This is a genomic window from Janibacter cremeus, assembly GCF_029395675.1.
Taxonomy (GTDB): domain Bacteria; phylum Actinomycetota; class Actinomycetes; order Actinomycetales; family Dermatophilaceae; genus Janibacter; species Janibacter cremeus_A.
Map to the genome: position 1 here is coordinate 169,894 of NZ_CP115184.1, position 115,343 is coordinate 285,236.

Here is a 115,343-nt window from a genome sequence, read left to right on the forward strand (position 1 = left end):
CCCCGGGATGGGCGACGGGATCCAGGCCGCCAAGGCCGGCATCCTGGAGATCGGCGACGTCTTCGTCGTCAACAAGGCCGACCGCGAGGGCGCCGACTCGACCGTCCGCGACCTGCGGCACATGATCCAGATGGGGGAGGGGACGGCCCCCCGTGGTTGGCGCCGCCGGGTCGTGCGCGCCTCCGCCGTGAACGGCACCGGCGTCGACGACATCGTCGCGGCCGTCGGCGAGCACCTCGAGTGGCTCGCCGCCAGCGGTGAGTTGCGCCGGCGCCGCACCGCCCGTGCCGGAGACGAGATCTCCGCGCTCGCCGTCGCCGAGCTGCGCTCGCGGATGGGTGACCTCGGGGCCGGCGGGACGCTCGACCGGCTCGCCGACGGTGTCGTCGACGGCAGGACGGACCCCTTCGCCGCCGCGGACGTCCTGCTCGAGTCCGTCACCGGGTGAGCCACCGCCGACACCTCGTGTGAGCACCGGTGAGCCCCGGCGCGGCCGGGCAACGCTCAGACGCCCCGGCCCCGGAGGGTGAGCTGGAGACGCTCGAGCAGCTCGCTGCGTGACTGCGCCCCGCTGCGCCGCCGGATACGGGCCATGTGGTGCTCGACCGTGCGCGGCGAGAGGAAGAGCGCCGCGCCCACCTCGCGGTAGGTCTTGCCGTCGAGCACGAGGCGCACCACCTCCACCTCCCGCTCGGAGAGGAGGACCGAGCCGGGGGCGGGCTCGTGCGCGGACGTCCTGCCGGCGCCCTCGTCCGCTCCGCGCAGGCTCCGGGCGAGCTCGCGAAGGGAGGTGCCCGCCCGTGGGTCATCGCAGCGGGCGGCCGCGTGCGCGGCCAGACGGGCGCCCTCCCAGGCCTGGTTGACCTGCGCCAGCCCCGTGGCAGCCGCGTGGATGTCCGCCGGGTCGAAGTCGCGGGCGAGGACGTGCATCCACGCCCTCCCCGCCACGGCCAGTCGGGCGGCGAAGGGGTGCTCGGCCGCGGCGTGCACGAGCGCGGCCGCGTGGGGTGCGACGTCCGCGGGGCGGTCGGCGAGGATGGCGGCCTGCACGCCCGACCAGTCCAGGGGAGCTCTCCACAGCGGCGGGGAGCCCAGGTCCTCCAGGAGCTGGTGCGCCCGGTCGAGGTCAGCCGTGAGCGCGGTCGAGGCGCGGACGCGCACGGCGGCGATGTTGAGCTCCCCCAGGGCCAGGAGCATGAAGAGGTCGGGCTCCACCCGACCCAGGAGCTGCATCGCCTCTGTCCACGCTCGGAGCGTCCCGGCCTCGTCGGCGGTCCGACGGGCGATACCCGACCTGAGGCCGGCCAGGAGCAGCCGGTTGCGCAGCTGGCTCTCGTGGAGACCGCCGGCGGCGCGGTCGGCGTGGTCCCGGGCCTCGGCCAGATGGCCCAGCCAGAGCGCCGCCCACCCCAGCAGCAGGTCGCGCTGGACGACGTGCGGGCCGATGGAGGGCCGGGTGCGCCCGGCCACCGCCTCGGCGGTCGCGGGGTCGCCTGCGTGGAGCGCCGCCCACCCGGCGACCAGGAAGACCGGGAACGGGCTGAGGGAGCAGCGCTCAGGCGGTAGGAGGTGGGCCGCCTTGACCAGCTCGGCGACGGCGTCGGCGGTCCGTCCCGTCAGGGACTCCCGCAACCCGTGGCGTGCGGTGCTGGAGGCCACCCTGCCCAGCGTCGGCGCGCCGGTGGTCGGTCCGGCAGCGCCGGGCCCGTCGGTCCGCGTGACCGGGTCCGACGCTCCCGGGTCACCCGCCGCCTCGCGCACGGTGGTGACATCGACGTCCGCGATCGTGCCGAGCGTGCCCTGCGCCCACATCACCAGCTCGCGGGCCTGCGAGACCAGCCCACGCTCGACGTGGGCCACGACGGCCGTGGCCACCGCCCGTGGCAGGTCGGGAGCGTGCCCGGACGCCAGTACGAGGTCGCAGATGTGGGCGGCGGCGTCGACGTCGCCGGCGTGGAGGGAGGCCTCGGCCCGACGCGTCGCGAGCTGCGAGGGGGGCGTGCCCGCCTCCTCGGAGCGGGCGTACCACTGCATGGCCTCCTGCGGCGCGAAGGGCAGCCGGGCGTCGCCCAGATCGCGGGTGAGCTCGGCCAGTCGCCGACCGTGCAGGCCATCGGCCACCAGCTCGGCGATGACCTCGGCGTGCGGGGTCGGATCGTCCATCTCCTCGACGACCGCTCGACCGAGCCGCAGGAGCCGGTGGGTCGGGATGCCGCTGCGCACAGTGACCCGCACGAGGGGAAGCAGCTCGCCGTCCGGGCCCAGGAGGGCGTGCCGGTCCAGCTCCTCGACGAGGCGGTCCGGGCGGGAGGCCGCGAGCAAGGTCGGGGCAGTGGGGGCGACCTGCGCGCGGAAACCGATCGCGAGCTCCTCGAGGAGGGAGTGCGCCGCGGAACCCAAGGTCGTCAGCTGCCGGTCGAGGGCGTGCTCCCACAGCGAGGGGGTGAGTATGGCGGAGTCGTCGAGGGGTCCGCGCTGGGCCAGGGAGAAGTGGCGGACGAAGACCGGCTGGCCGCCGGTCGCCCGCACGAGTGACCGCACCAGCGCCCGGTCGGGTGGGGCCCCGTGGCAGTGGTGGAGGTACTCGGCCACCTCGTCCTCGGACCAGGGCCGCAGCCGCAGGATCGAGCAGGAGCCGCGCAGGTCGGTCGGGACCGTTGCCGCCCCGGTCGAGGGCACCAGGACCAGCCTGGCGCCGCTCTCGGCGAGGGATCGCGCCCGCTCGTCCCCGTCGTCGCCCTCGAGGTCCTGACCGTGGAGCACCACCACGTCGAGTGGGTCGTCCCCGTGCCGGGCGCCCTCGGATCCGGCGCCCGGCTCGTCCGTGCCCATGCGTCCGGCCAGCAGACGTGCGGCGTCGGAGCCACCGCACCCGATGCGCCCCAGGACGACGGCATGGGGTGCGGGGTCGTCCACCAGGGTCTCGATCTCCTCGACGACCGACGGAGGGAGCCAGCCGTGGGTCGTGTCGTTGATCATGTGGTCTCGGACTCCGTCGAGCCCGTCGTCGGGGAGGTGCTCGAGGACTGGGTGCTCGTCTCCTCGGCAGCCGGTGCTGTCGTCGAGGTGCTCGGGTCCTCGCTCGCCGGGGGCTCGCTGAGCTCGGAGCCGGTGCTCGTGGGCTGTGGCGCGTCGGTGGTGGTGGGCTCGCGCGTCGGTGCGGGTGCATCGGGCGTGGGCGTGGGCGTGGGGGTGGTCGAGGTGCGATCCGCGGTATCGGGCGCGGCCGCGCCGTCCGGCTCCGCCGCGGTGGACGGGGAGGTCGTGGTGCTCCTGTCCGCAGCGTTGCTCGTGCTCGACGTGGAGCTGCTCGACGTGGAGTTGCTCGACGAGTCGGGCGAGGACGCGTCGCTCTGCGTGGCCTCCTCGTCCTGGCCCTCGCCCTCACCCTTGCCCTCGTCCTTGTCGCCGGAGCGGGCCTGCGTGGGCGAGCTGGTGTCCTCGCCCTCGTCCGCGCTCGAGCGCGCCGAGGACTCTTCCTGGTCTCCCCCGGAGCCCCGGCCGTCACCGGCTCCCTCGAGCGCACCGGTGTCGACGACGTTCTCCGCCTCGTCGGAGCCCCCGCTCCACGGCAGGGCCGGCAGGGTCGCCGCACCGGCCAGGTCGCCCGTGGAGCGGTCGGACCCGGGGCTCTGCGGCACGGTCCCCTCCACCAGGGCGAGCAGGGCGGCCTCCCCGGCGTCGGTGACCGTCATCGCGGCGACCGATGTCGCAGCCACGAGGGCGGCCGCGACGGCGATGACAGATCGCCGGCGACGGCTGGTGCGGCGCAGCGGCGTCGGTGCGGAGGCCGGGGCCAGGACCGCGGTGTCCGCGGCGTTGCGTGTGTCCACGTCCTCGTGCGCATCGTCGGTCGTGGCCGATCGGGCGGCGGCACCTGTCGCGGCGTACCGCTCGAACGCGTCCTCCTCGGTGACGTGCTCGACCGCCTCGCCCGTGGCCGACGACACGACCTCGACGAGCATCGGCAGTGCCGCGAGGGCACCGGTGACGAGGACGCGGGTGGGGCGATCGTCACCGTCGGCGTCGGCCACGTCGGTCAGGAGCTGGCCGACGGCATCGCCGGTCCTCTCGCCGGCCACGAGCTCCAGGTCGGCACGGACCACGCGCACCGACTCGCCCGAGGGCAGCTCCACCTCGGTCGCGGTACGTCGGGCCAGGTCGGTCCGGGCGGACCTGCACGCGGCACGGACCGCGACCGCGTCCTCCTCCCACTGCGCCGACGAGGACCGGTCCCGGACGAAGTCCAGGAGCGCGTCGTCGACATCGTGGGCTCCCCAGTCGCCCTGCCCGAAGCGCTGTACCTGCCACTCCTCGTCACTGCGGATGCACACGTGGGCGCGCAGCCGCGCATCAGCCCCCACCACGAGTACGGGCCCGGCCGACCCCGGAGTGGCTCCGAGGAGTCCGGTCGCCGCGCCGACCGTGACCACCGGTAACCCGGTGAGGGTGGCGACAGCCCCCTCCAGCGCAGACCGGCGGTGGTCACGCCACTCGTCCGGCACGACGAGGACGAGCTGGCTGACCTCGCGCGCCTCCTCCTCGGCCACTGCGGCGGCGCTGTCGGTGACCACACCGGCGACGACGCAGGCGAGGAGGTGCTCGGCCGGCCAGGAAGAGGTGCCCACCCGGACGGGGACGGGGTCGCCCACCCGGTCGAGGAGGCCGTCGATGCCAGCGCCCTGCGCGTTCGACCCGCCCACCGGGACCGGCTCGCCGGCCGCGTCGACAGCGACCGAGATCGGGCTGCGCACGATCCTCGACACCGCTCGCGCGGCACCCTGCGTCGAGCGCCTCAGGTGCACGGCGGACACCTCGCCCGAGCCGACCGTGACAACTACCCAATTCCCAAACACGTGGCCCCCCGAAAGCGCCCATGATCCCGGTTCCTTGCCGCGTCATGACAAGCACTTGCGCTCAGACTAGGACGGCACTTGGCAGTACCAAAGGGTAACTTTTACTCCCCATTGACCCCCCTAATCCCCTAACGGGGCGGGACGGGAAACCCCCTTCGTCCGGTGTCCGCGCAGGGGGCCCGGACCGGGACACCCGGTGCTCCCCGGCTCCCTACGTTTGTGAGCGGCGCCACCAGGCGTCGGGCAAGGAAACACACCAGGGGGAAGGAACCCATCATGGCTGTCTCGACCAGCGACCTGCTCGACTTCATCCTCAACCTGCTCCGCGACCCGCAGGCAGCGGCAGACTTCAACGACGACCCGGAGGGAAGTCTCGCAGAGGCCGGGCTCGGCGACATCTCGTGCGACGACGTCGACGCCGTCATGCCGGTGGTCCTGGACTACGCGCCCGTGACCACGACCACGATCGGCTCCAGCTTCGACCGCAGCTACGACACCGGTGCACACGTGGCCGCGCCGGCGGGTGACTCGTGGACCGACGCGGGGGGCTCCTGGAACGGCGGCGGTTCTGACGGTGGCGGTCACCACTGGGGCGGTCGCGACGACGACGGTCACCACTGGGGCGGTCGCGACGACGACGGCCACCACTGGGGCGGTCGCGACGACGACGGCCACCACTGGGGCGGTCGCGACGACGCGGACGACCACGGCCACGCCGTGCAGCAGCTCCACCACGTGGTGCACAACTACAGCTACACGAGCACGGTGGACGACCGCGACACGATCACCGACCAGTCGGTGAACCAGAACATCTGGGCCGAGGGCGATGTCAGCCAGATGTTCGACAACGACGCGATCATCGCCTCCGGCGACGGCTCCGTCGCTGCCGGCGACGACGGCATGATCGACAACTCCGTCAACGACTCGCACAACGACAACTCCACGACGGAGGACTCGTACAACGACAACTCGGACAACTCGACGAACGACTCCTACAACGACAACTCGGAGGTCGAGGACTCCTACAACGACAACTCGGAGACGGAGGACTCGTACAACGACAACTCCGACAACTCCACCGAGGTCGAGGACTCGTACAACGACAACTCCGACAACTCCGATGACGACGGGGTCGACATCGAGGACAACTCGGACAACTCGGACGACGACGGGGTCGACATCGAGGACAACTCCGACAACTCGACCGAGACGGAGGTCGAGGACTCCTACAACGACAACTCGGACAACTCGGACGACGACGGCATGGATGTCGACAACAGCGGCAACGACAGCTCCGACAACTCGGTCACCGACAACTCCGACGACGACGGCATCGACAACGACGGTGGCGACAACGACATGATCGACGACGACTCGATGGAGACGGAGACGGAGGTCGAGGACTCGTACAACGACAACTCGGACAACTCGGACGACGACTTCGTCGACAACGACGGTGGCGACAACGACCTCGTCGACGACGACTCGATGTCGGACGACGACCTCATCGACGCCGACGTCGACGCCGACGTCGACGTGGACGCCGACCTCGAGGCCGAGCTCCCGGCGGTGGGCTGACCGGGAGGTTCATCCTCGGATGAGCGTGCACAGGGACCGGCTCGGTGACGGAGACGTCACCGAGCCGGTCCCGGGCGTGGGGGAGGTGTGGGACAGTGGACGGAGTCGGTGGCCGACGGAGGCGGCCGGCGCATCGCGATGATGCACTGGGGGTACGAATGGTGCCTGGGGAGATGCTCGAGCGGGCGAGCGCACTGGTCGCTGCGATCGGTCGGGAGGACCTGCAGCGCAGACTGGTCCGCGCTCGCGAGCGATACGAGGACCCTGCGACGCGGGTGCTGGTGGTGGGGGAGTTCAAGCAGGGCAAGAGCGCCCTGGTCAACGCCCTGGTCAACGCCCCGGTGTGCCAGGTCGACGACGACGTCGCGACCGCCGTGCCCACCGTCGTCTCCCACGGGCGGACCCCGAGGGCGGTGCTCGTCGAGGGCGACGAGTCCTTCGACGAGGATGGGGACGCCCGTCCCCCCGAGACGACCCGGCGCGAGGTCCCGTTGGACAGGTTCACCGAGGAGATCCGACTCGCCACCCGCACCGAGCGACGTCAGCGGCTGCTCCACGCCGAGGCCGAGCTGCCGCGTGAGCTGCTCTCGGGAGGGCTGTCGCTCGTCGACACACCCGGGGTCGGTGGGCTCAGGACGAGCCACGCGGCCGCCACCGTCGCCGCGCTGCCCACGGCCGACGCGGTCCTCTTCGTCTCCGACGCCTCCGCGGAGCTCTCGGCGGCCGAGGTGCGATTCCTGCGGGAGGTCATCGACGCCTGCCCGCACGTCACCTGCGTCATGACCAAGACCGACATCTTCCCCGAATGGCGGCGTCTGGCCGACATCAACAGGGACCACCTGCGGGAGGCCGGCATCGACGCCGCCGTCCTGCCCGTCTCGTCCGTGCTGCGGGACACGGCCGCCCGTACGCGCGACGCCGACATGAACGAGGAGTCCGGCTTCCCCGCCCTCGTCCGGTTGCTGAGGCAGGACGTGCTCGCCCGCTCCCGGGACCTCGCCGTGGCGACCCTGACCCAGGACGTGCGCCTGGTGTGCCGGCACCTGGGCCTCGCGGTGGAGTCCGAGCTGAGCGCGCTCGAGCACCCGGACGAGCTGCCCGCGCGCATCGCCGACCTGGAGCGGGCCAAGTCCCAGGCCGACGCCCTGCGTACCCGGGGCTCACGCTGGCAGCTGACCCTCAGTGACGGCATGGCCGACCTGATGTCGGACCTGGACCACGACCTGCGCGACCGCTTGCGCGGGGTGCTGCGCGACGCCGAGGAGAGCATCGACGCCGGGGACCCGGGCAAGGACTGGGGGCCGTTCTCCCAGTGGTTGGAGGAGCAGGTCGGCGACGCGCTGACGGAGACCTTCCGGTGGACCGAGGACAACACGCGCTGGCTCACCGCACAGGTCGCCCAGCACTTCGCCGATGACGCGGAGGCGTCCGTGCCGCGCATGGCAGTCGGGAGCACCAGCGGCCTGACCGACCGGGCCCGGCCTCTCGTCGACGTCGACCCGGGGGTGCTCAACGTCGGGCAGAAGGTCCTCATCGGGATGAAGGGGTCCTACGGCGGGGTGCTGATGTTCGGGCTGCTGACGAGCCTGGCCGGGTTCGCCCTGGTCAACCCGATCTCCATCAGCGCCGGGATCCTGCTCGGGGCCAAGGCCTACTCGGACGAGAAGGGCAACCGGCTCAATCGGCGTCAGAACGAAGCCAAGGCGGCCGTGCGCCGCCATCTCGACGACGTGACCTTCCACGTCACCAAGCAGCTGAAGGACCGCCTGCGGCTCGTGCAACGCACCCTGCGCGATCACTTCACCGAGGTGGCCGGTGACCTGCAGCGCTCCTCCGCCGACGCCCTGCGTCAGGCCAGTGCGGCGGCGAAGTCCTCCGCCGCCGAACGACCGAGCGCGTCCGCTTCCTGCGCAAGCAGCTGCGGGCGGTCGCCGAGCTCGAGCGGTCGCTCGAGGGGGCACAGGGCGGGGCGGCGGCGGAGGTCGCCTCATGAGCACGCGCGCCGAGGGCTCACGCCTGCGGGCCAAGCACGTGCTGCACGCGGCGGTCACCGCCTATGCCGGCCACGAGGCGGCGCAGCAGCTCCTGCAGGCCCAGCTGGCGCGTCTCGACGAGCCGCTGCGCATCGCCCTCGCCGGGAAGGTCAAGGCGGGCAAGTCGACCCTGCTCAACGCCCTCATCGGCGAAGAGGTCGCCCCCACCGACGCGGGGGAGTGCACGACGGTGACGACCTGGTACCGGCACGGTCCCGCGCCGAGCTCCCGGCTGGTCCGCAGGGACGGCGAGGTCGTGGACCTGCCCCTCGTGCGCCGCCACGGTCGTCTGCAGCACACACTGCTCGGGCTCGCCCCCGGGGACGTCGCCCGCCTCGAGGTCGAGTGGCCCTCGCCGATGCTCGAGCAGGTGACCCTCGTCGACACCCCCGGGATCGGCTCGGTGACGACCGAGGTCTCCCGGCACACGACGCAGCTGCTCTCGGCGGAGGCCGCCGAGCGACCCGTCGACGCCGTCATCCACCTCTTCAAGAGTCGGCACGCGGACGACCTGGCCATGCTCCGGGAGCTGCGCGGAGGCGGGGTCGTCGACGCGGCGCACGCCGTGGCAACGACGGTGGGGGTGCTCTCCCGCGCCGACGAGGTCGGGGGTGGACGCCTCGACAGCCTCATCTCCGCCAAGGACATCGCGGCCCGGCACGCGCAGGATCCGCAGATGCGGGCCCTGTGCTCCGACGTCCTGCCCGTCGCCGGGCTCCTCGCCCAGGGGGGACGGACCCTGCGACAGGACGACTTCGACCTCATCGCCGCGCTGGCGCGGATGGAGCGCGCGGACCGGGAGGCAGTGCTCGTGTCGGTCGAGCGCTTCTCGTCCGCGGACGCCGTCGGCGGCACGCGCGAGACCCGGGAGGCGCTCGTCGCGCGGCTGGGACTCTTCGGCGTCCGGCTCGGCACCGTGCTCGTGCGACAGGGGATCGCCCGACCCGGCGAGCTCGCTGACGAGCTGACCCGGCGCAGCGGGCTGGGCATGGTCGAGCGGGTGATCGCCACGCAGTTCGCGCCGCGAGCCGCGGCGCTGTCGAGCCTGGGAGCCGTGACGGTCCTCGAGCGACTCCTGCGCCGGGAGCCCGTCCCGCAGGCCGCGTCGCTGCTCTCGGAGTGCGAGGCGCTGCGGGCGGCGGAGAACGCGCCGGAGGAGATGCGCCTGCTGGCCGAGGTCCGCCAAGGGGCGGTACCGGGACTCGACGCGCGCGCCACCACTGCCGCGCTGCGCCTGCTCGGGGACCAGGGCGTGCAGCCCTGGCAGCGCCTCGGTCTGCGGACCGGCGCCTCCAGCGACGACGTCGCGCGGGCGGCCACGGAGTCCTTGGGCAGGTGGCGGCGGCTCGCAGCCGACCCGATGAGCAGGGAGCCCACGCGGCGCGCGGCCAGGGTGCTGGCTCGTACCTGCGAGGAGTTGCTGGACGGGTTGCCCGTCCTCACGGACGACGGGAGCCCGGCAGCCACATGAGCATGGCGCCGACGGCGGCGAGGACGGCCTGCAGCGCGAGCAGGCCCGTGGTCACGAAGCCCTCCCACTGCCAGGCGGTGAGCACCGGTGCGGCGAAGGGGGCGACGACGGCCTGGAGCACGGCCAGGACGGTCAGTGCCACCCGGGTGGGCACGCCACCACGCGCCAGGCGCCCGACGAGGATCATCGTGAGCAGGAGCAGGAGGGCGAGTACGGCGAAGGTGGCGACGACGAGCAGCGTGACCGCCTGCTCCCCGTCGGCATCGGCGACCTCGGGCCCGAGCGCCGCGATGAGCTCGGCGCGGCGATCGTCCCGCCACAGGGCCGCGGTCACGAGCACCAGGACACCGACGAGGCAAGCAGTGCGCCACACGGCCAGGGAGCGCCTCATCGGGACGGGCTGCCGCTGGGCATCGATGGGTGAGGGCTCTCGCGCTCTCGTCGGTGGCCGCTCCGGGCGTCCGTCGTGCTCCTCGTCCATCCCCGTCCCCATCCCCGCAGGCTAGCGCGCTGCACGGCCCAGCGGGAGGCGTCGAGCGCTCTGCGCAGCGCTCGGGAACCGCCCACGGGCGGGTGTGCAGCGTGTCCGGACGGTGGTCTGCGCGCCCGGTCCCGGGTGCGCCATCTACGCTGGACCGGACATGACTGACCACACCACTCCCTCCGTGATCGGTGGCCGCTACGAGCCCGTGCGACCGATCGGCCGTGGCGGCATGGGGGTCGTGTGGCTCGCGCGGGACACCGTGCTCGGTCGCTCGGTCGCCGCCAAGCAGATCGGTGACTTCCCCGGTGAGAGCCAGGGGGAGACCGACCGCGCGATGCGCGAGGCCCGCGCCGCGGCGGCCCTCAACCACCCCAACGTCGTCGCCGTCTACGACGTCGTCGAGCACGAGGGCAGCCCCTGGCTGGTCATGGAGTACGTCGCCGGACCGACGCTGGCCACGGCCGTGCGCCAGCGCGGTCCGATGACGGCGAAGGGGGCGGCGGACCTGGGTGCGCAGCTCGCCGGGGCACTCGCCGCCGCACACCGTGCCGGGATCGTCCACCGCGACATCAAGCCCGGCAATGTCCTCATCGGCGGTGGCCTGCCCAAGCTCGGTGACTTCGGCATCGCCCGGGCCGGCGGCACGGACGAGCAGACCCCCCAGGGCGGTCTGGTCACCGGCACCCCGAACTACATGGCCCCCGAGGTCGCGGTCGGCCGACCCCACGGGGAGGCCGCCGACGTGTGGGCGCTCGGCGCGACGATCTACTTCGCCGTGGAGGGTCGCGACGCGTACCCGAGCAGGGGCAGCGCCCTCGCCACCCTGCAGGACGTCGCCTCCCAGCCACCGCGCCGGCCGGAGCGCGCCGGGCGCCTCGAGCCCGTCCTCGCCGACATGCTCGCCCGCGACCCCGCCCGCCGCGGCACGATGCTCGAGGCCCTGCGCCGTCTGGAGCCCATCGCCGCTGGTGGTGCCGACGTCCCCCCGACCACGCGCCCGGCCGGAGCGGTACCGCCGTCCGGTGCGGCCGCCACGGCCCCTGCCGCCGCGGCCGGCCCAGCACCCGACTCCGGCCGGCAGGAGAAGGGGGTCATCCCCCTTCTCCTGTGGCTGCTGCTCGGCGTCCTGGCGGTCGCGGTCATCGTCTGGGGGATCCTCTTCCTCACCCGGGGGGAGACGGCCGCGGGCTCCTCCGGAGCCGCGGTGTCCGGGCAGGAGCAGACCGCGACGCCGGGCACGTCGGCGACGACGACCAGTGCGACCTCCTCGACCAGCAGCGAGCCGACGGGCGCGACGAGCACCGGCGAGCTCGACCTGACCGAGGAGGAGGCCACGGAGTTCATCGAGGACTACTTCGAGACCGTGACCAAGGACCGGGACGCCGCCTGGGCGATGCTCGCTCCCGAGAGGCACGACGACCGGGCGGGCTACGACGAGTTCTGGTCCGGGTACAAGAAGGTCGACGCCACGGACATCAGCGTCGACACCGAGGCCGGGACCGTCTCCACCACGCTGGAGCTGAAGCCCGAGGACGGTGAGGAGCTGACCCGGCGCTACACCTACGAGCTCATCCGCATCGACGGCGACCTGAGGATCGCCGCCAACGACTGACCAGGAGGTCACCGTGCTGCTTGCCTTCTCCATCGCCCCCGCCGGCCCCGGCGAGGACGGCTCGTACGCCCCGGCGGTCGCGGCCGCCCTGCAGGTGGTCCGCGACAGTGGCCTCCCTCACGACCTCGGGTCGATGTTCACGACCATCGAGGGGGAGTGGGACGAGGTCATGGCCGTCATCAAGCAGTGCGTCGAGGCCATGGGGCCCTACGGGGACCGCGTCTCACTGGTGATGAAGGCCGACATCCGGGCCGGACGCACCGATCAGCTCACCTCCAAGGTCGACCGGGTCGAGGGGCTCCTGCGGGACTGACCACGTCGTGACCAATTTGTGACCTCGGGGAAACTTTGTCATCGTGGATCGTCCGCCGGCAGTGGCGGGCCGTCCTGACCCTCCACCGAAAGCAGTGACATGAGCACGCTCATCCTGCGCGTCGCCGGCTCACTCCTGGCCCTGCTCGGCCTCGTCGGAGTCGTCGTCGGCGGCTGGTTCCTCAGTGCCCTGGGCACCTCCGGCACCGCGACCTTCACCGGCGAGCCCGACCAGCGCGTCGTCGTCCTCGACCCCGACGTCCTCAACCGTGTCGACTCCCCGATCGAGGTCACCGCCACCGGCGGGGGCAGCATGTGGGCCGGAACCGCCCGCCCCTCCGACGTCGAGGCACTCCTCGGCGACGGCCCCCGGACCGAGGTCACCGGGGTCGACGTCTCCGACTGGGCGCTGAGCACCTCCGACGTGGGTGAGGGCGAGGCGAGCGACGTGCGCGGCCTCGACATCTGGCAGTCCTCCACGAGCGGGGACGGCTCGGTCACCGCGACGGTCGACCAGGCCGAGGCACCGCAGACGCTCGTCATCGCCGCACCCGAGGGCGAGCAGGTCGAGCAGCTGGAGTACGAGGTCACCGACGACCGCTGGAGCACGATCGCGATCGTCGTGCTCGTCGCCGGCGTCGTCGTGCTGCTCCTGGGCATCGCCCTGGCCCTCGCGCCCCGCTTCCGGCGCGTGCGCCGGGACCGGCACACCCGTCCCGGCCGACCGGCAGCCACCACCCACGAGAAGGCCCACGCATGAGCCGCCGCACCCCCTTCGTCGCCACCGTCGTGGCCCTGCCGCTCGTCCTCGCCGGATGCGGCGCCGGGCCCGCCGTCGTCGGCATGCACGACGCCCCCGCCGAGAGCTCCGACGGTGCCTCGATCACCGAGGAGACCGCGACCGACGTCACCACCCGTGTGCTCGACGATGCGGCGGCCACGCGCAAGGAGGGCGGCAAGGCCTCCGAGCAGGAGCGCAAGGCGGTCTTCTCCGGTCCGGCCCTGCGTGCGACCGACGCGGCGGCCAGGAGCAAGGACGAGCAGAAGCACGCCGGCGGCGCGACCGAGGACCTGCAGGTGCTGGGCGTCAGCAGCGGGACGGAGTGGCCCCGGGCCGTGCTCGCGACCTCGCAGGTCGAGGGCACGCAGTTCCTCCACGTCCTCGTCGCGCAGGCCGCCGACCAGCCGTACCGCCTGTTCGCCGACGTGCCGATGGCGGCCGGGGCCAGCGTCCCGGCGCTGGCGCCCGTCAGCGAGGGCTCCGAGGTGACCGTCACCGACGAACCCGGCAAGGACGTGGCCCGGGCGGTCGACGCCTGGTCCGAGGGCGTCGGCCACACGCCGCCGAAGAAGGACCCCGGGGGTGTCTCCTTCGACGACGCGTTCTCGCAGGCGCTGAAGGAGAACGCCAAGGCCGAGGACGGTGACCTCGCCAACCTGGGCCGCTACCGCCAGAAGCAGTCGACGGCCGACGTGGCCTCCGTCAGCTTCGGGCTCGTCGACGGCGGGCAGCTCAGCTTCGTGCCGATGACCCGCACGGACACCATCACCGCGAGCGACAAGCTCAAGGTGCTCAAGATCGAGGACCCGGCGATCCGTCGCGTCCTCGGCGCGAACAAGGTCCGCAAGAGGCTGACGGTGGAGCACGCCGAGACTCTCGCGATGGTCATCCCGGCGAAGGGGGACGCCACGGTCGTCGGCGTCAGCGACGTGCTGCAGTCGGCCGAGGGCCGGTAGACCTCCCCGACTTTCCCCCACCACGCACCCGTGGGGAATGATGGGGGCATGACCGATCCGACCCGTAGCCTTCGTGGAGCCGTCGACCTCTCCGGCCTCGGCGGCCAGTCCCGCCCCGACGCCGCGCGCACAGGTGCGCCGGCCACCCCTCCCACCCGGGCCGGGGGTGCCGCGCCCGCGGGTGCCAGCGCCGACGGCCTGCTGATCGAGGCCGACGACGCCTCCTTCAACCAGGTGGTCTCCCGCACCGCCGCCGTGCCCGCACTGGCGATCGTCTGGTCCTCGCAGCACCCGCAGAGCCGGACCCTGGTCGACGACGCCGTCGAGATCGCCCGCTCCCTCGAGGGACGGCTGCAGGTCGTGGCGATCGACCTCGTGAACAGCCCCGGGGTCGCCCAGGCGCTCCAGGCGCAGGAGGTCCCGCTCGCGCTCGGCCTCGTCTCCGGGCAGCCGGTGCCGCTCTTCAGCGGGCTCGTCGACAAGGAGCAGTTCCGCCAGGTCGTCGACCAGCTGCTCCAGCTCGCCGTCCAGCACGGCGTGACCGGCCGGGTCGAGACGGGTGGTGACGATGCGCCCGAGGAGACCGAGGAGGAGCTGCCGCCGCTGCACCAGGAGGCCTTCGAGGCCATCGAGCGCGACGACCTCGACGCGGCGACCGCGGCCTATGAGAAGGCCCTCGCGGAGAACCCCAAGGACACCGACGCCGAGCTCGGCCTCGCCCAGGTCGCGCTGATGAAGCGCACCCGCGGTGTGGACCTCCACGCCGCCCGGGCCGCTGCCGCAGAGAACCCGAAGGACGTCGACGCCGCCCTCGTCGTCGCCGACATGGACGTCCTCGGCGGACACGTCGAGGACGCCTTCGTCCGGCTCATCGACCTCGTGCGCATCACCGCCGGTGACGAGCGCGAGCGGGTGAAGAACCACCTGCTCGACCTCTTCGCCGTCGTCGGCAACCAGGACGAGCGCGTGCGCAAGGGGCGGACGACGTTGATGAGCGCGTTGTTCTGAGCCGGACTTCACCCGTCCCCGGGCCGAGGGTACGTTCCGGGGCGCGGGCGAAGGACGGGGTCGTCCTTGGCGCGACGTCCGCACGACTTCGGCGGATCACTCGCCTCGGTGAGGACGGTGCGGACGTCGGCCTGAGTCGGACGACCCCGCCCCTTCGCCCGCTCGGTTCGGGTTCCGGCCCGAGTCGGACGACCCCGCCCCTTCGCCCGCTCGGTTCGGGTTCCGGCCCGAGTCGGACGACCCCACCCCCCTCGCCCGCTCGGTTCGGGTTCCGGCCCGAGTCGGCCGACCCCACCCCTTCGCCTGCTCACCCCGCTCACGGACGTGCGGATGGGACCTGACGTCGATGTGTGCGGTTGGCCCACGTCCTACCGTGGGCCAACCGCCAACAACGACGTCACCCTCGGGCGGGGACGAGGTAGATGGCGCTGAGGCGGGGGGCGTCGACCTCGACCGAGAAGGGCTGGTCGTGCCACGGGCGCTCCTCGGCGGTGAGCTCGGTGCCGGCCTGGCTCGGGGAGCTCGCCGCGTCGAAGCCGCTGGTGTCGAGGGCGACGCGCCACGTGCCGCCCCGGGGGAGGCCGATGCGCAGCCGGTGGCGGTCGGTGCCGCCGAAGTTGACGACCACGACGACGACGTCCTCGACCTCCGTGCCGACCGTACCGACCGTGCCGACCGTGCCAACCGAGGCGCTCGTCCCGTCGGCGCCGCCGGCGCGAGGCGTCCCGCCGATGCCGACGGTCCCGCCGGTGCGCACGAAGGAGACGGTGTTGCCCGCGGCGTCGTCGGCGTCGAGCCAGCGGAAGCCCTCCGGACGGTGGTCCAGCGCCCACATCGCGGGGTGCCGGGCGGCGAAGGAGTTCAGCTCGCGCACGAGCTCCTGCACGCGACGGTGGGCGGGGTGGTCGAGCAGGTGCCACTCCAGTGACCGGGCGTCGGCCCACTCCGAGGTCTGCGCGAACTCCGTGCCCATGAAGACCAGGTGCTTCCCCGGGAAGGCCCACTGGTAGGCGTAGAAGGCCCGCAGCGTCGCCAGGCGGTCAGCGTCGTCGCCGGGGATCTTGTACGGCATCGAGCCCTTGCCGTGGACGACCTCGTCGTGGCTGATCGGCAGCAGGTAGTGCTCCGCGTAGGCGTACATCATGGCGAAGGTCAGCAGGGTGTGGTGGTGCGCCCGGTTGATCGGGTCCTCGCCCAGGTAGCGCAGGGCGTCGTTCATCCACCCCATGTTCCACTTCAGGCCGAAGCCGAGCCCCCCTTCGTGCGTCGGCCGGGTCACACCCGGCCAGGCGGTCGACTCCTCGGCCACGGTGATGATGCCGGGGGAGCGGCGGTAGGCCGTGGCGTTGACCTCCTGCAGGAGCGCGATCGCCTCGAGGTTCTCCCGGCCGCCGTGGACGTTGGGGATCCACTCGCCGGCCTCACGGGAGTAGTCGAGGTAGAGCATCGAGGCCACCCCGTCAACGCGCAGCCCGTCGATGTGGAACTCTTCGAGCCAGTACAGCGCGTTGGCGACGAGGAAGTTGCGCACCTCCGGTCGCCCGAAGTCGAAGACGTAGCTGCCCCAGTCCGGTTGCCACCCGCGCCGCGGGTCCGGGTGCTCATAGAGCGGCAGCCCGTCGAAGCGCACGAGCGCCCACTCGTCGGTCGCGAAGTGCCCGGGGACCCAGTCGAGGATCACCCCGATGCCGGCGCCGTGCAGCGCGTCGACGAGGTGGCGGAAGTCGTCGGGGGAGCCGAAGCGTGAGTTCGGCGCGAAGTAGCTGGTGACGTGGTACCCCCACGACGGCGGGTAGGGGTGGTCCATCACCGGCATCAGCTCGACGTGCGTGAAGCCCTGCTCGCGCACGTACGCGACGAGCTCCCGGGCCATCTCCCGGTAGGACAGCCCGGGGCGCCACGAGCCCAGGTGCACCTCGTAGATGCTCATCCGTCCCACCTGCGCGTCGCGGGTGGCCCGAGCCGCGAGCCAGGCCTCGTCCTCCCACGTGTAGGTCGAGGAGGTCACCACCGAGCCCGTCGCGGGAGCGGTCTCCGCGAGGCGGGCCATCGGGTCGGCCTTGTGCCGCAGCACGTCGTCGGCGCCCCGCACGGCGAACTTGTAGACGGTCCCGGGCCCGACGTCGGGCACGAAGAGCTCCCAGACCCCGGAGGCACCGAGGGTGCGCATCGGGTGCGCCAGCTCGTCCCAGCCGTTGAAGTCGCCGATGACGTGCACGGCCTTCGCCCGCGGCGCCCAGACGGCGAAGGACACCCCGGTCACCGCGCCGATCGGCCCGTCGTACTCGCGCACGTGCGCCCCGAGGACGCCCCACAGCTGCTCGTGGCGGCCCTCGTTGATCAGGTGCAGGTCCATCTCGCCGAGCGTCGGCACGAAGCGGTAGGGGTCGTCCTGGACGTGCTCGAGCCCGTCCTCCCAGGTGACGAGCACCCGGTAGTCCATCGTCCGGGTCGCGTCGGCGCGCACCCCGGAGAAGATCCCGTCCTGCTCGTGGACCAGATCGGTGACGACGCCGTCCTCGAAGCGCACGCGCACCCGGGTCGCGAGCGGTCGGCGCACCCGCACGCGCAGCCCGCCGTCCTCGAGGTGCTGACCGAGGACGTCGTGCGGCTGGGAGCCGCGGCCGTGCGCGATGGCCCAGAGGGCGCCGGGCAGGGCGGAGTCGGGAATCGGTGTCATGGGTGTGCCTCCTGGAGCAGCCGATCGATCGCCTCGACCGGCAGGGACAGCCACGAGGGGCGGTTGCGCGCCTCGTAGACGACCTCGTAGAGAGCCTTGTCGAGGATGAAGGCGGTGAGCAGGACATCGCGCTCGCGGGGGTCGGTGCCGACCTCGCCGTAGCCGTCGAGGAAGGCCTCCTCGGCCCGCGTGGCCCACTCGCGCACGTCGACGCCCGGGGCGGTGTGGGCATCGGGCCGGGTGAGTGTCCCGGCGACGTAGTCGAGCGAGCGCAGCAGCCCGGCGACATCACGAAGGGGGGAGTCCAGGGCGTTGCGCTCGGACAGGGGGCGCAGCGGCTCGCCCTCGAAGTCGATGAGCACCCATCCGCGTCCGGGCGAGTCGAGGACCTGACCGAGGTGCAGGTCGCCGTGGATGCGTTGCATGGCCGGCCAGTCCGCCGTCTCGGCAGCGTCGAGCAGGCGGTCGATCCGGCTCTCGTGCGCGGCCAGGGCGGGGACCTCGCCGAGCGCGATGCTCGCGCGGCGGCGCATCCGCCCCACGTGCTCGTGGATCGTCGCCGCGTCCGGGGTCTCGGTGGGCAGCGCCTGCGCGAGGGTCGCGTGGACATGCGCCGTCACCCGGCCGAGCTCGCGGGCCCGGTCGTCGAAGGGTGTCCCGCTCGCCGCCTGCTGCAGACCCACCTGCCAGGCGTCGGTCGTGTCCGCGAGGTACTCTTGGGCGACGGCGAGCTGGCCGTGCTCCCGCCCCTCACCGTCGGGCCGGGCCCACGCGCCCTCCACGTGGCCGACGACGGCCGGGACGAAGGGGGACTGCTCCGCCGCCAGCGCCTCCTGCAGGGTGATGTCCGGGTTGTCGCCCGCGGCGAGGGTGCGGAAGATCTTGACGACCACCGGGGAGGGCGTGGCGTCGATGATGACCGAGGTGTTGGACTGCTCGCCGCCGTGCACCCGGCCGGAGATGATGACCGGCTCCTCGGGCCACGTCGGGTGCGGCACGCCGTGCACGTCCGGGTCGGCGGTGTCCGACACCGACCCGTGCTGCGCGGCGGCGCGTCCGCGGAGCAGGCGGAGCAGCTGCTCGACGTACACCGGGTCGTGCGGGGCGTCGTAGACCCACCGGCGACCCAGCACCGAGTGGTCCATCTCGCCGACGAGGGCGGGCTCGCCGCCCTCGAGCGGTGCACCGCGGTAGGTCAGCGGCACCTGGTAGACGACGGGCGTGGCACCGGACTCGTCGAGGAGGACGAGCGTCTCGATGCCGACCTCGCCCGCGGGGTCGTCGAGCCGCCATGAGTCGAGTCGTCGCAGCCGGGGCCGTCCGGTGCCGGTGTACCAGCGCTGCGCGCCGATCCAGCCCGCGACGAGCTCGACCTTGCCGGGGGAGAGCGTGGCGTCGTGGATCGTGGCCATCAGGTCACCGTACCGAGACGATGTGGACCGGTTCGGCGTCGACGCCGAGGCGCACGTAGTTGGCCTCGCCCCACTCCCAGTGGGCCCCGGTGACGAGGTCGGTGACCTGCAGGCGGGCGTCCCACTCGCGGCCGAGCGCACCCATGTCCAGCCGCAGCGTCGACTCGCGCGTCGAGTGCGGGTCGAGGTTGGCGACGACGACGACCAGGTCCTCGCTGCCGTCGGGCAGGGTGCGTGCCTTGGAGTAGGCGATGAGGTTCTCGTCGTCGACGTGGTGGAAGGTCAGGTTGCGCAGCAGCTGCAGGCTCGGGTGCCCGCGGCGGATCGCGTTGAGCATCGTCAGCCAGCCGATGAGCGACTCCCCGGACTCGGCGACCTCGTCCCAGCGCCGGTCCTTGTACTCGTACTTCTCGTTGTCGATCTGCTCCTCGGAGCCGGGGCGGGCGACGTGCTCCATCAGCTCGTAGCCGGAGTAGATCCCCCACGTCGGGACCATCGTCGCGGCGAGGGCGGCGCGCACCTTCCACGCCGCGGGCCCGCCGAACTGCATGTACGGGGTGAGGATGTCGTGCGTCGTCGGCCAGAAGCTCGGGCGCATGTACGCCGCGGCCTCGCCGGAGACCTCGGTGCCGTACTCCGTCAGCTCGGCGACGGTGTTGCGCCAGGCGAAGTAGGTGTAGCTCTGCTGGAAGCCGACCTTGGCCAGGGTGTGCATCATCGCCGGCTTCGTGAAGGCCTCCGACAGCCAGATGACCTCCGGGTGGTCACGGGCCACGTCCTGGATCAGCCACTGCCAGAACTCGACCGGCTTGGTGTGCGGGTTGTCGACGCGGAAGAGCGTGACGCCGTGGTCGATCCACACCTGCACCACGCGACGCACCTCCGCGTAGATGCCGGCGGGGTCGGTGTCGAAGTTGACCGGGTAGATGTCCTGGTACTTCTTCGGCGGGTTCTCCGCGTAGGCGATCGTGCCGTCGGCGCGGGTGGTGAACCACTCCGGGTGCTCGTTGACCCACGGGTGGTCGGGGGAGCACTGCAGCGCGAGGTCGAGGGCGACCTCGAGGCCGTGGTCGCGCGCGTCGGCGACGAAGGCGTCGAAGTCCTCGAAGGTCCCCAGGTCGGGGTGGATCGCGTCGTGCCCGCCGTCGGGGGAACCGATCGCGTACGGGGAGCCGGGGTCGTGCGGGCTCGCGTCGAGGGTGTTGTTCGGGCCCTTGCGCGCGGTCGTGCCGATCGGGTGCACGGGCGTGAGGTAGACGACGTCGAAGCCCATCCCGGCGATCGCGGGCAGCCGCCGGGCGGCCGTGCGCAGTGTGCCGGTGACCCAGTGCCCGGCGGTCTCGTCGAAGTGGGCGCCCTCGCTGCGCGGGAAGATCTCGTACCAGGAGCCGTACAGCGCCAGCTCGCGCTCGACGAGGAGCGGCAGCTCGGCGCTCGGGGTGACCATCTCGCGGAGGGGCAGCTCCACGAGTTCCTCAGAGGCCGGGCCGGTCGTCACGAGGTGGAGGGCCGCGGTCGGCTGGTGCTCGGGGTCGCGCAGGATCTCCACGGCGGAGCGAAGGGCGGAGCGCCCCCCTTCGCTCCGGTGCGGCTCGTCCGCGGCGCGGGTGAGGACGCGCACGCCCTCGGCCCGCATCAGCTCGGGGTCGATGTGGGCCGGGATCTTGATCGAGGCGTCGTGAACCCACGTCGCCCACGGGTCGGACCAGCCCTCGACGCGGTAGGTCCACGCGCCCGTGGTGTGGGCGCTGACCTCGGCCTCCCAGTGGCTCAGCCCGGGGTTGGTGCAAGTCATCGGCCGGTGGTGCTCGGTGCCGTCGGGCGCGGTGAGGACGACCGTCGCGTTCACGGCGTCGTGGCCCTCGCGGAAGACCGTGGCGGTCACCGTGAAGGGCTCGCCGACGACGGACTTCGCTGGGCGGCAACCGTGGTCGACGCACGGGCGCACGTCCTGGACCGGGATCCGGCCGAGCGGGTGCTGCGGCGGCGCGGACACGGGCGTGGTGGGCGCGGGCGATGTCCTGGGGGGCGAGGGAGTCCCCTCGAAGGGGGGCGGATCGCCGAGGTCGTCGGTGCTCACCCCCCAGACGTTACCTGCGAAAAGCCCTTCGCGACTTGGCGCGGTACCCCGTGACCCACCAAGATGAGGGTCGTGAAGGCCATTCGACGTTTCAGCGTCCGCACCGCCCTGCCCGAGCCGATCTCCGCCCTCGGGGACCTGGCGATGAACCTGCGGTGGAGCTGGCACACGCCCACCCGCGACCTCTTCGCCGAGATCGACCCGCCGTGCTGGGAGGAGGTCAACCGGGACCCGGTGCGGCTGCTGTCCGAGCTGGCCGGGGCGCGCCTGGAGGAGCTGGCCGAGGACGCGGACTTCTGCTCGCGTGTCGAGGCGGCCAAGGCCGATCTCGACCGGTACCTCGGCGCGACGCGCTGGTACCAGGAGGCGACCCCGCAGGAGGGGAGCCTTCCCGCCTCGATCGCCTACTTCAGCCCCGAGTACGGCATCACCGAGGTCCTGCCGCAGTACTCGGGCGGCCTGGGGATCCTCGCGGGCGACCACCTCAAGGCCGCCTCCGACCTCGGGGTGCCGATCGTCGGCGTGGGCCTGTTCTACAAGACCGGCTACTTCAAGCAGAGCCTCGACCACGCGGGGTGGCAGAAGGAGACCTACCCGGTCCTGGACCCGCAGGGCCTGCCGCTGCACCTGCTGCGCGAGGAGGACGGGACGCCCTGCGTCGTCACGGTCGCGATGCCCGGCGGGGGAGCGCTGCGGGCCCACGTGTGGCGGGCCCAGGTCGGCCGCGTGCCGCTGCTGCTCCTGGACTCCGACGTCCCCGGCAACGACGACGCCATGCGCGTGGTCACCGAGCGCCTCTACGGCGGCGGCGGCGAGCAGCGCCTCCAGCAGGAGATGCTCCTGGGCATCGGCGGCGTGCGCGCGCTGCGCCTGTGGTCGCGCCTGACCGGCGCGCCCGAGCCGGAGGTCTTCCACACCAACGAGGGGCACGCCGGCTTCCTCGGCATCGAGCGGATCAGCGAGTTCACGCAGTCCGGCGGGATGGACTTCGACGAGGCGGCCGAGGCCGCGCGGGCCGGCACCGTATTCACCACGCACACCCCCGTCCCCGCCGGGATCGACCGCTTCGACCTCGCGCTGATCGAGCGCTACTTCGGTGGGGCGCAGGAGCTGCCCGGCGTGCCGCTGGACAAGCTGCGCGACCTCGGCGCCGAGACCTACGAGGGCGGCTCCGCCGACGTGTTCAACATGGCCGTCATGGGGCTGCGTCTGGCCGCGCGGGCCAACGGTGTCTCCCAGCTGCACGGCCACGTCTCCCGGGAGATGTTCGAGGGCCTGTGGCCGGGCTTCGACGAGACCGAGGTGCCGATCACCTCGATCACCAACGGCGTGCACGCACCCACCTGGATCGACGACCGGGTCTACGAGGTCGCCGCCGAGCACATCGGTCGACGCGACGTCGAGGCCTCCGACCGGTGGGACGAGATCCCCGACGTCCCGGGGGAGGCCATCTGGTCGGCCAAGGCGAAGATGCGCGCCGCGCTCGTCGAGGACGTGCGCGCCCGGCTGCGCTCGAGCTGGTCCAAGCGCGGTGCCACCGACGCCGAGCTCGGCTGGACCGACTCCGTGCTCGACCCGGACGTGCTGACCATCGGCTTCGCCCGACGGGTGCCCACCTACAAGCGCCTGACGCTGATGCTGCGCGACCCCGAGCGGCTCAAGTCGCTCCTGCTCCACCCGGAGCGCCCGGTGCAGCTCGTCATCGCCGGCAAGGCCCACCCCGCCGACGACACCGGTAAGCAGCTCATCCAGCAGATCGTCCAGTTCGCCGACCAGCACGACGTGCGCCACCGCATCGTCTTCCTGCCCAACTACGACATCGCGATGGCCCGCACCCTGTACCCGGGCTGCGACGTCTGGCTGAACAACCCCCTTCGCCCGCTCGAGGCGTGCGGGACCTCCGGCATGAAGGCCGCGCTCAACGGCGGACTCAACCTCTCCGTCCTCGACGGCTGGTGGGACGAGTGGTTCGACGGCGAGAACGGCTGGGCGATCCCCACCGCCGACGGCCTGGCCGACGAGTCCCGCCGCGACGACATCGAGGCCGCCGCACTGTACGACCTCATCGAGGAGCAGGTCGCGCCGCGCTTCTACGACGTGGACGAGGACGGCCTGCCGCAGCGGTGGCTGTCGATGCTGCGCCACACCCTGAGCACGCTCGGTCCCAAGGTCCTGGCCACCCGCATGGTCAAGGATTACACCGAGCAGCTCTACGCCCCGGCCGCCGAGCACAACGCGCGGGTCAACGACGACGAGCACGCCGGGGCCAAGGCCCTGGCGGAGTACAAGGCCCGTGTCCGCGCCGGCTGGGCCGGGGTGCACGTCGACCACGTCGAGGGCTCGGGCACCTCCGACGCGCCGATCGTGGGCGAGCTGCTGAGCGTCGACGCCTACGTCGCGCTCGACGGGCTCGCTCCCGACGACGTGGACGTCCAGGTCGTCGCCGGCCGCGTCGCCCTCGGCGCCGACGACCTCGTCGACTGGGACGCCACCTCGCTGGACTTCGTCGAGTCCTACGACGACGGCAAGGCGAAGTTCGCCGGGCGGGTCCCGGTCGAGCGCACCGGCCAGTTCGGCTGGACGGTGCGAGTGCTGCCGAAGCACGAGCTGATGGCCTTCGCCTCCGGCATGGGCCTGGTCGCCAACGCCTGAGCGGCGCTCCCAGGGTCGACCCCTCGGGTCGAGGGCCCCTCGTAGGGGTCAAGAGCGAAGGGACGAGGTGGCGCTTGGCGCGAAGTCCGCACGACCGGGTGCATCACCGACCCGGGTGCACGGTGCGGACTTCGGCCTGAGCCGCGCCACCCCCTCCCTGCGCCCTCTCCCCGTCGCTGCCTGCATCGGGCACTGAGTCGCGCCACCTCATCCCTTCGCCCTCTCCCCGGCGCTGCTTGCATCGGGCACTGAGTCGCGCCACCTCATCCCTTCGCCCTCTCCCGACCCGGCCGGGGTGGGTGGCGCGGACGTCGGCCTGAGCCGCGCGACCTCACCCCCTCGTCCGCTGTGGGTCGTGGGGCACCTCGACGTCGGCGGGAATAGAAACGGGGGGCCGGAGGTTTGCGGCTCCCGTGAGATGGAACCGGTGGGGCCTGACCCGGCGGCTGGACGTGGACCTGAAGCGCCACTCCACCTGCCGATAACGCGCGCACCCTGAGCAGTCGCACCCCCTTCCCTCACTCACAGCAAGGACCCCTTCACCCATGCTCGCTTCACTGCGCCGCATCACCTTCGGCCAGCAGGTGCTCATCGGCCTCGTCGTCGGTGTCGTCCTCGGTGTCGTCGCCCGCAACCTGGGCGGCACCGCGGACAACCCGAACTGGCTGACCGAGACGCTGACGATCGTCGGCTCCTCCTTCGTCAGCCTCCTGCGCACCATCGTCCCGGCCCTGGTCTTCCTCGCGATCGTCACCTCGATCGCCAACCTCAAGCAGGTCACCGGGGCGGCCCGCCTCGCGTGGCAGACGCTCCTGTGGTTCGCCGCCACCGCGCTGATCGCCGTCGGCATCGGCATCACCCTCGGCCTGGTCATCGACCCGGCCCGCGGTGCCCGGGTCAGCGCCGACGCCGCGGCCGCGCCGGAGAGCACCGGTAGCTGGCTCGACTTCCTCACCGGCCTCGTCCCGGCCAACATCCTCGGCCTCGAGGGCTCCGCCAACACCGACGGTTCCATCGGCTTCGACTTCAACGTCCTGCAGATCCTCATCATGGCGATCGCCGTCGGCATCGCCGCGCTCAAGGTCGGCGAGGAGGCCGAGCCCTTCCTGTCCTTCAGCCGCTCCGCGCTCGCGGTCGTGCAGAAGGTCCTGTGGTGGGTCATCCGCCTCGCCCCGATCGCGACCGTCGGTCTCCTGGGCAATGCGGTCGCCAGCTACGGCTGGGACGCGATCAGCTCGCTCGGGCGCTTCACCGCCGCGATCTACATCGGTCTGGCGATCGTGCTCCTGCTCGTCTACCCGGTGCTGCTGCGCCTGAACGGCCTGTCGGTGCGGCGCTTCTACGCCGGTGCCTGGCCCGCGATCCAGCTCGCCTTCGTCTCCCGCTCCTCGATCGGCACGCTGCCGGTCACCCAGAGCGTCACCGAGCGCAACCTCGGCGTGCCCCGCTCGTACGCCTCCTTCGCCGTGCCGCTCGGTGCGACGACGAAGATGGACGGCTGCGCGGCCATCTACCCGGCGATCGCGGCGATCTTCGTCGCGCAGTTCTTCGGCGTGCCGCTCGGCGTGACCGACTACCTGCTCATCGCCTTCGTCTCCGTCCTCGGGTCCGCGGCGACCGCCGGCGTCACCGGTGCCGTCGTCATGCTCACCCTGACCCTCTCGACGCTCGGCCTGCCGCTCGAGGGCGTCGGCCTGCTGCTGGCGGTCGACCCGATCCTCGACATGGGCCGGACCGCCACCAACGTCGCCGGTCAGGCGCTCGTGCCGACGATCGTCGCCCGCCGCGAGGGCATCCTCGACCAGGACGCCTATGACGCGACGACCCACGGCGAGGCCCTCACCCCCGAGGGCAGCGTCCGTGAGCCGGTGCCGGCCACGGCCTGATCGTTCGAGGGCCGCCGCGCCTCCCGCCGAGGGAGCCGGACGGCGCGAGCAGGGGTGGTGGCCCGACTCAAGGCCCGAGGAACGAGGGCCAAGGGCCGCCGCCCTGTTCGCGACGGGAGGCGCTGTTGCGCGCGAGCCGGCGCGAAGGGGGCGGCTCAGGTCGTGTAGAGCCGCAGGCTGAGCGGGGTGAGGACCTCGGGTCCCTCGACCTCGGTGTCGCGCGCCTCCTCGGGCCGCTCCCACGCGCTGTCCCACCGCAGTCGCCACGCACCGTCGTCGGGCGTCTCCGGCAGGGTCACCTCCATCTCCTCCAGCCCGCCGTGCACGACGATCAGCGCGCAGGGCTCGCCCGCCAGCCGCAGCTGCAGCGTGCGGCGCAGGTCCTGCTCCCACAGCTCGTCGTTCATCTCGGCCCCGGACTCGTCGAACCACCCGATCACGCTCTCGTCGTGGTCGCGCAGCACCGGGACCTCGCGGCGGATCGCGGTGAGCGAGCGGACCGTGGCGAGCAGGTCCCCCTTCGCCGGGTCGAGCTGCCAGTCCAGCCAGGTCATCTCGTTGTCCTGGCAGTACGGGTTGTTGTTGCCGCCGAGGGTGCGCCCGATCTCGTCACCGGAGGCGAGCATCGGCACGCCGGCGGAGAGGAGCATCATCCCGAGCAGGTTGCGCACCGAGCGGCGGCGGGCCACCTGGATGAGCTCGTCGTCGGTGTCCCCCTCCTCGCCGTGGTTCCACGACCGGTTGTCGTCGTTGCCGTCGCGGTTGTCCTCGCCGTTGGCCTCGTTGTGCTTCTCGTCGTACGAGACGAGGTCGGCCAGGGTGAAGCCGTCGTGCGCGGTGACGAAGTTGACCGAGGCCAGGGGGGTGCGCTCGGCGAAGAGGTCACGGCTGCCGACGAGCCGGGTCGCGAGCTCGCGTACACCCGGGTGCGGGACCGCCCCGTCGGCCAGCGCCCCGGCGTCGGCCACCCAGAAGTCGCGTGCAGCATCGCGGAAGCGGTCGTTCCACTCCGCCCATGCCCCGGGGAACTGGCCGGTGCGCCAGCCATCCGGACCGAGGTCCCACGGCTCGGCCACGTGCAGCACCTGCGAGAGCACCGGGTCCTCGCGCAGCGCGACGAAGAAGGGGTGCTCCGGGTCGAAGTCGAGGTTCTCGTCCCGGCCCAGCGTCACCGCGAGGTCGTAGCGGAAGCCGTCGACGTGGCACTCCTCCACCCAGTAGTGCAGCGAGTCCAGCACCATCTGCAGGGTCACGGGGTCGGTGAGGTCGAGGCTGTTGCCGCACCCGGTGACGTCGACGTCCCACCCCTCCTCGTCGAGGCGGTAGTAGCGATCGGCGGCCAGGCCCCGCCAGGCGATGGCGGCGCCGCCGACGCTCTGCTCGGCCGTGTGGTTGTAGACGACGTCGAGGATGACCTCGATGCCGGCGGCGTGCAGCTGCTTGACCATGCCCTTGAACTCGGCCAGGACCTCGTGCGGGTCTGTGCTGCTCGCGTAGGGCGCGTGCGGGGCGAAGAAACCGATGGTGTTGTAGCCCCAGTGGTTGGGCAGCCCGAGGTCGCGCAGGTGCGGCTCGTCCACGAAGGCGTGCACCGGCAGCAGCTCCACGCTCGTCACCCCGAGACGCTGCAGGTGCTCGATCGTCGCCGGGTGGGCCATGCCGGCGTACGTGCCGCGCAGGTGCTCGGGCACCTCCGGCAGCAGCCGCGTCATCTCCGTGATGTGCACCTCGTAGAGCACCCGCTCGTCGCGGGGGTGGGCCGGGGCCGCGTCCTCGCCCCAGTCGAAGTCGGTCTCCACGACCACGCAGCGGGGGACGAAGGGGGTGGAGTCCAGGTCGGAGCGGACCGTCGCGTCATCGGCGTCCGGGTCGTGGGCGAATGCGCCCGGCTCGTAGGCCAGGTCCCCCTCGATCGCCCGGGCGTACGGGTCGAGGAGGAGCTTGGCCGGGTTGTACCGGTGGCCGGCCGTCGGCTCCCACGGGCCGTCGGCCCGGAAGCCGTAGCGCGTGCCGGCGCCGATGTCGGGGACGTGCCCGCCCCACCAGCCCTCCCCGGTCGCGGGGAGCTCGTGGCGGGTCTCGACGCCGTCCTCGTCGAAGGTGCACAGCCACACCACGGTGGCCTCACCGGCGAAGGCGGCGACGTCGACACCGCCCTCGACGGGTCGGACTCCGGGAGCGGGACGATGGGGGAGCGCAGGGGCGCCAGTGGTCGACATGGCTCCAAGACTATGCAGTAGGTACGTTGGGGACATGAGCGATCCCACCGCCCTTCCGAACTTCAACAACCAGCCCGCCGGCACCGAGGGTGCCGAGGCTGAGGCCCAGCCGTCGCTGCGCGACCAGGTCGTCACCGCCCTGAAGGCGATCGAGCTCGAGCCGACCATCGACAAGGAGGGCGATGTCGCGTTCGTCTTCTCCGAGCAGCAGATGTTCGTGCGCTGCACCGATGACGAGTCCAACGTCCTGCGCGTCTTCGGCCAGTGGGCCCTGGAGGACCCGGTCCCGGCCGACCCGATGGAGCGCATGCAGGTCTGCAACGACCTCAACGTCGCCTTCAACCTCGTCAAGACCGCCGTGGCCGGCGACACCCTCCTCGTGACCAGCGAGCACATCCTCCCGCGCGGCGCCGACGTGCGCGGCCTGCTCGGCCTGGCCGTCCCGCTCGTCCTGCAGGGCGTGCAGCTGTGGCACCAGCGCGCCACCGGCCAGGATGCGGAGGGCCAGCAGGCGGACGGAGAGCCGCAGGCATGAGCGACATCGTCCGTCTCGAGGTCGCCGACGGCATCGGCACGATCGTCCTCGACCGCCCGAAGATGAACGCCCTCGACGCCGCGATGCAGCGTCGGCTCGTCGAGGTCGCCGAGGAGGCTGCCGAGCGCTCGGACGTCTCCGCGGTCATCATCTGGGGCGGTGAGAAGGTCTTCGCCGCCGGGGCGGACGTGAAGGAGATGGCCGAGATGTCCTACACGGACATGTCGGTCCACGTGCGGCTGCTGCAGAAGTTCTCCCGTGCGCTCGCCGCGATCCCGAAGCCGACGGTCGCCGCGATCACCGGCTTCGCGCTCGGTGGCGGCCTCGAGGTCGCGCTGTGCTGCGACTTCCGCGTCGTCGCGAGCAACGCCAAGCTCGGCCTGCCCGAGATCAGCCTCGGGATCATCCCCGGTGCCGGTGGCACCCAGCGCCTGCCGCGCCTGGTCGGCCCGGCCAGGGCGAAGCAGATGATCTTCACCGGCCGCCACGTCGGCGCCGAGGAGGCCCTGGCCATCGGGCTCGCCGACCAGGTCGTCGAGCCGGGCGAGGTCCTCGCTGCCGCGCAGGCGATGGTCGCCCCCTTCGTCGGCGGTCCCGCCCAGGCGCTCAAGGCCGCCAAGGAGAGCGTCGACCGCGGCCTCGAGGCCGACCTGCAGACCGGTCTGGACATCGAGGCCCTGCAGTTCACCGGCCTCTTCGCCACGCAGGACCAGAAGACCGGCATGCGCAGCTTCGTGGAGAACGGCCCGGGTAAGGCCACCTTCGAGGGCCGCTGATGGACGACTCGCAGGCGGCCCCGGCCGCCAGCGCGCAGGACGTGGAGCGCGCCTGGGAGGACAACAAGCTCGCCCAGGTGCTCTACCACGACTGGGAGGCGCAGACCTACGACGAGAAGTGGTCGATCTCCTTCGACGACCGCTGCACCTCGATCGTGCGCGACCGCTTCCTGCGGGTCCTCGAGTCGAGCCCCGTCCCGGGGGAGTCGCTGCCCTTCGGGCGCGTCCTCGAGCTCGGGGCGGGCACCGGCTTCTTCTCGCTGAACCTCAAGCTCGCCGGGCTCGTCGAGGACGTCCACGTCTCCGACCTGTCCCCGGGCATGGTCGAGGCGGCCCGCACGAATGCCGAGCGCCTGGGTTTCACCATCGAGGGGCAGGTCGCCGACGCCGAGGCGCTGCCCTACGAGGACGACAGCTTCGACCTCGTCGTCGGGCACGCGGTGATCCACCACATCCCCGATGTCGAGGCCGCGCTGCGCGAGGTGCTGCGCGTGCTGCGTCCCGGCGGGCGCTTCGTCATCGCCGGTGAGCCGACGACGATCGGCCACTGGTACGCCCGCCACCTCGGCCGCCTGACCTGGGAGGTCGCCACCCGCGTGACGCGACTGCCCTTCCTGGCGAAGAAGTGGGCCCGTGAGCAGGCCGAGCTCGACGAGTCCTCGAGGGCCGCCGCGCTGGAGGCCGTCGTCGACCTGCACACCTTCGACCCCGCCGAGCTCGCCGCGACGGCGCGTCGCGCCGGGGCGCAGCGGGTCGGCACCGCCACGGAGGAGCTGCTCTCGGCCTTCGCCGGGTGGCCGATCCGCACCTTCGAGTACGCCGTGGCCGACTCGGCCCTGGGATTCACGTGGGCGAGGTTCGCCTACCGCACGTGGACGACGCTGATGAGGGCCGACGCGGCGCTCGACGCCGTCGTGCCGCAGAAGTTCTTCTACAACGTCGGCGTGACGGGTGTGAAGCCCCGCCCGACACCGCACTGATGGGCCGCGACAGCGGGCTCACCTGGTGGCGGTGGACGCGCTGGGTCGTCGCCAACCGCGCATGGAGCCACCACCACGTCCTCGGCTACCTGCGGATGGTCCGCGCGAAGCTGACCACGCCCGGCCTGACCTTCGAGGGGCCGTGCTTCATCGGGCCGGACGTGCAGTTCGAGGTGACCCCCGGTACCGCACGGCTCGTCGTCGGTGCCTACACCCACATCGGTGGGGGCTCCGCCCTGCGTGCCCACGAGGGCACCTTGCGCATCGGGGAGAAGACCGTCATCGGCATCCGCAACACGTTCAACACCTGGCTCGACATCGAGGTCGGGGCGGCCTGCATCTTCGCCGACGACGTGTACGTGTGCGACTTCGACCACCGCACCGACGACCTCACCACGCCGATCAAGGACCAGGGGATCGTCAAGTCCCCGGTCCGCGTCGGGGACGACGTGTGGGTGGCGACGAAGTGCGTCATCACCCGCGGCACCGACATCGGCGACCACTCGGTCGTCGGGGCCGGCGCCGTGGTGCGGGGGAGCCATCCCCCCTTCGTCGTGCTCGGGGGAGTGCCCGCCCGGGTGCTCCGGGAGCGCCGGCCCGTGGCGGTCTCGACCGACGACCTCGACCTGCCGGAGGGCTGGTGACATGAGCGGGACACCCCGTGAGCCCTTGGACGTGCTCGTCGTGCACATCCCGCGCGAGTCCACCCAGGAGGTGCTGGCCGCGCTCTTCGCCGCCGGCGCCGGGGAGGTGGGGGAGTACCGCGAGTGCGCCTTCGTCATCCCGGGGCACGGGCAGTTCCGCCCCGTGGGAGCGGCGAACCCGACGATCGGGACCGTCGGCGAGCTCGAGCACGTCCTCGAGGACCGCGCCGAGGTCACCTTCCCCCGATCGCGACGAGCGGTGGTGGTCGCGGCCCTGCGCCGCGCGCACCCGTACGAGGAGCCCTCCTTCCACGTGCTGGAGAACGCCGCGGACTGACCCGGTGTGGTGAACGGCACGCCCCGTCGTCTTGGTCTGCCGGGCGCCCGTCGTTAGCGTGAGATCGCTGGGAGACTCCTCACACCTTTGGGTCGCACAGGCTGCGAGGTGGCAGGATCGGCCCGGTACCCAGACCCCTTACCCAAGGAAGAGGACGATTCACCGATGAACATCGTCGTCTGCGTGAAGCACGTGCCGGACGCCCAGTCCGAGCGTGGGTTCAACGAGGACAACACGACCGACCGTGACGGCGTCGACGGGCTCCTCTCCGAGCTCGACGAGTACGCCGTGGAGCAGGCACTCCAGATCGCCGAGGCCGGCGAGGGGGAGGTCACCGTCCTGACGGTCGGCCCGGCCGACGCCGCGGACGCCGTCAAGAAGTCCCTCCAGATGGGTGCCGACAAGGGTGTCCACGTCTCCGACGAGGCGATCGCCGGCTCCGACGCCCCCGCCACCTCGCTGATCCTCGCCGAGGCCATCAAGAAGGTCGGCTCGCCCGACCTCGTCATCACCGGCATGGCCTCCACCGACGGCACCATGGGTGTCGTCCCGGCGATGCTCGCCGAGCGCCTCGGCCTCCCGCAGGTCACCTACGCCTCCGAGCTGACCGTCGAGGACGGCGTCGCCACGATCCGTCGTGACGGCGACACCGCGAGCGAGACCATCCAGGCCTCCCTCCCGGCGCTGGTCTCGGTCACCGACCAGATCAACGAGCCGCGCTACCCCTCCTTCAAGGGCATCATGGCCGCGAAGAAGAAGCCGGTCGAGGAGTGGGCGCTCGCCGACCTCGGCGTCGACGCCGGCCAGGTCGGTCTCGCGAACGCGTGGACCGCGGTCGAGCAGACCACCAAGCGTCCGCCGCGCGAGCAGGGCACCATCGTCACCGACGAGGGCGATGGCGGCACCAAGCTCGCCGAGTTCCTCACCACCCACAAGTTCGTCTGAGCGACGACTCCAGATACTCGAAGGAGCACAGACATGGCTGAAGTCCTCGTCCTCGTCGACCACGCGAACGGTGAGGTGAAGAAGCCCGCCGCGGAGATGCTGACGCTCGCCCGTCGACTGGGTGAGCCGTCCGCCGTCTTCATCGGCCCCGGTGCCGAGACCGCCAAGGACCTCCTCGCGCGCTACGGCGCCGAGAAGATCTACAGCGTCTCCGACCCGGCCGCGCTGGAGTCCCTCGTCGCCCCCCAGGCCGAGGTCCTCGCGCAGCTGGTCCAGGAGAAGCAGCCCGCCGCGGTGCTCATCCCGAGCAACTCCGGCGGCAAGGAGATCGGTGCCCGCCTCGCCGTCAAGACCGAGTCCGGTCTGATCACCGACGCCGAGGACGTCCAGGCCGGCGACTCCGGCCCGGTCACCCTGCAGTCGGTCTTCGCCGGCAGCTACACCGTCAACGCGAAGGTCACCAAGGGCACCCCGATCATCTGCGTCAAGCCCAACTCCGCCACCCCGGAGCAGGCGGCCGGCGCCGGCGCCTTCGAGGAGCTCTCCGTGAGCATCTCCGATGAGGCCAAGGCCGCGAGGATCACCGCCTCCGAGCCGCGGAAGTCCTCCGGTCGCCCCGAGCTGGCCGAGGCGGCGATCGTCGTCTCCGGTGGTCGTGGCACCGGCGGTGACTTCTCCCCGGTCGAGTCCTTCGCGGACTCGCTCGGTGCCGCCGTCGGCGCCTCGCGCGCTGCGGTCGACGCCGGCTGGTACCCGCACTCCTCGCAGGTCGGCCAGACCGGCAAGCAGGTCTCCCCGCAGCTGTACGTCGCCGCGGGCATCTCCGGCGCGATCCAGCACCGGGCCGGCATGCAGACGTCCAAGACGATCGTCGCGATCAACAAGGACGAGGAGGCCCCGATCTTCGAGCTCGTCGACTTCGGTGTCGTCGGCGACCTCTTCCAGGTCCTGCCGCAGGCCACCGAGGCCGTCAAGGGCAAGTGATCGACCGATCGTGAGCACCAAGGCGCTGTCCTGAGGGGTTGCGCAGCACGCGTTCGAAGGGGGGTCCGCACCGTGATCGGTGCGGACCCCCCTTCGATGTGGTCGGCCATACCAAAAAGTGGTCCCGAATGGGCCGTTACCGAAACGTGACTTTCTGTGCCCATGCCATTACTCTCTCCGTGGCCCCCGGGCCATCCCCTGAGTCCCCGTATCGAGGTTTTTCCCTGTGAGTTCGTCCCGCTACGTCGGCCGGCACGGTGGTGCCGGACGCCGCCGCATCTCGTTGTCTTCCCTCGCCGGCTCCGGAGCCGCCCGCGCCGCCGCGAAGTCCGTGGCCGGCGTCGGCATCGTCCTGGGGTCCGGGGCGTTCGTCATCTCCCCGTCCTCGGCCATCGGCTCCGTCGACGCCGACCCCAGCCTCCTGGGTGCCGAGCGGTCCATCTCCGCCACCGACCTCCTCGCGGACCGCGACGCCGCGGGCGCGCAGAGCTCTGCGGGGTCCCGCTCCGCCCAGCGCGGTGCTCCTGCCGCGGTCACCGCCCCCGGCAAGGCCTCGGCGCAGGCCGGCACGGGTGAGCTCGAGGTCGAGCCGGTGGCCAAGCCCAAGCCGAAGCCGGAGCCCGAGCCAGAGCCCGAGCCGGAGCCGGAGCCGGAGGAGACCGGGACGGCGCAGACCGAGGCGACGCAGGAGCCCGAGCCCGAGCCGGAGCCGTCCACGACCGAGCCCGAGAGCACGGAGAGCACGGAGAGCACGACCCCCGCGCCCAGCGGCGTGCAGACCGATGGTTACGCCGCGGAGGCGGCCGAGATCGGGCTCGGCCCGAACGCCAGCCGTGTGTACTCGGCCGTGCGCAACCAGTTCCCCGACCTGACCAACATCGGTGGCTACCGTGCCGGCGACCCCGGTGACCACGGCTCCGGCCGGGCGGTCGACATCATGGTCACCGGCTCGCGTGGCGACCAGGTCGCGACCTGGCTGCAGCAGAACGCCGGCAACCTGAACATCAAGTACCTGATCTGGGAGCAGCGCATGTGGCGTCCGGGATCCTCGTGGAGCTACATGGAGGATCGGGGCTCGACCACGGCCAACCACTACGACCACGTGCACGTCTCCGTGAACTGACCCCCGCCTCCCGACGCAGAAATCGAGGACGGACGTGGTAATTACCGTGTCCGTCCTCGATTTCTGCGTCCTGGTCAGGTCGTGCGCATCCGGTCGCGCTGGTCCTTGACCGCGAAGGCCAGGGCCACGAGCACGACGAGTGCGATGAGGCCGAAACCGACGACGATCGCGGCCGACCAGCTTCCGCTCACCCCGAGCGCGGCGAAGGCGGCCGAGGTGATGACGGCGATGCCGATCGAGGTGCCGATGCGCTGCCCGGTCTGCATCACCGCCCCCGAGCTGCCGGCGTAGTCGAGGGGCACGTCGGCCAGGGTGAGCGTCTGGTTGGGGCTGATCACAGCGCCCTGGGCCACGCCGATGAGGGCGAGGCTGAGCACCAGCCACCACTCGCTGGCCAGGCCCTGCGCCCGTAGCAGCACGACGGTGATGCTCAGCGCCAGCCCGGCCAGGGCGAAGAGCAGTCCGCCGATGACGACCTTGCGCCCGTACCGGATGACGCGGCTGCCGGCCCAGTGCGCGGCGACGGCCGAGATGAACGCGGACGGGACGCCGACGAGGCCGGCCTGCAGCGCGCTCCTGCCGGCGCCCTCCTGGAAGTACATGGCCACGAGCACCCAGATGCTCGTCATGCCCAGGAAGTAGAGCATGACGATGATGCTGCCGTTGGTGAAGCTGCGGATGCCGAAGATGTCGAGGTTGACCATCGGGCTGCGGCCGGTCGCGCGGTAGTGCTGCTCCCACTTCACCCAGACCCACGCGAGGAGCACCCCGACGGGCAGGAGCAGCCACAGCCACCCGGAGGAGCGCCCCTCGACGAAGGGGAACATCGTCGCGAGCACGGCCAGACCGAGCAGGAGCGAGCCGACCGGGTCGAGCGAGCGTGAGGCCTTCGGGGCGTCGGGGTCGGTGGCTGCCGGTACGCGGCGGAGGAGGGGGCGGGGGAACCAGCGCAGCGCGAGCGCCAGGCAGAGCAGCCCCACCGGCACGTTGACGAGGAAGGTCAACCGCCACCCGATCTCGGGGCCACCGAGCTGGATGAGCAGGCCACCGAGCACCGGCCCGATCCCGACGGCGACGCCGACGACGCTGCCGAAGTACCCGAAGGCCTTGCCCCGCTCGGCGCCGCGGAAGTACTGCTGGATCATGCCGACGCCCTGGGGATTGACCAGGCCGGAGCCGACGCCCTGGACGAAGCGGGCCGCGTTGAGCGCATCGGCGTTGGGTGCCAGGCCGGCGGCGACCGACGCGAGGGTGAAGACGCCGACCCCGAGGACGAACAGGCCCCCGCGCCCCATGAGGTCGCCCGCACGCCCGGCGGCGACGAGGACGACGCCGAAGGTCAGGGCGTAGCCGGCGAGCACCCACTGGGCGTCCGAGTCGCTGGCGTCGAGGCCCTCCTGGATCGAGGGGAGGGCGACGTTGACGATGCTCACGCCGACGAGGGACATGAAGATCGCGACGAGGAGCACCCACAGCACGCGCCAGCGGTGCGCGTCCGAGATCACGTCACGGGGGTCCGCGACCGCCTCGGCCTGACCCGCCACCCGCGACCTCCCTCAGCTCGACTCGTGCATCCTGCAGACAAACGTCCGGCCCTCCCCGGACATTCCCACGGCCCGCCGGGCGAAGGGGGAGTCACCGGTAGTCGGGCAGCATCCCCGTCGGTTGGTCGTGCCACCCGAGGTCGCGGATGAGCCCCCAGCAGTCGGGGCGCGAGCCGTCGACGTCGGTCACGCCGTACGCGTCGGACAGCTGCCGGGCGGTCAGCACCCCACCGTGGTGGCGGGCGGCTCCGGGATCGGCGGCGAGTGCCGCCACTCCGCGTGCGACGTAGGTCGGCGTCTCCGAGGCGCCGAAGCCCGGGACCCGCTCGGCGGCCTCGGTCCAGGTCTCCTCCGTGACACCGAACGCCTCGAGCATCGCCTCGGAGCGCAACCAGCCGGGCGTGACGCCCACGACCGTCACCGGCTGCTCGGCCAACTCGGCCGACAGGCTCGTGACGAGGCGGTCGATGCAGCCCTTGACGTAGTCGTAGTAGAAGCCCACGCCCTGCCGGTAGGCGCGGTTGACCTCGCTCGGCCCGTCGGTCATCTCCACGAGGAGGCCGCCGCCGGACTCCAGCACCAGGGGCAGGGCGAGGGCGCTGGTGATGATGTGGGTGTCGATGCCCATCCGCAGCATCCGCAGGCCGCCCTCGAGGTCGTGCTCCCACAGCGGCGTGCCGAACTGCGCGTACCGGTCACCGCCGAAGATGTCGTTGACGAGGACGTCGAGCCGACCGTGGCGCTCGCGGATGCGCTCGACGAGCGCGCGCACCTCCTCCGGCCGGGTGTGGTCCACCCGCTCGGCGACGCCGTCACCACCCGCCTCGCGCACGAGGTCGAGGGTGTCCTCGATGGTCTCGGGGCGCTGGATCTCGGAGGCCCCGGACGTGCGGCTGCTGCGGCCGCTCGCGTGGACGAAGGCCCCCGCCCGGGCCAGCTCGACGGCCAGGGCCCGCCCGGCCCCACGGGTGGCCCCGGCGACGAGGGCGACGGATCCGGACAGCGGTGTCTCAGCCATCTCCTCAGTCTTGCGGGTCGTGGTCGCCACCGCCATGGGGCGCGACCATCTCGCCACGCACCCCGAGCAGACGGATCGGGCGGGGGTCCTCCAGCGCCCGCAGCAGGTCCAGGGCGGTGCCCGCGATGGTGTCCACGTCGAAGGTGGGCTCGTCCAGCTTGCGCACCCGCACCACCGTGAAGAACGGGGCGAACCGCACCTTGAGGTGCACGCGGGAGCAGGCCCTCCCTTCGCCCCGCAGGTCGGTGACCACCTGCGCCGCGAGCGCCCGGACCGCCGCCTCGATGGCCGCCGGCTCGGTCAGGTCCTGCTGGAAGGTCGTCTCGTGCCCGTGCGCCCGGGCCACGTGCGGGGTGTCGTCGACGACGGCGCTGCCCTCGCCGCGACCCAACCGGCCGATGTACGGGCCGGTGCGGGGCCCGAACTCGTCGACCAGCACCTGCGTGGGCGCGGCGGCCAGGTCGGCCACGGTCTCCATCCCGAGCCCGGACAGCCGGGCGCCGATCCGCGGTCCCACGCCCCACAGGGCGGTGGTCGGACGCTCGCCCATGACCTCCAGCCAGGTGCGACGGGTCAGCCGGTACACCCCGCCGGGCTTGCCGAACTCGGTGGCGATCTTCGCCCGGACCTTCGTGTCACCGATGCCCACCGAGCAGTGCAGACCCGTCGCCTCGTGCACCGCCGCCCGGATGGCGTGGGCGCTGCGCTCGGGGTCCTCTGTGTCGATCCCGACGAAGGCCTCGTCCCACCCGAGGACCTCCACCACCGCACCGGGGAAGGCCCGCAGCGTGCCCATCACCTGCGCGGAGGCCGCCTCGTAGACGGGGAAGTCCACCGGGAGGAAGACCGCGTCCGGGGCCTTGCGGGCGGCGATCTTCAGCGGCATGCCCGACCTCACGCCGAGCTCCCGCGCCGCGTAGGACGCCGTGGAGACGACGGCGCGCTCGCTCGGGTCACCCCGGCCGCCGACGACGACGGGCCGGCCCGCGAGCTCGGGGTGGCGCAGCACCTCGACCGCCGCGAGGAACTCGTCCATGTCGACGTGCAGCACCCAGCCGGTCATGGACCCATCATCGCGCCCGGTCGAGGAGCGGTCCGCCCACGCGTGCGGGGGGAATATCCCCCTTCGCGCATCCGTAGACTCTTGGTGATGACCACCTATCTCGACCACGCGGCGACCACGCCGATGCTCCCGGCTGCCCGGGCGGCGATGGTCGAGCAGCTGGCGATCACCGGCAACGCCTCGAGCCTGCACGGTCCGGGCCGGGACGCCCGGCGCACCGTCGAGGAGTCGCGCGAGCAGATCGCGGCGGCCCTGGGCGCCCGCCCGAGCGAGATCGTCTTCACCTCCGGTGGCACCGAGTCGGACAACCTCGCGATCACCGGCAGCTTCCGCTCCGCCCGCGCGGCCGACGCGCGACGCACGCGCATCGTCGCCAGCGCCGTCGAGCACCACGCCGTCCTCGACCCCGTCGACCACGCGGTGGAGCACGAGGGCGCGCAGGCGACCTTCGTCGCCCCGGGGGAGTGCGGCACCGTCCAGCCGAGCGCCGTGCGCGAGGCGATCGAGACCGACCCCACCGATGTCGCCGCCGTGTCGGTGATGTGGGCGAACAACGAGGTCGGCACCGTCCAGGACGTCGCCGCGATGGCCGAGATCGCCCACGAGCACGGACTGGCCTTCCACACCGACGCCGTGCAGGCCGCCGGGCACCTGCCCGTGGACTTCGCCGCGAGCGGCGTCGACCTGATGAGCGTCAGCGCGCACAAGCTCGGCGGCCCGATCGGCATCGGCGCCCTCGTCGCCAAGCGCGATGCCCGCCTGATCGCCCTCAGCCACGGCGGCGGGCAGGAGCGCGGCATCCGCTCCGGCACCCTGGACGTCCCCTCGATCCGCGCCTTCGCCGTGGCCCTGACCGAGTCGGTGGAGCGAAGGGAGGAGGAGGCCGAGCGCATCGGAGGCCTGCGCGACCGCTTCCTCATCGGGACCCAGCAGCTCGACCTCGGCATCCGGGTCACCGGCTGCTGGGAGGTCGGTGACGTGACCACCCGGCTTCCCGGCAACGCCCACATCACCATCCCCGGGTGCGAGGGCGACTCGATGCTCTACCTGCTGGACGCGGCCGGCGTCGCGGTCTCGACCGGGTCGGCCTGCCAGGCCGGGATCCCGCAGCCCTCCCACGTCGTCCTCGCGATGGGGCGCTCCGAGGGGGAGGCGCGCGGCTCCCTGCGCGTCTCCTTCGGCGCGACCTCGACCGAGGCCGATGTCGAGAGGGTCCTCGCCGTCCTGCCCGAGGCCGTCGACCGCGCCCGACGGGCGAGCGGAGCGGCCTGAGATGCGTGTCGTCGCCGCGATGAGCGGCGGGGTCGACTCCGCCGTCGCCGCCTCCCGGATGATCGAGGCGGGCCACGACGTCGTCGGTGTGCACCTCGCCCTGGCGAAGGACGCCAAGACGCTGCGCGAGGGCGCCCGCGGGTGCTGCACGATCGAGGACGCCGGTGACGCCCGTCGCGTGGCCGACCGGCTCGGCATCCCCTTCTACGTGTGGGACATGGCCACCCCCTTCGACCGGGACGTCGTCGAGGACTTCGTCGCCGAGTACGAGGCCGGCCGCACCCCCAACCCCTGCCTGCGCTGCAACGAGAAGATCAAGTTCGCCGCCCTGCTCGACAAGGCCCTGGCGCTCGGCTTCGACGCCGTCGCGACCGGGCACTACGCCCAGATCGTCGACGGGCCGCACGGCCGCGAGCTGCACCGCGCCGTCGACGACGCGAAGGACCAGTCGTACGTGCTCGGGGTGCTGGACGAGGAGCAGCTGGCCCGCGCCTTCTTCCCGCTCGGCGACACGACCAAACCCGACATCCGTGCCGAGGCCGCCGAGCGCGGCTTCGCCGTGGCCAAGAAGCCGGACAGCCACGACATCTGCTTCATCTCCGACGGTGACACCCGCGGCTGGCTGACACAGCGCCTCGGGGAGCGCGAGGGCGAGATCGTCGACGAGGGCTCCGGTGAGGTCGTCGGCGAGCACCGCGGGGCGTACGGCTTCACCGTGGGGCAGCGGCGCGGGCTCGGGCTCGACCGCTCCGGCCTGGACGGGCAGCCGCGTTACGTCACCCGGGTCGAGGCGGAGTCCAACCGGGTCTTCATCGGCACCGCCGACCTCCTGGGCGCCGACGAGATCGAGGCCGACCACGTGCGCTGGTGCGGCCCGGCCGCGTCCGGCAGCCACCGTCTCGGCGCGCAGATCCGCGCCCACGGCGAGGAGATCCCGGCACGCGCCGAGGTCGTCGACGACGGGACCCGTCTGCTGGTCCGTCTCGACACCGCGGTCCGCGGCGCCGCCCCCGGGCAGTCGATCGTCCTCTACGACGGCACCCGCGTCGTCGGGTCCGGGACGATCAGCCGCGCCTCCCGCTCCGCGTCGCCCGCCGGTGGAGGTGAACTCGCCGACGAAGCGCCCGCGCGTGCCCGTCCATCCGGCGGTGACGCGGCGGAAGAGGCATGACGCTCGCCTCCGGCGTCGGCTCGTGGCCGGGGGAGCGACCCCGCGAGGCCGTCGTCGCCGTCCGCGACCTCCTCGGTGACGGCATCCCGCACCTGCCCGAGCTGCCCGCACGCGGACCCGGCGCCGACATCATCGGCCGGGGCGCCGCGCTGCTCGCCGACCTGCACGTCGAGACCCAGCCCTACGGGTGGCGCTTCACCGACCGCTCCGGCCGGGACGAAGGGAGGGCGCGCGCCTTCCTGCGCGAGGACCTCGACGAGCTCGCCGAGGCCTACGACGGGTGGACCGGGCCGCTGAAGCTGCAGGTCGCCGGCCCGTGGACCCTCGGTGCGAGCATCGAGCTGCCGCGGGGTGAGCGCGCCGTCTCCGACCCGGGAGCCCGGCGCGACATCGCCGGCGCGCTCGCGGAGGGGGTGCGCCGGCACGTCGCCGACGTCGCGCGACTCGTGCCCGGGGCCTCGCTGGTCGTCCAGGTCGACGAGCCCGGCCTGCCCGCAGTGCTCGAGGGCCGGCTGCCGACGCAGTCCGGCTACGGACGCCTGCGGGCGGTCGACCGCAGCGAGGTGCGCGACGGCCTCCGCACGATCGTCGACGCGCTCGAGGGGCACACGACCGTCGTGCACTGCTGCAGCGGGGACGTGCCGGTGACCCTGCTGCGCGAGACCGGCGCCGACGGGATCTCCCTGGACACCTCCCTCGTCGACGGCCCCCGCTGGGAGCAGCTCGCCGAGGCCGTCGAGGCCGGGGTCACCCTCTGGGCGGGTGCCGTCCCGACCGCGGGCGGTACCGACTGGCGCACCGCCCGCGACCGGCTCGTCGCCGCCTGGCACCGCATCGGCCTGCCCGATGCCGCCCTCGGTGACCTCGTCGTCACGCCCGCGTGCGGACTGGCCGGGGGACCCCCCTTCGAGCAGGTGGACAGGCCCTCGGCGGTCGCCGCCCTGCGCACCGCCCGGGACCTCGCCGCCGCCCTGAGCGACGTCGCCGCCGGCTGACGGCACCCCGGATACGAACTACTGCACGCAGCAGCACGTATCGCGCGCAGTAGTTCGAGCTGCGGCTGACGATACGAAGTACTGCCTGCAGCACGTCGTGGCGGCGCGGACCCGTGGGGCCATCGTGTGGCGCTTGTCACTTCGTGCCACATGCACCAGTGTTGGCCGCACAGGAGCAACCCGGCACAACGTCGTGCGAAGGAAGTGCAATGGCGCGCATCACCGTCACCGTCGATGGCATGAGGTTCACCCACGAGGTCGAACCCCGAACCCTGCTGGTGCACTACCTCCGCGAGACGGTCGGCAGGACCGGCACCGTGGTCGGGTGCGACAGCAGCAACTGCGGCGCCTGCACCGTGCTCGTCGACGGGGAGAGCATCAAGTCCTGCTCCGTCCTCGCCGTCCAGGCGGACGGCGCAGAGATCGAGACCGTCGAGGGCCTCGCCGCCGGTGACGGCACGCTGCACCCGGTCCAGCAGGCCTTCCACGAGCACCACGGGCTCCAGTGCGGGTACTGCACCCCCGGGATGCTCATGCGCAGCGTCTGCCTCGTGCGCGAGAACCCGGAGCCGACCGAGGACGAGGTCCGCGAAGGGCTCAAGGGCAACATGTGCCGCTGCACCGGCTACCAGGGGATCGTCTCGGCGGTCATGGCCTACTCGCAGGCCGCCCGCGACGAGGAGGTCGGCCGATGAGCACCGCACCCGATGCGCCGAGCGCGCAGGACGAGCGGACCCCCGAGATCGGGCGCGCCCGCCTGCGCCGCGAGGACGAGCGGGCCCTGACCGGCCGGACCCGGTGGACCGACGACATGACCCTGCCCGGGATGCTCCACCTGTCCGTGCTCCGGTCACCGGTCGCCCACGCCTCGATCACCGAGCTCGACACCACCGAGGCCGCCCGGGCGCCCGGGGTCGTCGGGGTCTGGACCGGCGAGGACCTGCCCGAGCAGGGGGCGATGCCGACGGCGTGGACCGTCAGCGACGACATGAGGACACCGCCCTACTTCCCGCTGAGCGTCGGATCCGTCAAGCACGTCGGCGACATCGTGGCGGTCGTGGCCGCCACGTCGAAGGAGGCCGCCGACGATGCGCTCGAGCTCATCGACGTCGACTACGACGAGCTCCCCGTGGTCGTCGACCCGATGGTCGCGAAGCAGGAGGGGAGTCCGCTCGTCCACCCGGACCTGGGCACGAACGTGTGTGCCACGTGGGGACTCGACTCGGTCACCCTCGGCACCGGTGGCGACGCCGCCGCGGCGATCCGCGAGGCCGAGTCCGACCCCGACCAGGTCGTGGTGCGGCGCACCCTCCGGCAGAACCGCGTCACGCCCGCCTACATCGAGCCCCGCTCGATCGTCGTCGACCCGACCGCCGAGCAGGTGACGATGTGGTCGGCCACCCAGGTGCCGCACATCGTGCGCATCCTCATGGCGATGACCCAACCCATCGAGGAGCACGAGCTGCGCGTCGTGGCGCCGGACGTCGGTGGCGGGTTCGGGGGCAAGCTGCAGTTCACCCGCGAGGAGGCGCTGGTGCTGCTGATCGCACGGCGGCTGCGCCTGCCCTGCAAGTACACCGAGTCCCGCAGCGAGTCGATGCAGTCGTCGCACCATGCGCGCGACCAGGTGCAGGAGCTGACCCTGGCCGCGCGGCGGGACGGCACCATCACGGCCCTGGACGTCGACCTCACCGCGGACATGGGGGCCTACCTGGGCATCCTCACCGCGGGGATCCCGCTGCTGGGCGGATTCATGTTCAACGGGATCTACCGGATCCCGGCCTACTCCTTCCACTGCACCGACGTCTTCACCAACAAGACGATGACCGATGCCTACCGCGGGGCGGGGAAGCCGGAGGCGACCTTCGGCATCGAGCGGATGATGGACGAGCTGGCCGTCGAGCTGGACCTCGACCCGATCGAGGTGCGGCGACGCAACTGGATCAGGCCCGAGGAGTTCCCGTACGCCACCGTTGCCGGCCTGACCTACGACTCCGGCAACTACGACCGGGCCACCGACAAGGCGCTCGCGATGTTCGGCTACGACGAGCTACGGGCCGAGCAGCGACGTCGCCGCGAGGCGCAGGACCCCGTTCAGCTCGGCATCGGGGTGTGCACCTTCGTCGAGCTGTCCGGACTGGCCCCCAGCCGCGTGCTCGGAGGCCTGAACTACGGCTCCGGCGGATGGGAGCACTCCACGATCCGGATGCTCCCGACCGGCAAGGTCGAGGTCGTCGCCGGTACCACCTCGCACGGGCAGGGGCACGCCACCGCCTTCTCCCAGATCGTCTCGGACGAGCTGGGCATCCCCTTCGAGGACATCGTCCTCATCAGCGGCGACACCGCGTCCGCCCACAAGGGCATGGACACCTACGGGTCCCGCTCGCTGGTCGTCGGGGGAATGGCGATCGTCGGGGCGGCCCGCAAGGTGGTGGAGAAGGCCCGGCCGATCGCCGCCCACATGCTCGAGGCGAGCACCGACGACCTCGAGTTCGTCGGCGGGAAGTTCTCAGTCAAGGGCACGACCAGCGGCGTGACGATCCAGGAGATCATGCTCAGCACCTGGCTCGCGCACGACCTCCCGGACGGGCTGGAGCCGAACCTCGATGCGGACTACACCTTCGACCCGGAGAACTTCTCCTACCCCACGGGGACACACCTGGCGGCGGTGGAGGTCGACACGCAGACCGGGCGGGTGACGGTCCGCGACTACGTCTGCGTCCAGGACGTCGGCGTCCTCGTGAACCCGATGATCGTCGACGGGCAGGTCCACGGCGGACTCACCCAGGGCATTGCCCAGGCGCTGTACGAGGAGATCCAGTACTCCGACGAGGGCCAGCTGACCAGCGGCACCCTGGCCGACTACCTGGTCCCGGCCGCCCCGGACGTCCTGCGCTACCGCACGGACACCACCGTGACCGAGGCGACCACCAACGTCCTGGGCGTCAAGGCGGTCGGCGAGACCGGTGCCACCGCCGCCCCGCCGGCCATCGTCAACGGGGTGCTGGACGCGTTGCGACCGCTCGGGGTCACCGACATCACGATGCCGTGCACTCCCTCGAAGGTCTGGACGGCGATCGACGACGCGCGACGCGCGAACAAGGGACAGGTGACGGCATGAGGCCCGTGGACTTCGACTACACGTCACCGACCACGCTCGAGGAGGTGGTGCGCAGCCTCGCCGACGGCGGGGACGAGGCCACCATCATCGGTGGCGGACAGTCGCTCATGCCGGTGCTGCGCATGCGGATGGCCGACCCGGACCTCCTCGTCGACCTGCGCCGGATCCCCGGCATGCGGGAGGTGCGGGAGGAGGGCGACCACGTCGTCGTCGGTGCCATGGCCACCCACCACGCAGTGGCCCACGACGCGCTCGTCGCCGCCCATGCCGGGGTCCTGGGCCAGGCGGCGGCGTGCGTGGGGGATCCGCAGATCAGGTACCGGGGGACCATCGGCGGCTCCCTGGCCCATGCCGACCCGGCCGGCGACATCGCACCCGCCGTGCTGGCGCTCGACGGGACCATCGAGGTCACCGGTCCCGACGGGGCGAGGACGGTGCCGGCGAAGGAGTTCTTCCACGGCCCGTTCACCACGGACCTGCGCGATGGCGAGGTGCTGACGGCCGTTCGACTGCCCAAGCACACGGGGTGGGGGATGCGCTACGAGAAGTTCGCGCACGTGGCCCAGTCCTGGTCCATCGTCGCCGTCGCGGCAGCGGTGCAGGTCGAGGACGGCGCCGTCGCCCGCGTGCGCCTCGGGATGGCCAACATGGGGCAGACCCCGCTGCGGGCAGAGTCGGCCGAGGCAGCGCTGACGGGAGTGCCGCTCCAGGAGCGCGCCGTGCACGACGCGGCAGCGGGTGCCGGCGAGGGGACCTCCCCGCCGGTCGACGCCGCGGGCACGGCCGAGTACCGCCGCCATCTCGCGGGGGTCCTCGCCGGCCGGGCGGTCGCCGCGGCCGTGGGAGTGGTCGAATGAGAAGAAGCCAGTCGGCAGACGCACGGACAGGAGCCTGCGCATGAGTACCAGCACCGCGAAACTCGTCGATCTCAACGCGGACGGTGGTGAGAGCTTCGGTCGGTGGACCCTGGGTGCCGATGAGTCCCTGGCCCCGATGATCTCCTCGATCAACGTGGCCTGCGGGTGGCACGCCGGTGACCCGGCGACCATGGCCACCTCCGTCGCGCTCGCCAAGGAGAACGAGATCGGGCTCGGCGCGCACCCGGGATTCCCCGACCTCACCGGCTTCGGGCGCCGCGCGATGGCCTTCTCCCCGACGGAGGCGGCACAGGCCGTGCTCTACCAGACGGGGGCCCTGCGGGCCTTCGCGGACCAGCTGGGCGTCCCCCTTCGCCACGTCAAGCCCCACGGCAGCCTCTACGGGCTGCTGATGAAGGACGACGACGCGGCCGATGCCGTCGCCGACGCCGTCGCGGAGGTGGACCCGACCCTCTTCATCGTGCTCGAGGCCGGACACTGCGCCGACCGGCAGCGCGAGCGCGGTCACAAGGTGGCTGCGGAGGCCTTCGCCGACCTCGAGTACACCGACGACGGGCACATCATCATCGACCCGAAGAACCAACGGCGGGACCCCCAATGGTGCGCCGACCAGGTCGCCGACATCCTTCAGGGGCGGGTCCGCTCCGTCAACGGGGTGGTCTCCTCGATCCGGGCGGACACCGTCTGCCTGCACTCGGACCGACCGGGAGCGGTGGACAACGCCCGGGCCGTCGTCGACCGCATGACGAGCATGGGGTGGACGATCCGGTCCCTCCACCAGATCGACCAGGAGGGTTCATGAGCCAACCGGTGCAGCTGCCTCCCGCGCGCTACGAGCACGGGGGAGACGAGTTCATCTTCGTCGAGATCGCCGAGGAGATGAGCATGGAGGCCAACATCAAGGCCACGCTCATCACCCAGGAGCTCGAGAGCAGGCAGATGTCGGGACTGGTCGACATCTGCCCCTCCAACGCGTCCTACCTCGTGCGCTTCGACCCCGACGTCATCCCCCCGGCGGATCTCATGGCGCTCCTGAAGGACCTGGAGGGGCGATTCCAGGAGGTGCCCGAGGGATTCACGCTGCAGACCCGCGTCGTGGACGTGCCGGTGCTCTACAACGACCCGTGGACGCACGAGGCGATGATGCGCTTCCGCGACCGGCACCAGGACCCGGAGTCGACCGACCTGGAGTACGGCGCGCGCACCAACGGCTTCGACAGCGTCGAGGCCTTCATCGAGCACCTGGCCGGGAACCCGTGGATCGTCACCATGCTCGGCTTCGTCCCGGGCCTGCCGTTCTGCTACCAGCTCGAGCCGAGGGAGCGGCAGGTGCAGGTCCCCAAGTACGTGCGGCCCCGGACCTTCACCCCGGAACGCGCCTTCGGCATCGGTGGCGCCTTCTCGGTGGTCTACCCGGTCCAGGGGGCCGGTGGCTACCAGCTGTACGGGATGTCGGCCACGCCGGTGCTCAACGTGCGCCAGGACCACCCGGACTTCGCCCACTCCATCGTCTTCCCGGGGGCGGGCGACATCCTGCGGTACCGCTCCGTGGACCGCACGGAGTTCGACGACACCCGCAGGGAGGTGGAGGCGGGCACCTTCCGCTACCGGCAGCACGACGTCGAGTTCTCGCCGGCGGCCTTCCTCGACGACCCGCAAGGAGTCAACGACCGTCTGCTGGAGGTGCTGTACCGATGAGTGCACAGGTGAGAGTCGTCTCCGGCGGGCTGTCGACGACGGTCCAGGACCTCGGTCGCACCGGCCGGTACGCCATCGGGATGCCGCCCTCCGGTGCGATGGACCAGTACTCCTTCCGTGTCGCCAACCTCCTCGTCGGCAACCCCGAGGGTGCCGCCGCCCTGGAGGCCACGTACATCGGACCGTCGCTGGAGTTCACCGACGACCGGCTCGTCGCCGTGACCGGCGGGGACGCCGCCGTCACGCTCAACGGCGAGCCCATCCCGATGTGGTCGAGCACGCAGGTCCGCAGCGGTGACGTCCTGGCGTTCGGGATGATCACCAGCGGCGCGCGCCCGTACATCGCCGTGTCCGGCGGCATCGCCGTGCCCGAGTACCTGGGGTCGCGGTCGACGTACACGTTGATCGGGCTCGGCGGCCACGAGGGTCGCACCCTGGCCGATGGTGACGTCCTCCCGCTCGGGGACGGGTCGACCGGGGAGGCCGGCGCCGTCGTGCCCGACGAGCTGGTGCCGCAGTTCCCCTCCGACATCGATGTCCGGGCCGTCGTCGGGCTATGCTCCTACCGGCTCACGGAGGCGGCGCTCGAGTCCTTCCTGAGCACCCCGTGGAGGATCACCAAGGACGCGGACAGGGTCGGGTACCGGCTGCGCGGCGGCACGCTCGACTTCGTCGAGCGCGAGCAACCCTTCGGGGCGGGCAGCGACCCGGCCAACGTCGTCGACCTCGGGTACCCGCTGGGCTCGATCCAGGTGCCCGGTGGGGACGAGCCGATCGTCCTCCTCGGCGACGCCGTCACCGGCGGTGGCTACGTCACGATCGCCACGGTCATCTCGGTCGACCGGGACCTGTTCGGACAGGCCAAGACCGGCGACACCATCCGGTTCCGGGACGTCGGCATCGACGAGGCCCTGGCCGCGCGCGCCGACCGCAACCGACGGCTGGACCGGATCCGGTCGGCCCTGGCCTGAGCGCCACCCGCACGAGCACCACGCAGACCTCGTCGAAAGGAAGCACGATGCCCACGATCCCCTCCCCGCTCCCCGGAGTGTTCTACCGTCGTCCGGCCCCGGACCAGGACCCGTACGTCAACGAAGGCGACCAGGTCACCGAGGGACAGACGATCGGCCTGATCGAGGTGATGAAGAACTTCAGCGAGCTGAAGGCGACAGCCGGCGGAACCGTAAAGGAGTTCCTCGTCGAGGACGAGTCGGACGTGTCCGTCGGACAGGACGTGGCGGTCCTGGAGTGAGTGTGGCACCCACCCACCGGGTCCTCGTCGCCAACCGCGGTGAGATCGCGCTGCGTGTCATCAGGGCGGCGCACGCCTGTGGCTGGGAGGCGGTCGCGGTGTACTCCGATGCCGACGCCGACTCCCGCTGGGTGGCGCTGGCCGATGACGCCCGCCACCTCGGACCCTCACCCGCTCGTCGCTCCTACCTCGACATCGATGCGGTCGTGCAGGCCGCCCGCGACGCCGGGTGCACCCACGTGCACCCGGGGTACGGGTTCCTGGCCGAGCGTCCGGAGTTCGCGCGTCGGGTGGCCGAGGCGGGGCTGACCTTCGTGGGCCCCTCGGCCGAGGTGATCGAGTCGATGGGGGACAAGGCATCCGCGCGTCGGACGGCCGAGCAGGCCGGTGTCCCCGTCGTCCCCGGTTCGGAAGTCGTCGCCGACGTGGCCGCGGCGCGCGCGGCGGCCGCGGACGTGGGGTTCCCCCTGCTGATCAAGGCGGCCGCCGGAGGCGGAGGCAAGGGCATCCGGGTGGTGCGGACCGAGGACGAGCTCGAGGGCGCCGTCTCGACCGCGCAGGCCGAGGCCAGCGCGGCCTTCGGCGACGGCTCGCTCTACCTCGAGCGGTGCATCGAGAACGCGCGGCACATCGAGGTGCAGGTCGTGGGTGACTCGCACGGCAACGTCGTCCACTTCTTCGAGCGGGATTGCTCGGTCCAGCGACGTCGGCAGAAGCTGCTCGAGGAGGCGCCCGCCCCGGGTCTGTCCCCGACACTGCGCGACGAGATCACGGACGCGGCGGTCCGCCTTGCCGCGGAGGTCAGGTACCAGGGTGCCGGCACCGTGGAGTTCCTCGTCGAGGGCGAGCACTTCTACTTCATCGAGATGAACACCCGCATCCAGGTGGAGCACCCCATCACCGAGATGGTGACGAATGCGGACCTGGTCGCCGAGCAGCTGAGGGTAGCCGCCGGAGAGCCGCTGTCGGTGGCCCAGGAGGACGTCATGCTGTCCGGTGCCGCCATGGAGTTCCGGATCAACGCGGAGGACCCAGAGCAGGACTTCTTCCCCTCGCCGGGGGAGCTCCTCCGCTTCGACCCACCCACCGGGCCGGGCGTCCGCGTGGACTCCGGCTTCGTGGCGGGTGGGCAGATCGTGCCGTACTACGACTCCCTCGTGGCCAAGGTCATCGTCCACGGTCGGGACCGGGAGGAGGCGCTGGCCCGGGCCGAGCAGGCGCTCACCGAGCTCACCGTCGACGGGGTGGTCACGACGCGTGCCCTGCACCTGACCCTGCTCGCGGACGAGGAGTTCCGTCGGGGTGGGGTCACGACGACCTGGTTCGAGGAGCGTACGGCCGATCCCGCCGGCCCCGTGTCCGACTGAGGTTGTCTGCGGATTCGAAGAGGGGACGCGACCTGTGGGTCGCGTCCCCTCTTCGAACCGGTCCCTCCCTTCGAGACGGTTGCTGCGCAACCTCCTCAGGGAGCGGGGGCGGCAGCGTCAGTCGTCGGCGGGGGCGTGCACCTCGCGCTTGAGGATCTTGCCCGTCGGCCCCTTGGGCATCTCGTCGAGCACCCACACGGTGCGCGGGTACTTGTACGCGGCGATCCGGTCCTTGACGTAGTCCCGGATGTCGTCGACGTCCCCGGAGGCGCCCTCTCGCAGGGCGACGGCCGCGCCGATGTCCTCGCCGAGCTCGGGGTGCGGCACACCGACGACGGCGCACTCCAGGACGTCGGGGTGGGTGTAGAGCACCTCCTCGACCTCGCGGGGGTAGACGTTCATGCCGCCGCGGATGATGACGTCCTTCTTGCGGTCGACGATCGTGTAGTAGCCGTCCTCGTCGACGCTGGCGATGTCACCGGTGCGGAACCACCCGTCCGGGATCGCGGCCGCCGTCTCCTCGGGCTTGTTCCAGTAGCCCTTCATGACGTTGTCGCCGCGGATGGCGATCTCACCGACGCCCTCGCCGGGGCCCACATCCTGGCCGTCCTCGCCGATCAGCTTCATCTCGCAGCCGGGGATCGCCCGCCCGATCGTGCCGGGCTTGCTCGGCTGGTCCAGCATGTTGAAGGAGGCGACCGGGGAGGTCTCCGAGAGCCCGTACCCCTCGAGCAGGCGGACCTTGAACGTCGACTCGAACTCGGTGAGCGTCGCCTCCGGCAGCGAGGACCCACCGCTGACGCAGGTGCGCAGGCTCGAGGTGTCGGTGGTGTCCACGCTCGGGTGGTGCAGCATCGCGCCGTACATCGTCGGCACGCCCTCGAAGACCGTCACCTCGTCGCGCGCGACGATCTCCAGCGCCTTGCCGGGCTCGAAGCGCGGGATGAGCGTCAGGGTGGCGCCGGTGAGGACCGAGGTGTTGAGCCCGCAGGTGAGGCCGAAGACGTGGAAGAGCGGCAGGCAGCCCATGACCACGTCGTCGGCGGTGATGCCGATGATGTCGTGCGCGGAGCGCTGCGCGTTGAGGTCGAGGTTCCGGTGGGTCAGCTCCGCGCCCTTCGGCCGACCGGTCGTGCCGGAGGTGTAGAGGATGACCGCGGTGTCCTCGTCGTCGCGCTCGACGGGCGTGGCGATCGGCTCGCCCGCCGGCAGGTCCGTCTCGCTCGGGCCGACGGGGCCGGAGGCGATGACCTTCGTCGCGGTGCCCTCCGCGCCGCCCTGCGCCTCGGCGAGGAAGTCGCCCCACGCGAAGGCGAACTTCGCACCGGAGTCGGTGAAGAAGTACTCGACCTCCTGGGCCTTCAGCAGCGGGTTCATCGGCACGACGGTGCCGCCGGCGAGCAGGGTGCCGTAGAAGAGCACCGGGAAGGCGGGGATGTTCGGCAGGATCAGTGCGACGCGGTCGCCCGGCTCGAGACCGGCAGCACGCAGGGCACCGGCCGTCTTCGCGGCGAGACCGTGCAGCTGCTGCCAGGTCAGCTCGGCGTCGTCGAGCTTGATGGCCACCTTGTCAGGGTGGGCCTGGGCGGTGGTGACGAGGTTGCTCGCCAAGTTGGTCATGGGTACTCCTGGGTAGACCGGTGGTGGTGCCATCCAACACCGTGATCCCGTTCGCACGGAAGGGGGTGGCGTCGAGGCTCCCTTCGAGGCTACGTCGTCGCACCTCAGGGCACCGCCTTCGTCGCACCTCGGCCATCGGGCCGGGTGCGGCAGGATGGGAGCGTGAGTGAGATCCCCGAGACCGACGAGTCAGCACCCCGGGTGGAGCCGAAGACCCCGGCCGACGTGCCCGAGGACATCCGCGACGAGTGGACCGAGCTGGCCGAGCAGGCGAGCGCCGCCCAGTTCGCCTACCACGTCAAGGACGCGCCCACGATCAGCGATGCGGCCTACGACGCGCTCATCCGACGGCTGAACGAGATCGAGGAGGCGCACCCCTCCCTTCGCACCCCCGAGTCGCCGACGCAGGCCGTCGGCGGAGCGGTCTTCTCCACCGAGTTCACCGCCGTCGACCACCTCGAGAGGATGCTCTCGCTCGACAACGCCGTGGAGACCGACGAGCTGGTCGACTGGGCGGCCCGCGTCGAGCGCGAGGTCTCCGGCTTCCACTACCTGTGCGAGCTGAAGATCGACGGCCTCGCCGTCAACCTCCTGTACGAAGGGGGCCGGCTCACCCGTGCACTCACGCGCGGTGACGGGCGCACCGGTGAGGACATCACGATGAACGTGCGCACGATCGCGGACATCCCCACCCGGCTGGACGGCAGCGAGCACCCGGTTCCGGACCTCGTCGAGGTCCGCGGGGAGGTCTTCTTCCGGCTCGAGGACTTCGCCGAGCTCAACGCCGGCCTCGTCGAGGCCGGCAAGGCCCCCTTCGCCAATCCGCGCAACTCGGCCGCCGGCTCGCTGCGCCAGAAGGACCCCCGCGTCACCGCCCGCCGTCCGCTGCGGATGCTCGTCCACGGGACCGGCCGGCGGGAGGGCTTCGCCGTCGAGAGCCAGAGCCACGCCTACGAGCTGATGGCGTCGTGGGGGCTGCCGACCTCTCCGCACTACCGGGTCTTCGACACCATGGAGCAGGTGCGGCGCTTCATCTCCGAGGTCGAGGGGCAGCGCCACGACTACGACCACGAGATCGACGGCGTCGTCGTCAAGGTCGACGAGATCGCGGTGCAGCGTCGCCTCGGCACGACCTCGCGCGCTCCCCGCTGGGCCATCGCCTGGAAGTATCCGCCCGAGGAGGTCAACACCAAACTCCTCGACATCCAGGTCAATGTCGGGCGCACCGGGCGGGTCACCCCCTTCGGCGTGATGGAGCCGGTCACCGTCGCCGGGTCCACGGTCTCCCTGGCGACGCTGCACAACGCCCACGAGGTCAAGCGCAAGGGCGTGCTCATCGGCGACACGGTCGTGCTGCGCAAGGCCGGCGACGTCATCCCCGAGATCCTCGGCCCGGTCGTCGAGCTGCGGGACGGCAGCGAGCGGGAGTTCGTCATGCCGACGCACTGCCCCTCCTGCGGCACCGAGCTCGGCCAGCAGAAGGAGGGCGACAAGGACATCCGCTGCCCCAACTCGCGCACCTGCCCCAGCCAGCTGCGCGAGCGGCTCTCCTCCCTCGCCGGGCGCGGGGCCTTCGACATCGAGGTGCTGGGGTGGGAGGGCGTCGTCGGGCTGCTGGACGCCGGGGTGCTCACCGACGAGTCGACCCTCTTCTCGCTCACGGCGGAGGACATCTTCCGGGTGCCGCTCTACCGCCGCAGGGCCAGGAAGGGGGACCCGGAGGAGGAGGTGCACGACGGGCAGGTGCTCTCCGAGAACGGCCGCAAGCTCCTCGACCACCTGCAGGCGGCCAAGGAGCAGCCGTTGTGGCGGGTCCTCGTCGCGCTGTCGATCCGGCACGTCGGCCCGACCGCGGCCCGGGCGCTCGCGCAGCACTTCGGGTCGATCGCGGCGATCCGCACGGCCACCGAGGAGCAGCTCGCCGACGTCGAAGGGGTCGGCCCCCGAATCGCCGCGTCGGTGCGTGAGTGGTTCGACGGCGAGGGCAACGAGTGGCACCGGCAGATCGTCGACCGCTGGGCGGCGGACGGGGTGCGCATGGAGGACGAGCGCGACGAGTCGATCGCCCAGACCCTGTCCGGGCTGACCGTCGTCGTCACCGGCTCGCTGGAGCAGTTCAGCCGCGACTCCGCCAAGGAGGCCATCCTCGAGCGCGGCGGCAAGGCCTCCGGGTCGGTGAGCAAGAAGACCGACTGGGTGGTCGTCGGGGACAACGCCGGCACCAAGGAGGCCAAGGCCCGCGACCTCGGTCGGCCGATCATCACCGAGGAGCAGTTCGTCGAGCTGCTCGAGACCGGGACGGTCGCCGGCTTCGGCGAGGACGACGAGAGTGACGAGGGATGACGACACCGGACCTGCAGGGCACACTGCAGTGGTACGTGGACACCGCGCTGGTCCGGCTGCTGGCCAAGGCCGACGAGCTGGTGGAGTCGGGTGGCGAGGAGCTGCTGTCACGGCGCCCCGACGTGGAGGATGCCAACAGCGTCTTCGCCCTGGTCACCCACTGCTGCGGGGTCATGGAGCACTGGGGCGGCGAGGTCGTCGCCGGGCGCCCGGTCAACCGGGACCGGGCGGCCGAGTTCACCGCCACCGGGACGCTCGCCCAGCTCGAGGAGCTCGTGGCCGCGCAACGACGACGGTGGCTCGACGACCTGCTGCGGTTCGAGCCGGGGGAGGCGCCGCGGGGTCCGGTCGAGCACCACGAGGGGGAGCCGGAGGTCATCACCCAGGGCTTCGTCGTGCTGCACGTCATCGAGGAGCTCTTCCAGCACCTCGGGCACGTCGACCTCACCGTCGACCTGCTCACGGGGCGCTGACGCCCCCCTTCGCTGGTGGTGACCCGCGCCACCCCGACGGCTCTCCCCAGCGGGTCACTCGCCGAGGCGGCCCGGGCGGGACTACGGTCGGGTTGTGAGCGACGACAGTGTGACCAGCCCGGAGCCCGATCGGTCGTCCTTTGCCGACCTCGGTCTCGACGACCGTGTCGAGCGTGCGCTGAGGGACGTCGGCTACGAGACGCCCTCGCCGATCCAGGCGGCGACGATCCCCGCCCTGCTCGAGGGCCGGCACGTGGTCGGGCTGGCCCAGACCGGTACGGGCAAGACCGCGGCGTTCGCCCTGCCGATCCTCAGTCGGCTCGACCCCAAGCAGAAGTCCCCCCAGGCGCTCGTCCTCGCGCCCACCCGGGAGCTCGCGCTCCAGGTGTGCGAGGCCTTCGAGAAGTACGCCTCGCGGATGCCGAACGTGAAGGTCCTGCCGGTGTACGGCGGCCAGGGGTACGGCGTGCAGCTGAGTGCGCTGCGACGCGGCGTGCACGTCGTCGTCGGCACCCCCGGCCGCATCATGGACCACCTCGAGAAGGGCACGCTCGACCTGTCGGAGCTGCGCTTCCTCGTGCTCGACGAGGCCGACGAGATGCTCAAGATGGGCTTCGCCGACGACGTCGAGACGATCCTCGCCGACACGCCGGAGGAGAAGCACGTCGCCCTCTTCTCCGCGACGATGCCGGCGCAGATCCGGCGCATCTCCAAGAAGTACCTGACCGACGCGCTCGAGATCTCCGTCGAGCGCAAGACGGCGACGGCACCCAACATCACCCAGCGACATCTCTTCGTCTCGTACCCGCAGAAGGTGGACGCCCTGACGAGGATCCTCGAGGTCGAGAACTTCGAGGGAATGATCGTCTTCGTCCGGACCAAGACCGAGACCGAGACGCTCGCGGAGAAGCTGCGCGCCCGGGGGTTCTCGGCAGCGGCGATCAACGGCGACGTCGCCCAGGCACAGCGCGAGCGGACCGTGGCCCAGCTCAAGTCGGGCAAGCTGGACATCCTCGTGGCGACGGACGTGGCAGCGCGGGGGCTCGACGTCGAGCGGATCAGCCACGTCGTCAACTACGACATCCCGACCGACACCGAGTCCTACGTGCACCGCATCGGTCGTACGGGCAGGGCGGGGCGCTCGGGCGACGCGATCTCCTTCGTGACGCCGCGCGAGCGCCACCTGCTCAAGGCGATCGAGAAGGCCACGCGCACGACCCTGACCGAGATGCCGCTGCCCAGCGTCGAGGACATCAACGCCAATCGCCTGAGCCGACTCGACGACCGGATCACCACGGCGCTGGGGTCCTCCGACCTCGGGGCCTTCCGTGACGTCGTGTCCCACTACGTGCGCGAGCACGACGTGCCGGAGCTGGACGTCGCCGCCGCCCTGGCGATCGTCCTGCAGGGCGACGAGCCGATGCTGATGGAGCCGGACCCGGTGCGTCCGCCGAGGCGTGAGCGGGAGGAGCGCAAGGAGCGCGGCGGTCGCAACGACCGGGGCAAGCGGGGCGAGCGCGGGCCGCGCGGCGCATCGGGCCCGATGGCCACGTACCGGATCGCCGTCGGACGACGGCAGAAGGTCGAACCGCGCCAGATCGTCGGCGCCCTCGCCAACGAGGGTGGCCTGAGTCGGCAGGACTTCGGGCACATCGACATCCGTGCGGACCACTCACTCGTGGAGCTGCCCGCGTCACTGCCGGCCGGGACGGAGGACCGGCTGCGGCGCACCCGGATCTCCGGTCAGCTCATCGAGCTGCGGGAGGACCGGGGGCGTGGTGGGCGACCCGACAAGAAGCCGCACCGCAAGGGTCGGCGCCCCTGATCGCGGCGGGACCGCCCCGCCGTCACGACTGCCGACACGCCTCGTGCCGGTGCCCGGGCGGGCACCGGCACGAGGCGGTCATTGCCGAGGGATCTGCGTCGGTCAGGCGGCGAGCGCCTTGGCCGTGGCGTCGTAGTCCGGCTCCTGGGTGATGTCGGGGACGAGCTCGGTATGGATGACGGTGCCGTCGGCGTCCAGGACGATGACCGAGCGGGCGAGCAGGCCCTCCATCGGCCCGTCCGCCATGGTCACGCCGTAGTCCTCGCCGAAGGAGGAGCGGAAGGCCGAGCCGACCTTGACGTCCTCGATGCCCTCCGCGCCGCAGAAGCGGGCCTGGGCGAAGGGGAGGTCCTTCGAGACGTTGACGACGGTGGTGTTGTCGAGGCTCGCGGCGAGCTCGTTGAACTTGCGCACGCTCGCGGCGCAGACGCCGGTGTCGATGCTCGGGAAGATGTTGAGGACGACGCGGCCGGACACGTCGGCGCTGGTCAGCGCGGACAGGCCGTCGCCGACGAGGTCGAAGGCCGGAGCGCTGTCGCCGGGAGCCGGCAGCTCGCCGACCGTGTTGACGGGGTTGCCCTTGAATGCAGTGGTAGCCATACCCCATGCCTACACGTTCCGCGCTCCACTGTCTGCATCGGACCGCCATCCGGCCGGTGGTCGGCGGCGGCGCGTCAGCCCGGCAGTGGCCCCGGGCCCACGACCTGCTCCGCGTGCCCGTCGGCGCGCAGCCGGGAGCGCAGGCGCTCCGCGGCCTCCTCGAAGCGCTCGTCGGGCACGTCCCGCATGACCCGGCTCGGGTCGAAGTCCTGGTGCGACCAGGCCGGCCAGATGTGCACGTGCAGGTGCGCCACCTCGAAGCCCTCGAGCATCATCCCGATCCGGGGCGCGGCCCACTCCGCCTGCTGGGCACGACCGATGACCTGCGCGACGTGCTGGACGTGGGCCCACGTGTCGGCGTCGGCCTCCGTCCACTGCGCGATCTCCTCGCGGCTGACGACCATGACGTGTCCGTCGGCCATCGGCTCGATGGTCAGGAAGGCCACGCAGGTCGCGTCCGACCAGACGAAGCGTCCGGGGATCTCGCCGGTGATGATCTTGGTGAAGAGAGTCGCCATGCCGCCAAGCCTAGGGTGGAGGCATGGCACCTGACTCCCTTCGCCTGGCCGGTGCGCAGTTCACCGCCACCGGTGACCCGACCGAGAACCTGCGCACGATCGCTGACCTGACCGCGCGCGCGGCCGAGCGGGGTGCCCGCCTCGTGGTGCACCCGGAGGCGGCGATGGCCTCCTTCGCCGGGCGCCTCGACACGATCGCCGAGCCCCTCGACGGGCCCTTCGCCGACGGGGTGCGGGCGCTCGCGCTCGAGCACGACGTGACCCTGGTCGTCGGGATGTTCACCCCCGCGGACGCGATCACCACGCAGGACGGGAAGGACCGCTCCCGGGTGCACAACACCCTCCTGGTCACCGGGCCCGGGACGGCGGAGACGATCTACCGCAAGATCCACCTGTACGACGCCTTCGGCACCACGGAGTCCGACACCGTCGCTCCCGGCGACGAGGTCGTCACCGTCGACGTCGACGGATGGAGGGTGGGACTCTCGACCTGCTACGACGTGCGATTCGGCGAGCACTTCACCGAGCTGGGGCGTCGCGGTGCCGAGCTCGTCGTGCTGCCCGCCTCGTGGGGCGACGGGCCGGGGAAGGCCTCGCAGTGGGACCTGCTCACCCGCGCCCGCGCCCACGACGCCCAGGCCTGGCTGCTCGCCGTCGGCCAGGCGTGGACGAAGTACGCGGTCTCCGGGCCCCTGGGCATCGGCCGCTCGGTCCTGGCCGACCCGACCGGCGAGGTGCGCGCCCGCCTCGGCGGGGGAGAGGACGTGCTCGTGGCCGAGATCGACCGCGCCACCGTCGAGCGGACCCGCGCCACCGTCCCGGTCCTCTGAAAGTTACTCGCGGGTGCGACGTGCACTCGCATGACGCGGCCTCGGGCGGGGCCCAGTAACAAGAGCGGCGCTGCCCCTCGTCTCGGCAAGTGCACGTCATACCCGCGAGTCACGATGGGCGAGCGTGCGGAGGACGATGTCGCGCACCCACTCCGGATGGTTCATCACGCGGTCCCAGCTGAAACGGAGCACCAGCCAACCGTCTGCGGTCAGTCGGTCGTAGCGGATGCAGTCCTTCTCGAGTGCCTCTCGGCTGCCGTGCCACTCGAAGGAGTCCGCCTCCAGCACGATCTTCACCCGCTCGTCTGCGAGGTCGACGATGCCGATCGGGCCAAGTTCATCGCGGATATTCACCTGGGGCTCGACGATGAGACCGGGGATGTCCGAGACGATCCAGCGCAGGACCGACTCGAAGGGATTGGCTGCGTGCGGGCTCGCCGCCCGGACCAGACCCTCGACCTTGCGGCGGTATCGCAGCGGTAGACCGGACGCGGCCAAGAGCAGTTCGTCGCGGTCCACTGCTCCCTCGCGCAAGGCGGAGTCGAGGACCGCAACGGCCTCGTCGGCAGGTAGGAGACTGGCGCAGTCCAGCGCTGTCCGGACCCGGGAAGTCACCCAACCGTCCTCGCGGTCGTCGGGTGGCACGGCTCGGAAGCGCACATCGAAGGTGCGCAGCACACGGGGCGGAACCTTGCGATTGCGCGGAACGGCGACCTGCGGCTTGGTGGGGACCCACTTCATCGGCCAACCCCACCGGGCCGCGGCCGTCAGGAGGATGGCCGTCCCCGTCACCTCGTGCGCTGCCCGTCTGCCGGCCGCGGCCAGATCCGCCAGTTCCGCGCGCTCCCTCGTCCAGGCGGGGACGGGCAGGGCGTATCGGCCACGTGCCGGTCGGCGCACCGCCCCCCGGTTGAGGGCCTGACGCAACTCGTACTCGGTGACGTACCTCAGCAGCTCGGCGCGGGAGGCACCCCCGCCGAGCTCGGCAAGGACCTCCTGCACCGGCACGTCCAGCATCCTCGTGGTCCGGCGTCCTGCGTGCCGATGGTCGTCCACAGAGCCGACTCGCGGGTACGACGTGCACTTGCAGTCGCGATGTGCCCAGGCACCCGCGTGGACGGGCGCAGGTCGACACCAGGGTCAGGGAAGTGCCCGTCGTACCCGCGAGTAGCCACGGGGGCCGGCACGAAGGTACAGGCGAGCGGTCCCCCTGCCCCGGGACGACCGGGGGCGGGGTCGTGCCCCGCCGACTCATAGACTGTCCGGCATGGCAGACCTCTCCCGTGACGACGTGGCCCACCTGGCGTCGCTGGCCCGCATCGACCTCACCGACGCCGAGCTCGACACGATGGTCGGTGAGCTCGGCCAGATCATCTCCTCCGTGGAGGCGGTGCAGCAGGCGCCGATCGGGGCCGTCGAGCCGATGAGCCACCCCATGCCGATCACCAACGTCACCCGTCCGGACGTGGTTCGTCCGTCGCTGACCCCCGAGGAAGCCCTCGCCGGCGCGCCTGACTCGGAGCTGTCACGCTTCGCCGTGCCGCGCATCCTCACCGAAGACTGACGACTGCCGACCTCCCCGCGAAGGACCCCACGTGAGTGACCCCACCCGCATGACCGCTGCCGCGCTCGCCGACGCGCTGGCTTCCGGTGACCTCTCCTCGGAGCAGGTCACCCGCGCCCACCTCGACCGGATCGAGGGCGTGGACGAGACCATCGGCGCCTACCTGCACGTGTCGGGGGAGTCCGCCCTGGCCGAGGCCCGTGCCGTCGACGAGCGCCGGGCGAAGGGGGAGGACCTCCACCGCCTCGCCGGCGTCCCGATCGCCGTCAAGGACGTGATGACCACGACCGGCATCCCCACGACCGCCGGGTCGAGGATGCTCGAGGGCTGGATCCCGCCCTACGACGCCACGGTCGTCGGCAAGCTCAAGGCGGCCGGCCTGCCGATCCTCGGCAAGACCAACATGGACGAGTTCGCGATGGGCTCCTCGACGGAGCGCTCCGCCTTCGGCCTGACCCGCAACCCGTGGGACCTCGACCGCATCCCGGGTGGGTCCGGCGGCGGGTCGAGCGCGGTCGTCTCGTCCTGGCAGGCCCCCTTCGCCACCGGCACCGACACCGGTGGCTCGATCCGCCAGCCGGCCGCCCTGACCGGCTCGGTCGGCGTCAAGCCGACCTACGGCGCGATATCGCGCTACGGGCTCATCGCGATGGCCTCCTCCCTGGACCAGGCGGGCCCGTGCGCCCGCACCGTCCTCGACACCGCGCTGCTGCACGAGGTCATGGCCGGGCACGACCCGCTCGACTCGACCTCGATCGACGCCCCCGTCCCCGACGTCGTCGGCGCCGCCCGTCGTGCGGACGTCGCGGGGATGAGGGTCGGCATCGTCAAGGAGCTGACCGGGGAGGGCTTCGCGCCCCAGGTCCAGGCCCGCTTCGACGAGGCCGTGCAGCACCTGGTCGACGCCGGAGCCGAGGTCGTCGAGGTCTCCTGCCCCAACTTCGTCTACGCACTCGGGGCGTACTACCTGATCATGCCGAGCGAGGCGAGCAGCAACCTCGCCCGCTTCGACGCCATGCGCTACGGCCTGCGCGTCGCCCCGGAGGGTGTCGACGCCCCCAGCGCCGAGCAGGTCATGGCGGCCAGCCGCGATGCCGGCTTCGGTGACGAGGTCAAGCGCCGGATCATCCTGGGCACCTACGCCCTCTCCTCCGGCTACTACGACGCCTACTACGGCAGCGCGCAGAAGGTGCGCCGGCTCATCGCCGACGACTTCGCCACGGCATTCGAGGTCGCCGACGTGCTCGTCAGCCCGACCGCGCCGACCACGGCCTTCCGCTTCGGCGAGAAGACCGACGACCCGATGGCCATGTACCGCGGGGACATCGCGACCATCCCGGCCAACCTCGCGGGCATCCCCGGCATGTCCCTGCCGAGCGGTCTCGCCGAGGACGGCCTGCCCGCGGGCTTCCAGGTCCTCGCCCCGGCGATGGCCGATGACCGCCTGTACACCGTCGGCGCCGCCCTCGAGCAGCGCCTCGTCTCCGCCTGGGGTGGCCACCTGCTCGAGCAGGTCCCCGAGCTGGCGACCACGAAGGGAGCCTGACCATGGCGACGACCACGACCGACGACGTCCTCGACTACGACGAGGCCCTGAGCACCTTCGACCCGGTGATGGGCCTGGAGGTCCACGTCGAGCTCGGCACGAGGACCAAGATGTTCTGCGGCTGCGCCACCGGCTTCGGTGCCGAGCCCAACACCCAGGTGTGCCCGGTCTGCCTCGGCCTGCCCGGCGCCCTGCCGGTGGTCAACGAGACCGGCGTCGAGTCGGCGATCCGGATCGGCCTGGCCCTCAACTGCGAGATCGCCCGCTGGTGCCGCTTCGCCCGGAAGAACTACTTCTACCCGGACATGCCGAAGAACTTCCAGACCTCCCAGTACGACGAGCCGATCGCCTTCGACGGCTACCTCGACGTGGAGATCCCGGCCCGGTCCGGCGAGGGCAGCGAGGTCTTCAGGGTGGAGATCGAGCGGGCCCACATGGAGGAGGACACCGGCAAGAGCATGCACATCGGCGGCTCCACCGGGCGCATCCAGGGCGCGGAGTACTCGCTGCTGGACTTCAACCGCGCCGGCATCCCGCTCATCGAGATCGTCACCAAGCCGATCGTCGGTGCGGGCGACCGCGCCCCCGAGGTGGCCAGGGCCTACGTCTCCGCCCTGCGCGACCTGCTGCGCGCGCTCGACGTCTCCGACGTGAAGATGGAGCAGGGCTCCATGCGGTGCGACGTCAACCTCTCCCTGCGCGCGCGGGCCGGTGACGGCGCCGCGTCCGCCGAGCAGCTCCAGGTCCCGCTCGGCACCCGCTCGGAGACCAAGAACGTCAACTCCCTGCGCTCCGTCGAGCGTGCCGTGCGCTACGAGGTCTGCCGCCACGCCGCCGTCCTCAGCAGCGGCGGCTCGATCCTGCAGGAGACGCGTCACTGGCACGAGGACACCGGCATCACCACGGGCGGGCGCGAGAAGTCCGATGCGGAGGACTACCGGTACTTCCCCGAGCCGGACCTCGTGCCCGTCGCCCCGCCCCGCGAGCGCGTCGAGCAGCTGCGGGCGACCCTGCCCGAGCCCCCCGCGGAGCGCCGCAAGCGGCTGCAGGAGGAGTGGGGCTACTCCGACCTGGAGATGCGCGACGTGCTCAACGCCGGCGCCAGCGGGCTGATCGAGACCACCGTCGCCGCCGGTGCGAAGCCGCAGGCCGCCCGCAAGTGGTGGCTCGGCGAGCCCTCCCGGCGCGCCAACGAGGCGGGCACCGATCTCGTCGGCTACGCCGAGCAGGTCGGGCTGAGGCCGGAGCACGTCGCCGAGCTCGAGTCGATGGTCGGTGCCGGTCGGCTCAACGACAAGATGGCCCGCCAGGTCCTCGAGGGCGTCCTCGACGGCGAAGGGGGACCGACCCAGGTCGCCGACGCCCGCGGACTCGAGCTCGTCCAGGACGACGGTGCCCTCGAGGGCGCGGTCGAGACGGTCATCGCGAACAACCCCGACATCGCCGAGAAGATCCGCGGCGGCAAGGTCCAGGCCGCCGGTGCGCTCATCGGCCAGGTCATGAAGGAGATGAAGGGCCAGGCCGACGCCGGCAAGGCCCGCGCGCTCATCCTGGCCAAGCTCGGCGTCGAGGGCTGACCGCGCGTCCCCCTCCAGGGGGAAGAGCGTTACGGTCGGATCATGCTGACCGTCTCCTTCCCTGACCAGACCTGGCTCGACGACGTGGGACCGATCGAGGGAGTGACCCCGGTCGTCTGGGACCCGACGCAGCCGCCCCCGGAGGAGGACGTCGAGGTCTTCGTCGCGCCGTACATGGCCCCCTCCGAGCAGATCGAGCCGGTGGGCGGCAAGCCGTCGGTGCGCTTCGTGCAGCTGCTCTCCGCCGGCCACGACGCCGCGCTGCCGGTGATCCCCGAGGGCGTCGCCCTGGCCAACGCGCAGGGCGTCCACGACGCGGCGACGGCCGAGCTCGCACTGACCCTCGTGCTCGCCTCCCAGCGCGGCATGGACGAGTTCGCCGCCGCCCAGGCGAAGGGGGAGTGGCTGCCCCGCCACTTCCGGCCGGGTCTGGCCGACAAGCGCGTCCTCGTCCTGGGCTACGGCTCGGTGGGCTCGGCGATCGTGCGGCGACTGGCCCCCTTCGAGGTGTCCGTGACCGCGGTGGCCTCACGGGCCCGTGGCGGGGACGACCTCGTCGACCGGGTCCACGGCATCGACGAGCTGCCCGACCTGCTGCCCGAGCAGGACATCGTGATCTCGGTGCTGCCGGGGACCGACGCGACGACGGGCATCCTCGGCGATGGGGTCCTCTCCTCCCTGGCCGACGACACCCTCGTCGTCAACGTCGGGCGCGGTCCGGCACTGGACACCGAGGCGGCGCTGCGGCACACGGGCCGACTGCGCTTCGCGCTCGACGTGACCGATCCCGAGCCGCTGCCGTCCGACCACCCCCTGTGGAGCGAGCCCGGCGTGATCATCAGCCCGCACACCGGTGGGGTCACCGACGCCTTCCGGCCGCGGATGGTCGACCTGCTGCGTCGCCAGCTGCGCCTCCTGGCCGTGGGCGAGGAGCCGCTCAACGTCGTCGCGCGCTGACCCCCCGTCGGCGGATCCGAGGCCGCCGGGACCCGAGATGGCCGCGGTTGGCGCGTGGGGTGGCAATCCATCGTGAGGCGCGCCACACTCGGATCATGACGACGTCAGCAGAGGACCGCACCCTCGTCCTGCTGCGGCACGCCTCGGCCGAGTCCGCGGGTGCCGGTCAGGACGACCGTGAGCGCAGCCTGAGCGAGGCCGGGCGGACGGAGGCGCAGGCCATCGGCCACTGGCTCGTCGAGCAGGGCATCGGCTGCGACGAGGTCATGTGCTCACCCGCCCAGCGCACGCGCGAGACGATGGCCGAGCTCGCGGAGGCGGGATGCCCCGAGGCGGAGGTCCGGATCGAGCACCGGCTCTACAACGCCGGTGCCGAGGACGTCCTCGCCGTCGTGCACGAGGCCTCGGAGGACGCGAGCGTGCTCCTCGTCGTCGGGCACGCGCCGGGGCTGCCGGCGGCGACGAGCCTGCTGGCCGACGGGGAGGGGTCGGCCCCGGCCCACGAGCTGCTCGCCGAGGGCTTCCCGCCCGGCGCCGCCGCGGTGCTGCGCTTCTCCGGGCACTGGTCCGACCTGGCCTTCGACTCGGCCATGCTCGACCGCTTCCACGTGCCGGTCCTCACCTCGTCCTAGGGCTGCACCGCCGGCAGCTCGGGGTCTACATGAAGACGCCGGCCACCCGCACCCGGTGACATGGCTACCGACCGGGGGGACCCCCTTCGCCCGCGGTGTCGAGGACGAGGTGGCTGAAGGTGGCGGTCACCACCATCCCGACGCCCTCGTAGAGCGGCAGCGCGCCGGTGCGGGAGTCGGTGGCCAGACCGGCCCGGGGAAGTCCACGGCGCCGGCCCTCGACGAAGGAGTCCGCGAGCAGCGCCCGCCCGAGTCCCTCGCCACGCCGGTCGGTGCGGACCGCGAGCTGGTTGACCCAGACCATCCCGTCCTCGCTCGCGGTGACCATCGCCGCGCCCACGACCTCGCCGGCACCGTCCCGGACCACCCGCCGCTGCCACGGCGCCGCGTCGTCGCCCTCGACGAACTCCGCGTGCCAGTCCGCGTAGGGCACCGGCTCCCGCTCCGGCCACACGCTGAAGGCGTCGTCGATGACCCGGTGGACCGCCGGCAGCTCGTCGTCGCGGGCCAGGTCGAGCACGTGGTCCTGGGGGAGTGGCTGGGTCGGGACGGTGCGGTCGGGGAGCAGCTCGAGCACCCACGCGTCGTACGTCGCCCGCGCACCGGCGGCGACGAGGAAGGCCTCCGCCGGGCTGCCGACGGGGACCGTCTGCCCCATCGTGGTCAGGCCCCGGGCGCTGGAGGCCGCGAGCAGCCACGCCACGAGCGCCGTCCCGAGACCACGACCGCGATGGTCGGCGGCGACGACCGCCTCCACCGACCCGCGGCCGGCGACCAGGGCTTGGGCGACGAGACGGTCGTCGGCCCAGACCGAGACCGAGTTCCGCTCCAGGTCGACGCTCGGGCGGCGCCACTCACCGAGGACGTCGACGAGCTCGGTCATCGGCTCGGCCAGCACCTCGCGCTCGTCGGCGCGCGCGAGTGCGGTGACCGCCTCGGCGTCGGCCGTGGTCAGCGGGCGGGCGGTGAGGTCGTCGGCGCCGGCCGGCAGGGCGAAGGCGATGCGCGTCACCCCACCAGCGTGTCACCCGCGACCCCGTCGTGTCCCCTCCTTTTCGGTCTCGCATTCTGGACGGCTGTGTCTCAACCATTGACACAAACCCGGCGCCGGGGGAGAGTTTGCGACGTGACACTCCTCCTCGTACTTCCCCGGCGCGCTGCCTGAGCGACGACGTCGTCGACTGCAGCGCGCGCCCTTCATGCCCGGACCCCGGGCTGAGGGGCTTTTTCATGCCGGGAGACCATGGGAGAAGACACGGATGGCACGCCCCGAACCAAAGGACGCACGGTGACTGACACACGCAGCAGCACCCCGAGCCCGGCCGCCGTCGCGCGTCGGGCAGAGGCCGCACGATCGGTGCCCGAGCAGATGACCGGGGCCAGCAGCCTCGTCCGTGCGCTCGAGCACGTCGGCGCGGAGGTCGTCTTCGGCATCCCGGGCGGCGCGATCCTGCCGGCCTACGACCCCCTCATGGACTCCACCTCGGTGCGGCACATCCTCGTGCGCCACGAGCAGGGCGCCGGCCACGCCGCCGAGGGCTACGCCTCGGCCACCGGCAAGGTCGGCGTGTGCATGGCCACCTCCGGGCCGGGCGCGACCAACCTCGTCACGGCGATCGCGGACGCCCACATGGACTCCGTCCCGATGGTCGCGATCACCGGTCAGGTGGCCTCGGGGGCCATCGGTACCGACGCCTTCCAGGAGGCGGACATCCGCGGCATCACGATGCCGGTGACCAAGCACAACTACCTCGTGACCGACGCCGCCGACATCCCGCGCGTCATCGCCGAGGCCTTCCACATCGCCAGCACCGGCCGTCCCGGCCCGGTGCTCGTCGACATCGCCAAGGACGCCCTGCAGGCCACGACGACCTTCAGCTGGCCGCCGCGGTTCGACCTGCCCGGCTACCACCCGGTGACCCGCCCGCACGCCAAGCAGATCCGCGAGGCCGTCAAGCTCATGGCCGCCAGCGAGCGGCCGGTCATCTACGCCGGTGGCGGCATCATCCGCTCCGGGGCGCACGCCGAGCTGCTGCGCCTGGCCGAGCTCACCGGCATCCCCGTCGTGACGACGCTGATGGCCCGCGGCGCCTTCCCCGACGGCCACCCCCTGCACCTGGGCATGCCGGGCATGCACGGCTCGGTCGCGGCCGTCACCGGCCTGCAGCGCAGCGACCTGCTCATCACCATCGGTGCGCGCTTCGACGACCGGGTCACCGGCCAGCTGGCCTCCTTCGCGCCCGGTGCCCGCGTCATCCACGCCGACATCGACCCCGCGGAGATCTCCAAGAACCGCGTCGCGGACGTGCCGATCGTCGGCGACGCACGCGCCATCCTCAACGAGCTGGTCATCGCCATCGAGGCAGGCGATGGCCCGGCCGCCGAGGTCACGCCCCGGCGGTACGCCGGGTGGGCCACGACGACGAGGGGGTGGACCGAGGAGTACCCGGTCGGCTACCAGCCGCACGGCGAGGACGCGCTGATGCCGCAGCAGGTCATCCGCCGGCTCGGCGAGATCGCCGGCCCCGAGGCCGTCTACGCCGCCGGTGTCGGCCAGCACCAGATGTGGGCCGCCCAGTTCATCAACTACGAGCGCCCCAACTCGTGGCTGAACTCCGGTGGCGCCGGGACGATGGGGTACGCGGTGCCGGCCGCGATGGGCGCCAAGGTCGGGGAGCCGGACCGGGTGGTCTGGGCGATCGACGGTGACGGCTGCTTCCAGATGACCAACCAGGAGCTCGCGACCTGCGTCATCAACGACATCCCGATCAAGGTCGCGGTCATCAACAACTCCAGCCTGGGCATGGTCCGGCAGTGGCAGTCGCTCTTCTACAACGAGCGCTACTCCAACACCGACCTGCACACATCGGTCGGCAGCCGCATCCCCGACTTCGTCAAGCTCGCCGAGGCCTACGGGTGCGTCGGGCTGCGCTGCGAGCGGCCCGAGGACCTCGAGGCGACGATCCAGGAGGCGATGTCGATCAACGACCGACCGGTCGTCGTCGACTTCGTCGTCGAGCGCGATGCCATGGTGTGGCCGATGGTGCCCGCCGGCGTGAGCAACGACGCCATCCAGGTCGCGCGCGACACCGCCCCGGTCTGGGACCGCGAGGACTCCGAGGCGGTCGAGCAGGACGAAGGCACGGCCGCCGACCCCACCGCCGACCAGGGAAAGTGACGTCACGACGATGAGCACCAAGCACACCCTTTCCGTCCTCGTCGAGAACAAGCCCGGCGTCCTGGCCCGGATCTCGGCGCTGTTCTCCCGCCGCGGCTTCAACATCGACTCGCTGGCCGTCGGCCCGACCGAGCACCCGGAGATCTCCCGGATGACGGTCGTCGTGGACGTCGACCTGCTGCCGCTGGAGCAGGTGACCAAGCAGCTGAACAAGCTCGTCGAGGTCCTCAAGGTCGTCGAGCTCGACCCCCTGTCCTCGGTCACCAGCCAGGTCGTGCTGGTCAAGGTCCGTGCCGAGGCCGGCCAGCGCAGCGGGATCCTCGAGACCGCGCAGATGTTCAAGGCGAAGATCGTCGACACGACGCGCGAGGCGATGACCCTGCAGGTCTACGGCAACAGCGACAAGATCTCGGCGATGCTCGAGATCCTCCAGCCCTACGGGATCAAGGAGCTCGTCCAGTCCGGTGTCGTCGCCATCGGCCGTGGGCCGCGCTCGATCACCGACCGTTCCCGCCACTGAGACACCCTCGCCCCGTGCACCCGGTGCACGCGACGATGACCCGAACCCCACCACAGACCCACCAAGGAGAAGATCCCCCATGGCCGAGCTGATCTACGACGACAACGCGGACCTGTCCATCATCCAGGGACGCAAGGTGGCCGTCATCGGCTACGGCTCCCAGGGCCACGCCCACGCGCTCAACCTGCGTGACAGCGGGGTCGACGTGCGCGTCGGCCTCAAGGAGGGCAGCACCTCCCGCGCCAAGGCCGAGCAGGAGGGCCTGACCGTCCTCACGCCGCGCGAGGCCGCGGCCGAGGCCGATGTCGTCGTCATCCTCGCCCCCGACCAGGTCCAGCGCCACGTCTACGCCGACGACATCGAGCCCGTCCTCAACGAGGGCGACGTGCTCGTCTTCGGCCACGGCTTCAACGTGCGCTTCGGCTACATCCAGGCCCCGGCCGGCGTCGACGTCATCCTCGTGGCGCCGAAGGCCCCGGGTCACACGGTCCGTCGCGAGTTCGTCGACGGCCGCGGCATCCCGGACATCATCGCCGTGGAGCAGGATGCCTCCGGCCAGGCCTGGGACATCGCGAAGTCCTACGCCAAGGGCATCGGCGGCACCCGCGCGGGCGTCATCAAGACCACCTTCACCGAGGAGACCGAGACCGACCTCTTCGGCGAGCAGGCCGTCCTCTGCGGTGGCATGTCGCACCTCGTCCAGGCCGGCTTCGAGACCCTGACCGAGGCGGGCTACCAGCCGGAGATCGCCTACTTCGAGGTCCTGCACGAGCTGAAGCTCATCGTCGACCTCATGTGGGAGGGCGGCATCGCCAAGCAGCGCTGGTCGATCTCCGACACCGCGGAGTACGGCGACTACGTCTCCGGTCCGCGCGTCATCGACGCCAAGGTCAAGGAGTCGATGCAGGGCATCCTCGCCGACATCCAGGACGGCTCCTTCGCCAAGCGCTTCATCGACGACCAGGACAACGGCGCCGCGGAGTTCACGCAGCTGCGCGAGCAGGAGGCCGGTCACCCGATCGAGGCCACCGGCAAGGCGCTGCGCGCGCACTTCGCCTGGCAGACCGGCGACGACGACTACACCGAGGGCTCTGCCGCCCGCTGATCACCGACTCCCGCCGCGGTCACCCCCGCGGTCGGGCCCCGACGGGGGCGCCCACCGGCACACGACGCCGGGGCGCCCCCTTCGCCATGTCGGGGGAGGAAGGGGGTCACCCGGCTCAGCCGGCGAGGTGCCCCCACCGCGGTGCGAGCGACTCCCACGGACCGGAGGCGGCGACGCGACCGGCGACGAGCACGACGACCCGGTCGGCCCGCTCCAGCGCGGCCCGCTTGGAGGTCGCGCCGATGACGGTCGCGCCGCGCTCGCGCAGCGCCTGCCACAGCTCGATCTCGGTGGCCGCGTCGAGTGCGCTGGAGACGTCGTCGGCCAGGAGCAGCTCGGCCTCGGTGGCCATGGCCCGGGCGAGCGCGAGCCGCTGCACCTGGCCACCCGACAGGCGCACCCCGCGGTGGCCGACGACCGCGTGCGGTCCACCCGCCTCCTCGATGTCGGAGGCGAGCCGTGCGTCCGCGATCGGCGACTCGAAGGGCCGCTGGTGGCCCAGCCGGACGTTGTCGCCGAACGTCCCCGAGAGCACCCGCGGCACCTGGGCGACGTGCGCCACCTGGCCGGGCCGCATGAAGGTCTGCACCTCCTCGACGGGGTGGCCGTTCCACAGCACCTCGCCCCGGTGGTCGACGAGGCCGGCCAGGGCGGCGAGCAGGCTGGACTTGCCCGAGCCCACCTGGCCGACGAGCAGGACCAGCTCCCCGGCGTCGACGGCGAGGTCGACGCCGCTGACCCCGATGGTGCCGTCCTCGTGGACGGCCGACACCCCACGCAGCCGCAGCTGCTCGAGGGGAACCCGGCCCACCGGCGTCGGCCCGGGAGCCTCCCCGGAGACGAGGTCGACTCCCTCCGGCAGGTCCATGAGGTCCACGCCCCCGGCGAAACGGCTCGTCTCGACCTGCCAGTGGCGGGTGCCGGGAGCCTCGGTGACGACCAGCCCGGCGACCCGGCCGAACCACTCGAAGCCGGCGACGGCGCTCGAGACGAGCAGCGCCGTCGCGAGGCTCCACCCGTCGAGGAAGTAGACAGCCCACGCCGCCACCACGCCGCACTGGACCATGACCATCGGCACGCCCTGGAGGAAGGCCTGGATGCGGTGCTCCCGCACCGCGGCGGCAACGCGACCTGCATCGACCTCGCGCAGGTGGCGACGCACGGCGGACGTGGCGGCGGCGAGCTTGACCGTGCGCATCGACTCGAGTGCCGAGACGAGGGCCCGGCCGAAGCGGGCCCGGGCGGTGGAGGCCGCCGCGGCCGAGCGTCCGGCAGCGGGACGTCCGAGCGTCGACGCGAGCGCCGAGGTGACCATGACGGTGAGCAGGATGGCGCCGGCCACCCACGTCCCGGCGAGCAGGCTGGTCAGGCCGGTGATGACCAGACCGTTGACGAAGTCGACCCACCGGTCGGCGTAGCGGGCGTAGCGATCGGCGTCCATCGAGCGGGCCACCACCTCACCGGGCGGTGTGCGCGGCAGGCGGGTCTGCACCGTCTGGCCGTGGAGCACCGAGATCCGGGTGCGCAGCATGACCTCGACCCACCACCGGGGATAGGTGACGAAGGCCTGGGCGAACACCAACGGCGTGAGGACCAGACCGGCGACGATGGCGGTCGTCAGCCAGCCCACCGGCTCACCTCGCTCCAGCCGCTCGACGATGAGTCCCCACAGCAGTCCGGTCACGGCGCCCTGGGCGCCGGCGAGGGACCCGATGAGGAAGAGCAGGGCTCCGAGGAGACCCCACGCGGGCCGGATCAGCAGGGCGTGCAGGATCCCGCGCCCGAGCGATGGCCCGTCCCCGACCTCGCGCACGGCCACGGGGCCGTCACTGCGGCGTCGGCCCCCGGTCGGGCTGCCGGGGTCGTCGAGGGTGGCGTGGGCGACCTCGGCCTCCGTGTCCGGCTGGTCGACCGGCTGCTGGCTCGTGCGGCTGGCCAGGAGCAGGTCCCGGAAGGGACCCTCGGCACGGGCCAGCTCGGCACGCGCCCCCTGCTGCACGACGCGCCCCTGGTCGAGGACCGCGACGTGCGGTGCCCGCTCGATCGTCGTCAGGCGGTGGGCGATGAGCACACCGGTGCGGCCGGTGAGCAGTCGGTCCGCGGCGGAGATGACCCGGCGCTCGGTGACCGGGTCCATCCGTGCCGTCGCCTCGTCGAGGACGACGACGCGCACGTCGCGCACAAGGAGCCGGGCGAAGGCGACGAGCTGTTCCTCGCCGGCCGACAACGTCGTCCCGCCGGGGCCGAGGAGCGTGTCCAGCCCGTCGGGCAGGCCGGCGACCCACTCGCTCAGCCCGAGCTCGACGACGGCCTGCTCGATCTGCCCGCGGGGGACGTCCTCGAAGATCGCGATGTTCTCCGCGAGGGTCCCGGCGAGCACCTCGGTGCGCTGGGTGACGACGCCGACGACCGCGCGCAGCCGCTGGACGTCGAGGTCGAGGACGTCGACCCCTCCCAGCAGGACGCTGCCACGAGGTGGCTCGATCGCCCGGGAGACGAAGGAGGCGAGGGTGGACTTCCCGGAGCCGGTCCGACCGACGAAGGCCATCGTCTCCCCGGCCGGTACCCGCAGGTCGACGCCCCGCAACGCGAAGGCGCCCTCCTCGTAGGAGAAGTCCAGGTCGTGGAAGTCCAGGGCTACCGGGCCGTCGCCGGGGACGTCGCGGCCCCCTTCCGGCTCCGGCTGCACCCCGAGCGTCTGGCGCAGCCGCATGACCGCGCCGAAGCCCTCCTGCAGGTCCGACATGTGGTTGGCGAGCATCGAGATCTGCCCGACGAAGGTGGCGGTGACGAGGAAGAGGGTGACGAGTGCAGCGACCGACATGTGGTCGCGCGCGGCGAGCGCCACCCCGGCCACGGCCGTGGCGGCCAGGAGCGCATGGAGCAGGAGCCCGGCCCGCCGGGCCAGCGCCCGCTCGACGAGCAGAACCCGCAGCAGCTCGTGGTGCACCCGCGCGGACAACGCGGCCACGCGCTGGAGGACATGCGCCTGGCCCAGGCTCGTGCGCAGGTCGTCCCGACCCGCGATGCCCTCCTCGAGCGCGCTGGCGTGGTCGGTCCAGGCGATCTCCTCGACGACCTTGCGGCGGGCGATCTCCCCGAGCAGCGGCCTGATGACGAGGGCCGTCAGGGACCCGAGCAGCGGGAAGAGCAGCCACGCCGGCCACCACGTGATGCCCGCGACGATCCACATGGGCAGCACCGCGAAGGCCGCGCGGAAGAACATCCACACCTGCCAACGGATGAGGTTGCCGACCTCGTGGGTGTCGTCGTCGACCCGGTCGAGGATCTCCCCGACGGCCTGCTCGGCGAGGACGGGGACGGGCTGCGCGAGCACCGCGTCGAGGAGGTCCTCGCGCAGGCGCCCCTCTGCCTTGTCCGACAGGCCGACCCAGACGATCTTGCCCACGGTGTCGATGAGCGCACCGCCGACGATGCAGGCGGCGAGCACCCACACGAGGGTGCTCGTGGGCTCCTCGGCGAGACGGCCCATGATCACCGTGCCGAGGGTGAGGGCGATGGCGGCGATGAAGGCGCACGTCAGCGCGACGACGGTCCACGGCGAGGCCATCCGCCGCCAGTCGACGTGTCGGGAAGGGTCCACGGAGGCGGGCGACGGGGGTGGTGCCGGGGCCTCGGGGATGCGAAGAAGGGTCTGGGTCATGGCCCGTCAAGGTTATGTCCACCCACCGACACTGCGCGCCCCATTTTCGGGCCACGACCGTGGTGGGGACGAAGGGGGAGACCCCCCGCCGTCCGAGGCGTGGACGGGGCATTCCGGCCAGTGGGCACGCCGGCGTACCGTCGGGTCAACGGCGGCCCACCCGGCCGCCTCCCTTCGCACCGGCACCCCCACCCACGTCGTGCCCGGCAGGAGCACCACCGCACGCACGTCACGAGGAGCCATCATGAGCGAGGAGACCGCAGAGGTCCGCCGCGCCCTCCAGGAGAGCCTGGACCGTCGCGAGCAGGGCGGTCACTGACATCAGCTGACGTCACTGACATCAGCTGACCCAGCCAGTTTCCGCATTCCGGACCAGACCGCCCCCCGCCGCACCGGCCGGGGGCGGTCTGGCGTGTGAGACGCCGTATCACCGACCGGACGGGCGAACTACGGTGAGGCCATGCCTGAGCTGCGTTCCCGAACCACCACCCACGGTCGCAACATGGCCGGTGCCCGTGCCCTCTGGCGCGCGACCGGGATGGGCGAGGGTGACTTCGGCAAGCCGATCGTCGCGATCGCCAACTCCTTCACCCAGTTCGTGCCCGGGCACGTGCACCTGAAGGACATGGGCCAGCTCGTCGCCGGTGCCATCGAGGAGGCCGGGGGAGTGGGCAAGGAGTTCGACACGATCGCCGTCGACGACGGCATCGCGATGGGCCACCACGGCATGCTCTACTCGCTGCCGAGCCGCGAGGTCATCGCCGACTCGATCGAGTACATGGTCAACGCGCACTGCGCCGACGCCTTGGTGTGCATCTCCAACTGCGACAAGATCACGCCCGGGATGCTGCTGGCCGCGCTCCGGCTGAACATCCCGACCGTCTTCGTCTCGGGCGGGCCGATGGAGGCAGGCAAGGCGATCATCGGTGAGGATGGCACGGCCGCGACGCGCCTGGACCTCGTCGACGCGATGGTCAAGGCGGTCGACGAGAACGTCTCCGACGAGGAGATCACCGCGATCGAGCAGTCCGCCTGCCCGACGTGCGGCTCCTGCTCGGGCATGTTCACCGCGAACTCGATGAACTGCCTGACCGAGGCCCTGGGCCTCTCCCTGCCGGGCAACGGCTCGACGCTGGCGACCGCGGAGGCGCGCCGCGACCTCTTCCTCGACGCCGGCCGCCTCGTCGTCGACCTGTGCCGCGACTACTACGACGGGGACGACGAGTCGGTGCTGCCGCGCTCGATCGCGACGAAGCCCGCCTTCGCCAACGCCATGCGCCTGGACATCGCCATGGGCGGCTCGACCAACACGATCCTGCACCTGCTCGCCGCGGCGCAGGAGGCGGAGGTCGACTTCGACCAGCACGACATCGACGCCCTCTCCCGGGTCACCCCGTGCCTGGTCAAGGTCGCGCCGAACTCCAGCGACTTCTACATGGAGGACGTCCACCGCGCCGGCGGGATCCCCGCGATCCTCGGCGAGCTGAACCGCGGCGGCATGCTCGACACCGGCGTGCGGGCCGTGCACAGCACGAAGCTCGACGAGTGGCTCGCCGACTGGGACATCCGCTCGGGCACCGCCACCGAGCGGGCCAAGGAGCTCTTCCACGCCGCTCCGGGCGGGGTGCGCACGACGCAGGCCTTCTCCTCGACCAACCGCTGGACCAGCCTGGACACCGACCCCGAGAACGGCTGCATCCACTCCGTCGACCACGCCTACTCCAGCGAGGGCGGCCTGGCCGTCCTCACCGGCAACCTCGCCCCGGACGGCTGCATCGTCAAGACCGCCGGCGTGCCCGAGCACCAGTGGACCTTCTCCGGGCCGGCGCGGGTCGCCGAGTCCCAGGAGGCGGCCGTGGAGATGATCCTGTCCAAGCAGGTGCAGGAGGGTGAGGTCGTCGTCATCCGCTACGAGGGTCCCAAGGGCGGGCCCGGCATGCAGGAGATGCTCTACCCGACCTCCTACCTCAAGGGCACCGGCCTCGGCCCGAAGTGCGCCCTGATCACCGACGGCCGCTTCTCCGGTGGGTCGTCCGGCCTGTCCATCGGACACGTCTCCCCGGAGGCCGCCGCCGGTGGTGCGATCGGGCTCGTGCAGGACGGCGACGTCATCGAGTTCGACATCCCCGGTCGTCGGGTCAACCTCCTCGTCGACGACGAGGAGCTGCAGCGGCGCCGCACGGAGCAGGACGCGAAGGGGTGGGCTCCGGTCTCCCGCGACCGTCCCGTCTCCGCGGCGCTGAGGATCTTCGCGAAGTTCGCCCAGTCCGCCGACAAGGGCGCTGCGCGCAAGGTCGACTGATTCGGGTGCGATCCGCCCGGCACGCGTCCGACGTGCGACTAGCTGCTGGTCACGGTCCGCTGACCCTCGTCCCGGCGTACGAGCAGGGCGATCGCGACGCTGGTCAGGGCAGCCCAGATGCACCACAGTGACGCCAGCCCCTGGACGGATCGCCAGCCCAGGAGCAGGACGACGAGCAGGTTGACGACGCCGAAGACGACGATGTGGCGCGACGAGGACAGCAACGCCGCGCCGCACGTGGCCACGACGTACAGGGGGACGAGGACCGTCGGGGCCGGGATGTCGATCTCATAGGAGATCGCATAGGCGTGCAGGGTCGTGGTCAGTGGCCCGACCAGCACGGACCAGAGCATGATGGCCGAGACGAGGATGCCGAGGCACGAGCCGAGGACCAGCAGGCGTCGCCGACGTGGCTCCCGCTCTCGCGCCAGCACGGCGAGCGGCACGAGCACCGGGAGCACCGCGAAGGCGATGACGGCGTAGACGTACGTCGCAGCGGTCCCGAGGGACTCGCTCACCTGCCCCCTGCCACCGAACCACACGAGTGACTCCACGAGGGTGTGGACCGCGAGGAGGGCCGGCAAGCTCGCGAGCAACCAGTTGCGGCGGGCCGGGCGACGGGCGATGGCGTCGACGGCGACGACGCCGATGACGACGCCCGCGACGAGGTCGGCCTCGGGAGAGAAGCACATGTGGGGCCCCCTACCCGGGTGAGGTCCTGCCCACGCGCTCTCGGCCGTCGGGTCATGTGGCTGCGGGGGCCCGTCAGTCGCCGCGTGGGCGACGCAGGCTGCGCCAGAGCCGCAGCGGCAGCAGACCGATGAGCGGAGCCCGCTTGCCGAGGTCGTGGCGGTCCTGCCGGTCGAAGGCGGCCGCATAGCGCCCGGCGGCATCGGCCGAGTCGTAGGTCTTCGATCCCCCTGCGCCGCAGCCGCGCTCGCACTCCCAGCGCAGGACGGGTCCCTCGGCCCGGAAGCGCAGACGATGGCCGAGCACGCGACAGGTGAACATCTGCTCAGTTTACGGACGGGCGCCCGGGGGTAGCCACGGTGCATGTCTCAGGCAGTACAGACAGGCACCATCGAGACCCAGGTGCCCTCACGGCTCGATCGTCTTCCCTGGTCGAAGTTCCACTGGCGTGTCGTCATCGGACTCGGTGCGGTGTGGATCCTCGACGGCCTCGAGGTCACGATGGTGTCCTCGGTGGCCGCCCGGTTGACCGAGGAGGGCAGTGGCCTCAGCCTCACTGCCGGTCAGATCGGACTCGCCGGGGCCATCTACATCGCCGGCGCCTGCCTGGGCGCCCTCTTCTTCGGCCAGCTGACCGACCGGCTCGGGCGCAAGAAGATGTTCATCGCGACGCTGCTGGTCTACCTCGTGGCCACGGTGGCGACGGCATTCGCCTTCGCGCCCTGGTTCTTCTACCTGGCGCGGTTCTTCACCGGCGCCGGCATCGGTGGCGAGTACGCGGCGATCAACTCGGCGATCGACGAGCTGATCCCCGCCCGGGTGCGCGGACAGGTCGACCTGGTCATCAACGGCTCCTACTGGCTGGGAGCGGCCATCGGTGCCGGTTCGGCCCTGTTCTTCCTCAGCGACGTCTTTCCCATCTGGCTCGGGTGGCGGGTGGCCTTCGGTGCCGGCGCGGTCCTCGGGCTGGCCATCCTCTTCGTCCGGCGCCACGTGCCCGAGAGCCCACGCTGGTTGTTCATCCACGGTCACGAGGACGAGGCCGAGCGGATCGTCGACGAGATCGAGCGCGAGGTCAGGCAGGAGACCGGCGAGGAGCTGTCCGAGCCGGAGGACACGCTGACGGTCCGCCAGCGCACCGCGATCCCGTTCCGGATGATCGCGCGCACCGCCTTCAAGCTCTACCCCAAGCGCACCGTCCTCGGTGTGGCCCTGTTCGTCGGGCAGGCCTTCATCTACAACGGGATCACGTTCAACCTCGGGACCCTGCTGAGCACCTTCTTCGGGGTCGCGTCCGGGCTGGTGCCGATCTTCATCATCATCTGGGCACTGAGCAACTTCCTGGGCCCGGTCCTGCTGGGGCGCTTCTTCGACACGGTCGGTCGGATCCCGATGATCGCCGGCACGTACCTCGGGTCGGCGCTGCTGACCATCCCGCTGGGTCTGCTCCTGATGAACGGGGCACTCAACCGGTGGACGTTCATCGCCTTCATCGTGGCGATCTTCTTCCTCGCCTCCGCCGGCGCCAGTGCTGCCTACCTCACCGTGAGCGAGGTCTTCCCGATGGAGACCCGCGCCCTGGCGATCGCGTTCTTCTACGCCCTGGGGACCGCCATCGGAGGAACCGTCGGCCCCTTGCTCTTCGGCCGGTTGATCGGTACCGAGGAGGCCGTGTTCGTCGCCGTGGGCTTCTTCATCGCGGCCGGTGTCATGGCACTGGGTGGAGTGGCGGAGATCTTCCTCGGTGTGCGCTCCGAGCAGGCCAACCTGGAGGACATCGCCCAACCGCTGACGGCCTCCGAGGCGGAGGAGGAGTCCGAGGAGTCCGCCGACGAGCCCGCGAGCGCCGGCACCGCAGCTGCCCCGCGCCACCATCGTCGGGAGGTCGGGGACGAGATGCCGGACGCCGATGAGCGCGCGCGTGAACGGGCCGAGCTCGACGAGCGAGTGCGCGAACGGACGCTCCGGCGACAGACCCGCGAGACCACCGGGGGGCGACGGTTCCGACCCGGCCCGAGCGAGGCCCTGTCCTCCTCCCGGACCGGGGGTGTGGACCCGGTCCGAGCGGCGAGCGCGGATCGCGCGCTGGACCGTGAGATCGCAGCGATCGCCGCAGCGCTGGCCGAGCACGGTGCCACCGAGCGCAGGGAGCTCGTCCGCCTCGTCGGGGCGCGCTACTGGGGACCGGGACGGTTCGCCAGGGCGCTGGACGCCGCCCTCGACGAGGGCCGCATCCGCCGGGTCTCGGGCCGGACGTACGCGCCCGTCGGCGAGTAGCCTCGGCCGCTCGGCCGACGCGCGAATGGTTCGTCCGCGCGTTGCCCTCCACCCCCGTGACGAGGTCCGGATGGCGGGACAAGGGGTTCACATGTCGGGACGGCGGCCTAGCCTGAGCGCATGACCACCGACGTGCCGCACAAGAGCTTCGACATCGCCGTCATCGGCGGGGACGGGATCGGCCCGGAGGTGGTCGCCGAGGGGCTGAAGGTCCTGGGCGCGTCCGGGGTGACGGTCTCCACCACGGAGTACGACCTGGGCGCCCAGCGCTGGCACCGCACGGGGGAGACCCTGCCGGACTCGGTCGTCGAGGAGATCCGCGGGCACGACGGGATCCTGCTCGGGGCCATCGGCGACCCGACCGTCCCCTCCGGCGTCCTCGAGCGCGGGGTGCTGCTCCCCCTTCGCTTTGCGCTGGACCACTACGTCAACCTGCGCCCGGCCAAGCTCTTCCCGGGCGTGACCAGCCCGTTGTCGACCGAGGTGACCGACAAGGGACTCGACTTCGTCGTCGTGCGCGAGGGGACCGAGGGCCCGTACGTCGGCAACGGTGGCGCGCTGCGCGTCGGCACCCCGCACGAGGTCGCGACCGAGGTCAGCGTCAACACCCGCTTCGGCATCGAGCGCGTGGTGCGGGACGCCTTCGCCCGCGCGCAGGCCCGCCCGCGCAGGCACCTGACGCTCGTGCACAAGCACAACGTGCTCACCCACGCCGGCCACCTGTGGCGGCGCACGGTCGAGGAGGTCGGCGCGGAGTACCCCGACGTCGAGACCGCCTACCAGCACGTCGACGCGGCGACGATCTTCATGGCCACCGACCCGGCCCGCTTCGACGTCATCGTCACCGACAACCTCTTCGGCGACATCATCACCGACATCGCGGCCGCGATCGCCGGTGGCATCGGCCTGGCCGCCAGCGGCAACATCAACCCCTCCCGCGAGGCGCCGAGCATGTTCGAGCCGGTCCACGGCTCCGCCCCGGACATCGCCGGGCAGGGCAAGGCCGACCCGACGGCGGCGATCCTCTCCGCGGCGATGCTGCTGGAGCACCTCGGTCGTCCCGAGGACGCGCGGCGCGTCGAGGCCGCGGTCGCCGCGGACCTCGCCGAGCGGACCGGCGAGCGGTCCACCTCCGCGATCGGTGACGCCGTCGCTGCCCGTTTGTGATGCGGTGCACAGGGAGGACTACCCTGCGAGGACCCGAACACCTGAGGAGTCGAGTCACCGATGACCGCTGAGCTCACCTTCGCAACCACCCGCCGCGAGGACCCCCTGCCTGCTGCCGAGCGCGAGACGATCCTCGCCAACCCGGCCTTCGGCACCACCTTCACCGACCACATGGTCACCGCCACCTGGACGAAGGCGAAGGGCTGGCACGACGGTCAGGTCCGCCCCTTCGGGCCGCTCTCCATCTCGCCCGCCGCGGCCGTCCTGCACTACGCGCAGGAGGTCTTCGAGGGCATGAAGGCCTACCGCCACGCGGACGGGTCCGTGTGGACCTTCCGGCCGGACCGCAATGCCGCCCGGATGGCCCGCAGCTGCGAGCGGCTCGCGCTGCCGGTGCTCTCCGAGGAGGACTTCATCGGCGCGATCCGCGCGCTCGTGGAGACCGACAAGGCGTGGGTGCCCGACTCCGGCACCGGTGAGTCCAGCCTCTACCTGCGCCCCTTCATGTTCGCCTCGGAGGCCTTCATCGGCGTCCGCCCGGCCAACGAGGTGACCTTCTCCGTCATCGCCAGCCCCGCCGGCGCGTACTTCCCCGGCGGCATGAAGCCGGTCCACCTCTGGCTCACGACGGACTACGCGCGCGCTGGCGAGGGCGGCACGGGTGCTGCCAAGTGCGGCGGCAACTACGCCTCGTCCCTGGCCGGTCAGCTGGAGGGCGCCGCGCACGGGTGCGACCAGGTGGTCTTCCTCGACTCCTCGACGCACACCTACATCGAGGAGCTCGGCGGGATGAACCTCTTCTTCGTCACCAGGGACGGCCGCCTGCGCACCCCCGAGCTCACCGGCTCGATCCTCGAGGGCGTCACCCGCGCCTCCATCCTGGAGATCGCGCCCCACCTGGGGCTGCAGCCGGAGGAGGCCCGCATCGGCATCGACGAGTGGAAGGACGGCGTCGCATCCGGTGAGATCACCGAGATCTTCGCGTGCGGCACCGCCGCCGTCGTCACACCCGTCGGCGAGCTGCGCTGGGAGGGCGGGTCCGTCGCGTCCACCGCCGGCGCCGAAGGGGGAGAGGTCACCCGATCCATCCGCCAGGCCCTGCTGGACATCCAGTACGGCGTCGCCGAGGACACCCGCGGTTGGATGACCCGACTGGCCTGAGGCGCGGCACCCCGCGCCTGATCGCGACCGACCTCGACGGCACGCTGCTGCGCTCGGACGGGACCGTCTCCGGGCGGTCCGTCGCCGCCCTGCGCGGTGTCGCCGAGGTCGGTCTCGAGACGGTGCTCGTCACGGCCCGCCCACCGCGGTGGCTCGACGAGCTCGCGCACGTCGTCGGCGCCCGGGGCGTGGCGATCTGCGGCAACGGCGCCTTCCGTTACGACGTCGCGCGCCAGCGGGTCTTCCGCGAGCGGACGATGGCCCGGGACGTCGTCACCGAGATCGTGCGCGACCTGCGCGAGCAGGTGCCCGGTACCGGCTTCGCCGCGGAGCGCTCGACCGGGCTGGCTGCGGAGAGCATGTTCGCCGCGATCCACGACCATCCCGAGGACCTCGTGACGACCTCGGAGATCGAGCTGCTCCGGGACGCGGCGGTCGGCAAGCTGCTCGCCCGCAACCCGCACCTGACGGACGAGGAGTTCATCGAGGTCGCGACGCAGGTCGTGGGGGACCGGGCGATCGTCGCCTTCTCCGGGGCCGGCGGGCTCGCGGAGATCTCCGCGCTCGGCGTCACCAAGGCCGCGGCGCTGCGCGAGTGGAGCGACGAGCTCGGGATCGCGTCCGAAGAGGTGTGGGCCTTCGGGGACATGCCCAACGACCTGCCGATGCTGCAGTGGGCCGGGCGCTCCTTCGCCGTGGCCAATGCCCACCCGGACGTGCTGACTGCGGTCACCGACCACTGCCCGGGCAACGACGAGGACGGTGTGGCCCGGACCCTCGAGATGCTCCTCGACGGTCTCGGTCCGTGAGCCGAGCCCGTCCACATGACGGACACCGGCGAGGCGACAGCGGTGCGGAGTGCGAGAGTGACGGCGTGATGCCACCGATGATGCCCCGCGCCGCTACCGCGGCCGAGCTCATTATCTAGGCGCGACGAGCCACCTGCTCGTCGCGCAGACCTCCCGCACCCGGGGGGTCTTTGCTTTTGTCGAGGAGCAGCCACCCGGCCGGGAGTCGACGAAGCATCGGGTCCCGAGCATCACCCTCGCGAAGGACCGGCGCGACGAGCAGGTGTCACCCACCGACCTCGGCGAGACGCCCCCTTCGCCACCGTCCGACGGAGAGCACCGATGACCACCGGATTCCACGTCTACGACACGACCCTGCGCGATGGTGCCCAGCAGGAGGGCATCAACGTCTCGGTCGCGGACAAGCTGGCGATCAGCCGCCTGCTCGACGAGCTGGGCGTGACCCACATCGAAGGGGGTTGGCCCGGGGCCAACCCCAACGACACCGAGTTCTTCGCCCGGGCCGGGGACGAGCTGGACCTGCGCAACGCCACGCTCGCCGCCTTCGGTGCGACCCGCAGGGCCGGCGTCGACGCCGCATCGGACCCGCAGGTGCAGGCGCTGCTCGACTCCGGCGCCGAGGTGATCACCCTCGTGGCCAAGATGCACCCCGGACACGTCGAGCGGGCGCTGCGCACGAGCGTCGCGGAGAACCTCGAGATGATCCGGGACACCGTGGCCCACCTGCGCTCCCACGGACGCACGGTGATGGTCGACGGCGAGCACTTCTTCGACGGCTACCTCCTCGACCGCGACTACGCCCTGGCGTGCGTCACGGCCGCCCACGATGCCGGTGCCGAGGTCGTCGCCGTGTGCGACACCAACGGGGGCATGCTGCCCGACCAGGTGCGCTCCGCGGTCGCCGACGTCATCGCGGTCACCGGAGCGCGTCTGGGCATCCACTGCCACAACGACACCGGGTGCGCGGTCGCCAACTCGATGGCCGCGGTCGAGGCGGGTGCCGACCACGTGCAGGGGACGATCAACGCCTACGGCGAGCGCACCGGCAACGCCGACCTGATCACCGTCGTCGCCAACCTCCAGCTCAAGCTCGGCATGGACCTCGTCGAGCCGCACCGGCTGCAGGACGCGACCCGCATCGCCCATGCGGTGAGCGAGGTGACGAACTTCCCGCCCTTCTCCCGTCAGCCGTACGTCGGCTCGGGGGCCTTCGCGCACAAGGCCGGTCTGCACGCGAGCGCGATCAAGGTCGACCCGGACCTCTACCAGCACATCGACCCCAAGTCGGTCGGCAACGACATGCGCATGCTCGTCTCGGACATGGCCGGCCGCGCGACCGTGGAGCTGAAGAGCCGCGAGTTCGGCGTCGACCTCGCCGGCGACGACGCGGCCCTGTCCCGCGTGCTGGCCAAGGTCAAGCAGCTGGAGCGGCAGGGGTACACCTTCGACGCGGCGGACGCGTCCTTCGAGCTGCTGCTGCGTCGCGAGCTCGACGAGGACGCACCCGAGTACGCCCGGGTCGAGTCCTGGCGGGTGATGATCGACGCCCGCGGTGGGGAGGACGCCCTGTCCGAGGCGACCGTCAAGGCCGTCGCGGGCGGGCAGCGCATCGTCGCGACGGGGGAGGGGAACGGGCCCGTCAACGCCCTCGACCACGGCCTGCGCCAGGCGCTCACGGTGGTCTACCCGGAGATCGAGGGGCTGGAGCTCATCGACTACAAGGTGCGCATCCTCGATGCCGCGCACGGCACCGACGCCACCACCCGCGTGCTCATCGAGACGAGCGACGCGCACACGTCGTGGACCACCGTGGGCGTCGCCGGCAACATCGTCGAGGCCTCGTGGGAGGCCCTTCTCGACGGTGTCACCTACGGGCTGATGCGCGCGGGCGTGCCCGCCCGCTGACCCCATCCGTCGTGCCTGGTCCGCCGTCGAGGCCTACGGGCCCGGGTCTACGCTGAAAGCGGTACCCGGTGCCCGGGGCCACCGTGATGCGGAGGAACCATGACCTACGACACCCTTCTTTCCGAAGCCCTCGTCGAGGCGTCCCGCGAGATCAACGCCCCCCAGGACCTCGAGGGCACCCTGGACGGCATCGTGGCCGCCGCCGCCCGGTCCCTCCCGAACATCGACCACGTCGGCATCTCGATCGTCCACCGAAGGGGGGACATCGAGACCAAGGCCGGCACCGACCAGCTGGTGTGGGAGCTCGACGCGTTGCAGTACTCCCTGGGTGAGGGGCCGTGCGTCCAGGCCGTCGAGTCCCAGCCGATCACCATCGCCAACCGGCTGCGGCACGAGACGCGGTGGCCCAAGTTCGTGCCACGCGCCGTGGCCATGGGGGTGCAGGCACAGATGGGCGTGCGGCTGTACGTCGAGCGGGAGACGCTCGGCGTGCTCAACCTCTACGCCACCGAGAGCGACACGATCGATGCCGACGTGGCCCACACCGCGGAGCTGTTCGCCGCCCACGCCGCCATCGCCCTGGGACGCGCCCGCCGTGAGGAGCAGCTCAGCGAGGCGATCGCCACCCGCAAGGCGATCGGTCAGGCGATCGGGCTGGTGATGGAGCGGTACCGGATCGACGAGGACCGTGCCTTCCAGTTCCTCGTCCGGGTCTCCACCACGAGCAACATCAAAGTCCGGGACCTCGCCGAGGAGCTCATCGATACCGCCAACGAGAACTACCGGCCCGGATCGTAGGCCCCGGGACCATCGGGCCACCGATGGTCCCGGGCCACGGCGGGCAGGGTGCCCCCTCAGGACGTCGCGACGTGCCCGAAGCGGTGGCGCGTGGTGCTCACCGCCTGCTCGCGCAGGAAGGGCAGCAGCTCACGGCGACCGGTCGCGAGGACCGGGCCGGTGATGACGTCCACCCCTGCGGCGACGAGCCCGTCGACGAGTGCGGGGGCATCCGTCCCGACGAGGCGCACCCGGGCGTGCTCGACCTGTCCGGCGCGGGCCAGGAAGGCCGCCTCGTCCTCGGCCTCGACCTGGACGTGGCCGAGGCTCCCGGGGAGCTTCAGCGCCGGGTCTGCCGAGACGAGCACACCCGCACCGGTGAGGGTGGCGGCGGCGACGAGGCGCACCACCTCGGCGACGGTGGTGCCGGCCCCGGCGCGCACGAGCACGTTCGGGTGCGGGCGGTAGCGGAAGACATTGGTCTCCACGACGAGCGCGCTCTTGTCGTGCTCGACACCGAGCTCGAGCGCCCACGCGGCGGCGTCGCTGGCGATCGCCGCCTCGAGCCACGGGCGGTCCGCCTCGGGCACCGTCGAGCCGAGTGCTGCCAGCTGTGCGTCGACGGTGCGACGCACCGCGGAGGAGGGGGTGGTCCCGTGGGTCGGGAGCCCGTCGGCACGCCACGTGCCCAGCTGGGCCACGTAGTTCGGCCCACCGGCCTTGGCGCCCGGCCCGATCGAGGAGGACTTCCACCCGCCGAAGGACTGGCGCTGGACGATCGCGCCGGTGATGTGCCGGTTGACGTAACCGTTGCCGACCTCGACGGCATCGGTCCAGTACCGGATCTCGGACTCGTCGAGGCTGTGCAGGCCACCGGTGAGGCCGAAGTCGGTGGCGTTCTGCAGCTCGATCGCCTGCTCCAGCGAGTCGGCCCGCATCAGGCCGAGGACCGGGCCGAAGACCTCGGTGAGGTGGAAGAAGGAACCGGGCGCCACCCCTTCCTTGACTCCCGGCGACCACAGCCGACCGGTGTCGTCGAGCTGCCGGGGCTCGACCAGCCAGCTCTCACCGGGCTCGAGGGTGGTCAGCGCGCGCAGCAGCTTGTCGCTCGGCGGCTCGATGACCGGCCCCATCCGGGTGCCCAGGTCGCTGGGCCAGCCCACGGCGATCGAGGTGACCGCGTCGACGAGCTGGCGGCGGAAACGTGGCGACGTGGCGATCGACCCGACGAGGATGCCGAGCGAGGCGGCCGAGCACTTCTGGCCCGCGTGCCCGAAGGCCGAGGAGACGAGGTCGGCGACGGCGAGGTCGATGTCGGCCGAGGGCGTGACGACGAGGGCGTTCTTGCCCGAGGTCTCACCGAGCACCCGGGCGCCCTCCTCGCGTCCGGCGCGCCACCCGGCGAAGAGCCGGGCCGTCTCGCTCGCCCCGGTGAGCACGACCGCGTCGACGTCCTCGTGGGAGACGAGCCGCTGGCCGACCTCGTTCTCCTCGGTGCGCACCACCTGCAGCACGTCGGTCGGGACACCGGCGGCGTGCAGCGCGGCGACGGCCTCCTCGACGCACCCGGGCGTCTGCGGCGCCGGCTTGATGATCACGGCGGACCCGGCCGCGAGCGAGGCGAGGACACCACCGATCGGGATGGCGACCGGGAAGTTCCACGGCGGGGTGATCAGCGTCAAGGCGAAGGGGGTGAACCGCGCCCCGTCGGTCATCGGCCCGTCCTCGAGCTCGAGGGCCCGGTCGGCGTAGTAGCGCGCGAAGTCGACGGCCTCGGAGACCTCGGGGTCGGACTCGGCGACGGTCTTGCCGGCCTCGGCGGCCATGACCGACACGAGGGCCTCCCGGCGGGCGTTGAGCTCGCGGGCGGCGTCACGCAGGATCGCGGCGCGCTCCTGCGCGGGACGCGCGGCCCAGCCCTCGTGCGCCGCACGCCCGGTGGCGACGACCTCCTCGACGTCGGCGACGACGTCCAGGTGGCGCGAGGTCAGCTCGGGCATCGGCTGGGCGACCGCTCGGGCGGCCCACTCGCGGTGCTCGGCCAGGGCCGGGTCGGCGTCGGGGGTGTTGGCGAAGGTATCGCCGATCGGCGCGGGCTCGACGAGGCGGCGCGGGCCGGTCGGGGTCGCCCCGATGGCCTCGACGCTCGCGCGGAAACGGGTCTCCTGATCGGGCATCGCGGCGGAGTCGTCCGAGAAGAACGCGTGCAGGTAGTTCTCCGGGGAGGCGTTCTCCTCGAGGCGGCGCACGAGGTAGGAGACCGCGGAGTCGAAGTCCTCCGGTGCGACGACCGGGGTGTAGAGGATGACCGTGCCCACGTCGTCGCGGACCGCGCGGGCCTGCGCCGGCGACATCCCCTGCAGCATCTCGATGTCGAGGGCGTCCTCGACGCCTCGGGACTGGGCGAGCAGGTGCGCGCTCGCGACGTCGTAGAGGTTGTGCGAGGCGACCCCGATGCGCACCCCGGCCGCGACGCTGTCAGCACGCAGCGCGCGCTCGACGCAGCGCAGGTAGTTCGCGTCGACGTCACCCTTGGTGGGGTAGGGGGCCTGCTCCCAGTCGTGCATGACGGCCTCGACCTTCTCCATGGCGAGGTTGGCGCCCTTGACCAGACGGATCTTCACACCCGCGCGGCCCTGGGCCCGGCGCTCGGCGGCGAAGGCGATGAGGCGCTCCATCGCGGGGAGCGCGTCGGGCAGGTAGGCCTGCAGGACGATGCCGGCCTCGAGGTCGTGGAAGTCCGGCTCGGAGAGGATCGCCATGAACAGCTCGAGCGTCATCTCGAGGTCGCGGTACTCCTCCATGTCGAGGTTGACGAAGGCGTGGGGGGTGGACGCCTTCGCCGCGGCGTACAGGGGGCGCAGCCGCTCGACGCAGCGCTCGACTGTGCCGGGGGTGTCCCACACGCTGATCTGGCTGACGAGTGAGGAGGCCTTGATCGAGACGTAGTCGACGTCGCCGCGCTCGAGCAGCTCGCGGGTGCGCCGGGTGCGGGAGGCGGCCTCGTCCTCGCCGAGGACGGCCTCGCCCAAGAGGTTGATGTTCAGGCGGAACCCGTCCTCACGGGCGGCAGCGAGGTGCCGACCGAGCTTCGGGTCGTTGGCGTCGACGAGCAGGTGGCCGACCATCTGCTTCATCCGCGCACGGGCGGCGGGGACGACGACCTTCGGCGCGATCCGGGCGACCGTCGCGCCGAGGCCGAGCAGACCGCGGTCGATCGGGCCGAGGAAGGAGGTGGCGTCCGCGGCGGTGATCTGGCTCAGGGCGTTGGCCGCGGCCTTGTCGTCCTCGGGGCGGGCGACGCGGTCGACGAAGAAGACGGCCAGGTCCAGGCCGCCACCGGCGTCGGAGAGCAGCGCGGCCAGCTGGCCGGTCGTCTGCGCCTCGCGCTTGGTCTGCCCGGCGTGGGCGGCAGCGGCCCAGCGCTCGGCGAGGGCGACGGCGTCCTCGACGAAGGGGGTCAGGGCTGCGGTGGCCGGGTGGGCGCCGGAGGCGGTTGCGGTCTCGGATGCCGTGGTCATCCTCCGACGGTAGGGCTGCCGGGTGTCGGGCACCACAGACAACTGCCACGTCTTGGACCGATCTCGTCATACAGTTGTCCAATGGACCTGCAGGAGCTCGTGGACGAGGCCTCGGCGATCCTCGAGGCCCCCGTGACGCTCGAGGACCGCGGGCTGCGCCTGCTCGCCTTCGCCGCCCACGACGCGGGCGCCGACCACGTCCGGGTCGAGACCGTCCTGGGTCGTGGTGCCGGGCCGCGGACGCGGGAGTGGTTCGAGTCCTTCGACATCGCCCGGGCGCGCGGGCCGGTCCACGTCCCCGCGCACCCGGAGCGCGAGATCGCCGCGCGCCTGTGCCTGCCGGCGCGCGCCCGTGGCGTCGTCCGCGGCTACCTGTGGGCGGTGGAGCCGCCGGAGGGACTGGCGCCCGAGCGCGTGCGGGCGGCCCAGGCCCTCGCGGCCCGTGCGGGCGAGGTCCTGGCCCGGGCCACCTCGCGCCGGAGGGAGACCGAGCGGCTGCTCCTCGACCTCCTCGAGACGGGTGCGGAGGGGCGCGGTGGCATCGCGCGCGAGCTCGCCGACGACCTCGCGATCGCGAGCACCGCGTCCGTCGTCTGCGCCGTCCTCGGCGGGGCGCCCGGTGTGCGGCTGCAGGCCGATCAGGTCCACGGGCCCGGGGGAGTGCCGCGCGACGTCGGGGTCGCCGAGCGCTCCGGGGACCTCGTCCTGCTCGTCCCGGCCGAGGGCCCCGGCTCGCCGGTGACGGACGTCGTCGAGTCCGCGATCGCCGCCCTGGCCCGTCTCGGCCTGCCCGGGGTCGTGGCCGGCGTCGGGGGCGAGGTTCCCCTGCGCGATGCGGTCGTCTCGGACCGGCGGGCGCGCGCCGCCCTGCGCGTCGTGCGTCCGAGGAGCCGGGCACAGCCGAGCGGCCCGGCCGCCACACGGGTGCACGCCTGGGACGCGCTCGGGGTGACGCGGCTGCTCGGCGGCCGCGCCGCGGACGAGCTCGTCGAGGCCGTGCGCACGCCCGCGGTCACGGCGCTCCTGGACGGTCCCGAGGAGCTCGTCGAGACGGCGTGGGTGTACCTCGAGGAGGCGGGGTCCGTGGCAGCGACGGCCTCCCGCCTCGGGCTGCACCGGCAGAGCGTGTACCACCGGATCCACCGCATCGAGGCGCTCACCGGGCTGGACCTCTCGCGTGGACGGGACCGCCTCGAGCTCCACCTCGCCCTCGTCGTCCTGCGCACGACATGAGCCGGTCGCGGTGCAGCACCCCTTCAGGAAGGCGGCATAGACTCGGGCCGAATACCGCTCCCTGTCAAGGAGGTTGCCATGGTCGATGCCGGATCGGGACCCGACCGGGTCGGCATCACGCGACGGGAGCGGATCCAGGAGCGTGCGCTGGGCGAGATCCTCGACGCCGCGCGTGACGAGCTGCGTCTGCACGGCCCCAGCGGGGTGACCATGCGGGCCGTGGCGCGGGCGGTCGACATGACGCCGTCGGGTCTCTACCGGCACGTGTCCGGGCACGACGAGCTGCTCGGGCTGCTCGCCGCCGACGCCTACGAGGGGCTCGCCTCGGTGATGGCCCAGGCGCGCGCCAGCGCGCCGGAGACGGACCACGCCACCGCGTGGTACCGCGTGGCGATGGCGATGCGCCAGTGGCACTTCGCCCACCGGTCCGAGTACGAGCTCCTCGTCTCACCCCGGCTGATCACCGTCGTCCCGGACCGGCTGCAGGAGGCCGCCGGCGGGGCGCTCGAGATGCTCGCACGCATCGTCGCCGACGCGATCGAGTCCGGACAGCTCGACCCGCAGGCCTCGGCCTTCCCGGTGACGTCGGCGCGCGCGAGCGAGGACCTCCCGGCAGCCGCACGGTCGATCTCCCTGTCGGCGCTGGCCTCGCTCGCCGGGCACGTCGGCTTCGAGGCCAGGGGATTCCTCGGGGCGACGGACATGGACCCCCAGGAGTACTTCAGCGCCTACCTGCGCGGGCTGATGAAGCTCATGGGATTCGTCGTCGAGCCCGGTCCGCTCGTCATGCCCGACCTGCACTGAGGTCGGGCCGCAGCGCTCAGATCGCCCCGATCAGGACCCCGCCCGCGCCGAGCGCGATGATCGTCCCGATGGCGAGTGCCACCCCGGGGGACGTGGCGCAGAGCCACTCCAGCGCACGGTAGAGGCCGGTCAGTGCGGCCACGGCGATGGTGACGTGCAGCAGCAGCGCGAGCCCCGTGCCGGCGATCATGCCCGCGATGCGGAAGCGTCCCCACAGCTGGGCGAGGAGGAGTGGTACGGCGACGGCGCCCGCCGCCCCCGTGAGCAGCCGCACCCACAGCGCACCCTCACCCATCCACGGCACACCGCCGACGACGTCCAGCAGGTCGGGCGTGGTCCACAGCCCGAGCACGGTGAGCACCAGCAGGGTGCCGACGGACGTCACCCGCCAGCGCCACTTCTCGATGCCCGACCAGGTCAGGTCGCCCAGGGCCATGACCGCCAGCGTCGTCGCCGTCCACATCAACCAGCGCCGGACGATGCCGGTGCCGGTGTCGGCCATGGCATCACGGAAGACCCGGTTGGCCTCCTCGAAGTCGACCTCCGCGCCCTCGGTGCTGATGTGGGTCGGCGCCTCCTCCGGTGGGTGGGGGACCAGTCCGTCGTGGAGCAGCGCGGCCGGCAGGTGGCGGCCGGTGCGCGGCACCAACCACGCGAAGACGGACGGTACGGACGCCAGGTCCGTGGTGAAGGTCCCCGGGTCCGCTGGGACGAGCAGCTCGCCGAGCCGACGGTCGAGGTAGGCGATGCGCCGCACCATCCGGAAGTCGTCGGGCTCCTCCATCCCCTCCGTGCGCTCCAGCGCGACGACCGGGGGCGCGCTCGGGTCGGGGGCCTCCTCGAGCGTCCCCCCGTCGTAGAAGCGTCGGACCTGTGGCGCCAGCTGCTGTGTCACGGGTCCAGAGTGGCAGCGGCCGGTGACGGTCGGGACCCGACGCGCTCCGTGAGGTCCTCGAGGACGTCGAGGAGGCGGCGGCGCAGGGCGTTGGAGCGCGCGGTGAACCCGCGCTGCCGCTCCACGTACTCGGCCTTGCCCGCCGACGTCTCGATCGCCACCGGCGCGATGCCGACGTCGGACAGGTCGTACGGCGAGGCGGCCATGTCCAGCTCGCGGATCTCCCGGGCCAGCTCGAAGGCCGCGAGCGTCAGCCCGGACGGGACCGCGGGGGCGAGCTTGAAGCACCACTTGTACAGGTCCATCCCCGCGTGCAGGCAGCCCGGCTGCTCGAAGGCCACCTGGTCCTCGCGGGTGGGGCGAAGGGAGTTGCGCCCCACCGCGTCCGGGGTGAAGAAGCGGTAGGCGTCGAAGTGACTGCACCTGATCCGGTTGTCCTCGACGACGGCATCCGTCTCGTCCTGCGACAGGCGGAGCGGGAGCTGCTCGTGGCGCTGCTCGCCCGGGGCGAGCCGGTAGACCATCGCCCACTCGTGCAGCCCGAAGCAGTCGTGCGCCGCCGGGCGCGACAGCGTCGCGCCGAGCAGGCCGTGCACGAAGCCGACGGTGCGCCCCCTTCGCTCCATGACGGAGTCGATGTCCAGGCGCGCGGTGCCCTCTGCGTCCACGACGTACCCGGGACGCTCGCCGTACACGTCCGCTGCGTCGGCCAGGGCCGTGCCCGCACCGGGGTGCCACCGCCGCAGGTGCGTGGGGCGGTGGCGGTAGTACTCGAAGAGGAAGTCCTCGACCGGGTGGCGCTCGCCGCGCTGCCGACGCTCCCGGTGGCCGGCGGTCAGGCGGTCGACGCCTGCCGCGTGCTCCTCGGCCAGCGTGAGCCACTGCGCCCGCGGAAGCGTCCTCTTGACCGGCGTGCCCACCCCACCACCGTAGATCCACGATCTCGAGGCTCCGGCCGCGGGCGGCCTGCGCACCTCGATCACCTGGTTCTGACATGTCCCACGCTCCCTGAGGTGTGAGTCCGCGAAGCGGGCGAACCTCGAAGGGAGGAACCGATCGCCTAGTGTGGTGCTGTGCGCATCGCGAGGTACACGGAAGGTGACGAGCCGGTCTACGGGCTCGTCGACGGTGGCGGGACGAAGATCGCCGAGGTGAGCGGGGACCCGCTCTACCAACGGATCGAGCTGACCGGCAGGACGACGACGGTCGACGAGGTGCGTCTGCTCGCGCCGGTCATCCCGCGCAGCAAGATCATCGGCATCGGGCGCAACTACGCCGACCACGCGGCGGAGATGGGCACCGAGGTCCCCGAGGAACCGCTGATGTTCCTCATCCCCAACACCGCGGTCGTCGGGCCGAACGACCCCGTCGTCATCCCGCCGATCACCTCCCTGGTGCACTACGAGGGCGAGCTCGCCGTGATCATCGGGCGGATGTGCAAGGACATCTCGCCCGAGGAGGCGAAGAAGGTCGTCTTCGGCTACACGATCGCCAACGACGTCTCCGCCCGCGACCTGCAGCGTGGCGACGGCCAGTGGGCACGGGCGAAGGGCATGGACACCTTCTGCCCGCTCGGGCCGTGGATCGAGACCGACCTCGACCCGCAGGACGTCTCCGTCGTCACCCGCCGTGACGGCGAGGTCGTCCAGGACGGGCACACCCGCGACATGGTGCACCAGGTCTTCGACCTGATCAGCCACTGCTCCAAGGCCTTCACCCTGCTGCCCGGTGACATCATCCTCACCGGCACCCCCGCCGGGGTCGGGCCGGTCGAGGCGGGGCAGCGCGTCGAGATCGAGATCGAGAACATCGGGACGCTGTCCAACCCCTTCGTCGCCGCGGAGTGAGCGACTGACGTGGACGTCGCCCGCTCGGTCCCGCTCTTCGTGCTCGCCGCGCTGCTCGAGATCGGCGGCGCGTGGCTGGTGTGGCAGGGGCTGCGCGAGCACCGCGGGTGGCTGTGGATCGGTGCGGGGGTCGTCGCCCTCGGGCTCTACGGCGTCGTGGCCACCTTCCAGCCCGATGCGCACTTCGGGCGAATCCTCGCCGCGTACGGCGGGGTCTTCGTCGCCGGGTCGCTGCTGTGGGGGATGGCCGTCGACGGCTTCCGACCCGACCGCTGGGACGTCACCGGCGCCCTCGTCTGCCTCGCCGGCGTCGCCCTGATCATGTACGCGCCGCGCTCGGCCTGAGGAGGGAGGGGCGCCCCCCTTCGCCCTCCGACGCGGGCCCGCCACCGCGGCGGCGATACGATCGGCCCATCATGAGCAGCTCCTCCGCAGACCCCACGTCCACCGCCCCGCGACTGCGTGTCGCTCCCTCGCCGACGGGGGACCCGCACGTCGGCACCGCCTACATGGCGCTGTTCAACCTCGCCTACGCGCGACAGCAGGGCGGCTCCTTCGTCCTGCGCATCGAGGACACCGACCGGGCGCGGTTCAACGAGACGAGCGAGCAGCAGCTCTACGACACCCTCGGGTGGCTCGGCCTGACCTGGGACGAGGGCCCGGACGTGGGTGGCCCGTACGCGCCGTACCGGCAGAGCGAGCGGCTGGACACCTACCGCCCCTATGTCGAGAAGCTCATCGAGGACGGGCACGCCTACCACTGCTGGTGCTCCAGCGAGCGGCTGCAGGCGATGCGCGAGAAGCAGCAGAAGCTGAAGCTGCCCACCGGCTACGACCGCATGTGCGTCGGGAAGACGAAGGAGGAGCGCGCGCAGCTCGAGGGCTTCAACGAGACCCCGGTCGTGCGGATGCTCGTGCCCGACGACGCGCCGACGACCTTCGAGGACGTCATCCGGGGGACCGTCTCGGCGCCGGTGCCCGACGACCAGGTCATCCTCAAGGGCGACGGCTTCCCGACCTACCACCTGGCCGTCGTCGTCGACGACCACGAGATGGGCATCACCCATGTCGTGCGCGGCGAGGAGTGGATCTCCTCCACGCCCAAGCACGTGCTGCTGTACCGGTGGCTCGGGCTGGAGCCGCCGAAGTTCGCGCACATGCCGCTGCTGCGCAACCAGAACAAGTCGAAGATCTCCAAGCGCAAGAACCCGGAGGCCCGCCTGACCTGGTTCTCGGAGCAGGGGTACCTGCCCGAGGCCGTCGTCAACTTCCTCGGCCTGCTGGCCTACCCGCCGGCGAAGGGGGAGAGCGGCGAGGACGTCGAGAAGTTCACCATCGAGGAGTTCACCCGCGTCTTCGCGTGGGACAAGGTCAACACCGTCGGCCCGATCTTCGACCTGAAGAAGCTCGACTGGCTCAACGGCGCGTGGATCCGTGGGCTGGACCTCGACGACTTCGCGGCGCGGTTGCTGCCCTTCCTGCAGGCCGACGGCGTCCTGGACGGGAACCCGGGCCAGGATGAGCTCGCCCGGCTGAAGAGCATCGCCGAGCAGATCCAGACGCGGATCAACCTGCTCACCGAGGCGACGCCGCTCGTGCGCCCGTTCTACGTCGCGGACGCGGACCTGGAGATCGCCGAGGACGCACGCCAGGGCCTCAAGGACACCGCGGGGGAGGTGCTCGACGCCGCGCTCGCCGCGCTCGAGCCGCTCACCCTGCCGGAGGGTGCGCTCGGGGAGAACCGCGAGGGCAACCAGTGGCACGCCGCCGAGATCGAGCGCGTGCTGCGCGAGGCGATCGTCGACGGGATGGGCATCAAGCCGCGCCTGGCCTTCGGCCCGCTGCGCACGGCCGTGTCGGGGCAGAAGGTCAGCCCGCCGCTCTTCGAGTCGATGGAGATCCTGGGCAAGGAATCCACGATCACCCGCCTGCGGAACCTGCGCGCGTCCCTGGCCTGAGGCTCGATTTGGGTGGGGCGTCTCGGGGCGGGTAGTATCACCACTCGGTTCACAGGCCGCGCGGACTTCGGTCCGAAGGGTCGGTGATACCCCCTTGGGGTATGGTGTAATTGGCAACACGGCTGATTCTGGTTCAGTTGTTCTAGGTTCGAGTCCTGGTACCCCAGCGCTGAGAGTGGCTCTGTCACTCGATTTCGGAGAAGAGCCCCCTTGTGGGTAAGGTTCTCTCCGTTGCCCAGCCGGTCGCCGGTCGGGAAACAGCAGATGGCCCCGTTGTGTAGTGGCCTAGCACGCCGCCCTCTCAAGGCGGTAGCGCGGGTTCGAATCCCGTCGGGGCTACATCGAGCAAGGCCCCCGTTCCTCGGAACGGGGGCCTTTGTCGTGCCCGGGGCGGTTGTGTGCCCGTTGAGGTGTGACGAGCGGCAGCGGACCCCCGAAGCGTGGTGGCGTCCCCCTTCGCCCTCTCGGCTCCAGCCTGACGTCGCTGTTCACGCTTGGCCCACGTCCTACCGTGGGCCAAGCGTGAATTTCGACGTCAGGCGGGCGGATCGACACGGGCCGATGGGCGAAGGGGGCGCCCCCCTTCGTCACTCGGTGTCGCGGTCGGCAGCCTCGGCAGCGCGGGCGTGCTTCTCCAGCACCTCGGTGAGCTTGTTGGCGCCGGCGATGACCGTCGCGGCGTGCAGGCGGCCCGGCTGGCGGGAGAGGCGCTCGATCGGCCCGGAGATGGACACGGCGGCGATCACGCGGCCGGAAGGGGAGCGCACCGGGGCGGAGACCGAGGCGACACCGGCCTCGCGCTCGCCGACGCTCTGCGCCCAGCCGCGGCGGCGCACGCCGGAGAGCATGGTCGCGGTGAAGGCGGCCTCGACCAGACCGCGGTGCAGCCGATCGGGCTCCTCCCACGCGAGCAGCACCTGTGCGGCGGAGCCGGCGTGCATCGTCAGGGTCGCGCCGACCGGGATGGAGTCGCGCAGGCCGACCGGGCGCTCCGCGGCGGAGACGCAGACGCGGTGCTCGCCCTGGCGGCGGAAGAGCTGGGCGGACTCGTTGGTGTGGTCGCGCAGCGCGCCGAGGACGGGACCCGCGGCGACGAGGAGCTTGTCCTCGCCCGCGGAGGCGGCGAGCTCGCCCAGACGCGGGCCGAGGACGAAGCGTCCCTGCATGTCGCGTCCGACGAGCCGATGGTGCTCCAGCGCGACGGCGAGCCGGTGCGCCGTCGGTCGGGCCAGTCCGGTGGCCGCGACCAGCTGCGCGAGGGTCGACGGGCCGGCCTCGAGGGCCCCGAGCACGACGGCGGCCTTGTCCAGGACGCCCACTCCACTTCCGTTGTCCATGGAGTGATACTGACATCTCATTTCCTGAGACGCAAGATATCGTGGGTCCGACGGCATGCGAATGTCGGTCGACAGACACCGTGCACATCTGTGGCACACCGCATGGGATGAGGATGAGGACATGGCTGGAACGCTGGCCGAGAAGGTGTGGGACGCCCACGTCGTCCGTCGCAACGAGGGCGAGCCCGACCTGCTCTACATCGACCTGCACCTCCTGCACGAGGTGACGAGTCCGCAGGCCTTCGAGGGGCTGCGCCTCGCCGGTCGGCCCGTCCGCCGTCCCGATCTCACGCTCGCGACCGAGGACCACAACGTCCCGACGACGCCCGGCCCCATCACCGACCCGGTGAGCAAGATCCAGGTCGAGACGCTGCGCGACAACTGCGCCGAGTTCGGGGTGAAGCTCTACCCGATGGGCGATGCCGAGCAGGGCATCGTCCACGTCGTCGGTCCGCAGCTGGGGCTGACCCAGCCCGGCACGACCGTCGTCTGCGGCGACAGCCACACGAGCACCCACGGTGCCTTCGGTGCGCTCGCCTTCGGCATCGGCACCAGCGAGGTCGAGCACGTCCTGGCCACCCAGACGCTCTCGCTCAACCCCTTCAGGACGATGGCGATCAACGTCCACGGCGAGCTGCAGCCGGGCGTGACGGCGAAGGACATCATCCTCGCGGTCATCGCGAAGATCGGCACCGGCGGCGGCCAGGGCTACGTCCTGGAGTACCGCGGCGAGGCCATCGAGGCCCTGTCGATGGAGGCCCGGATGACCGTGTGCAACATGTCGATCGAGGCCGGCGCCCGGGCCGGCATGATCGCCCCGGACGAGACGACCTTCGCCTACCTCGAGGGCCGCGACCACGCGCCGGCCGGCGTCGACTGGGACGCCGCCGTCGAGAGCTGGCGGCAGCTGCGCACCGACGACGACGCCGTCTTCGACGCCGAGGTCGACATCGACGCCTCGACGTTGACCCCCTTCGTCACCTGGGGGACCAACCCCGGTCAGGGGTCCCCGCTGTCCGAGGCCGTCCCGGACCCGGCGGCCATGGCCGACGAGGACGCGCGCTTCGCTGCCACGAAGGCCCTGGAGTACATGGACCTGACCGCGGGCACGCCGCTGCGAGAGATCGCGATCGACACCGTCTTCGTCGGTTCGTGCACCAACGGCCGCATCGAGGACCTGCGCGCCGCGGCCGAGATCGTCAAGGGCCGCCACGTGGCCGACAGCGTGCGCATGCTCGTGGTGCCCGGGTCCGCCCGCGTGCGCCTGCAGGCGGAGGAGGAGGGCCTGGACACGGTCTTCACCGAGGCGGGCGCCGAGTGGCGTCTGCCCGGCTGCTCGATGTGCCTGGGCATGAACCCCGACATCCTCTCGCCGGGGGAGCGGTCCGCCTCGACGAGCAACCGCAACTTCGAGGGACGCCAGGGGAAGGGGGGTCGCACCCACCTCGTCTCCCCGCTGGTGGCCGCGGCCACCGCCGTGCGCGGCACCCTGTCGAGTCCCGCCGATCTCGACGACGTCGTCGGAGCCTGAGGAGCAGCCATGGAGAAGTTCACGACGCACACCGGCACCGGTGTCCCGCTGCGCCGCAGCAATGTCGACACCGACCAGATCATCCCGGCCGTCTACCTCAAGCGGGTCTCGCGCACCGGGTTCGAGGACGGCCTCTTCGCCGCGTGGCGAAATGACGAGACCTTCGTGCTCAACCAGCCCGCGTACCGCGACGGCTCGGTCCTCGTCGTCGGTCCCGACTTCGGCACGGGCTCCTCGCGCGAGCACGCGGTGTGGGCGCTGAAGGACTACGGCTTCAGGGTCGTCATCTCCTCCCGCTTCGCCGACATCTTCAGGGGCAACTCCGGCAAGCAGGGCCTGCTCGCCGCGCAGGTCGCCCAGGACGACGTCGAGCTGCTGTGGAAGTACCTCGAGAACACCCCGGGCGCGGAGATCACCGTCGACCTGACGGCGAAGACCGTTGTCGCGGGCGACATCACCTGCGCCTTCCACGTCGACGACTACACCCGCTGGCGCCTGATCGAGGGGCTCGACGACATCGGCCTGACGCTGCGCCACGAGCAGGACGTCACCGACTTCGAGGCATCGCGCCCCAGCTGGAAGCCGACGACCCAGCCCGCCCGAGTCGAGAGCTCCTGACGAACCTCGTTGGGGCACAACAGCGCTCGTCGGTCGGCCCGCTCCCGCCGCCGGCGCCCGCCGGTCATGACGCCCTCGTGACCCGGGCACATGGTCACGAATGCGCTTGTGCGCCAAGAAAAACTGGTCACCCCGAAATGCTCCACCGGGAGCGCCACCACCCCTACCGTCGTGTACAGGTCGGGTGAACGACTCGGCTGTCCGAGCCGGGGACTGCCCGGCGCCGAACCGCTACGGGAGTGACCGTGAACAAGGCAGAACTCGTCAAGGCTCTCGAGGAGAGGTTGGGCAGCCGGAAGGCGGCCCAGGAAGCACTGGAGGTCGTGCTCGACACGATCGTCCGTGAGGTCGCCAAGGGGGGACGCGTCGCCATCACGGGTTTCGGCACCTTCGAGAAGGCGGCCCGCGCCGCTCGCACCGGCCGCAACCCGCGCACCGGTGAGGTCGTGAAGATCAAGAAGACCACCGTCCCGCGGTTCAAGGCCGGGACGAGCTTCAAGACCTACGTCGCCGATCCCAAGTCACTGCCGAAGGCCGCACCCGCCGCCGCGCGTGCCGCTGCCGGCACCGTCACCTCCGCTGCGGGAACCGCCCGGACCATCGCCGGTAGCGCGATGCCCGGTGGGAAGAAGGCCAAGAAGGCCGCGTCGGAGGGCTCGTCCACCGCCGCGAAGAAGACGGGGGCAAAGAAGTCCACCGCGAAGAAGTCCACCGCGACGAAGACCTCGGCTGCGAAGAAGTCCTCGCCCGCCAAGAAGACGGCCTCGACGTCCTCGGCGGCGAAGAAGTCCACGGCCTCGTCGGCCAAGAAGTCGACCCCCGCCAAGAAGTCCGGCTCGTCGTCCTCGACCGCGAAGAAGTCGACCCCGGCGAAGAAGAGCACGGCGTCGAAGTCGTCGTCGGCGAAGAAGTCGACCCCGGCGAAGAAGAGCACGGCCTCGAAGTCGTCGTCGGCCAAGAAGTCGACCCCGGCGAAGAAGAGCACCGCGTCGAAGTCCACGTCGAGCAGCTCGGACTCCGGCTCGGGCTCCAGCTGAGACCACGTCCTCACCGCACCGCGGTGGGACAGCGCCGAGGGGCCGCCACGGATCGCCGTGACGGCCCCTCGGCCGGTCCCACACCCCCTTCGCCCCGGGGGTCGCTCAGGTGATCGTCTCGTCGTCGCCGATCCCGACGATCCACAGCCGGGTGATGACACCGTCGGTCTCGGTGATGCTCACCCGCTGCCCGGGGCGCAGGAACCGCAGGCCGCTGGCCGCGACGACCTCGGGGGCGACGTCGTGGGAGAGACCGGCATCGGTGACCACGACGGCGCCGGTGTCGGGAGACTGGGAGAAGACCGTGGCTTGCACGGGTCCGAGGGTAGTCGTGTCATAGGCTGAACCCTCCACCCGAGGCGCCGACGGCGCCGCCCCGGACCGAGAGGTGACATGACCGCAAACCGCCTGCCGACACCGGTCATGTACCGGGTCGTCGCCGGCATCCTGCGCCCGGTCCTGCGGTCGCTGATGCGCTACGAGGTGAGCGGGCTGGAGCACCTCCCGCGCTCGGGCGGCTTCATCGTGGCGCCGAACCACGTCTCGCACATCGACCCCTTCCCGTGGGCGCACGTGCTGTACAACCAGGGTCGCCCGCCGGTCTTCCTCGCCAAGAGCAGCCTCTTCGAGGCCCCCGTCGTCCGGTCGGTCATGCGGCACACCAACCAGGTGCGGGTCGACCGCGAGACGGTGACCGCGGCCCGGTCGATCGGGCCCGCCGTCCGGGCGATCGAGGCGGGCGCGTGCGTCGCGGTCTACCCCGAGGGCTCGCTCACCCGCGACCCCGACCTGTGGCCCATGCGCGGCAAGACCGGTGCGGCACGCCTGGCGCTGCACGCCGGCTGCCCGGTCATCCCGATCGCCCAGTGGGGGCCGCAGGACCTGCTGGCCCCGTACGCCAGGAGGCCGACGCCGACGCGGCGACGGACCCTGGTGCGCATCCGCTTCGGCCCACCGGTCGAGCTGGCGGACCTACGCTCGGACCCGGTGACCCGCGAGGCGATCCGGACGGGCACCGACCGGATCATGCAGGCGCTCACCCACGAGCTGGAGCAGCTGCGCGGGGAGAAGGCCCCGGCCGAGCGCTTCGACCCCAAGGCCCACGGACTGCGGTCCACGGGTGACTACCGATCAGGAGGAGAGTCGTGAACCACATCGCCGTCTTTGGTGCCGGGAGCTGGGGGACCGCCTTCGCCGCGATCCTCGCCGACGCGGGGAACGACGTGCGCGTGTGGGGCCGACGCCCCGAGCTGGTCGAGCAGCTCAACCGGGGCGTCAACGAGGACTACGCGCCCGGGATCGAGCTCTCCTCGCGCATCTCCGCCTCGAGCGACCCCGCACACGTCGTCGACGGCGCCGAGATCGTCATCCTCTCGGTGCCCTCGCAGTCCCTGCGCGAGAACCTCACCGAGTGGGCCCCGCTCCTGACCGGGGACAAGATCATCGTCTCGCTGATGAAGGGGATCGAGCTCGGCACGACGAAGCGGATGAGCGAGGTCATCCACGAGGTGGCCGGGGTCCCGTTCGAGCGGATCGTCGCCGTGAGCGGCCCGAACCTCTCCCGCGAGATCATCCAGCGCCAGCCGGCCGCCACCGTCGTCGCGTGCCCGGACGAGCGCTCCGCCGACACCGTCGCCGCCGCGTGCTCGACGAGCTACTTCCGGCCCTACACCTCGCCCGACCTCGTCGGCGCGGAGATCGGGGGAGCGGTCAAGAACGTCATCGCGCTCGCCGTGGGCATGGCCTCCGGCCTGGGGATGGGCGACAACACCAAGGCGACGATCATCACCCGGGGGCTCGCCGAGACGACCCGCCTGGCCACGGCACTGGGTGCGGACCCGCGGACGATGTCCGGCCTCGCCGGCGTCGGCGACCTCATCGCCACGTGCATGTCGCCCCTGTCGCGCAACCACTCCTTCGGGGTCAAGCTCGGTCAGGGGCTGACGCTGGAGGAGGTCACCGCGCAGGCCAAGCAGACGGCGGAGGGCGTGAAGTCCTGCTCCTCGATCCTCGAGCTCGCCCACGGCAACGGCGTCGACGTGCCGATCATCGAGCAGGTCAACCGCGCGGTGCACGACGGCGTCCAGGTCACCGAGATCGGGCGCGAGCTGCTCGCCCGGGCCCGCAAGTCCGAGACGGACTGACCTCCGCCGGACCGGGGTGGCCCTCCCGCGGCCCCGTAACTCAGCCGAGCGCGTTCAGGGACTGCTCCAGGTCGCGCCACAGGTCGTCGACGTCCTCGACACCGACCGACAGCCGCACGAGGTTGACGGGGACGGCCTCGGGCTCGCCGGGCTGGCGCCGGCGGCGCTCGAGCTGCGACTCGACACCACCGAGGCTGGTCGAGTTGGACCAGATGCGCGTCCCGGCGGCGACGGCCTCGGCCTCCTCGACACCGTCGGTGGCGCCGACGACCTCGACGGACACGATCGCGCCCCACCCGGGGTAGCGCACCCGCGAGATCCGCGGGTGGTCGGCCAGCCGTCGGGCGAGCTCGGCGGCGTTGTCGCAGGCCCGTTCCAGGCGAAGGGAGAGGGTGCGCAGCCCGCGCAGGGCGAGCCAGGCCTCCATCGGACCGGCGATGGCCCCACCGAGCGTGCGGTGGCGTGCCAGCCGCGCCCGCAGACCGCGGCCCCGGTCGTCGTCGGCGGTGACCGTCAGGCCGAGGATCACGTCGGAGTGGCCGGAGAGGTACTTCGTCGCCGAGTGCACGACGACGTCGGCCCCGTCCTCGAGGGGACGCTGCAGCAGTGGGGTGGCGAAGGTGTTGTCCACGGCGACCAGCGCGCCGACCTCGTGCGCCGCCGCGGTGAGCCCCGCCAGGTCGGCGACGTCGAGAAGGGGGTTGGTCGGGGACTCCAGCCAGAGCAGGTCGGCGCCGGGCAGGGCCGCACGGACCCCCGCGGCGTCGGCGACGTCGACCCAGCGCACCTCGAGCCGTCCGGCCTCGGCCGCCTCGGTGAGCGAGACGACGACACCGTTGTACGCGGCGGCGGGGGCGACGACGACCCCGCCGACGGGGACGAGGGCGAGGACGGCCGCGACCGCGGCCATGCCCGAGGAGTAGAGGAGCGCCTCGCCCCCTTCGAGCCCGCCGACGGCCTCCTCGAAGGGGGTCCACGTCGGGTTGCCGACGCGCGCGTAGTTGATCGGCCCGTCGGCGACGTAGGTCGAGGTGAAGGTGACCGGGGGGTTGAGGGAGGCACCCGGCTCGCGCGGCGGGCGGCCTGCTGCGACGACCTGCGTCCGTGGGGACAGCTCGCTGGCGTGGGCGGGGGCGGGGGAGCTCGGGCGCTGGTCGGTCATGGCCGAAGGTTAGAGGTTAGTCTTCCGTCGATGAGCAGCCATCCGAATCGCAAGCCTCGCGTCGCCGTCGTCTTCGGTGGTCGGTCCTCGGAGCACGCCGTCTCGTGTGCCACCGCAGCCGGGGTGCTGCGGGCGATCGACCGCGACGCCTACGACGTCGTGCCCGTCGGCATCACCCGTGACGGTGCCTGGGTGCTGGCGCCCGACGACCCCGACCGGCTGGCGCTCACGGCCACGCAGACCCCGCAGGTGGAGGACACCGGCACCGCGGTCATCCTCCCCACGCGCGTCGGCGAGAGCGCGCTGAGCGTGCACCGCACCGGAGAGGCGCTCGAGACCCTCGGCGAGGTCGACGTCGTCTTCCCGGTGCTGCACGGTCCCTACGGCGAGGACGGCACCCTCCAGGGGATGCTCGAGCTCACCGACGTGCGGTACGTCGGCTCCGGGGTGCTCGCCTCCGCCGCCGGCATGGACAAGCACTACATGAAGGTCGTCTTCGCCGGTGCCGGGCTCCCCGTGGGCCCGTACACCGTGATCACCGACCGGGAGTGGCGCCGCGACAAGGCTGCCGCGATGGACGCCGTCTCGGCGCTGAACTTCCCGGTCTTCGTCAAGCCCTGCCGCGCCGGCTCGTCGATGGGCGTGGCCAAGGTCGACCACCCCGACCAGCTCGAGGGGGCGATCGAGGCCGCGCGCGAGCACGACCTGAAGGTCATCGTCGAGCAGGGCATCACCGGCCGCGAGATCGAGTGCTCCGTGCTGGAGGGACGGGGGCTCGACGCCCCGCGGACCTCCCTGCCCGGTGAGATCGTCGTCGAGTCCGGCCACGGCCACGACTTCTACGACTTCGAGGCCAAGTACCTCGACGACGCCTCCGTGCGCCTGTCCTGCCCGGCGGACCTGTCGGAGGCCGTGGCCACGGAGGTGCGTCGTCTCGCGGCGGCGGCCTTCGAGGCGCTGGCGTGCGAGGGGCCGGCCCGGGTCGACTGCTTCGTCACCGACCGGGGCAAGGTCCTGATCAACGAGATCAACACGATGCCCGGCTTCACCCCGACCTCGATGTACCCGCGGATGTGGCAGGAGAGTGGCCTGTCCTACCCACAGCTCGTCGACGAACTCATCCAGCTCGCCCTCGAGCGTCCCGTCGGCCTGCGCTAGGGGTCAGCTGCAGGAGCCTAAGCAGTTGCGCAGGTCGGACCCGTCAGCTGCAGGAGTAGTCGTTCGTCGGCAGCTGCTCCGCGGCCTCGGAGAACGCCGGGAGCAGGAGCGGGGCCGGCCCGTGCTCGTCGGGGACGAGGACCTCGATCGCCGGCTCCCGCCCGAAGGTGGTCAGCCTCGTCCCGTCACCGAGGTCCTCCGCGACCCAGTCGATGCCGTCGACGACGATGCACTGGTTCTCCGTCGGTCCGAGGGCGGGCATCCCGCACCGGGCGATGACGGCGGGGTCCGCCCAGGCGATGACGGTCGGGTCGCTCGGCTCGGTCTCCGTGGGTGCCTCGCCGAGGATCTCCGCGGGCCAGCGCTCGCTGGCGGCGGCGCACGCCGGCGTTTCCGCCTGCACGGGGATCGCGACCTCCACGGGCCCGGCGCAGGCGCCCAGGGCCACCACGACGAGCAGTCCGGGGGCGACCGGGAGGGCGCGCGCGCGACGGCGGGGGGAAGAAGGCACGGCCGGGAGGCTACCGTGCCCTCCTGACCCCCTTCGCCCACCCGAGGAGAGACGGATGACCCCGGCCCGCCTGCAGGACGTCTCCGAGGAGGAGCTGCTGCGCCGCCTCTTCCCGCTCTTCGGTGGGACCTCCGGGTCCGCGGAGGTGCTCGTCGGTCCCGGGGACGATGCCGCGGTGGTCGCCGCGCCGTCCGGATCGGTGGTGCTGACCACCGACTCCATGGTCCGCGGACGCGACTGGCACGACGACTGGTCCTCGCCGATGGACGTCGGACACAAGGTCGTCGCCCAGAACATCGCCGACATCGCCGCCATGGGTGCGGTGCCGACCGGGCTGCTCGTGGCCCTCGCCGCCGACCCGGCCACGGAGGTCGAGTGGGCGATCGCCCTCGCCGAGGGCATCGCCCGGGCCGCCCGTGAGGCCGGCGCCCCCGTGATCGGGGGAGACCTGTCCTCCGCGGGCGAAGGGAGCATCGTCGTGGGCATCACCGCCGTCGGTGATCTCCGGGGAGGTCGCGTGGTGGGCCGTGACGGTGCCGGCGCAGGGGACGTCGTCGCGGTCCGCGGGAGCCTGGGACGCTCGGGTGGGGGACTGCAGCTGCTCCTGGCCGGTCGCGGCCGCACGCACCGCGACGCGCCCCTCGGCGACGTCGACGACCCGCTGGCGCGGGCGGTCGAGGTGCTGTGCCGGGTCCACCGCCGCACCGAGGACGTCCCGTGGCGCGCGGGACCCGAGGCCTCCGCCGCCGGCGCGACCGCGATGATCGACCTCTCCGACGGCCTCGTCCGCGACCTGGGGCGGGTCGCGCGGGCCAGCGGGGTGCGCATCGAGCTCGACGAACGTGCTCTGGCCGCCTTCGCCACGGGGCCACTCACCCTGGCCCTCGGCGCCGAGGAGGCGATGCGTCAGGTGCTCTCCGGAGGGGAGGAGCACTCGCTCGCCGCGACCTTCCCGCACGAGGTCCCCGACGGCTGGGAGGTCGTCGGGGTGTGCGCGGAGGGCGCTGGCGAGGTCGTCGTGGACGGCGAGGTTCCCCCGGTCAGCGGCTGGGACCACTTCTCCGGGTGAGCACGAAGGGGGTGGCTCACCCCCTTCGTGCGGGTGCAGGCACGAAAAAGCCGCCGCCCCGGACGGGCGGCGGCGTCTTCGTCGTCAGCAGGTCAGCGCTGGACCTTGCCGGCCTTGAGGCACGAAGTGCAGACATTGAGACGCTTCGGGGTCGCACCGGCGTCGCCCACCTTGGCCCGAACCCGCTGGATGTTCGGGTTCCAGCGACGCTTGGTGCGGCGGTGCGAGTGCGAGATGGAGTGTCCGAAGGACGGTCCCTTGCCGCAGACGTCGCAGTTGGCAGCCACGGGTATCTCCTGTGTTCGTCAGTAACGTGAGTGATGCGCTCCGGCGCTCCACCACGAAGGGGGAGATGGTGCCGGGCAACCGGTACAGCGTAGCGGAGCGCGGCCCCCGGGGCCAAAACGGCCCGGCTGCGGTCCGCTGCAACGGCGCGGGAGCGCGACGAGCGGGGCGTCGTCCACCGTGCTGTCGCCCCCCTCGGATACCGTGACGACGTGCTGGAGGTCATGGACGCCGAGTCGGTGCGGCGATGGGTCGTCGTGACCCGGGCTGCGCTCGCCGCGCGCCGCGCCGAGATCGACGCGCTCAACGTCTACCCGGTTCCCGACGGGGACACCGGGACCAACATGTACCTCACCCTCGACCAGGCACTGCACGCCACCCGCACGGAGCAGGAGCGACTCGGGGAGGAGGGCCCGCCGCGCCTCGACGTCGAGGTCGCCGCGATGTCCCGGGCGGCCCTGATGTCCGCCCGGGGCAACTCCGGGGTGATCCTCAGCCAGCTCGTGCGCGGGGTGAGCGACGTCGTCGCGGGCGAGCACCTGACCGTCGTGGACACCCCGGCCGTGGCCCGGTCCATCGCCCAGGGCGCCCGTCGGGCGCGCGAGAGCGTCGTGCGTCCGCAGGAGGGCACGATCCTCACCGTCGCCGACGCGACGGCAGCGGCTGCCGAGCAGGTCGCCCGCGAGGGCGGGAGCCTGGGCGAGCTGACGGTCGCCGCCGTCACCGCCGCCCGCGAGGCGCTGGCCCGCACGCCCGAGCAGCTGCAGGTCCTCGCCGACGCCGGGGTCGTCGACGCCGGCGGTGCGGGGTACCTGCTCTTCATCGAGGCACTCGACCGGGTCGTGCACGACAAGGGACCGGCGCGGCACTTCGCCGTCGACGACTTCATCCTCAACACCACGCTGGAGCGGCGTGCCGACTGGTCGCACGACGGTGGCGACCGGGCGCCCGCGGCCGGGTACGACCACGACGGTCACGACGGGCCCGCGTACGAGGTGATGTACCTGCTGCGCGAGGTCCCGGAGGACGGTGTCGTCGCCCTGCGCCGGGAGCTCGACGGGCTCGGGGACTGCGTCGTCGTCTCCAGCGCCGAGGACCTCACGCACGTGCACGTGCACACCGACGACATCGGTGGCGCCCTCCAGGTCGGGCTGGCCCACGGCGCTCCCGACCGTGTGGTCGTCACCCCCCTGGAGACGACGGCCGGCACGCCGCAGCTCGGGGTCTCGCTCGTGGCCTGCGCGGCCGGGCCCGGGATCGCCGAGGTGATCACGCAGGCCGGGGCGGTCGCCGTGTCCTCCGGGCCGGGGCACCGGGCATCCGCGGGGGAGCTCCTGGCAGCCGTGCGCGAGGGCGGCACCGAGGAGGTCATCCTCCTGCCCAACGACCGGGACACGCGGATGGCGGCCGACGTCGCCGCCCGGGCCGCCGCGCAGGAGGGCCGGACCGTCCACGTCATCGGCTCGACCACCGCGGTCCAGGGGCTGGCCGCCCTCGCGGTCTTCGACCCGGGGCTGACCGTCACGCAGAACGTCCTGGCGATGACCCACACGGCTGCCGCGACCCGCCACGGGGGCGTGACGGTCGCGGTGAAGTCCGGTCTGACCAGCGGTGGTGCGTGCGAGATCGGCGACGTCCTCGGTGTCGTCGCCGGTGACATCACGATCGTCGGGACCGACATGGACGAGGTCGCCCGCGAGGTCCTGGACACCATCACCGGCACCGGGGCGGAGCTGGTCACGGTCCTCGTCGGCGAGGACGCCCCGGAGGGGCTCGTCGAGCGCCTCACCGCGCGGGTGGAGTCCCAGCGCGTGGAGGTCGAGGTCATCGACGGGGGCCAGCCGCACTACCCGCTGCTCTTCGGGGTGGAGTAGTGGCGGGGGAGGACACCCGGCTCAAGGGCCTCATCGGGGGACAGGCCGCGGGCAAGCTGGCCAAGCACCGGGGCATCGAGACCGTCGGCCAGCTCCTCGACTTCTGGCCCCGCCGCTACCGCACCGCCGAGGCCGACCTCGGCCAGCCGCGCATCGGCGACTTCCTCGTCGCGGTCGCCCGCGTCGAGTCGGCGCAGACCCGCTCGATGAAGTCCCGCCGCGGGCGCATGCTCGAGGCCACGATCACCGACGGGCGCTCCCGGATGCGGGTGACCTTCTTCGATGCCCGTGGCCACGAGCGCAAGCTCGTCGCCGGGCAGGAGTTCCTCTTCGCCGGCTCGGTCACCGAGTACCGCGGCGTCCGGCAGCTGGCCCACCCCGGCTACGCCACGCTCGAGGAGGCCGCCGCCCTGGGCGAGCTCGGCGACGTCGACCACCGGGGCCTCATCCCGATCTACCGGCACGTCCCCGGGGTGCACCCGTGGACGATCACCCGCTGCGTCCGCCTCGTCCTGGGCCAGCTCGACGAGGTCACCGATGCGATCCCCGAGCCGGTCCGCAGCCGCCGCGACCTGCTCGACCGGGCCGCCGCCCTTCGCGCCGTGCACGCACCGCGGACCCACGACGACGTCGACGCCGGCCGCCGCCGACTGCGCTACGAGGAGGCCCTCGTCCTGCAGTGCCTGCTCGGGCAGCGACGCGTCGCCGCCTCCCGGGTCGCGACCGAGGGCCGGCAGCAGCGGGAGGGTGGCCTGCTCAGTGCCTTCGACGAGCGCCTGCCCTTCGAGCTGACCGAGGGCCAGCGGCGGGTCAGCGGCGAGATCCTCGACGAGCTGGCTCGTCCGACACCGATGCACCGACTGCTGCAGGGCGAGGTCGGCTCCGGCAAGACGGTGGTCGCGCTGCGCGCGATGCTCGCCGCCGTCGATGCCGGCGGCCAGGCCGTCCTCCTCGCGCCGACCGAGGTCCTCGCCGCCCAGCACGAGGCCTCCATCCGCCGGATGCTCGGCGACCTGGCCGAAGGGGGGATGCTCGGTGGCGACGAGCACGCCACCCGCGTCGCACTGCTCACCGGGTCGATGTCGACCGCCCGGCGCCGCGAGGCGCTGCTCGAGATCGCCTCCGGTGACGCCGGCATCGTCGTCGGCACCCACGCCCTGCTCGAGGACAGGGTCAGCTTCCGTGACCTGGCCCTCGTCGTCGTCGACGAGCAGCACCGCTTCGGCGTCGAGCAGCGGGACGCCCTGCGGGCCAAGGGCACCACCCCGCCGCACCTGCTCGTGATGACCGCGACGCCGATCCCGCGGACCGTCGCGATGACCGTCTTCGGTGACATGGAGACGTCGACCCTGCGCGAGCTGCCCCGGGGCCGCGCACCGATCACCACGCACCTCGTGCCCACCGGGAGACCGGACTGGGTCGACCGCACCTGGCAGCGGGTCGCCGAGGAGGTCGCTGCCGGCCGCCAGGCGTACGTCGTCTGCCCACGCATCGGTGACGACGACGGCGAGGGGGATCTCGAGGAGGGCCTCGACCTCGTCGCCGAGGAGGGCGTCGTCGACGACGAGCAGGACGACGGGGAGCGGGTCGAGGACGGCGGGGCGCACGAGCGCCCCCTCGCCGGCGTCGTCGGGACCATCGACGTCCTGCGCGAGCACCCGGCGCTGCAGGGGCTGCGGATCGAGATGCTGCACGGCCGGATGACCCCGGAGGACAAGGACGCCGTCATGGCGCGCTACACCGCCGGGGAGATCGACGTGCTCGTCTCCACCACGGTCATCGAGGTCGGTGTCGACGTCCCCAACGCCTCGACGATGGTCATCCTCGACGCCGACCGCTTCGGTGTCTCCCAGCTGCACCAGCTGCGCGGCCGCGTCGGCCGCGGCGGCGATCCCGGCATCTGCCTGCTCATGACCGCCACCGAGACGGAGTCGGCGCTCGAGCGCCTCGAGGCCGTCGCGGGGACCACCGACGGCTTCGAGCTGGCGCGCCTCGACCTGACCCAGCGTCGTGAGGGTGACGTCCTCGGCTCGGCGCAGCACGGGGCCCGCACGCACCTGCAGCACCTGTCCGTGCTGCGCGACGAGGACCTCATCGAGGCCGCACGCGAGGACGCCGGGGAGCTGCTCACCGAGGACCCGGACCTGGGTGCCCACCCGGCGCTGCGCGACCGGATCGCCGACTGGCTCGACGCGGAGCGGGCGGCCTACCTCGAGAAGGGGTGAGACCCCCTTCGTCCCGGTTGCGCCCCCTGCGTACGGATGCCGCATGATGGATCGCGTGACTCGGATCATCAGCGGCGAGGCCGGCGGACGGCGACTGCGCACCCCCGGTGGGGACCGCACGCGGCCCACCAGCGACCGCGTGCGCGAAGCGCTCTTCTCCGCGCTGGAGGCACGCGACGCCATCGACGGCGCCCACGTGATGGACCTCTACGCCGGTTCCGGCGCGCTCGGGCTCGAGGCGGCCAGCCGCGGTGCCGCCAGCGTGCTGCTCGTCGAGTCCGACCGCGGCGCCTCGGCCACGATCCGCGCCAACATCTCCGACCTCGGCGTCGCCGGCGCCCGGCTGCAGTCGGGCACCGTGGAGCGGGCCCTGGACCGTCCCGCCTCGCTGCGCTACGACATCGTCCTCGCCGACCCGCCCTACGACGTCACCGAGGAGTCCCTCGCGGCGGTCCTCGAGATGCTGCTGGCCCACCAGTGGCTCGCGCAGGAGCCGATCATCGTCGTCGAGCGCTCCTCGCGCTCGCCCGAGCCGACATGGCCCGACGGGATCATCTCGCAGGGGTCGAAGTCCTACGGCGAGACCGTCCTGTGGTTCGCCACCCAGGTAGAGCCCGACTACCAGATTTGAGCGCTGCGGACAGGGTAGAAAAGCCCCATGAGCACCTACACGATCCCGCAACCCACGTCCGGTGACATCACCGACCTCATCGCCGATGATCACCGCCTCCTCGAGGACCTGATGCGCGACATGCGCGACAGCGAGGCCGACCGTGAGGCAGCGCGCGCCGCGTTCTCCGACCTGCTCGTCGCGCACAGCGAGGCGGAGGAGCACGAGGTCTACCCCCACCTGAAGTCGAAGAAGGTCATCGACGGCGAGGAGCAGGAGCACGGCGACAAGGAGCACGCCGCGACCAACGAGGCGCTGCTGTCGTTGCTGCGGGTCGAGGACAGCCGGTCGCAGGAGTTCGAGGAGGCCCTCGAGGAGGTCGCCGAGGTCCTCAACCACCACATCGGGGAGGAGGAGCTGAGCATCCTCAACCCGGCCAAGGAGGACGCCTCGCAGGAGCTGCGCGAGTCGCTGGCCGAGGCGTGGACGAGCAAGCGCAACTCGCTGCTGGACTCCGGCTGCGGGACGCGGGAGTCGGTGGAGAAGATCGTCAAGAAGGCCTACGACGACGGACTCCTGCCCAACGACGAGCAGCCGGAGGGCTGACGGGGTCGGACCGGGCGCGGGAGCCGGTCTCTGGCACGATCGCTGGCATGACCTCCACGACCCGTCGCGCCGTCTGCCCCGGCTCCTACGACCCCGTGACCGTCGGTCACATCGACGTCTTCCGCCGCGCCTCGGCGCTCTTCGACGAGGTCGTGGTCGCGATCCTGCACAACCCGGCGAAGCAGGGGGCCTTCACCGTCGACGAGCGGGCGGCCTTCATCCACCACCAGGTCGACGACCTGGGCAACGTGCGGGTCGAGGCCTTCGCCAACCGGCTGATCGTCGACGTCTGTGCCGAGCTCGAGGCCGGGGTGCTGCTGAAGGGCCTGCGCGGGGAGACCGACTTCTCCTACGAGTGGCCGATGGCGCTGATGAACCGTCACCTCACCGGCGTCGAGACGCTCTTCCTGCCCGGCGACCCGCGCCACGAGCACGTCTCCTCCTCGCTGGTCAAGGAGGTCGCGCGCTTCGGCGGCGACGTCACCGGCCTCGTCACCGACGAGGTGCGCGACGCCCTCCGGGAGCGCCTGCCGCGGCCCTGAGCCCGTCCCGTGGTGGCTGAGGTGCGACGGAGGAGCCTCGAAGCCCCGCGAGTTTGGGGCGAAGGGGGTCACCCCGGTACTCTGGGACGTCGGTCTGCGTCGTCCAAGTCGCGGGCCGATTCTGACGGAGACTGGAGTCATGGAACGCAACGCCCTCACCTCGCCCCTGGTGCTCGACACCAAGGATGTCGGTCGTCGACCGGGTGCGATGCACGAAGTGGACCTCGAGGTCGGCGCGCCGGCCGACTTCGGCACGGACGTCCTTGCCGTTCCGCAGGACCAGCCCATGGACCTGCAGGTACGCATGGAGTCGGTGCACGAGGGCGTGCTGGTGACCGGGACGGTCTCCGCCACTGCCAGCGGTGCCTGCGTGCGGTGCCTGGACGAGATCGACCACCCGGTCGATGCCTCGTTCCAGGAGCTGTTCGTCTGGCCCGACCGGGCGAAGCACCACCGCGAGGTGGATGCCGAGTCCGACCAGGATGAGGAGCACCTCATCGAGGACGAGATGATCGACCTCGAGCCGGTGCTCCGGGACGCAGTGCTTCCGAGCCTGCCGTTCCAGCCGGTGTGCCGGGACGACTGCCCGGGTCTGTGCTCCGAGTGCGGGGCACGGCTCGAGGACGACCCGGAGCACCATCACGAGCAGATCGACCCCCGGTGGGCGGCACTCGAGGCGCTGGCGCCTCTGGCCTCCGACACGGGGCCTACGGACAACGAAGAGAAGAGGAACTGACGTGGCCGTCCCGAAGCGGAAGATGTCGCGCTCGAACACCCGTAGCCGCCGTGCGAACTGGAAGGCGACGCCGGTTGCGCTGTCGACCTGCCCCCAGTGCAAGTCCCCGGCGCCGGCCCACCAGGCCTGCCCGAGCTGCGGCACCTACAAGGGTCGCTACTACGCGACCGCGGACCGTACCGAGCACCAGGCCTGAGCGTCCTGTCGCAGTGGGCGACAGGAACTCACGACCGCAGCAGCGGCCCGTCGAGGAGCTCTCCCGATACCTCACAGAGGTCACCGGGGAGCCCGTCGACGAGCCGCTGCTCACGCGTGCGCTGACGCACCGTTCGTACTCCTACGAGCACGGTGGGCTGCCCCACAACGAGCGCCTGGAGTTCCTCGGCGACTCGGTGCTGGGGCTCGTGGTCACCGACCACCTGCACACCACGCACACCGACGTCACCGAGGGTGACCTGGCCAAGCTGCGCGCCGCGGTCGTCAACATGCGGGCCCTGGCCACCGTGGCGCGCGCCATCGACCTGGGCTCCTTCATCCACCTCGGCCGGGGCGAGATCAGCACCGGTGGGCGGGACAAGAACTCCATCCTCGCCGACACCGTCGAGGCGGTGATCGGGGCCGTCTACCTCTCGACGCCCCAGCCGCGGGGGCTCGACGCCGCCGCCAAGCTCGTCCACGAGCTGCTCGACTCCGTGATGACCTCGTCGGCGAAGCTCGGCGCCGGTCTGGACTGGAAGACCTCCCTGCAGGAGGTCGCGGCCGGCCAGGGACGCGGTGCGCCGAGCTACCGCACCAGCGACGAGGGCCCGGACCACGACAAGACCTTCACCGCCGAGGCGGTCATCGACGAGGAGGTCTTCGGCACCGGTGTCGGTGGGACGAAGAAGGACGCCGAGCAGCAGGCCGCGGAGCGCGCCTACGCGACGCTGACCGCTCAGACCGTCCGGGGGGCGGAGCCCCTCGAGTCGCCGGCGACGGACGCCGCCACCGGCTGACGTGCCCGAGCTGCCCGAGGTCGAGGTCGTCCGCCGTGGTCTCGCCGGCCACGTGGCCGGACGCACCGTCGCCGACGCCGAGATCCGTGGTCACCGCGTCGCCCGCCGCCACGTCGCGGGCCCCCAAGACCTCGCCGACCGCCTGCGCGGCCGGGTGCTCACCGGGGCCCACCGCCGCGGCAAGTACCTCTGGCTCGCCCTGGCGGACCGGGAGGCGGTGCCCGACGAGGCGCTGATCGTCCACCTCGGGATGAGCGGCCAGATGCTCGTCGCCGGGCCCGGGACACCGGAGCCGAAGCACACCCACGCGCGCCTGGCGTTCACCGACGGCGGTGACGAGCTGCGCTTCGTCGACCAGCGCACGTTCGGTGGCTTCGCCCTCGCCGACCTCGTCGACGGGGTTCCCACGAGCATCGCCCACATCGCCCTCGACCCCTTCGACCCGGACTACGACCGGTCCGCGGTCATCGCGGACATCAAGCGTCGCCGCAGCGGGATCAAGCGGGTCCTGCTCAACCAGACCGTCGTCTCCGGCATCGGCAACATCTACGCCGACGAGGCATTGTGGCGCGCGGGCATCCACGGCGAGCGCCTGGCCAGCTCCCTGACCGGACCGGTCATCGGGCGGCTGCTCGACCACGCGAAGGACGTCATGTCCGATGCGCTCGAGCAGGGCGGCACGAGCTTCGACGCGCTGTACGTCAACGTCAACGGCGCCTCGGGGTACTTCGACCGCTCGCTGTCCGCCTACGGGCAGGAGGGCCGGCCGTGCCCCCGGTGCGGCACGACGATGCGCCGGGAGCAGTTCATGAATCGCAGCTCCACCAGCTGCCCGCGCTGCCAGGTCCGGCCGCGGAGGATCCCCGGCTGATCCGTGCCTCAGGGGCGGGGGAGGTCCTTGAGCGTGACCTCCTTGCCGGTGTGCTGCTCGGACAGGTCCGCGAAGGCCTGCCGGATGGTCGCGGCGTAGGTGTGCGCCCCGCCGAGCGAGGGGTGGATGCCGTCGGACTGCAGGTCCTCGGCCTCGACGGCCGAGTCCCAGTCCGCGATCGCGACATTGGGGTGCTCGTCGGCGATCTCCTCCAGGGCCGCGTTGTCCCCGCCGATGCGCGAGAGGCGGTCGGCGTGCAGGTTGACCAGGACGACCATCCGCTTCTCACCGATCTCGGCCAGGATCTCCTCCACGGTCTCCGGGTCGGTCCCGGCGTTCGTGCCGAAGGCGAGGACCACCGCCCGGCGGAGTGAGTCGTCCGCCGCGGCGACGGCGGACAGGCCGTCGGCCCACTGGCGGTTGGACTTGGCATCGATCCGCACGCCGGGGAAGTAGTACTCCAGGGCAGGAACGGCGCCGACCACCATGGAGTCGCCGAAGATCACCATCTCCTGGCCCGTGGGCATGGTGAAGTCCTTGCGGCGCTCCTTCGAGTCGCTCGGTGAGTCCTCCTGCGTGTCGGCCCCGCCGCTCGCCGCAGACGCCGGGGTGCTCGCGCCGGCCGTGGCGGGGGAGTCCTTCGTCTGCTGGGCGATCCGGGCCTGGTTGTCCTCGATCATCTGCTGGGTGCGGCTGATCTCGGGCGCGGTGAGGACCACGAAGGCAAGTGCCGCAGCCAGGAGGACCACGGTGCCGGTGACGACCCGGCGGCCACCGAGGGAGAAGGAGCGCACCGAGGTCGCGACGTGCCGCAGGCTCCCGCGGAAGCCCAGGCGTCGCACCGGGGTCTCGACGAAGCGGAAGGACAGGTCGGCCAGGGCGAGGGTGACCAGGACCGCCCAGATCCGCGTCCAGACGAACTCTTCCGTCCCGGCGTTGGTGGGGATGTCCTGACCGACGATGAGGATGACCGGCCAGTGCCAGAGGTAGATGCCGTAGGAGCGCCGGCCGACCCAGACCAGGGGGGCCAGGTCCAGGACGGAGCGAAGGGGGCCGGGCCGCTCGACGGCGGCGAGCAGCAGCAGGGCGGTCGCGACCGAGACCAGCGGGATGCCCAGGCGGAACGTCCAGGCGCTGCCCTCGCCGGCCAGCACCAGCAGGGCGGCGATCGTGACGAGCGAGCCCCCGACCAGCCAGCTGCGGCGCTCCCGCCAGATCGCCGTGGTGGTCCAGGCGCGGGTCGGCCCGGTCCACGCGATCGCCAGCGCGGCCCCGAGCATCAGCCCGAAGAGGTGGGTGTCGGTGCCGTAGTAGGCCCGAGTGGGGTTGGCCGGGTCGTACGTCACGGCCATCATGACCGCCGAGGCCACGCCGACACCGAGGACGAGCGCGGCGAGCGCGCCCTCCGTCACGGCGAGATACCTGTGCAGGGCGAGCAGGACGAGCGTCACCAGCGGCCAGAAGAGGTAGAACTGCTCCTCGACCGCCAGGCTCCAGAAGTTCATGAACAGCTGCGGCGAGGTCGCGGCGAAGTAGTTGCTGCCGTGGGCGATCTCGAGCCAGTTGGTCGAGAAGGTCAGGGCGCCGAGGGCCTGTCGGCGGATGCCGACGAGCAGGTCGGTCTCGACGGTGCGGGCGATGAGGATCGCGACCGGCACGACGACGACGAGCGCCGGCAGCAGCCGTCGGGCGCGCCGGGTCCAGAAGCCGATGAGGTCGACCCGGCCGGTGCTGCGCTTCTCCCGCACGAGCAGCGTCGTGATGAGGAAGCCGGAGATGACGAAGAAGATGTCGACGCCGAGGAACCCACCGGGCAACCAGTCGGGGTCGAGGTGGAAGACGATGACGGCCGCGATCGCGAGCGCACGCAGGCCGTCCAGACCGGCCAGGTGGCCGCGCGGGGTCCGCGTCGGTGCGGCGGACGCGGACGACGCCACCCTGGCGTCGTCGATGGTGGAGGTGGGAGCCACGTGTCCGACGCTAGGCACTGACTGCGCCCGGGTGGGGGAGG

97 protein-coding genes, 2 tRNA genes and 2 pseudogenes (1 of these 101 running past the window's edge) are annotated in these 115,343 nt (G+C 71.9%); 72 read left to right on the forward strand and 29 right to left on the reverse strand.

Annotated features, from left to right (window positions below):
- Window positions 1-448 carry the 3' portion of a methylmalonyl Co-A mutase-associated GTPase MeaB gene (gene meaB / locus O9K63_RS00805; protein WP_277239899.1) on the forward strand. The gene continues 515 nt to the left of window position 1, outside the view, so 448 of the gene's 963 nt are visible here — the last part of the coding sequence; its start codon lies off the left edge, out of view; it ends in the stop codon at window positions 446-448.
- A gap of 56 nt (window positions 449-504) precedes the next feature.
- On the opposite strand, the gene O9K63_RS00810 is transcribed toward meaB, so the two are convergent.
- The gene (locus tag O9K63_RS00810) at window positions 505-2,979 is read right to left on the reverse strand and encodes a helix-turn-helix domain-containing protein (protein ID WP_277239900.1); all 2,475 of its coding nucleotides are present in this window, start codon (window positions 2,977-2,979) and stop codon (window positions 505-507) included.
- Window positions 2,976-4,766 (reverse strand): hypothetical protein, encoded by a 1,791-nt coding sequence (locus O9K63_RS00815; RefSeq protein WP_277239901.1) that lies wholly within the window; start codon window positions 4,764-4,766, stop codon window positions 2,976-2,978. The genes O9K63_RS00810 and O9K63_RS00815 overlap by 4 nt, the downstream gene beginning before the upstream one ends.
- Before the next feature lie 366 nt (window positions 4,767-5,132).
- Between O9K63_RS00815 and O9K63_RS00820 the strand changes: the two genes are divergently transcribed.
- The gene (locus O9K63_RS00820) at window positions 5,133-6,434 is read left to right on the forward strand and encodes an IniB N-terminal domain-containing protein (RefSeq protein ID WP_277239902.1); all 1,302 of its coding nucleotides are present in this window, start codon (window positions 5,133-5,135) and stop codon (window positions 6,432-6,434) included.
- A gap of 173 nt (window positions 6,435-6,607) precedes the next feature.
- A pseudogene (locus O9K63_RS00825) lies at window positions 6,608-7,147 on the forward strand (dynamin family protein); the annotation flags it as partial.
- A gap of 447 nt (window positions 7,148-7,594) precedes the next feature.
- Here the strand turns inward: O9K63_RS00825 and O9K63_RS00830 are convergent.
- Window positions 7,595-8,233, reverse strand: a complete 639-nt coding sequence (locus O9K63_RS00830) for a hypothetical protein (protein WP_277239903.1) — start codon at window positions 8,231-8,233, stop codon at window positions 7,595-7,597.
- A 190-nt stretch (window positions 8,234-8,423) separates the two neighbouring features.
- Between O9K63_RS00830 and O9K63_RS00835 the strand changes: the two genes are divergently transcribed.
- The gene (locus O9K63_RS00835) at window positions 8,424-9,938 is read left to right on the forward strand and encodes a dynamin family protein (RefSeq protein ID WP_277239904.1); all 1,515 of its coding nucleotides are present in this window, start codon (window positions 8,424-8,426) and stop codon (window positions 9,936-9,938) included.
- Here the strand turns inward: O9K63_RS00835 and O9K63_RS00840 are convergent.
- Window positions 9,907-10,431, reverse strand: coding sequence for a hypothetical protein (locus tag O9K63_RS00840; RefSeq protein WP_277239905.1), 525 nt, complete (start codon window positions 10,429-10,431; stop codon window positions 9,907-9,909). The two genes, O9K63_RS00835 and O9K63_RS00840, sit on opposite strands and share 32 nt — an antisense overlap.
- A gap of 148 nt (window positions 10,432-10,579) precedes the next feature.
- Between O9K63_RS00840 and O9K63_RS00845 the strand changes: the two genes are divergently transcribed.
- The 5 genes from O9K63_RS00845 to O9K63_RS00865 all read left to right on the forward strand — a co-directional run bounded on the left by O9K63_RS00845 (window position 10,580) and on the right by O9K63_RS00865 (window position 15,091).
- The gene (locus O9K63_RS00845; RefSeq protein ID WP_277239906.1) at window positions 10,580-12,034 is read left to right on the forward strand and encodes a serine/threonine-protein kinase; all 1,455 of its coding nucleotides are present in this window, start codon (window positions 10,580-10,582) and stop codon (window positions 12,032-12,034) included.
- Window positions 12,035-12,047: 13 nt separating this feature from the next.
- Window positions 12,048-12,347, forward strand: coding sequence for a thiamine-binding protein (locus tag O9K63_RS00850; protein ID WP_277239907.1), 300 nt, complete (start codon window positions 12,048-12,050; stop codon window positions 12,345-12,347).
- 99 nt (window positions 12,348-12,446) lie between these two features.
- Entirely contained in the window at window positions 12,447-13,106 is a 660-nt protein-coding gene (locus O9K63_RS00855; RefSeq protein ID WP_277239908.1) for a hypothetical protein, read from the forward strand.
- Window positions 13,103-14,083: a hypothetical protein gene (locus O9K63_RS00860; protein ID WP_277239909.1), complete on the forward strand. Its 981-nt coding sequence runs from the start codon at window positions 13,103-13,105 to the stop codon at window positions 14,081-14,083. Before O9K63_RS00855 ends, O9K63_RS00860 begins: the two co-directional genes overlap by 4 nt.
- 48 nt (window positions 14,084-14,131) lie before the next feature.
- Window positions 14,132-15,091: a co-chaperone YbbN gene (locus O9K63_RS00865; RefSeq protein WP_277239910.1), complete on the forward strand. Its 960-nt coding sequence runs from the start codon at window positions 14,132-14,134 to the stop codon at window positions 15,089-15,091.
- Window positions 15,092-15,488: 397 nt separating this feature from the next.
- On the opposite strand, the gene glgB is transcribed toward O9K63_RS00865, so the two are convergent.
- The 3 genes from glgB to O9K63_RS00880 are packed head-to-tail and all read right to left on the reverse strand — an operon-like array spanning window position 15,489 to window position 21,263.
- Complete coding sequence (gene glgB, locus O9K63_RS00870; RefSeq protein WP_277239911.1) at window positions 15,489-17,771, reverse strand: 1,4-alpha-glucan branching protein GlgB; 2,283 nt, start codon at window positions 17,769-17,771, stop codon at window positions 15,489-15,491.
- The gene (locus O9K63_RS00875) at window positions 17,768-19,183 is read right to left on the reverse strand and encodes a maltokinase N-terminal cap-like domain-containing protein (RefSeq protein ID WP_277239912.1); all 1,416 of its coding nucleotides are present in this window, start codon (window positions 19,181-19,183) and stop codon (window positions 17,768-17,770) included. Before O9K63_RS00875 ends, glgB begins: the two co-directional genes overlap by 4 nt.
- 4 nt (window positions 19,184-19,187) lie before the next feature.
- Window positions 19,188-21,263 carry an alpha-1,4-glucan--maltose-1-phosphate maltosyltransferase gene (locus O9K63_RS00880; RefSeq protein ID WP_431190340.1) on the reverse strand — a complete coding sequence of 692 codons (2,076 nt, stop codon included), beginning with the start codon at window positions 21,261-21,263 and terminating at the stop codon, window positions 19,188-19,190.
- Window positions 21,264-21,335: 72 nt separating this feature from the next.
- Between O9K63_RS00880 and glgP the strand changes: the two genes are divergently transcribed.
- Entirely contained in the window at window positions 21,336-23,915 is a 2,580-nt protein-coding gene (gene glgP, locus O9K63_RS00885) for an alpha-glucan family phosphorylase (protein WP_277239913.1), read from the forward strand.
- 545 nt (window positions 23,916-24,460) lie between these two features.
- Window positions 24,461-25,801, forward strand: a complete 1,341-nt coding sequence (locus tag O9K63_RS00890) for a dicarboxylate/amino acid:cation symporter (protein WP_277239914.1) — start codon at window positions 24,461-24,463, stop codon at window positions 25,799-25,801.
- Between the two features lie 155 nt (window positions 25,802-25,956).
- Here O9K63_RS00890 and glgX read toward each other — a convergent pair whose 3' ends face one another.
- Window positions 25,957-28,020, reverse strand: coding sequence for a glycogen debranching protein GlgX (gene glgX, locus O9K63_RS00895; protein ID WP_277239915.1), 2,064 nt, complete (start codon window positions 28,018-28,020; stop codon window positions 25,957-25,959).
- A 34-nt stretch (window positions 28,021-28,054) separates the two neighbouring features.
- Here glgX and O9K63_RS00900 point away from each other — a divergent pair, with 34 nt between their 5' ends.
- The 8 genes from O9K63_RS00900 to O9K63_RS00935 all read left to right on the forward strand — a co-directional run bounded on the left by O9K63_RS00900 (window position 28,055) and on the right by O9K63_RS00935 (window position 34,344).
- On the forward strand, window positions 28,055-28,555 hold the full coding sequence (locus tag O9K63_RS00900) for a T3SS (YopN, CesT) and YbjN peptide-binding chaperone 1 (protein WP_277239916.1): 501 nt from the start codon (window positions 28,055-28,057) through the stop codon (window positions 28,553-28,555).
- A complete protein-coding gene (locus O9K63_RS00905; RefSeq protein ID WP_277239917.1) occupies window positions 28,552-29,331 on the forward strand; it encodes an enoyl-CoA hydratase/isomerase family protein in 780 nt (259 codons plus the stop codon). Before O9K63_RS00900 ends, O9K63_RS00905 begins: the two co-directional genes overlap by 4 nt.
- The gene (locus tag O9K63_RS00910; protein ID WP_277239918.1) at window positions 29,331-30,311 is read left to right on the forward strand and encodes a class I SAM-dependent methyltransferase; all 981 of its coding nucleotides are present in this window, start codon (window positions 29,331-29,333) and stop codon (window positions 30,309-30,311) included. Before O9K63_RS00905 ends, O9K63_RS00910 begins: the two co-directional genes overlap by 1 nt.
- Window positions 30,311-30,955, forward strand: a complete 645-nt coding sequence (locus O9K63_RS00915) for an acyltransferase (protein WP_277239919.1) — start codon at window positions 30,311-30,313, stop codon at window positions 30,953-30,955. Before O9K63_RS00910 ends, O9K63_RS00915 begins: the two co-directional genes overlap by 1 nt.
- A gap of 1 nt (window position 30,956) precedes the next feature.
- Window positions 30,957-31,292 (forward strand): hypothetical protein, encoded by a 336-nt coding sequence (locus tag O9K63_RS00920; protein WP_277239920.1) that lies wholly within the window; start codon window positions 30,957-30,959, stop codon window positions 31,290-31,292.
- A 165-nt stretch (window positions 31,293-31,457) separates the two neighbouring features.
- Window positions 31,458-32,237, forward strand: coding sequence for an electron transfer flavoprotein subunit beta/FixA family protein (locus O9K63_RS00925; protein WP_277239921.1), 780 nt, complete (start codon window positions 31,458-31,460; stop codon window positions 32,235-32,237).
- 33 nt (window positions 32,238-32,270) lie between these two features.
- A complete protein-coding gene (locus O9K63_RS00930; RefSeq protein WP_277239922.1) occupies window positions 32,271-33,221 on the forward strand; it encodes an electron transfer flavoprotein subunit alpha/FixB family protein in 951 nt (316 codons plus the stop codon).
- A gap of 226 nt (window positions 33,222-33,447) precedes the next feature.
- Window positions 33,448-34,344, forward strand: a complete 897-nt coding sequence (locus O9K63_RS00935) for a hypothetical protein (protein WP_277239923.1) — start codon at window positions 33,448-33,450, stop codon at window positions 34,342-34,344.
- A 74-nt stretch (window positions 34,345-34,418) separates the two neighbouring features.
- On the opposite strand, the gene O9K63_RS00940 is transcribed toward O9K63_RS00935, so the two are convergent.
- The 3 genes from O9K63_RS00940 to O9K63_RS00950 all read right to left on the reverse strand — a co-directional run bounded on the left by O9K63_RS00940 (window position 34,419) and on the right by O9K63_RS00950 (window position 37,969).
- Window positions 34,419-35,888 carry an MFS transporter gene (locus tag O9K63_RS00940; RefSeq protein ID WP_277239924.1) on the reverse strand — a complete coding sequence of 490 codons (1,470 nt, stop codon included), beginning with the start codon at window positions 35,886-35,888 and terminating at the stop codon, window positions 34,419-34,421.
- A gap of 91 nt (window positions 35,889-35,979) precedes the next feature.
- Window positions 35,980-36,906, reverse strand: a complete 927-nt coding sequence (locus O9K63_RS00945; protein WP_277239925.1) for an SDR family oxidoreductase — start codon at window positions 36,904-36,906, stop codon at window positions 35,980-35,982.
- Window positions 36,907-36,910: 4 nt separating this feature from the next.
- A complete protein-coding gene (locus O9K63_RS00950) occupies window positions 36,911-37,969 on the reverse strand; it encodes a DNA polymerase IV (RefSeq protein ID WP_277239926.1) in 1,059 nt (352 codons plus the stop codon).
- 87 nt (window positions 37,970-38,056) lie between these two features.
- Here O9K63_RS00950 and O9K63_RS00955 point away from each other — a divergent pair, with 87 nt between their 5' ends.
- The 11 genes from O9K63_RS00955 to O9K63_RS01005 all read left to right on the forward strand — a co-directional run bounded on the left by O9K63_RS00955 (window position 38,057) and on the right by O9K63_RS01005 (window position 49,723).
- The gene (locus O9K63_RS00955) at window positions 38,057-39,241 is read left to right on the forward strand and encodes a cysteine desulfurase family protein (protein ID WP_277239927.1); all 1,185 of its coding nucleotides are present in this window, start codon (window positions 38,057-38,059) and stop codon (window positions 39,239-39,241) included.
- A 1-nt stretch (window position 39,242) separates the two neighbouring features.
- A complete protein-coding gene (gene mnmA / locus O9K63_RS00960; protein ID WP_277239928.1) occupies window positions 39,243-40,412 on the forward strand; it encodes a tRNA 2-thiouridine(34) synthase MnmA in 1,170 nt (389 codons plus the stop codon).
- Entirely contained in the window at window positions 40,409-41,407 is a 999-nt protein-coding gene (locus tag O9K63_RS00965; protein WP_277239929.1) for a methionine synthase, read from the forward strand. Before mnmA ends, O9K63_RS00965 begins: the two co-directional genes overlap by 4 nt.
- Before the next feature lie 209 nt (window positions 41,408-41,616).
- Complete coding sequence (locus O9K63_RS00970; protein ID WP_277239930.1) at window positions 41,617-42,102, forward strand: (2Fe-2S)-binding protein; 486 nt, start codon at window positions 41,617-41,619, stop codon at window positions 42,100-42,102.
- The gene (locus O9K63_RS00975; RefSeq protein ID WP_277239931.1) at window positions 42,099-44,528 is read left to right on the forward strand and encodes a xanthine dehydrogenase family protein molybdopterin-binding subunit; all 2,430 of its coding nucleotides are present in this window, start codon (window positions 42,099-42,101) and stop codon (window positions 44,526-44,528) included. The genes O9K63_RS00970 and O9K63_RS00975 overlap by 4 nt, the downstream gene beginning before the upstream one ends.
- Complete coding sequence (locus O9K63_RS00980) at window positions 44,525-45,385, forward strand: FAD binding domain-containing protein (protein ID WP_277239932.1); 861 nt, start codon at window positions 44,525-44,527, stop codon at window positions 45,383-45,385. Before O9K63_RS00975 ends, O9K63_RS00980 begins: the two co-directional genes overlap by 4 nt.
- Window positions 45,386-45,425: 40 nt before the next feature.
- Window positions 45,426-46,208 carry a LamB/YcsF family protein gene (locus O9K63_RS00985; RefSeq protein ID WP_277239933.1) on the forward strand — a complete coding sequence of 261 codons (783 nt, stop codon included), beginning with the start codon at window positions 45,426-45,428 and terminating at the stop codon, window positions 46,206-46,208.
- On the forward strand, window positions 46,205-47,104 hold the full coding sequence (locus O9K63_RS00990; protein WP_277239934.1) for a 5-oxoprolinase subunit B family protein: 900 nt from the start codon (window positions 46,205-46,207) through the stop codon (window positions 47,102-47,104). The genes O9K63_RS00985 and O9K63_RS00990 overlap by 4 nt, the downstream gene beginning before the upstream one ends.
- The gene (locus tag O9K63_RS00995) at window positions 47,101-48,075 is read left to right on the forward strand and encodes a biotin-dependent carboxyltransferase family protein (RefSeq protein WP_277239935.1); all 975 of its coding nucleotides are present in this window, start codon (window positions 47,101-47,103) and stop codon (window positions 48,073-48,075) included. The genes O9K63_RS00990 and O9K63_RS00995 overlap by 4 nt, the downstream gene beginning before the upstream one ends.
- A 47-nt stretch (window positions 48,076-48,122) precedes the next feature.
- A complete protein-coding gene (locus tag O9K63_RS01000; protein WP_277239936.1) occupies window positions 48,123-48,356 on the forward strand; it encodes an acetyl-CoA carboxylase in 234 nt (77 codons plus the stop codon).
- A gap of 2 nt (window positions 48,357-48,358) precedes the next feature.
- Window positions 48,359-49,723, forward strand: coding sequence for an acetyl-CoA carboxylase biotin carboxylase subunit (locus O9K63_RS01005; protein ID WP_277239937.1), 1,365 nt, complete (start codon window positions 48,359-48,361; stop codon window positions 49,721-49,723).
- Window positions 49,724-49,840: 117 nt separating this feature from the next.
- Here O9K63_RS01005 and O9K63_RS01010 read toward each other — a convergent pair whose 3' ends face one another.
- Window positions 49,841-51,343 (reverse strand): long-chain-fatty-acid--CoA ligase, encoded by a 1,503-nt coding sequence (locus O9K63_RS01010; protein ID WP_277239938.1) that lies wholly within the window; start codon window positions 51,341-51,343, stop codon window positions 49,841-49,843.
- Between the two features lie 162 nt (window positions 51,344-51,505).
- Here O9K63_RS01010 and ligA point away from each other — a divergent pair, with 162 nt between their 5' ends.
- The 3 genes from ligA to O9K63_RS01025 all read left to right on the forward strand — a co-directional run bounded on the left by ligA (window position 51,506) and on the right by O9K63_RS01025 (window position 55,984).
- The gene (ligA, locus tag O9K63_RS01015; protein ID WP_277239939.1) at window positions 51,506-53,686 is read left to right on the forward strand and encodes an NAD-dependent DNA ligase LigA; all 2,181 of its coding nucleotides are present in this window, start codon (window positions 51,506-51,508) and stop codon (window positions 53,684-53,686) included.
- Entirely contained in the window at window positions 53,683-54,159 is a 477-nt protein-coding gene (locus O9K63_RS01020) for a DUF664 domain-containing protein (protein ID WP_277239940.1), read from the forward strand. The genes ligA and O9K63_RS01020 overlap by 4 nt, the downstream gene beginning before the upstream one ends.
- Before the next feature lie 94 nt (window positions 54,160-54,253).
- Window positions 54,254-55,984, forward strand: a complete 1,731-nt coding sequence (locus tag O9K63_RS01025) for a DEAD/DEAH box helicase (protein WP_277239941.1) — start codon at window positions 54,254-54,256, stop codon at window positions 55,982-55,984.
- Between the two features lie 102 nt (window positions 55,985-56,086).
- Here the strand turns inward: O9K63_RS01025 and tpx are convergent, their stop codons facing one another.
- A complete protein-coding gene (gene tpx, locus O9K63_RS01030) occupies window positions 56,087-56,584 on the reverse strand; it encodes a thiol peroxidase (RefSeq protein WP_277239942.1) in 498 nt (165 codons plus the stop codon).
- Window positions 56,585-56,658: 74 nt separating this feature from the next.
- Entirely contained in the window at window positions 56,659-57,102 is a 444-nt protein-coding gene (locus tag O9K63_RS01035; protein WP_277239943.1) for an HIT family protein, read from the reverse strand.
- Between the two features lie 23 nt (window positions 57,103-57,125).
- Between O9K63_RS01035 and O9K63_RS01040 the strand changes: the two genes are divergently transcribed.
- Window positions 57,126-57,932 carry a carbon-nitrogen hydrolase family protein gene (locus tag O9K63_RS01040; RefSeq protein WP_277239944.1) on the forward strand — a complete coding sequence of 269 codons (807 nt, stop codon included), beginning with the start codon at window positions 57,126-57,128 and terminating at the stop codon, window positions 57,930-57,932.
- A 96-nt stretch (window positions 57,933-58,028) separates the two neighbouring features.
- Here O9K63_RS01040 and O9K63_RS01045 read toward each other — a convergent pair whose 3' ends face one another.
- Window positions 58,029-58,940: a DUF559 domain-containing protein gene (locus tag O9K63_RS01045; RefSeq protein ID WP_277239945.1), complete on the reverse strand. Its 912-nt coding sequence runs from the start codon at window positions 58,938-58,940 to the stop codon at window positions 58,029-58,031.
- A 259-nt stretch (window positions 58,941-59,199) separates the two neighbouring features.
- Between O9K63_RS01045 and gatC the strand changes: the two genes are divergently transcribed.
- The 5 genes from gatC to O9K63_RS01070 all read left to right on the forward strand — a co-directional run bounded on the left by gatC (window position 59,200) and on the right by O9K63_RS01070 (window position 64,208).
- The gene (gene gatC / locus O9K63_RS01050; protein ID WP_277239946.1) at window positions 59,200-59,496 is read left to right on the forward strand and encodes an Asp-tRNA(Asn)/Glu-tRNA(Gln) amidotransferase subunit GatC; all 297 of its coding nucleotides are present in this window, start codon (window positions 59,200-59,202) and stop codon (window positions 59,494-59,496) included.
- 31 nt (window positions 59,497-59,527) lie between these two features.
- Complete coding sequence (gene gatA, locus O9K63_RS01055) at window positions 59,528-61,042, forward strand: Asp-tRNA(Asn)/Glu-tRNA(Gln) amidotransferase subunit GatA (RefSeq protein ID WP_277239947.1); 1,515 nt, start codon at window positions 59,528-59,530, stop codon at window positions 61,040-61,042.
- 2 nt (window positions 61,043-61,044) lie between these two features.
- Entirely contained in the window at window positions 61,045-62,619 is a 1,575-nt protein-coding gene (gene gatB / locus O9K63_RS01060) for an Asp-tRNA(Asn)/Glu-tRNA(Gln) amidotransferase subunit GatB (protein WP_277239948.1), read from the forward strand.
- 42 nt (window positions 62,620-62,661) lie between these two features.
- Entirely contained in the window at window positions 62,662-63,576 is a 915-nt protein-coding gene (locus tag O9K63_RS01065; protein WP_277239949.1) for a 2-hydroxyacid dehydrogenase, read from the forward strand.
- Between the two features lie 95 nt (window positions 63,577-63,671).
- Window positions 63,672-64,208, forward strand: coding sequence for a SixA phosphatase family protein (locus O9K63_RS01070; protein WP_277239950.1), 537 nt, complete (start codon window positions 63,672-63,674; stop codon window positions 64,206-64,208).
- A 64-nt stretch (window positions 64,209-64,272) separates the two neighbouring features.
- Here O9K63_RS01070 and O9K63_RS01075 read toward each other — a convergent pair whose 3' ends face one another.
- Window positions 64,273-65,220 carry a GNAT family N-acetyltransferase gene (locus O9K63_RS01075; protein WP_277239951.1) on the reverse strand — a complete coding sequence of 316 codons (948 nt, stop codon included), beginning with the start codon at window positions 65,218-65,220 and terminating at the stop codon, window positions 64,273-64,275.
- A gap of 231 nt (window positions 65,221-65,451) precedes the next feature.
- On the opposite strand from O9K63_RS01075, the gene O9K63_RS01080 reads away from it, so the two are divergent.
- The 3 genes from O9K63_RS01080 to ilvC all read left to right on the forward strand — a co-directional run bounded on the left by O9K63_RS01080 (window position 65,452) and on the right by ilvC (window position 69,011).
- On the forward strand, window positions 65,452-67,386 hold the full coding sequence (locus O9K63_RS01080) for an acetolactate synthase large subunit (protein WP_431190341.1): 1,935 nt from the start codon (window positions 65,452-65,454) through the stop codon (window positions 67,384-67,386).
- A gap of 10 nt (window positions 67,387-67,396) precedes the next feature.
- Window positions 67,397-67,906 carry an acetolactate synthase small subunit gene (ilvN, locus tag O9K63_RS01085; RefSeq protein ID WP_277239953.1) on the forward strand — a complete coding sequence of 170 codons (510 nt, stop codon included), beginning with the start codon at window positions 67,397-67,399 and terminating at the stop codon, window positions 67,904-67,906.
- A 79-nt stretch (window positions 67,907-67,985) separates the two neighbouring features.
- Window positions 67,986-69,011, forward strand: coding sequence for a ketol-acid reductoisomerase (gene ilvC / locus O9K63_RS01090; protein WP_277239954.1), 1,026 nt, complete (start codon window positions 67,986-67,988; stop codon window positions 69,009-69,011).
- A gap of 115 nt (window positions 69,012-69,126) precedes the next feature.
- Here the strand turns inward: ilvC and O9K63_RS01095 are convergent, their stop codons facing one another.
- A complete protein-coding gene (locus O9K63_RS01095) occupies window positions 69,127-72,675 on the reverse strand; it encodes an ATP-binding cassette domain-containing protein (RefSeq protein ID WP_277239955.1) in 3,549 nt (1,182 codons plus the stop codon).
- A 460-nt stretch (window positions 72,676-73,135) separates the two neighbouring features.
- On the opposite strand from O9K63_RS01095, the gene ilvD reads away from it, so the two are divergent.
- Complete coding sequence (ilvD, locus tag O9K63_RS01100) at window positions 73,136-74,977, forward strand: dihydroxy-acid dehydratase (protein WP_277239956.1); 1,842 nt, start codon at window positions 73,136-73,138, stop codon at window positions 74,975-74,977.
- A gap of 38 nt (window positions 74,978-75,015) precedes the next feature.
- On the opposite strand, the gene O9K63_RS01105 is transcribed toward ilvD, so the two are convergent.
- Window positions 75,016-75,669 (reverse strand): DUF6629 family protein, encoded by a 654-nt coding sequence (locus O9K63_RS01105; protein WP_277239957.1) that lies wholly within the window; start codon window positions 75,667-75,669, stop codon window positions 75,016-75,018.
- Window positions 75,670-75,742: 73 nt separating this feature from the next.
- Window positions 75,743-75,988 (reverse strand): hypothetical protein, encoded by a 246-nt coding sequence (locus O9K63_RS01110; protein WP_277239958.1) that lies wholly within the window; start codon window positions 75,986-75,988, stop codon window positions 75,743-75,745.
- Between the two features lie 42 nt (window positions 75,989-76,030).
- On the opposite strand from O9K63_RS01110, the gene O9K63_RS01115 reads away from it, so the two are divergent.
- The 6 genes from O9K63_RS01115 to O9K63_RS01140 all read left to right on the forward strand — a co-directional run bounded on the left by O9K63_RS01115 (window position 76,031) and on the right by O9K63_RS01140 (window position 83,784).
- On the forward strand, window positions 76,031-77,944 hold the full coding sequence (locus O9K63_RS01115) for an MFS transporter (RefSeq protein ID WP_277239959.1): 1,914 nt from the start codon (window positions 76,031-76,033) through the stop codon (window positions 77,942-77,944).
- Between the two features lie 120 nt (window positions 77,945-78,064).
- Entirely contained in the window at window positions 78,065-79,111 is a 1,047-nt protein-coding gene (locus tag O9K63_RS01120) for a 3-isopropylmalate dehydrogenase (RefSeq protein WP_277239960.1), read from the forward strand.
- 60 nt (window positions 79,112-79,171) lie between these two features.
- Window positions 79,172-80,272, forward strand: a complete 1,101-nt coding sequence (locus tag O9K63_RS01125) for a branched-chain amino acid aminotransferase (RefSeq protein WP_277239961.1) — start codon at window positions 79,172-79,174, stop codon at window positions 80,270-80,272.
- Window positions 80,251-81,081 (forward strand): HAD family hydrolase, encoded by an 831-nt coding sequence (locus O9K63_RS01130; RefSeq protein ID WP_277239963.1) that lies wholly within the window; start codon window positions 80,251-80,253, stop codon window positions 81,079-81,081. Before O9K63_RS01125 ends, O9K63_RS01130 begins: the two co-directional genes overlap by 22 nt.
- A 321-nt stretch (window positions 81,082-81,402) precedes the next feature.
- The gene (gene cimA, locus O9K63_RS01135; protein ID WP_277239964.1) at window positions 81,403-82,986 is read left to right on the forward strand and encodes a citramalate synthase; all 1,584 of its coding nucleotides are present in this window, start codon (window positions 81,403-81,405) and stop codon (window positions 82,984-82,986) included.
- Between the two features lie 99 nt (window positions 82,987-83,085).
- The gene (locus O9K63_RS01140; protein ID WP_277239965.1) at window positions 83,086-83,784 is read left to right on the forward strand and encodes a GAF and ANTAR domain-containing protein; all 699 of its coding nucleotides are present in this window, start codon (window positions 83,086-83,088) and stop codon (window positions 83,782-83,784) included.
- A 56-nt stretch (window positions 83,785-83,840) separates the two neighbouring features.
- On the opposite strand, the gene O9K63_RS01145 is transcribed toward O9K63_RS01140, so the two are convergent.
- The gene (locus O9K63_RS01145) at window positions 83,841-87,284 is read right to left on the reverse strand and encodes a bifunctional proline dehydrogenase/L-glutamate gamma-semialdehyde dehydrogenase (protein WP_277239966.1); all 3,444 of its coding nucleotides are present in this window, start codon (window positions 87,282-87,284) and stop codon (window positions 83,841-83,843) included.
- 81 nt (window positions 87,285-87,365) lie between these two features.
- Here O9K63_RS01145 and O9K63_RS01150 point away from each other — a divergent pair, with 81 nt between their 5' ends.
- Together O9K63_RS01150 and O9K63_RS01155 are read left to right on the forward strand one after the other, a co-directional pair.
- Window positions 87,366-88,517, forward strand: coding sequence for a PucR family transcriptional regulator (locus tag O9K63_RS01150; protein ID WP_277239967.1), 1,152 nt, complete (start codon window positions 87,366-87,368; stop codon window positions 88,515-88,517).
- 78 nt (window positions 88,518-88,595) lie between these two features.
- Entirely contained in the window at window positions 88,596-89,321 is a 726-nt protein-coding gene (locus O9K63_RS01155; protein ID WP_277239968.1) for a TetR/AcrR family transcriptional regulator, read from the forward strand.
- Window positions 89,322-89,337: 16 nt separating this feature from the next.
- Here the strand turns inward: O9K63_RS01155 and O9K63_RS01160 are convergent, their stop codons facing one another.
- Together O9K63_RS01160 and O9K63_RS01165 are read right to left on the reverse strand one after the other, a co-directional pair.
- Window positions 89,338-90,216 carry a DUF1353 domain-containing protein gene (locus O9K63_RS01160; RefSeq protein ID WP_277239969.1) on the reverse strand — a complete coding sequence of 293 codons (879 nt, stop codon included), beginning with the start codon at window positions 90,214-90,216 and terminating at the stop codon, window positions 89,338-89,340.
- The gene (locus O9K63_RS01165; protein WP_277239970.1) at window positions 90,213-91,136 is read right to left on the reverse strand and encodes a 3-methyladenine DNA glycosylase; all 924 of its coding nucleotides are present in this window, start codon (window positions 91,134-91,136) and stop codon (window positions 90,213-90,215) included. Before O9K63_RS01165 ends, O9K63_RS01160 begins: the two co-directional genes overlap by 4 nt.
- A gap of 153 nt (window positions 91,137-91,289) precedes the next feature.
- On the opposite strand from O9K63_RS01165, the gene O9K63_RS01170 reads away from it, so the two are divergent.
- From O9K63_RS01170 to O9K63_RS01190, 5 genes are all read left to right on the forward strand, one after another.
- On the forward strand, window positions 91,290-92,063 hold the full coding sequence (locus O9K63_RS01170; RefSeq protein ID WP_277239971.1) for a fumarylacetoacetate hydrolase family protein: 774 nt from the start codon (window positions 91,290-91,292) through the stop codon (window positions 92,061-92,063).
- 9 nt (window positions 92,064-92,072) lie between these two features.
- On the forward strand, window positions 92,073-92,408 hold the full coding sequence (locus O9K63_RS01175; RefSeq protein WP_277239972.1) for a YnfA family protein: 336 nt from the start codon (window positions 92,073-92,075) through the stop codon (window positions 92,406-92,408).
- A gap of 71 nt (window positions 92,409-92,479) precedes the next feature.
- Entirely contained in the window at window positions 92,480-94,021 is a 1,542-nt protein-coding gene (gene gltX, locus O9K63_RS01180; RefSeq protein WP_277239973.1) for a glutamate--tRNA ligase, read from the forward strand.
- A gap of 95 nt (window positions 94,022-94,116) precedes the next feature.
- A tRNA-Gln gene (locus O9K63_RS01185) sits at window positions 94,117-94,188 on the forward strand.
- 99 nt (window positions 94,189-94,287) lie between these two features.
- Window positions 94,288-94,360, forward strand: a tRNA-Glu gene (locus tag O9K63_RS01190).
- 248 nt (window positions 94,361-94,608) lie between these two features.
- On the opposite strand, the gene O9K63_RS01195 is transcribed toward O9K63_RS01190, so the two are convergent.
- Window positions 94,609-95,358: an IclR family transcriptional regulator gene (locus O9K63_RS01195; RefSeq protein ID WP_277239974.1), complete on the reverse strand. Its 750-nt coding sequence runs from the start codon at window positions 95,356-95,358 to the stop codon at window positions 94,609-94,611.
- A gap of 121 nt (window positions 95,359-95,479) precedes the next feature.
- Between O9K63_RS01195 and leuC the strand changes: the two genes are divergently transcribed.
- The 3 genes and pseudogenes from leuC to O9K63_RS01210 form a co-directional block, all read left to right on the forward strand.
- Window positions 95,480-96,889, forward strand: coding sequence for a 3-isopropylmalate dehydratase large subunit (gene leuC / locus O9K63_RS01200; RefSeq protein ID WP_277239975.1), 1,410 nt, complete (start codon window positions 95,480-95,482; stop codon window positions 96,887-96,889).
- 9 nt (window positions 96,890-96,898) lie between these two features.
- Window positions 96,899-97,507 carry a 3-isopropylmalate dehydratase small subunit gene (gene leuD, locus O9K63_RS01205; RefSeq protein ID WP_277239976.1) on the forward strand — a complete coding sequence of 203 codons (609 nt, stop codon included), beginning with the start codon at window positions 96,899-96,901 and terminating at the stop codon, window positions 97,505-97,507.
- A 245-nt stretch (window positions 97,508-97,752) separates the two neighbouring features.
- Window positions 97,753-97,953: pseudogene (locus O9K63_RS01210) on the forward strand (HU family DNA-binding protein); the annotation flags it as partial.
- Window positions 97,954-98,009: 56 nt separating this feature from the next.
- On the opposite strand, the gene O9K63_RS01215 reads toward O9K63_RS01210, so the two are convergent.
- Both O9K63_RS01215 and O9K63_RS01220 read right to left on the reverse strand, forming a co-directional pair.
- Complete coding sequence (locus tag O9K63_RS01215) at window positions 98,010-98,558, reverse strand: hypothetical protein (protein ID WP_277242352.1); 549 nt, start codon at window positions 98,556-98,558, stop codon at window positions 98,010-98,012.
- 91 nt (window positions 98,559-98,649) lie between these two features.
- Complete coding sequence (locus O9K63_RS01220) at window positions 98,650-98,859, reverse strand: hypothetical protein (protein WP_277239977.1); 210 nt, start codon at window positions 98,857-98,859, stop codon at window positions 98,650-98,652.
- A gap of 78 nt (window positions 98,860-98,937) precedes the next feature.
- Between O9K63_RS01220 and O9K63_RS01225 the strand changes: the two genes are divergently transcribed.
- Window positions 98,938-99,693: a lysophospholipid acyltransferase family protein gene (locus O9K63_RS01225; RefSeq protein ID WP_277239978.1), complete on the forward strand. Its 756-nt coding sequence runs from the start codon at window positions 98,938-98,940 to the stop codon at window positions 99,691-99,693.
- The gene (locus tag O9K63_RS01230; protein ID WP_277239979.1) at window positions 99,690-100,688 is read left to right on the forward strand and encodes an NAD(P)H-dependent glycerol-3-phosphate dehydrogenase; all 999 of its coding nucleotides are present in this window, start codon (window positions 99,690-99,692) and stop codon (window positions 100,686-100,688) included. Before O9K63_RS01225 ends, O9K63_RS01230 begins: the two co-directional genes overlap by 4 nt.
- A gap of 40 nt (window positions 100,689-100,728) precedes the next feature.
- Here O9K63_RS01230 and O9K63_RS01235 read toward each other — a convergent pair whose 3' ends face one another.
- Window positions 100,729-101,850 carry a trans-sulfuration enzyme family protein gene (locus tag O9K63_RS01235; protein WP_277239980.1) on the reverse strand — a complete coding sequence of 374 codons (1,122 nt, stop codon included), beginning with the start codon at window positions 101,848-101,850 and terminating at the stop codon, window positions 100,729-100,731.
- Window positions 101,851-101,880: 30 nt separating this feature from the next.
- On the opposite strand from O9K63_RS01235, the gene O9K63_RS01240 reads away from it, so the two are divergent.
- Complete coding sequence (locus tag O9K63_RS01240) at window positions 101,881-103,008, forward strand: D-alanine--D-alanine ligase family protein (RefSeq protein ID WP_277239981.1); 1,128 nt, start codon at window positions 101,881-101,883, stop codon at window positions 103,006-103,008.
- 43 nt (window positions 103,009-103,051) lie between these two features.
- On the opposite strand, the gene O9K63_RS01245 is transcribed toward O9K63_RS01240, so the two are convergent.
- Window positions 103,052-103,519 (reverse strand): DUF3515 family protein, encoded by a 468-nt coding sequence (locus O9K63_RS01245; RefSeq protein WP_277239982.1) that lies wholly within the window; start codon window positions 103,517-103,519, stop codon window positions 103,052-103,054.
- A gap of 55 nt (window positions 103,520-103,574) precedes the next feature.
- Between O9K63_RS01245 and thiL the strand changes: the two genes are divergently transcribed.
- On the forward strand, window positions 103,575-104,588 hold the full coding sequence (gene thiL / locus O9K63_RS01250) for a thiamine-phosphate kinase (protein WP_277239983.1): 1,014 nt from the start codon (window positions 103,575-103,577) through the stop codon (window positions 104,586-104,588).
- A 92-nt stretch (window positions 104,589-104,680) separates the two neighbouring features.
- On the opposite strand, the gene rpmB is transcribed toward thiL, so the two are convergent.
- Window positions 104,681-104,875 carry a 50S ribosomal protein L28 gene (gene rpmB / locus O9K63_RS01255; RefSeq protein WP_185990182.1) on the reverse strand — a complete coding sequence of 65 codons (195 nt, stop codon included), beginning with the start codon at window positions 104,873-104,875 and terminating at the stop codon, window positions 104,681-104,683.
- A gap of 210 nt (window positions 104,876-105,085) precedes the next feature.
- On the opposite strand from rpmB, the gene O9K63_RS01260 reads away from it, so the two are divergent.
- From O9K63_RS01260 to mutM, 9 genes are all read left to right on the forward strand, one after another.
- Complete coding sequence (locus O9K63_RS01260; protein ID WP_277239984.1) at window positions 105,086-106,747, forward strand: DAK2 domain-containing protein; 1,662 nt, start codon at window positions 105,086-105,088, stop codon at window positions 106,745-106,747.
- A complete protein-coding gene (locus tag O9K63_RS01265; RefSeq protein ID WP_277239985.1) occupies window positions 106,747-108,972 on the forward strand; it encodes an ATP-dependent DNA helicase RecG in 2,226 nt (741 codons plus the stop codon). Before O9K63_RS01260 ends, O9K63_RS01265 begins: the two co-directional genes overlap by 1 nt.
- Window positions 108,973-109,027: 55 nt before the next feature.
- Entirely contained in the window at window positions 109,028-109,603 is a 576-nt protein-coding gene (rsmD, locus tag O9K63_RS01270; RefSeq protein WP_277239986.1) for a 16S rRNA (guanine(966)-N(2))-methyltransferase RsmD, read from the forward strand.
- Between the two features lie 27 nt (window positions 109,604-109,630).
- Window positions 109,631-110,188, forward strand: a complete 558-nt coding sequence (locus O9K63_RS01275) for a hemerythrin domain-containing protein (RefSeq protein ID WP_277239987.1) — start codon at window positions 109,631-109,633, stop codon at window positions 110,186-110,188.
- A gap of 47 nt (window positions 110,189-110,235) precedes the next feature.
- Window positions 110,236-110,730 carry a pantetheine-phosphate adenylyltransferase gene (gene coaD, locus O9K63_RS01280; RefSeq protein WP_277239988.1) on the forward strand — a complete coding sequence of 165 codons (495 nt, stop codon included), beginning with the start codon at window positions 110,236-110,238 and terminating at the stop codon, window positions 110,728-110,730.
- Between the two features lie 139 nt (window positions 110,731-110,869).
- Window positions 110,870-111,466, forward strand: a complete 597-nt coding sequence (locus tag O9K63_RS01285) for a YceD family protein (RefSeq protein ID WP_277239989.1) — start codon at window positions 110,870-110,872, stop codon at window positions 111,464-111,466.
- A gap of 1 nt (window position 111,467) precedes the next feature.
- On the forward strand, window positions 111,468-111,662 hold the full coding sequence (rpmF, locus tag O9K63_RS01290) for a 50S ribosomal protein L32 (RefSeq protein ID WP_277239990.1): 195 nt from the start codon (window positions 111,468-111,470) through the stop codon (window positions 111,660-111,662).
- A gap of 13 nt (window positions 111,663-111,675) precedes the next feature.
- Entirely contained in the window at window positions 111,676-112,461 is a 786-nt protein-coding gene (rnc, locus tag O9K63_RS01295; protein WP_277239991.1) for a ribonuclease III, read from the forward strand.
- Window position 112,462: 1 nt separating this feature from the next.
- A complete protein-coding gene (gene mutM / locus O9K63_RS01300) occupies window positions 112,463-113,332 on the forward strand; it encodes a bifunctional DNA-formamidopyrimidine glycosylase/DNA-(apurinic or apyrimidinic site) lyase (RefSeq protein WP_277239992.1) in 870 nt (289 codons plus the stop codon).
- An 8-nt stretch (window positions 113,333-113,340) separates the two neighbouring features.
- Here the strand turns inward: mutM and O9K63_RS01305 are convergent, their stop codons facing one another.
- Window positions 113,341-115,302 (reverse strand): acyltransferase family protein, encoded by a 1,962-nt coding sequence (locus O9K63_RS01305; protein WP_277239993.1) that lies wholly within the window; start codon window positions 115,300-115,302, stop codon window positions 113,341-113,343.
- Between the last annotated feature and the right edge of the window lie 41 nt (window positions 115,303-115,343).

Coding starts and splice junctions, on each gene's coding strand:
- O9K63_RS00810 (WP_277239900.1), bottom strand. CDS start 2,979: ATGATCAACGACACGACCCACGGCTGGCTCCCTCCGTCGGTCGTCGAG.
- O9K63_RS00820 (WP_277239902.1), top strand. CDS start 5,133: ATGGCTGTCTCGACCAGCGACCTGCTCGACTTCATCCTCAACCTGCTC.
- O9K63_RS00835 (WP_277239904.1), top strand. CDS start 8,424: ATGAGCACGCGCGCCGAGGGCTCACGCCTGCGGGCCAAGCACGTGCTG.
- O9K63_RS00840 (WP_277239905.1), bottom strand. CDS start 10,431: ATGGGGACGGGGATGGACGAGGAGCACGACGGACGCCCGGAGCGGCCA.
- O9K63_RS00845 (WP_277239906.1), top strand. CDS start 10,580: ATGACTGACCACACCACTCCCTCCGTGATCGGTGGCCGCTACGAGCCC.
- O9K63_RS00855 (WP_277239908.1), top strand. CDS start 12,447: ATGAGCACGCTCATCCTGCGCGTCGCCGGCTCACTCCTGGCCCTGCTC.
- O9K63_RS00860 (WP_277239909.1), top strand. CDS start 13,103: ATGAGCCGCCGCACCCCCTTCGTCGCCACCGTCGTGGCCCTGCCGCTC.
- O9K63_RS00865 (WP_277239910.1), top strand. CDS start 14,132: ATGACCGATCCGACCCGTAGCCTTCGTGGAGCCGTCGACCTCTCCGGC.
- glgB (WP_277239911.1), bottom strand. CDS start 17,771: ATGACACCGATTCCCGACTCCGCCCTGCCCGGCGCCCTCTGGGCCATC.
- O9K63_RS00875 (WP_277239912.1), bottom strand. CDS start 19,183: ATGGCCACGATCCACGACGCCACGCTCTCCCCCGGCAAGGTCGAGCTC.
- O9K63_RS00890 (WP_277239914.1), top strand. CDS start 24,461: ATGCTCGCTTCACTGCGCCGCATCACCTTCGGCCAGCAGGTGCTCATC.
- glgX (WP_277239915.1), bottom strand. CDS start 28,020: ATGTCGACCACTGGCGCCCCTGCGCTCCCCCATCGTCCCGCTCCCGGA.
- O9K63_RS00900 (WP_277239916.1), top strand. CDS start 28,055: ATGAGCGATCCCACCGCCCTTCCGAACTTCAACAACCAGCCCGCCGGC.
- O9K63_RS00905 (WP_277239917.1), top strand. CDS start 28,552: ATGAGCGACATCGTCCGTCTCGAGGTCGCCGACGGCATCGGCACGATC.
- O9K63_RS00910 (WP_277239918.1), top strand. CDS start 29,331: ATGGACGACTCGCAGGCGGCCCCGGCCGCCAGCGCGCAGGACGTGGAG.
- O9K63_RS00915 (WP_277239919.1), top strand. CDS start 30,311: ATGGGCCGCGACAGCGGGCTCACCTGGTGGCGGTGGACGCGCTGGGTC.
- O9K63_RS00920 (WP_277239920.1), top strand. CDS start 30,957: ATGAGCGGGACACCCCGTGAGCCCTTGGACGTGCTCGTCGTGCACATC.
- O9K63_RS00925 (WP_277239921.1), top strand. CDS start 31,458: ATGAACATCGTCGTCTGCGTGAAGCACGTGCCGGACGCCCAGTCCGAG.
- O9K63_RS00930 (WP_277239922.1), top strand. CDS start 32,271: ATGGCTGAAGTCCTCGTCCTCGTCGACCACGCGAACGGTGAGGTGAAG.
- O9K63_RS00945 (WP_277239925.1), bottom strand. CDS start 36,906: ATGGCTGAGACACCGCTGTCCGGATCCGTCGCCCTCGTCGCCGGGGCC.
- O9K63_RS00950 (WP_277239926.1), bottom strand. CDS start 37,969: ATGACCGGCTGGGTGCTGCACGTCGACATGGACGAGTTCCTCGCGGCG.
- O9K63_RS00955 (WP_277239927.1), top strand. CDS start 38,057: ATGACCACCTATCTCGACCACGCGGCGACCACGCCGATGCTCCCGGCT.
- mnmA (WP_277239928.1), top strand. CDS start 39,243: ATGCGTGTCGTCGCCGCGATGAGCGGCGGGGTCGACTCCGCCGTCGCC.
- O9K63_RS00965 (WP_277239929.1), top strand. CDS start 40,409: ATGACGCTCGCCTCCGGCGTCGGCTCGTGGCCGGGGGAGCGACCCCGC.
- O9K63_RS00970 (WP_277239930.1), top strand. CDS start 41,617: ATGGCGCGCATCACCGTCACCGTCGATGGCATGAGGTTCACCCACGAG.
- O9K63_RS00975 (WP_277239931.1), top strand. CDS start 42,099: ATGAGCACCGCACCCGATGCGCCGAGCGCGCAGGACGAGCGGACCCCC.
- O9K63_RS00980 (WP_277239932.1), top strand. CDS start 44,525: ATGAGGCCCGTGGACTTCGACTACACGTCACCGACCACGCTCGAGGAG.
- O9K63_RS00985 (WP_277239933.1), top strand. CDS start 45,426: ATGAGTACCAGCACCGCGAAACTCGTCGATCTCAACGCGGACGGTGGT.
- O9K63_RS00990 (WP_277239934.1), top strand. CDS start 46,205: ATGAGCCAACCGGTGCAGCTGCCTCCCGCGCGCTACGAGCACGGGGGA.
- O9K63_RS00995 (WP_277239935.1), top strand. CDS start 47,101: ATGAGTGCACAGGTGAGAGTCGTCTCCGGCGGGCTGTCGACGACGGTC.
- O9K63_RS01000 (WP_277239936.1), top strand. CDS start 48,123: ATGCCCACGATCCCCTCCCCGCTCCCCGGAGTGTTCTACCGTCGTCCG.
- O9K63_RS01010 (WP_277239938.1), bottom strand. CDS start 51,343: ATGACCAACTTGGCGAGCAACCTCGTCACCACCGCCCAGGCCCACCCT.
- O9K63_RS01020 (WP_277239940.1), top strand. CDS start 53,683: ATGACGACACCGGACCTGCAGGGCACACTGCAGTGGTACGTGGACACC.
- tpx (WP_277239942.1), bottom strand. CDS start 56,584: ATGGCTACCACTGCATTCAAGGGCAACCCCGTCAACACGGTCGGCGAG.
- O9K63_RS01035 (WP_277239943.1), bottom strand. CDS start 57,102: ATGGCGACTCTCTTCACCAAGATCATCACCGGCGAGATCCCCGGACGC.
- O9K63_RS01040 (WP_277239944.1), top strand. CDS start 57,126: ATGGCACCTGACTCCCTTCGCCTGGCCGGTGCGCAGTTCACCGCCACC.
- gatC (WP_277239946.1), top strand. CDS start 59,200: ATGGCAGACCTCTCCCGTGACGACGTGGCCCACCTGGCGTCGCTGGCC.
- gatB (WP_277239948.1), top strand. CDS start 61,045: ATGGCGACGACCACGACCGACGACGTCCTCGACTACGACGAGGCCCTG.
- O9K63_RS01065 (WP_277239949.1), top strand. CDS start 62,662: ATGCTGACCGTCTCCTTCCCTGACCAGACCTGGCTCGACGACGTGGGA.
- O9K63_RS01070 (WP_277239950.1), top strand. CDS start 63,672: ATGACGACGTCAGCAGAGGACCGCACCCTCGTCCTGCTGCGGCACGCC.
- O9K63_RS01080 (WP_431190341.1), top strand. CDS start 65,452: ATGGGAGAAGACACGGATGGCACGCCCCGAACCAAAGGACGCACGGTG.
- ilvN (WP_277239953.1), top strand. CDS start 67,397: ATGAGCACCAAGCACACCCTTTCCGTCCTCGTCGAGAACAAGCCCGGC.
- ilvC (WP_277239954.1), top strand. CDS start 67,986: ATGGCCGAGCTGATCTACGACGACAACGCGGACCTGTCCATCATCCAG.
- O9K63_RS01095 (WP_277239955.1), bottom strand. CDS start 72,675: ATGACCCAGACCCTTCTTCGCATCCCCGAGGCCCCGGCACCACCCCCG.
- ilvD (WP_277239956.1), top strand. CDS start 73,136: ATGCCTGAGCTGCGTTCCCGAACCACCACCCACGGTCGCAACATGGCC.
- O9K63_RS01105 (WP_277239957.1), bottom strand. CDS start 75,669: ATGTGCTTCTCTCCCGAGGCCGACCTCGTCGCGGGCGTCGTCATCGGC.
- O9K63_RS01110 (WP_277239958.1), bottom strand. CDS start 75,988: ATGTTCACCTGTCGCGTGCTCGGCCATCGTCTGCGCTTCCGGGCCGAG.
- O9K63_RS01115 (WP_277239959.1), top strand. CDS start 76,031: ATGTCTCAGGCAGTACAGACAGGCACCATCGAGACCCAGGTGCCCTCA.
- O9K63_RS01120 (WP_277239960.1), top strand. CDS start 78,065: ATGACCACCGACGTGCCGCACAAGAGCTTCGACATCGCCGTCATCGGC.
- O9K63_RS01125 (WP_277239961.1), top strand. CDS start 79,172: ATGACCGCTGAGCTCACCTTCGCAACCACCCGCCGCGAGGACCCCCTG.
- cimA (WP_277239964.1), top strand. CDS start 81,403: ATGACCACCGGATTCCACGTCTACGACACGACCCTGCGCGATGGTGCC.
- O9K63_RS01140 (WP_277239965.1), top strand. CDS start 83,086: ATGACCTACGACACCCTTCTTTCCGAAGCCCTCGTCGAGGCGTCCCGC.
- O9K63_RS01145 (WP_277239966.1), bottom strand. CDS start 87,284: ATGACCACGGCATCCGAGACCGCAACCGCCTCCGGCGCCCACCCGGCC.
- O9K63_RS01150 (WP_277239967.1), top strand. CDS start 87,366: ATGGACCTGCAGGAGCTCGTGGACGAGGCCTCGGCGATCCTCGAGGCC.
- O9K63_RS01155 (WP_277239968.1), top strand. CDS start 88,596: ATGGTCGATGCCGGATCGGGACCCGACCGGGTCGGCATCACGCGACGG.
- gltX (WP_277239973.1), top strand. CDS start 92,480: ATGAGCAGCTCCTCCGCAGACCCCACGTCCACCGCCCCGCGACTGCGT.
- O9K63_RS01195 (WP_277239974.1), bottom strand. CDS start 95,358: ATGGACAACGGAAGTGGAGTGGGCGTCCTGGACAAGGCCGCCGTCGTG.
- leuC (WP_277239975.1), top strand. CDS start 95,480: ATGGCTGGAACGCTGGCCGAGAAGGTGTGGGACGCCCACGTCGTCCGT.
- leuD (WP_277239976.1), top strand. CDS start 96,899: ATGGAGAAGTTCACGACGCACACCGGCACCGGTGTCCCGCTGCGCCGC.
- O9K63_RS01225 (WP_277239978.1), top strand. CDS start 98,938: ATGACCGCAAACCGCCTGCCGACACCGGTCATGTACCGGGTCGTCGCC.
- O9K63_RS01235 (WP_277239980.1), bottom strand. CDS start 101,850: ATGACCGACCAGCGCCCGAGCTCCCCCGCCCCCGCCCACGCCAGCGAG.
- O9K63_RS01240 (WP_277239981.1), top strand. CDS start 101,881: ATGAGCAGCCATCCGAATCGCAAGCCTCGCGTCGCCGTCGTCTTCGGT.
- thiL (WP_277239983.1), top strand. CDS start 103,575: ATGACCCCGGCCCGCCTGCAGGACGTCTCCGAGGAGGAGCTGCTGCGC.
- O9K63_RS01275 (WP_277239987.1), top strand. CDS start 109,631: ATGAGCACCTACACGATCCCGCAACCCACGTCCGGTGACATCACCGAC.
- coaD (WP_277239988.1), top strand. CDS start 110,236: ATGACCTCCACGACCCGTCGCGCCGTCTGCCCCGGCTCCTACGACCCC.
- O9K63_RS01285 (WP_277239989.1), top strand. CDS start 110,870: ATGGAACGCAACGCCCTCACCTCGCCCCTGGTGCTCGACACCAAGGAT.